This window comes from Brevibacillus sp. HB1.2, assembly GCF_013332495.1.
Classification (GTDB): Bacteria; Bacillota; Bacilli; order Brevibacillales; family Brevibacillaceae; genus Brevibacillus; species Brevibacillus porteri.
In genome coordinates this window covers 461,371-576,713 of record NZ_JABMIU010000001.1, presented here as the reverse complement: position 1 = coordinate 576,713, position 115,343 = coordinate 461,371, and the positions used below count along the sequence as shown (strand labels likewise).

The window sequence follows — 115,343 nt, the reverse complement described above, 5'->3', positions numbered from 1 at the left end:
TAATGGGCTACAGCTTGGTCACACAGTTATTCCCGGCATTGCTTTTTAGTCTTCCTGCCAAGCCGTGGGTAAATAAATACGGTGCGTTTGCCGGGATTTTATGTGGGGTGTCAACTGTTGCGTATGTGACGATTTTCCAAGTGACGATAGCGACTATGCTTCCGAATTGGCCAGCCGTTGTCAAAGACTTGAACATTGGTGTCGTGGCATTGCTAGTCAATCTCGTCGTGATGTTTACTGTGACGTTTTTGACGAAGAATCTTTTTGCACTCAATCGTCATGCGGCAAACACAGAAGGGACACCCACTCTTTAATACTCATTTCCTAAAGGGGGCAGTTATATGGCAGATATGGTTTTTCTCAATGGACAGGTGATCACGGTAGATCATGAGAATCGGGTGGCAGAAGCAGTGGCTGTCAGAGGGAATCGCATTCTTGCTGTCGGGTCTAGTGAAGATGTGAAACAGTTGATTCAATCACATACAAACGTCATTGATTTGCAAGGGAGGAGTCTATTGCCCGGCTTCATCGATGCCCATCTGCATATTACGATTTACGGTACGAACAAACTGGGAGTCGATTGCAAAGCGAGAGGGATCAGGTCGATTGATGATCTGCTCACCGCACTGAAAGAACAAGCGGCAAAAACACCAGCAGGAGAATGGGTGAGAGCATGTGGTTTCGATGAAAATCTCATGATCGAGCAACGCTATCCGACAATCGCCGAGCTGGATGAAGTGACGACAGCGCATCCTGTTTTTGTCATGAGGACGTGCGCTCATCACTCTGTCGTAAACAGCAGAGCGCTTGCCTTAGCGGGTTACGACAGAGAGACAGCCGATCCCCAAGGTGGACGTATTGATCGTGATGCAGATGGTGAGCTAACGGGATTCCTCATCGAAACGGCACATATGAACCTATTTGAAAAAGCGGCTTTTACAGAAGTAGAGTATATCGAAGGTTTGCGATTAGCTTCGAAAGACTTTGTTGCTGCGGGGATTACGAGCATCCACGATGCGGGAGGATACGGTCCAGAGAACTATCGGGCGATGCAAAAAGCGGTACAGAAAGGTGACGTGAAAGTTCGCATCTACGCAATGGTTTGTGCGCTGAATCAATCCGATGATTTTGTCCGAAAGATGGTCGATGCAGGGATGGTAACGGGTACGGGGAATGCTCGGTTCCGTATCGGACCCGCGAAAGTTTTTACAGATGGGGCAAGCATTGCGCCCACGATGGCCATGCGTGAACCGTTCACCAGCCGACCAGATGATTATGGAATTCTCTACTATGAACAGGACGAGTTGAATACCATTTTGGGAGAGGCACATGCAAAAGGTTTTCAAATTACCGCTCATGCCCAGGGAGATCGAGCGATTGACATGCTGCTGACATGCTTTGAAACGGCACTAGAAGCGCATCCGCGCGAGAACCACCGACATCGAATTGAACATGCTGGTGTATCTGCGCCTGATCTGCTGGCAAGAATGGCTCGGCTAGGCGTCGTACCCATCCCGAATCCTGCTTTTATCTACGATTACGGTGATTCGTATGTGACCAACATCGGAGAGCGTGTCGGACATATGTTTCCGGCGAGGGATCAGTTCGACGCGGGGATCGTTACGGCAGGAGCGTCGGATAGTCCCGTGACTGATTTCAACCCGCTGATTGGGATTCATACTGCCGTTAATCGAGTGAGTAAAACAGGTCAGGATGTGGGGACAAATCAAAGGGTTAGCATCATGGAGGCGCTTCGCATGTTTACTTGGAACGGAGCGTACGCCAGTTTTGAGGAGGGGATCAAAGGGAGTATTGAAGTTGGGAAGCTGGCTGATCTCGTGGTGCTGGACGGCGATATTTTGGCAACGCGGGCAGATCGTATCAAAGAGCTGCGCGTAGACAAAACGATGATCGATGGGGAGTTCGTCTATCAACGCCAAGATGAGGAGGTTTTACAAGCATGAACGTAAAGGCGAGAAAGCTAGCGATCAATGAAGAACGACTGCAAAAACGAATCGAGCAATTGGCGCAAATCGGGAAAATAGGTGAAACGGGTGTATGTCGACTCGCTTTGTCTGCTGAAGATCGGGCAGGCGTAGAGCTGGTGCGTAGCTGGATGGAAGAAGCAGGTCTTCAGACGCGGATCGATGACTTCGGCAATTTGATTGGTCGGATGACGGGGAAGGATGATCAAGCTCCGATCTTGATGATTGGCTCACATATCGATTCGCAGCCGTACGGCGGTCAGTACGATGGTGTGATCGGGGTATTGGGCGGGCTGGAGGTTGTCCAGACGTTGAATGAACAAGGGCTCATGCCTGCACAGCCTATTGAAGTCGTTGCGTTTTGTGACGAAGAAGGATGCCGATTTCAAAAAGGACTGTTTGGTTCCAAAGGCATTCTCGGCATGCTGGACCCGACGGACTTGGAGCGAACGGATAAAAACGGGATCACACGCAGGCAAGCACTGATTGATTTTGGATGCGACCCTGATCGTCTGGAAGCGTCTATTTATCCAAAAGACAGCATCGGTGCTTATCTGGAGCTGCATATTGAGCAGGGGCCGATTCTCGATGATGCGAAAGAAGCGATTGGAATCGTGTCTGCGATATCAGGGCCTTTGTGGTGGACGGTCGAGCTGACTGGCTTTGCCGGGCACGCTGGTTCTGTACCGATGCCGATGAGAAAGGATGCGCTTGTCGGAGCAGCAAAAGTAATTTTGGCTGTGAACGAGCTGGCAAAGCTTGATCCACAAGCGCCAACAGTCGGTACAGTCGGTCATTTGGAGGTTTTCCCGGATTCGCGCAACATCATTCCAGAGCGGGTGCGTTTTTCGATTGATTTGCGGGATATCGATTTGAAGCGTCGCGATGAGCGCGAACAAGCGTTGCGCGAGGCGATTGAGCTAGCCGCTGTAGAAGGTGGATTGCAATATACCATTACGGAAGATACGAATAGTGACCCGCGTTACTGTGCCGATTGGATTAAGGCAATCATGCACGAGGAGAGCAGCAGGCTTGGTGCCTCTGTGCGCGAGCTGATGAGTGGTCCTTTCCATGACGCTTTGGCACTCTCCTACGTATGTGATTACGGGATGATTTTTGTCCGCTGCAAGGACGGTATCAGTCATAATCCGCAAGAATATGCAGCCTATGAAGACGTAGCACTGGGAACAGAGCTGCTCTACAAAACCGTTTTGCGGATGAGCACCAACCAATAAGAGAGAGAGTCGCCCGTCTAAGTGGATAGGCGACTTTTTTCATACAGCCAATGACGAGACTTTACAAGCTGTTTTTGATATATTTTATTCTTAGAGATTCTTATCACGCTTGAGGAAGGAAGAATGGCATGAAAATGCGTGTTTCCGCTGTGCAGTATCATCTGCATACCATACATAGCTTTGAAGACTTCGCCAATCAAGTTGAGCACTACGTGAAAAACGCACAAGAGTACGACACAGAATTTCTCCTTTTCCCGGAGCTGTTTACGACTCAACTCATGTCGATTGGAGACGAGCAGGGCAATGCGCTGCCGATTACGGCATTGCCATCATTCACGGACCGATATGTCGAGCTGTTTCGTTCCCTCGCTGCCAAATACGAGATGTATCTGATTGGTGGAACGCACATCATCGAGGAAAACGGCAAGCTTTACAATACGGCTTTTCTGTTTTACCCGGATGGACGTGTAGGCCAGCAGAAAAAAATCCATATCACGCCATGGGAAGTAAAAGGCTGGAACATGGGGGCTGGCGACTCGTTGCAAATCTTTGAGACCGACAAAGGGAAAGTCGCGATGATTATTTGCTACGACATCGAGTTCCCTGAGTGGGTGCGCATCGCCAAAGCACGGGGCGCAGACGTCATTTTCTGCCCATCTTGCACGGATGATCGCCACGCTTTCCACCGCGTACGTTATACCAGTCATGCCCGGACGATTGAAAACCAGGTGTATGTCGTATTGACTGGAACCGTAGGCTCGCTGCCGACAGTTGATTTCATGCGAGCGAACTTTGGACAAGCGGCGATTTTGACGCCAAACGATGTTCCGTTCCCTCCGCGAGGCATTCTTGCTGAAGGGGAAATCAACCACGACATGATGGTAACCGCTGACCTGGATATCCAATTGCTATACGACGTGCGGGAAAAAGGCTCCGTCACAACGTGGCGCGACCGCCGTACCGATTTGTATACAGACTGGAAGTAAAGCATTCCATCGTGATCAGGACAGCAGGAGGATGAATATGTACAGAAAAGAGCTGTATGTATTTGAAGGGAACAAGCCACGCAAAGCCGTCATACGCAACTACAATCATGCAGACTTCTTCGAATTGATCCAAATCCAGGCGGAGAGCTTTCCCCCGCCGTTCCCGTCTGAGTTATGGTGGAACCAGGAGCAGCTGATGAACCATATTACGCTGTTCCCAGAAGGTGCTATTTGTGTAGAAGTAGACGGGATTTTGGCGGGTTCGATGACAGGGTTGCTCGTGAGGTTTGATCCGGCTCACCCCGAGCATAAGTGGGAGGATGTCACGGATAGCGGTTATATCCGTAATCACGATCCGCAAGGGGACACGCTGTACATCGTAGATATTTGCATTCGTCCGAGCTTCCGCAAGCTGGGATTGGGTCAACAGATGATGCAAGCGATGTATGAGCTGGTGGTACAAAAAGGACTGCGCAGATTGCTCGGCGGAGGTCGCATGCCAGGATATGGACGTTATGCAGACCAATGGACACCTGAGCAGTATTTGGAGCGTGTTCTGACAGGGGAAGTAAGAGACCCGGTGATTACATTTCTCATGCGCTGCGGTCGTACGCCTGTTCAGGTCGTGGCGAATTATTTGGAAGATGAGGAATCTCGCAACTACGCGACACTCATGGAATGGAAAAATCCATTTCAGCAGCATCTGTAGGGCGTTTATCCGACATAATCGATCGAGAGGGGATATGACTGATGGAATTCGTACGTATTCAACATATTGACAATCCGCTGTTTGCGAAGATGCACCGTTTGATGCAAGAGGTTTTCCCGCCTGAGGAAGTATTGGAGTACGATCTGTGGAAAGAACCGCTGGAAGATCCGGGTATTCGTGTATTTGTAGCTGTACACGAAGGAGAAGTTGTGGGCGCTACCGAATACCGTTATTACACAGACATGAACGTAGCCATGACAGACTTCACGATCATTGGTCAAGAAGGTCTCGGAGTGGGCCGATTCCTCGCCAGAGAGCGTCAAAAGGACCTGCTCGCTCTGGCTGCTGAAAACGGCAAGGAGCTGTACGGGATGTTTGCAGAAATCTACGACCCGTACCGTGTGGAAGAACACAGCTTTGGCGGGATCAAGCCAATGGACCCATTTGTACGCCGTGAAGTGCTCTCTCATCTCGGCTACAAACGTACGAGCTTTACCTATGTACATCCGTCCTGGCAAAATGACGGGGAAGCGGTATCTGGACTTGATCTGGGCTTCATGCCGACAAACGAAGAGCAAACAACCCTCGAAGCGGATCTGATCGTCACGTTCTTGAAGCGTTATTACGCCGTGCTTCCACAAAAGCCACAAGCATGGCTCGACATGGTGAAAGACTTGGAGAGCAAAGAGTCTGTAGAACTGCTGCCTATCTAATCGCAAGACAACAAGAACCAACTCTCCTGTGGAGCTATGGTCACGGCTCCATGGGAGTTTTTCGTAGTATCCCAGTCAGATTATTACGAAAAATGCAAGCCATAGGAAGAGGGATTCAAAATGAAAATCATCACGCTATGCGGGTCTACAAAATTCAAAAAAGAATTTGAGCAGGCGAATACGTATTTGACTCTCCAAGGAAACATCGTGATGAGCGTAGCTTTTTTTGAACAGAGCGAGGGCTTTGAGATATCACAGGAGCAAGCAGATCTACTCACTGACATTCACTTTCGAAAAATCGATTTGTCCGACGAGATTTTTGTCATCGATGTAGAGGGCTATATTGGAAGCAGTACAAGCAAGGAAATTGCGTATGCAAAAGAACAAAGAAAGCCGGTTCATTATTACTCCAAGAGTGGGATCAACGATAAAGTGATTGCCGCATTCTTTCACTAACGAGAAAATACAGAGGTGAAACAGGTGAATGCTCAAAATCTAGCATCGATCTTCCTTTACATAGCCGTCATCTTTCACTTGCTGGGCATGAGTGGCTGGACTTCTGCTAAGCTGGCACAACCAATCGAGCTCGCCATCCTCGCGCTGATGCTCCTGTCCATTTTCATTTTACGGAAAAAGAAACGAAAAAAGCGTCGGGCAAGAAGGCCAGCACCAGAAGTAGCAGTCATGCTTGAGAATGCCGAGGAAGGAGAGCCAGGCAAATGATCCATGACATCCACATGCAGGCGATTCTGGACGCTTCCCATGACGGCATCATCGCGGTCGATCGGGATTCCATTATTATCGGGGTCAATAAAAACGCGATGGAAATACTCGGTCTGCCAGGCAATATCGTGGGACAAAAAATTACCCGTTATATTCCCAATTCAGATATGTTGAGAATTTTGGCAACGGGAAAAAAAGAGAGAGGGGATATCGCGACGATCCTGAATCGGCAAATTATCATCAACCGTTTGCCGATTGTCGTAAAGGGTGAAATCGTGGGAGCGGTGTCCACTTTTAAAGAGATCACCGACATTCAAAAAATGGAGATGCGCATTCGCAAGCAGAGCATGGAGAGTGGCTTGGAAGCCAAATTCCGCCTGGAGGATATCGTGGGAGAATCATCTGCGATCCGCGAAGCGAAGGTATGGGCGGAAACATTTGCACGGACAGATGCGACGGTTCTCATTCAGGGGGAGACTGGAACTGGCAAGGAGTTGTTTGCCCAAGGAATTCATTTGAGCAGCCAGCGTGCAACTGGGCCCTTCATCCCAGTTAACTGTGCGGCGCTCCCTGGCAATTTATTGGAGAGCGAGTTGTTCGGATACGAGGAGGGCGCTTTTACTGGCGCGCGAAAAGGCGGAAAGCCAGGGCTGTTTGAATTGGCACACGGAGGCACGCTGTTCCTCGATGAAATCGGAGAGATGTCGATCCCGATCCAAGCGTTGCTCTTGCGTATCTTGCAGGAGAAAAAAGTCCGCAGAATCAGCGGGGAGCGCATCGTCCCTGTCGACGTGAGAATTATCGCGGCAACGAATCGGGATTTGGAACGACTGGTAGAGGAAAAGCAGTTTCGCTCAGACTTGTACTTCCGATTGAATGTGCTGACGTTAGAGCTGCCTGCTTTACGAGAGCGAATTGAAGATATTCCGCTATTGGTGGCATCGATCATTGGAGAGATCAAGGAACGGGAAAATAAAAGGCATCTGAAAGTAGAAGAGGCCGTTTTCCGCGTTCTCAAACAATACGACTGGCCAGGTAACGTACGAGAGCTGCGCAACGTGGTGGAAAGAATGGTCTTGCTTTGTAAGAATGACGCGCTTGGCAAGGAGGACACTGCTTTTTTTGCCAAGAAGCTGTATCAGCGGCAATCTTACCGAGATCAAGAAGAGAGAGAAGCAGAAGTCATCCGAAAGGTTTTGGCGGAGACGAAGGGAAACAAGGGAGAAGCGGCGAAAATTTTGGGAATGGATCGGTCTACGCTGTGGAGAAAAATGAAGCGCTACGAAAGATTGTAGAAATTGATGCAATTGCAACATCAGCGATGCATGTTTGCAACAGAGTGGCTCCGTTACTTGTTTAATTTACAGAAAATTAAAAACATATTCATTTGGCATGGTAGTTGCTTATTTATGGAGGACACAACGCTTACGACTTTTACGAAAAGGCGAGGGGAGAGCATGACACCACAACCGATTATTCGTGTAGAAAATGTCTCGTTTGCCTATCAGGTTAACCAAGATCAACAAATTCCTGTTCTGCAAAATGTCTCCCTAGAAGTGTTTCCAGGAGAGTATGTCGCCATCATCGGTCATAATGGGTCCGGTAAGTCAACGCTGTCTAAGCATCTCAATGGAATTTTGACTCCAAACGATGGCGATGTCATCGTTAACGGAATCAACACGCGTGAAAAACAGCGAATTCATGAAGTGAGGAGCCGTGTCGGGATGGTTTTTCAGCATCCGGACAATCAGATTGTCGCGACGATTGTAGAGGATGATGTGGCCTTCGGACTGGAGAACATAGGGACATCTGCAGAAGAGATGAAGACACGAGTGGATTTTGCCCTAGAGGCAGTAGGAATGAGTGCCTTTCGCCATCGACCGCCTCATCATTTGTCTGGCGGGCAAAAGCAGCGGATCGCCATTGCGGGGATATTGGCGATGAAGCCACAATGCCTCGTCATGGACGAAGCGACGAGTATGCTGGACAGCTACGGTAGACAGGATATACTAGCAGTCGTTCGCAAGCTGCATCGCGAAGGAATGACGATCGTCACCGTGACCCATCACATGTCAGAGGTAGCAGAAGCAGATCGCGTCATCGTAATGGAGGGCGGCAAGATCGTATTGGAGGGTACTCCACGTGAAGTATTTTCCCATCAGGAAAGACTTCGCGAGCTTCATCTGGATGTTCCAGACGCGAGCCGAATTGCTCATCTCGTTCACTCCGAATATCACGAATTTACACCTGATCTCATCCACAATGAGGAAGTTGTCGCGGAGGTTAATCGTTTATACGTCAGACAAGCGGAGGCGAGTGGTTCATGACGCAACCGATCGTAAACGTGGAAAATCTATCTCATGTCTACATGCACGGAACGCCTCTCGAACATCGGGCCCTCGACCAGGTAAGCATCCAGGTGGCAGAAGGCGAATGCTTGGCCATTATCGGTCATACTGGATCGGGAAAATCGACGTTAATCCAGCATTTTAACGGCCTGATTCGCCCGCAATCCGGTACGGTCATCATCAATGGAATGGACGTATCTTCACCCAAGATCGATATTCGTACGTTGCGTAGACAAGTAGGACTGGTTTTTCAAAACCCGGAGGATCAACTTTTCGAAAAACTGGTCGGTGATGACGTAGCCTACGGACCTTTTCGGATGGGGCTCCCTCTAGAGGAAGTGCGGCGACGTGTACAGTGGGCGATGGGCTTAGTTGGCCTCTCGTTCCAGGAGATGAAAGACCGTCCGACTTTTGCCTTAAGTGGCGGGCAGAAACGCAAGGTGGCATTAGCTGGCGTCCTTTCCTTGCAACCCAAGGTTCTCGTACTTGACGAGCCAACAGCAGGACTGGACCCGCGCTCTCGTCATGAGCTATTGGAGCGCATCCGCCGTCTCAATCGGGAAGAAAAGCTAACGGTTATTTTCGTCTCACACAATATGGAAGAGGTCGCCAAGCTTGCTGATCGTGTCTATGTCATGGCAAACGGCAAATCAGTCTGTGAAGGGACACCACGACAAATTTTTGGCAATCAGGAATTGCTGCGGCAGCATCATATCGGCACACCGGAATCGGTAGATATTTTATACAGACTTCGTGAGCAGGGCTACAGCATCGATGCTAGCGCTTTTTTACCCGAAGAGACAGCGATGGAAATTTTGAAACTGATGAACCGCTAAGGAGGGGTCCACATGTCAGCAGAATTTGAATTGACGCGAAATATTACCATCGGTCAATATTTACCCACTGCTTCGGTCGTTCATCGTCTCGATCCTCGTTTCAAGCTGGGTGCTTTCGTCATCCTCATCTTAGCAATTGCCATCTGCGATACATACGTGGGTAATCTGTTTGCTTTAGCCATTTGTATCTGGATGTTTCAAATCTCGAAAATCCCCCTGCATTACGGTATATCCGGGATCAAGCCCGCTATCCCCTTTATCATGATTTTGGCGATCATGCAGCTGCTATTTTACGGGGAGGTTGTCAATGGCGGAACCGTTTATTTGAAATACGGCTTCATCACGATCACGAGTGAGAGTATACGCCTCGTCATCGTGTCTGCCATACGTTTCGTAGAAGTAATCTTCTTATCGAGTGTCCTCACGCTCAGCACTTCGACGACGGAACTTACACACGGAATGGAGCGATTGCTGGGGCCATTAGAAAAAGTAAAGTTTCCGGTTCATGCTTTTGCTTTGATCATCACGATTGCTGTGCGCTTTGTACCTACCTTCGCGATGGAAATGGAAAAAATGATGAAAGCACAAGCATCCCGTGGTGCAGATTTCGGTACAGGAGAATGGTGGCGGATCATCCAGCGAACAAAAGACATGTTTCCCATCATCATCCCGCTGTTTAATGTGGCGCTCTCCAGAGCAGAAGATTTGATTTTGGCAATGGAAGCCAGATGCTACACACCAGGTGCTGCACGGACCAGATACACCCAATACAAGGCTGTAGGCAAAGATTACGTCGCGCTGATCGTGAGTATTGTCATTTCAGCCGTCATGCTCGCCATACCTTGGTAAGGGAGACTAGCGGGAATTCGCCCGAGTAGGGCATTCCACATAAAACTCGTAAAAGGAGGAGTATGCATGGAAAAAGGCTTGACCGTTCGCAAGATTGTCATTGCAGGCGTTTTGGGCGCGATAGCGATTTTGCTCGGGGTGACACGTCTCGGCTACATTCCGGTTCCGACAGCAGCGGGCAATGCCACTATTATGCACATCCCGGCTGTGATCGGGGGCATAATGGAGGGCTGGGGCGTTGGTATGATCATTGGCCTTATATTTGGAGTCTCTTCTTTCTTAAATGCCACCGTTCCGCTTTTTAAAGACCCTCTTGTAGCCATCCTGCCACGTTTGTTCATCGGTGTGACTGCTTACTTGACCTATGTTGGTTTGAAAAACGTCAATCAGTACTTGGCGATTGGTGCCGCTGGCTTTATTGGGGCGATGACAAACACGATCCTGGTACTGGGCATGGCCGTCATTCGAGGATACATGACCCTCGGCGTAGCGACCACAGTTGCAATCACGAACGGCTTGCCAGAAGCAATTGTTTCGGTCATTGTTACATTGGCTGTCGTTGCGGCTTGGAAGAAATTGGGCTCAGCAGGTAGGCAAAAATCAAAAATTTCAGGAGACTTATAATGACCGGAACGATTGTTGACGTACCCGGCGTTCTCGTCGGGCATGCACAAAACGAAGAAACATTAACGGGATGCAGTGTAATTATGCTAGAAAAGCCGTCTGTTTGCGGCGTGGATGTCCGGGGCTCCGCCCCGGGCACCCGCCCCGGGCACCCGCGAGACGGACCTCTTGGACCCTGTCAATCTGGTGAGTGTCGTCCATGCGATTTGCCTTTCGGGTGGCAGTGCATACGGTTTGGATGCTGCTACAGGTGTCATGCAGTATTTGGAGGAACATGGCATCGGACTGGATGTTGGCTATGGCGTCGTTCCTATCGTTCCAGCAGCAGTTTTGTTCGACCTGGCAGTAGGCGACTATCGGGTTCGTCCCGATCGTCCAATGGGCTATGAGGCAGCACAGGCAGCAAGCCGTGAGAAAGTAGCACAAGGAAACGTCGGTGCAGGTACAGGTGCGACAGTAGGCAAGCTAAATGGATTTGGGAATGCGATGAAGAGCGGGTTAGGCACAACTTCGGTGATTTTACCCAATGGACTCGTCATAGGTGCAATCGTCGCTGTAAATGCGGTCGGTCATGTCGTAGATCCGCAGTCAGGGACGATCATAGCCGGGCCGAGAGATGAACAGGGAACCATTCGGGATAGCATGGAGATACTGCGCCAGCAAGCTTTTGCTCCGATCCCTCCAGGTACGAACACGACGATTGCCGTAGTCGCCAGCAATGCTCACTTGTCCAAAGCAGAAGCAAACAAAGTAGCGCAAATGGCTCATGACGGGCTTGCCCGTACAATCCGTCCGATTCACACCATGTACGATGGCGACACGATCTTTGCTGTAGCAACAGGCGAAGTAGAGGCGAGTGTAGACTTGGTGGGCGCGTTGTCCGCAGATGTGCTGGCAGAAGCCGTCATCCAAGCGGTTAAGCACGCAGAGGAAGCAGGGGGACTGCCATCTTATCGCAGTTACTTCCAGGGGTAGGTGTAACATATTTGGATGCAGAGGAGAGGATTGGCGGATGAATCAGGTGATATCCTTTGTTGACGAGCAGGAAGTTGTACGCCTAACGCAGGAGCTAGTTAGAATTCCAAGTGTGTTTCGTCCCGATCAGACAGGAGCGAATGAAGAGCGGGTAGCGCTATTTGTCGCCGATTATCTTCGTAACATGGGTTTGCAGGTCTTCTATGAAGAGGTTGTTCCAGGCAGACCGAATGTCATCGCCTTTTACGATTCGGGCAAGCCTGGCAAAACGCTTTTATTCGAAGCCCATACAGATGTCGTAACAGAAGGGGATCGGGATGCTTGGAGCTACGACCCTTTTGGTGGAACAATATCTGGTGGGCGTATCTACGGGCGTGGCTCTTGTGACACAAAAGGTAATCTGGCCGCCGCGATATGTGCCGTCAAAGCTATCCAACGATCCAAACAGTCTTTTACAGGCAAAATCCTCCTGTGCATCCCTTGCGATGAGGAGAGCATGATGATCGGGATCAAAGATTTCATTCGTCGCGGTTGGGCCAATAACGTCGATGCGGCGATTATCTGCGAACCGGAAGAAAATCAGCTCTGCATCACGCAAAAAGGAGCCATGCGAGCAATTCTTCGTACGTTTGGCAAGATGGCGCATGGAGCTATGCCACTGACGGGCATCAATCCGAACACCAGGATGGCACGCGCCATCGTGGCGTTAGAAGAGCTGGAACGAAAGGAAATGGCTCGTCTGGGAGAGCATCCAATGTTGGGGTGGCCGAGTATCACTCCGACGATTTTGCAGGCACCGGTCAAAGGAGACGCCCAAATCAACGTCGTACCCGATCAATGCATGACAACACTTGATATTCGCACGGTTCCCGGGCAGGACCACCAAGAGCTGTATAAAGAGATCAGTGTCATATTAGAGGAACTAGGCAAAGAGGATGACAAGTTCAAGGCTACTCTGGAAGTAATCGAAGAGCGCCCTTGGACGTTGACTGGCATGCATGAAGAAGTTGTGACTTCCGTTGCGAACGCCTATCGGGAAATCACAAAAAAAGAGCCGGTATATAATGGCGTCCCGGGTGCGACAGATGGAACCTTCCTGCACAAGGCCGGCATTCCTATTTTGACGACAGGCGCAGGTGATCGCCACATCCCTCATCATGCAGATGAGTACGTAGCTATTGACCAATTGGTGGAATCCACCCAGCTGTTTGCCTTGTCTGCATTAACGTTTTTGACGCAGCCAGTACGAGCTTGATCACTTACAAAAGAACTCTGCTTACGCTAGCGGCAGAGTCTTTTTATTCTCGCAAAAGAAGTTTTCTTAGCAAAAACTTGCAGAATCCATCTAAATTTTTTTACAATAGGCTTGTTACATAAGAGAAAAGGAGGCGCGTGCCCATGAATATGCGCTGGAATTTGGACGTCTTGTATTCCTCATTTGATGCACCAGAATGGAAACAAGATTGGGAGAAGTTTGTACGTGAAACAGAAGAGATCAAAAGCTGGGCAGCGCAAAACTTTCAATCTTCAGAAGATGCAGTAGCGAAGATGGAGACATACATAACGATGATGACCTCCGTCTTGCAAACGCATTTCCGCTTGTACGCCTACGGAGAGCTGACTGCCAGCGTGGATGCCAAGAATGAAGTAGCACTGCTTGCAATTGAAAAAGTACAGAATCAGGCTGTGGAATTGGTTGAACCAGGCGTACAATTCCAAAAATGGCTAGGATCGTTGAGCAACCTGGACGAGTTGATTAACCAATCGGAGCTGTTAGAGACACATCGCTTTATGTTGACAGAAATGTCCGACAAGAGCAAATACATGCTGAGCGAAAAAGAAGAAATCGTCCTAGCAAAAATGAAAAATACAGGGTCAAATGCATGGACAAAGCTCCATGAAATGCTGACTTCCACTTTACTGGTAGACATTACAGTCGATGGGGAGCACAAACAGCTTCCATTGCCAGTGGTGCGGAACATGGCGAACGAAAAAGATCCGCAGCTTCGCAAAACGGCCTACGAGGCGGAACTTGCCGCTTACAAAAAAATCGATGGAGCTGCTGCTGCCAGCTTGAATGGAATTAAAGGCGAGGTTATTACCGTAGCGAAGCTAAGAGGCTATGAATCGCCGCTGGATAAGACGTTGCAAGACTCCCGTATGGACCGCGAGACGCTCGAAGCGATGCTTCAGGCGATGCGTGAGAGCCTGCCATCCTTCCATCAATACTTCCGTACAAAGGCGAAGTTACTCGGCCATGAGAGCGCTCAGTTGCCGTTTTATGATCTGTTTGCGCCAGTGGGCGAGGCAGACATGCGGTTCTCGTATGAGGAATCCCGCGACTTCATTGTGAAGCACTTTGGTAGCTTTAGCGAAAAGCTCGCCAACTATGCAGCACGAGCTTATGACAATCAGTGGATTGATGCTGAGATTCGTGAAGGCAAGCGTGGAGGGGCATTCTGCTACAACCTGCACATCGTAGGGGAGAGCAGAATTATGTCCAACTACACAGGCAGCTACAGCGATGTGAGCACAATGGCACATGAATTGGGTCATGGCTATCACGGAGAATGTCTCGTAAACGAAGCATTCTTGAATAGCGAATACCCAATGCCAATCGCCGAAACAGCGTCCATTTTGTGCGAAACCATCATTGCCAATGCAGCACTTGAACAAGCGACCTCCGAGGAAGCATTTGCGATTTTGGAAAATGATATCAGCGGAGCAAGTCAGGTGATCGTCGATATTTATAGCCGTTACTTGTTCGAGACTGCTGTATTTGAGCGCAGAACAGAAGGTGCCTTGTCTGTTTCCACTCTGAACGAACTGATGCTACAAGCGCAAAAGGACGCTTACGGAGATGGTTTGGATCCGGCAGCTCTACACCCGTACATGTGGGTATGCAAACCGCACTATTATAGCGCGGATTACAATTTCTACAACTTCCCGTATGCTTTTGGGCTTCTGTTCGCGAAAGGCCTGTACGCAGAGTATCTCAAGCGCGGGGAAGCTTTTGTTGAGCAGTACGACAAGCTCTTATCAGTAACGGGCAAAATGAGCGTTGCAGATGTAGCAGCTATCATGGATGTTGATGTACGCTCCGTCGATTTCTGGCGGAATTCACTCTCTTTGGTTGCAAAAGATATCGACAAATTCGTAGAGCTCGCGTCTGCACGCCTAAACTAAATAGGAAGAACGTCCGCTATGTCATTAGCGGACGTTTTTTATTCATGTTGCAAAGCGTTTTTGTGCGCATAGGGAACAGAGCGGAAGGAGAAAGTAAGAAAAAACAGATGAGGTGATTACGTGGTAAACGGATTGCAGTTACTCGACCTATTGCGGGAAACGGAGAACAAGATGCTGCATTTACATAGAGCCATCGACAGAGTAAGCAGCGAGCCGGATTTCAAGGAGTCTGTCAGTGTTCTTACCGTAGTCGTTCGTGATTATCAACTTCAGCTCGACAAAATGAAACAAGCATTGGGCAAAATCGAAATCGGAGGGCAGCAGCAACAACATCAGCAGGCCCATAATACCGAAATACATTAAGCACAGAAAGACAAACAGCCCTCGAACTGCTGCAAGGCAGATAGGGCTGTTTGTTTGCTTTTATGTGTAGAAAGCTTACTGGAAGTTAGCGTATCGCTTCACTCCATAAAACGGGTAGAGCTTATGCATGTATTCGACTTTGCCATAGCGAACATCTTCGCCATTCGCATGCACGATTGCTCCATTACCCAAATAGATCGCTACGTGGGACACGCGTCCTTTTCCAAGCGAATCGTAGAACAAGAGGTCACCAGGCTGTGCTTGATCTAGTGATACTTCTTGACCGCCACGGAATTGATCTTCAGAAGTGCGCGGAAGTGTAACCCCAAGCTGTTCAAAAACGTATGAAGTAAAGCCACTACAATCAAAGCCATTCGGAGTAGTTCCGCCTAAGACGTATGGTGTATTGAGCAATGGCTCAAAAATTTCCTTCATTCGACCCAGATCTTCTGCATTTACCTCGGCAGGCAGCGAAACGGTAGAAGTGAGGTTTGGACTAAGGAACTCTGTAGCAACGTATGCTTCACGATCTTCGAATTCGATTTTCGTCCATTCATTACCCGTTTCTACGACTTCTACAATGGAACCGAAACTTAGCTTGCCTAACACTTTTGCGTCAGTCGAAGGCTTTTTACGCACATTCAGCACGTCACCAGTGACACGGGCTTTTTCACCAGCAGTTAGTTCTTTAGACTCAGTGGTAGCGTTATCATTCTGATTGACAGCTACATCGGAAGGAGTGTCAGTCGCAATGGAGCCAGAAGTGTTTTCACCGTGAATAGATAGAGTTTGTCCAATTGACAATCTATCGTCATTCAGTTGGTTCCATTGAATGAGTTGATCCACCGTTACTTGATGTTCACGAGCGATCTTGCTCAGCGTATCACCTGCTGATACCACATATGCCGATGAGGAAGCATGGGCAGCAGTAGGCAGCAGAGTGAAGAGGGCGAGGAAGGTGAGTAGCCTCGAAGTCTTTTTCATGTCATCGTCTCCACCAATCTACTAAAATCTGCATATCTAGCTAAAATTCTATCGGATTTTCGTTGGTAAATCTATGAAAAAATTAATCTTTCATTATTTTTTTAAAAACTATTGCATCTGGAGATAGAATCGTGCTATATTACAGAAGTCGCCGCAAGATGGTGATGGTGACAAAAACCATATGGAGCTGTGGTGAAGTTGGAGTTCACGCCGGTCTGTCACACCGGAGGTCGCGGGTTCGAGTCCCGTCAGCTCCGCCATTCTATTTTTAGAATGTGCGAATTACATAGTTTCTCGTAATGTGCCGGTATAGCTCAATTGGTAGAGCACCTGACTTGTAATCAGGGGGTTGTGGGTTCAAGTCCTATTGCCGGCACCATTTTTATGCGGTCGTGGCGGAATTGGCAGACGCGCTAGATTCAGGTTCTAGTGGTGGCAACACCGTGGAGGTTCAAGTCCTCTCGACCGCACCATATGGTAAACAACAGGTTCGTAAATTGGCTGATGAAGCTAATTACGAGCCTTTTTATTTTTTCTGGAATGTTGAATCCTCCTCCATTTTCCATTACAATCACATTGTGATAATGAATCTCATTTTCATTATCGTATTTGATGATTCATAAACAAACAGAAAGACAGTGGAGGGGTAGTTGTGGGAGAACAGTTGGAGCTGTTTGATGTAACCATTATTGGCGGTGGCCCTGCGGGGATGTACGCTGCCTTTTATAGCGGGATGCGAGATCTGAAGACGAAACTCATTGAAGCGAAAGAAGAGCTCGGTGGACGAATGTTGATCTATCCAGAAAAAATGATCTGGGATGTAGGCGGTGTACCACCACAGTTATGTGAAAAGCTAGTTGCCAATCTGGTGGAGCAAGCGAAGACATTTGATCCCACCATCGTGCTAGGCGAGGCGATTATTGGACTAGAGCCACAAGAAGATGGCACGTACATACTCGTTGCAAAATCGGGGAGACGGCATTGGACGCGCACGATCATACTGGCTCTGGGCCGAGGTATTTTGAAAATGGCAAAACTGGAGATTGAAGGGGCCGAGCGCTACGAGGTGACAAATCTTCATTATACGGTGCAGGAACTGGAGCCATTCCGTGGGAAACACGTCCTCATCTCAGGTGGCGGCGACTCCGCGGTCGATTGGGCAAATGAACTGGTGCAAATCGCAGCGTCTGTAACTGTCGTGCATCGCCGTGATGTATTTGGTGGACATGAGCGGAATGTAAAGCGCATGAAAGAGTCATCTGCGATCGTTCGCACCCCATATACGGTCACGCAATTGCAAAGCTCAGACAAAGAAACGATCGATAAAGTGACGATACGTCATCTAGAGACGGACGAAACGGAGCAAATCGATGTCGACGCCATCATCGTCAATCACGGATTGAAGGCCGATTTCACTGGGATTAAAGAGTGGGGCTTGGACATGGATGAGTGGAACGTGTTTGTCAGTCCACGTCTGGCAACGAATCTGCCAGGGATTTTTGCGGCGGGAGATTTTGCGAGCTTTGACAGCAAGATTACGCTGATCGCGGGAGCATTCACCGATGCGGCTGTGGCCGTAAACAGTGCAAAATTACACATAGACCCAGTAGCAGATCGGATGGCGTATGTTTCTTCCCATAACCAGCGCTTTAAAGAAAAGAACAAAGCCCTCGGGGTTATCGATGAGGATGACGAGTAGAACCTGATGTAGGACAAAAAGCCCAACATTTGCAGGTTGATTGTCGCTTTTCCCATACGTTACATTGTTAGAGGCAAGGTGAAATAAACAATGACAGACTATATAAATTGGGAACTTCGCGTCAGTCAATCGATCAACAAATGTGGGAGAGGAAGTAGAAATGAAGAAAGTTCGGCATTGGCCGATCAGTATAGCGACAGTGGCCCTTGTGTTCTCGCTGGGCATGAACTACGCGCCTGAGCGTGCAATGGCGTTACAAGTGGATCCGTTATCTCCTGCTATCGAGTTGCAGGAAAAGTTACAGGAAAAGTATGTGGAGAAGATGGACCTCAAGGAAGAGGAGGTTCTCGGTTTTTATTACTCATCGATGAAAGACAGCACAGATACTCGTAAACATAACATCAAGCAAGCATTGGCCAAGATTCATAATGAAAAAATCAAACCGCAACAGGTGTTTTCTTTCAATGAAACAGTGGGAAATTCGAATTTGCCAGAGGATGGTTGGCAGAAGGCCGGCGTTATTCAGAATGGTCAGCTCGTCGATGACTATGGAGGCGGGATTTGTCAGGTTTCCAGCACGCTTTACAATGTAGCTGCTGAAGCGGGGATGATCATGGTGGAACGGCATAACCACAGCAAATCAGTGGGATACGTGCCAGTGGGTCAAGATGCCACAGTAGCGTATGGCTATATGGATTTTAAATTTACCAACTTGTATGATTTCCCTGTGAAAATCAAAGCAAAATCATACGATGACGAACATGTTGTGATTGCGATCATACGTGCGTAGCTTAGAAGGAATAAAGGGGGCATCCTATGGATGAACCCTGTTTTTTTCGGTATTTCGTCAGGAAAAAAATGGATGGAAATTTAGTTTTGAGTCATGCATTCCTGACCATACTGTTTTTAGAGGGAGGTGCCGTGATGTTCGTTCAGATAACAGGTGATTCACACAATCAAGAGGTTCTCGTCATGGGAGAACGGTTAGATCGCCAGCAGGATGGTTGCTATCTTTTGCCTGGGAGACTTGTCCATGCATTGAAGCCACAGGATTTGCCGGTAGGAATCCCATTTAAACTCTCAGGTGCGCTGCCCTCTGGCTACGGGTTTTATCGGGAGGACTCTGTTATTTTTCGGCGGACGAATGATACTCCCTCTCTGTGGATTGATGTTACTTCTACATATAAGGTTGCGGAATGGGATGGTTTGTTCTCGGTAGAAGCGACGGTTGAAGCCAGAAAGCATGTCGTGGAACAACAACAGCAGTTTGCCTTTGTCCTCTCCGAAGTGACAGAGCAGCAAGTGATTTTCCATTACGAATTTTCCTGGTGCTCTGAGCACGAGATGGATCTGGAAAGTGCGTTGGAATCCATTTGTGATACCGTGATTGAAGTAGAAGCACGAGGGAATGCCCGTCTTTGGCCTGGCTATCGAAACTACATGGAAGAGGACGAACAAGACAAGCTGTAATACGCCGTGCAGCCATGATATAGTGAAAAAAGAGACAGCCACCAAAGGAGAGGACAAAATGGAGTCAGTCAAAAATATTTACTGTATCGGTCGCAACTATCGATTGCATGCTGCGGAGTTGGGGAACGATGTACCAACCAAGCCAATGATCTTTGATAAGCCAACACATGCGCTTGCAATGGCAAATGGCGAGGCCATTGAGCTTCCGGCATCTCGTGGAGAGCTTCATTATGAGGCGGAGCTTGTGATTCACATCGCGAGACCATATGAGGCTGGAGTTACACTTGACGAGATGATTGACAAAATAGCACTCGGCATCGACTTTACTTTGCGGGATGTTCAGAGCGAGCTGAAGAAAGCAGGGCATCCATGGTTGTTGGCAAAAGGGTTCAAAAATTCAGCCATTTTGACGTCTTTTCATCCTTTCCCTGGTATTCATGAGCTGCACCAAACGGATTTCTCCTTGCTGAAAAATGGAGAGCAAGTGCAACGCGGTAATCTTCGTGATGTGATTTTTGATTTGGAAACCATGATTGCCTATATATCCGAACATCTAGGACTGGATCAAGGGGATATCATTTACACAGGTACGCCAGCGGGGGTAGGACCTGTTACAGATGGGGATGTCCTCACTCTCAAGTGGGGAGATGAGACTTGGGGGCAGTTTACGGCGAAAATGAAATAGGTATGAATTGAGAACCATCTTCTGACAGAAACAAGCAGAAGATGGTTTTTGTTTGGGGTTCGGGCCAGCAAAATAGCCGTTTTTTGCGACGAAAATCACCTTTGATACCGTTTTGTAACTTTTATGGTTCCATGGAACTAAGAGGTAGCAACCGCCTACTTTGCACCCTGTTTTCTGACTAGTCCCATGCTACCAATTCCATCATTGGAAAATTTTACGGTCTTATCCTCCTGTTTCCTCCTGCGCTATTCTGTCCATGTACCCAAGACGGGTGCCACAACATGACAAGGAGGAAAAGAAAGTGACGAAACGAGATTGGGTAATGAAGTCAACAGTAGCAGTCATGCTGAGTACGTCCCTGTTAATGGGTGGTCAAGTTGGAGTAGTGGCCGCTAAGACACAAGATTCAAAACAGTCAGAGGTTGCAAATATTGCTACTTCTTTGATCGGGAAGGATTACGAGTACAAAGCAAAGGGACCGAAGCAATTCGGATCAGCGGAGCTGGCTACGTATGCGTACAAACAAGTAGGGATTTCCATCGGGAGCACAATCTCTAGCCTGTACAAGACTGGGAGTAAAGTATCCGAAAAAAGCGTGGCGCCAGGAGATTTGGTGTTCTTCGCCTCTAGCGGAAGCGGCAGCCCAACTTTTATGGGAATATACATAGGCAGTGATCAATTCGTCTATTCTTCGAAAGGGGAAGACGAGGTAGTTGTAAAAAAATACTCGGCGTACAGTGACAAATTTGTAGGGGCTCGTCGTGTTATTGATTCCTCAGAGAATACGCCTAGCAAGCCAGAACAGCCAGTAAGCAAAACAGCCGATCAGGTCATTAAAAATGGCGAAAAGTATTTGGGCACGAAGTACAAATACGGTTCAAGCAGTAGCACAACCAGTACGTTCGACTGCTCTTCCTTTACCCAACGTGTATTCAAGGAAGCGGGTATTACTCTGCCACGCGATTCCCGTCAGCAATCGACTGTTGGGAAATCTGTTTCCAAAAGCAACCTGCAAAAAGGTGATCTGATCTTCATGAAGGCATCGGTAAACAGTACTTCTGATCGGATTACACACGTGGCTATTTACGCAGGGAATGGAAAAATCCTGCACACTTACGGTAGTCCTGGTGTGACTTACTCCAAGTACGATGGAACGAACTGGGAGAAGCGCACAGTGAAAATCAAGCGTGTTATCTAATCATACAACTTCAAAGTGTTTACTCCGCTCTCGTGTTTTCGTACGGGAGCTTTTTTTATGTGCTTTTGTATAATAAGACGTTGCTTCACTTTTTTTGTTTCGCGTCAATTATTGCCAACTGAGTAGAGAAAGTTATTCCCTTAGAAGAAGGGCCAGCCGCCTTGGCTGAACTCGCGACGCGTCGAGTGAAAGGGAAAGGCCACTATGGTCCCTTTTCTTATTGTGAAAACGAGTCTCCCTAGAATGAGTGCGAAAAATACATATTGTAATATTCTGAATTATACATATAATAAAAACTGAGAGGTGATTCAGGTGTCAGAAAATAGTCTACCTACCCCTGTTTTGACCAAAAAAGGACAGGAAACCCGCAAAAAAATACTGGATGCCGCGGAGCATGTGTTTGGCGAGCTGGGTTATTATGATGCATCTATCGTCTTGATCACACAGCATGCACAGGTGTCTCAAGGAACGTTTTACAATTATTTCGAGTCGAAGAAAGCCATTTATGATGAATTGATCAGGCAGTTGAGCAGAGAGCTTCGTTCGACGATCAAAGAAGCAATCATGGGAGCAACCACACAAGAAGAGAATTTGCGCCTAGGATTTCTGGCCTTTTTTCGTTGGATCAAACATCATCGCAACATGTACAGCATTATTCAACAGGCTGCGCTCGTCGATCAGGAGCTATATCGCTGGTATTACGCCAAACTGGCAGCGGGGTACGTACGAAGTCTGAAGAACGCCATGAACGAAGGTGCGTTTCGAGAGATGGATCATGAGACGCTGGCTTATTGTCTTATGTCGATCGGACAATTCATCGGGATGCGTTGGGTTTACTGGGAAAATGAAGACGTACCGGAAGAGGTGCTAGAAACAGCCATGTCGATGATTATGAAAGGGATTGCTGCCAAGCCGTAACCGATTCATTTTATAGGCAAAGGAGTAGAGTTCATGCACGGAATTGCTTATTGGATTGAAAAGCGAGCCCGAATCACTCCGACGCGGATCGCAGTGATTGCCAACGATCAATCACTTACGTATCAGCAAATGAATGAGCAGATGCAATGTCTTGCCAACTATTTACGACATGAGCTACAGGTCAAAAAGGGGGACAGGATCGGCATTTTGTCCCAAAACAGTTTGGAGTATGTGCTTCTGCTGTTTGCCATCGCCAAACTCGGTGCGATTGCTGTCCCCTTTAATATTCGCTTGACCCCTGCAGAATTAGACTATCAGTTTGAGGATAGTGGTATCCGCGTGTTATGTGCCCAGCCGGAGTTCGCTGCCACCATTGGGCTGATCAAGGGGAAGGCCAGTGTTGCGCACATGATATGGCTGGAACCGGGAGAACTCCCTTGGAGCCAGGATGGCCCGAGTGAGTCATCCCAGCACAGTAGGACCGAGGCAGATGATGGCAGTGGAGATGATCCATACATCATTTGCTATACATCAGGAACGACAGGAAAGCCTAAGGGAGCAGTACTCACCCAAGAAAATATGTTTTGGAACTCCGTACACAATGTAGCCGCGCTTGATCTCACCTCAGAAGACTGCTCGATTGTCTTATTGCCACTCTTTCATATCGGGGGAATCGGACTGTTTGCCTTCCCTACATGGCTTGCTGGCGGACGCGTCGTAGTCGCCGGGAAGTTCGACCCTGATAAATCGATTCAACTAATCGAATCACACCAAGTCACCATCGTGATGGGTGTGCCCGCCATCCATGAAGCCATTCGTCAAAGTCCCTTATTTGCTACCACATCATTCGATTCTGTCCGTTGGTTTTACAACGGCGGCGCTCCATGCCCCATGGAACTCATCCAGCATTTTCAGGAGCGAGGCCTCCCTTTTGGACAAGGATACGGCCTGACAGAAACATCCCCCACCGTGTTTATGATTGCGAAGGAAGATGCAAAAAGAAAAGCCGGCTCAATCGGTAAGCCCGTCATGTTTTGTGAAGTCCGCCTGATCTCGGATGACGGAAAAGACGTGGGTCATGGCGAAATTGGAGAACTGCTCGTCAAAGGTCCGAATGTGATGAAGGAATACTGGAACAAACCAGTAGAAACAGCCAAGACCATCCGGGATGGGTGGCTGTACACAGGGGATTTGGCACGTTTTGATGAAGAAGGGTTCGCCTATATCGTAGGAAGGCGCAAAGACATGATTATCTCAGGCGGGGAGAACATTTATCCGCTGGAGCTGGAACAGGTCATCGGTGAGCTGGATGACGTTCAGGAAGCCGCAGTCGTCGGTGTACCCGATGAAAAATGGGGAGAGGTCGCAAAGGCGTTTATCGTGCCCAAATCAGGTGCAGTCATCACGGAAGCATACATTAAAGCGCACTGTGAGCAAAGACTGGCGAAGTATAAAATCCCGAAGTCATTCGTGTTTCTGAACGAACTGCCACGCAATGCAACAGGGAAAATCGTCAAGCAAGCATTGACCAGATTGAAGAGCGATTCCATTACGCAATGAGGTGATTCGTATGGCGAGATTTGCAATAGGGGAGCAAGCATCTTTTAGCAGAACGATTACGGAAACAGATATCGTTCTATTTGCGGGAATGAGTGGGGATTATAATCCGGTGCACATCGACCAACAGTACGCAAAAGACACGCGATTCGGTCAGCGTATCTCACATGGACTGTTGACGGCGAGCATGTTGTCCAGATTGCTCGGGATGCAGCTGCCTGGCATCGGTTCCATTTACAAGGACCAGACCATTCAGTTTACGGCTCCGGTATTGATCGGAGACACAATCACCGCGACCGCCACTGTGCTAGAGTATCAGGAAGAGAGAGGCATGATCCGATTGCTTACGGAATGCACGAATCAGCATGGAAAAGTAGTTCTGACTGGAACAGCGACGATGCTCGTACCGAAGGAAGGAGCGAAAGTATGAATCATCTTGAAGTAAATACGATCCACGAGCAGACTATCGGAGTGGAAGCGACGTCCGTATTTTTTCCAGAGGGAGTAGAAACAGCTGAGCGATTGGCTGAAAAGACCGGAATCCCCACGCGAGTCATTATCGAAAAATTCGGTCTATACCAAAAGCATGTCGCAGATGACACGCTTCATGCATCAGACCTCGCTGTGCTCGCTGCCCAACAGCTGACCGGCTCGGTGATCGATCCATCTGAGATTGACGTGATTATTTACTTCGGCAGTCCGCACAAAGATTACTATGTATGGTCCAGCGCACCGAAGATTACATACGAGCTAAAAGCAACAAACGCATACGGTTTCGAGATGATGAACGTCAGCTCGTGCTTTCCAATTGCTTTGAAGGTCGCCAAAGATATGCTGACGGCAGATGCATCCATTGAAAACATTTTGCTGGTTGCTGGCTGTAAAGAATCACAAATCGTCGATTACGAAAATCCTCGCTCACGCTTCATGTTTAATTTTGCAGATGGGGGGACAGCGGCACTTGTAAAGCGTGGTGCTACAAAGAGTAGAATTCTCCACAGCTGTGTCATTACCGATGGTTCTTTTCACGATGATATTAGGATACCCGCAGGCGGCTCAAGGCACCAACCTAGTCATGAAACGGTGGAAAACAGACTCCACTACATCGATGTGCCGAATCCAAGCGATATGAAAGAACGACTGGATCCCGTCTCCATACCAAACTTTGTCCATGTGGTAGAGCAGGCATTGGCAAAAAGCAATCGTTCCTTGCAGGATTTGAAGCTGCTGCTTCCTTTGCACACAAAGCGTTCGATGTTCTTAGAGCTGTTGGAACGTTTGCAACTTAGCGAGGAGCAGGCAGTCTATCTCGATCATTACGGGCATTTGTCTGCACTCGATCCGTGTATTGGACTACATGTCGCACAACAAGAGGGACGTCTTGCCCCTGGGGATATTGTCGTAGCTGTCAGTGCTGGAACTGGATATACGTGGGCTGCAACCGTGCTGGAATGGTTAGCCGAATCGCAATGAACATTATGACTTTCGAGGAGGAACCGGCGTGAAAAAAAGAGGTTGGAAAATGTTGCTCCCACTAGCGATGTCTGTCGTACTTGTTGTTGGTTGCAGCCAAAATGAAAGCGCTTCATCTGGCGGTGGTCATACGATCAAGGTAGGCGTACTCGCTTCGCTTACGGGGCCATTGGAGAGCTATGGCAAGCAGACGGTAAGAGGTTTTGAGCTCGGACTCGATTATGCAACAGAGGGCAAGCGAGAGATCGCTGGCAAAAAGATCGAGTTTGTCGTTGAGGATACAGAGACGAAGCCAGATGTCGCCGTCCAAAAAGCGACGAAGCTCCTGGAGACCGACAAGGTAGATTTTCTCGTAGGCTCTTCGAGTTCAGGCGATACGCTAGCTGTCCTTCCGCTGGCAGAAGAGTACAAAAAAATCATGGTCGTAGAACCGGCTGTAGCAGATAGTATCACCGGGAAAAACTGGAACAAATACATTTTCCGCACAGGTCGAAATTCTTCGCAGGACGCAGTAGCAGGCGCTGCGGCGATTGCTTCCAAAGGAACGAAGATCGCGACGATGGCCCAAGACAGCGCCTACGGTCGAGAAGGGATTGAAGCCTTTAAGACCGCGGCTGAAAAATTAGGGGCTGTCATTATCGAAGAACAATACGTGGACACGAACACGACTGATTTTACAGCCAACATCCAAAAAATCATTAGCGCCAAACCCGAATATGTGTTCATCACGTGGGCAGGCTCGAACTCCCCGTGGAAACAGCTTCAAGATATGCAGGTTCAGCAAAAAGGCATCAAGATGTCTACGGGAGCACCTGATATCGCTGCCTTGAAAACGATGGAGGCCATGATCGGAATGGAAGGCTTCTCGGTGTATTACCATTCGCTCCCGAAAACGAAAATGAACGATTGGCTCATCGATGAGCACAAGAAGCGTTTTAACGGCGAGATTCCTGACTTATTTACGGCAGGAGGGATGACGGCAGCCGTATCGATTGTGGAAGCGCTGAAAAAGACGAACGCCGATACAGATTCAGAGAAGTTGATTACGGCGATGGAAGGCATGACCTTTGATACACCGAAGGGCCAGATGCAGTTCCGGGTCGAGGACCATCAGGCACTGCAAACGTTGTACGCGATCAAGCTAGAGAAAAAAGATGGAGTCGATCATCCGGTCCCTGTACTCGTTCGGGAGATGACGATGGAAGAGACAGCACCACCTGTCAGGAACCAGAAGTAGAGGAGGTGTGTGATGAGTTACTTGTTGGAAACGGTTGACGTAAGCGTAGCATTCGGGGAGCAAACCGTCATAAACAAGGTATCGCTACGCATACCGAAGCAGCGATTTACTTCGATCATCGGACCGAATGGAGCCGGAAAGACGACATTGTTTAACTTGTTAAGCGGGCAGCTTACTCCATCGCAAGGAACGATCAAGTACAAGGGGCAAGATATTACACACTTGCCCCCAGCAGCACGAACGAGATTGGGTATTGGTCGATCATTTCAATTGACAAACTTATTTCCCAAGCTAACGGTGCGGGAAAACATTCGATTAGCCGTGCAAGCCGCACAGGGAGTTCGGTTTCGTTTGTGGATTTCTCAGGCAGATCAGATGCGACAGGCTGAGGAAGTTGAGCGATTGCTGCATCTGGTATTGCTGGAGAAAAAGGCGGATGTGCTGGCAAGCCTGCTGGCGCATGGGGAGAAACGAAAGCTGGAGCTAGCTATGCTACTTGGACTGCGTCCGGATGTTCTCTTACTAGACGAACCGACTGCGGGGATTTCACTGGAGGAAGTCCCAGCTGTATTGAAGGTGATTGAATCGATTAAGGAAAGCAATTCGTGCACGATCATCCTGATCGAACACAAGATGGACATGGTCAAATCACTCTCCGATCACATGGTCGTACTATTTCATGGAGAGCTATTGGCTGAGGGGACACCGACTGACATGATGCGAAATGAACAGGTGCAGTCTGCCTACTTGGGAGGGTTGTATAAGCATGATGCTGCAACTTGATCACATCGAAACGTACCTCGACCAGTTTCACATCTTGCAGGGAGTCTCGCTATCCGTGCAAGCAGGCAGTATTACTGTCCTGTTTGGACGAAACGGCGCGGGCAAAACAACGACGCTTCGTTCCATCATGGGGCTTGCCCCGATCCGTCATGGCCAAATTCGCTATTTAGGAGAAGAAATCGGGCAACTGCCGACCTATTCCATCGCGCGTAAGGGGATTGGCTATGTGCCCGAAAATCAAGGGATTTTTCATGATTTTACGGTAGAAGAGACGTTCCGGCTCGCCATGCAAAAAAATGACGACGAACAAAAAGAAAAGCTCGCCTGGATGCTGGATCTATTCCCTGACCTAGGTCATTACTGGAAAAAGAAAAGCGGGCACTTAAGCGGAGGTCAAAAGCAAATGCTGGCGATTGCACGAGCTTATGTGAACAGCAACGGACTCTTGTTAATTGACGAGCCGAGCAAGGGACTGGCACCCATCATGGTTGAAAAGCTCATGTTTCACATCGAATCGATGAAGCAGAAAACGACTGTGCTGTTAGTCGAGCAAAACTTTATGATGGCGAGCATGATCGGCGAGCAGTACTACTTGATGGATGAAGGAAAAATTGTCCGCGGTGGCGCGATGCAGGAGTTGAAGGATGATGCAGATACGCGACAAAAATATTTGGGCATTGCCTGAGCGTATAACAGGGAGGGGGAGGATGAAATGGATGTCGCGATTAATTTGCTGGTAAATGGACTGGCGACAGGCATACTCATTTTCTTGCTCGCTTCCGGGCTCACGTTGATCTTTGGCTTAATGAGTGTGTTGAACTTTGCCCACGGTGGATTGTTTGCCTGGGGAGCTTTTGCTGGTGTATGGCTTTTCGGATTGACGGATAGCTTTCTTCTGGCCATTGTAGGTGCTGTCGTCATCGGGATGCTGCTCGGTTTCGTGTTAGAGCGCGTGCTGATCCGTCCGGTGTACGGTGATCACATTCAGCAACTGCTCGTGACATTGGGTGGGATGCTTGTGATAAGTGAATTGCTCAAGGTGTTTTGGAGCCCCAATCCTATTCGGGCAGTATTACCAGATTATTTGCAAGGGAGTATCGAGCTTGGCGACATCATACTGATCACTTATCGCTTGTTTGTCATTGCAGTCGGAATAGTTATGTACGTTGGGTTGCACCTGTTGTTGACGCGAACGAGACTAGGCTTGATCGTCCGAGCGGGCGTCATCGATAAGGAAATGGTGCAGGCACTCGGCATCAATATTAAACAAGTGTTTACTTTCGTCTTTCTGCTGGGGGCAGGCATGGCCGCACTCGGAGGAAGTCTGCTGGCACCGTATTCAGGGGTTATTTTTGCGGAAATGGGTATGCAGTATGCGATTCTGGCATTCATCGTCGTCATTGTCGGTGGGATGGGAAGCGTTCAAGGCTCTATGATTGCGGCGCTTTTAGTAGGAGTGCTTGGCTCGTTTATGGCTTACTTCGTTCCAGAGCTTTCACTGGCAGTGAACATGCTGCTGATGCTGGCAGTGCTGCTTATCAAACCATCCGGCCTGTTTGGAGCGAAGGGGTGATCATGCATTGACTACATCCGGATTGTTGAACCATCGATTTATTCTTTTTGTGTTTTTGTCTTTGGCGGTTTTGCCGTTTCTTTCAGACTCGCGAAGCATGTACATCATGTTTACCCAAATCTTTATTTTTGCGATTTTTGCGATGAGCTTTGATTTGTTGCTCGGCTATACGGGGATCGTCTCATTCGGACACTGTATGTTTTTCGGAATAGGTGCGTACTCCGTGTCTTTATTCCTGAAAAACTTTGATGCGACGATCAGTTATTTCTTGCTTGGCGTACTCGTTGCCATCGTGCTCTCCGGTATTCTCAGCTACGTGATCGGGATGCTGTCGTTGCGATTGAAAAGTCATTTTTATGCGATGCTGACGTTGGCGATTTCCCAGCTGCTATTCGTATTGGCAGAAAAATGGCGCTCACTGACGATGGGAGGGGATGGCTTCACCTTTCCGGTGCCTGAGCTGTTTCGTGATCGTTTGTCATTTTACTATGTATGCCTGATCCTAATGGTCATGCTGTTCGTCATCTTGCGGGCGTTTACGCACTCTCCACTTGGCAAGGTCTTGAAAGCCATCGGTCAAAATGAACAACGTGCGGAAGCGTTAGGCTATCAAATTCTTCATTATAAGGTAATCGTCAGCATTGTCGCTGGAGTGGTTGCTGCGATTAGTGGAGGCTTGTACGCGGTCATGCTACGCTTCGTGAACACCCAAGTGTTTTCGATTGAAACGACGCTAGATGCGCTCTTGATGAGCATGATCGGTGGGCTGGGAACGCTATTTGGCTCCATTTTGGGGTCGGGAATCGTAGAGCTGGCGCATCACGGGCTGACTGAGTTGGCGAAGCTTCACCCGATATTCGAGAGATGGGTCATCTTCCTAGGCTTGCTCTATATTTTGGTTGTGCTCTGTTTCCCTAGCGGAATTGTCGGCAGCTTTCAAGAGTGGAGGGAAAAAAGAAAACAGCGTTCCCTGCAGGCTGCAACGATTACGGAGCAAGTAGAGTGATAGGAATGAAAGAAAGGAGGTCAACCCATAAAAAAGGTTGGCCTTTTTTTGTCCCATTTTTATCGAAAGAGAAAGGGGAGAATTATAGTGATGTCGAATTATTATTCATCAATCTAAGAAAAGGTGGAGATGTGCTATGGAACTGAACATTCCAGTGAACTATAACTTCGCTGCCCAGGTGGACGAATGGGCGAGAAAACATCCAGAGAGACGAGCTGTTTGGGAGCTGGATGAACAAGATCAGGAACATATCCTTACGTACGAAGATTTGCGCCAATATTCAAATAAAATTGCAAATGGTCTAGGGTCCATTGGAATCGAGCATGGGGATCGGGTACTCGTCTTGGTTTCCCGAGGAACCTTGGCCTATGGCCTCTATTTGGCACTGCTGAAGCTGGGGGCAGTGATTTTGCCAGGGTCAGAGATGCTGCGTTACAAAGATATCGAGTACCGGATCAATCATGCAAAAGTCAAAGCTGTGATCAGCTTCGCGGGAGCAATGAGTGAGGTTGATCTGACGAGAGGCAACTGTTCCACCCTGCAACACTACATCACGACGGGCGAAGAGAAAGAAGGTTGGATTTCGCTTGAGGGGCTACTCCAGGGGCAGGACACAGAATTTGAGGTCGTAAACACGAAGTCGGATGAGCTGGCCTTCCTGTCTTATACATCAGGCACGACTGGGGGACCCAAAGGGGTTATGCACGTTCACGGTTGGCCGTTTGCGCATTTGGCTGTGGCGGCGACACAGTGGCTGGACGTTCGCGAAGGTGACGTGGTTTGGGCAACGGCGGGGCCTGGTTGGGCCAAGTGGATCTGGAGCCCGTTTGTCTCTACGTTAGGGCTGGGAGCGACCGCGTTTGTCTATAAAGGAAAGTTTTCTGCTGATAATTATTTGACAATTCTGCAAAAATATCCAGTTTCAGTCTTGTGTGCGACGCCAACCGAGTACAGAATCATGGCAAAAGTAACGGATTTGGAACAATACAAGCTGTCCGCCTTGCGCTCCGCATGTTCGGCCGGTGAACCGCTCAATCGGGAAGTGATCGAAACATTCCGCCGCGTATTCCAATTGACCGTGCGAGATGGATACGGACAGACAGAGAACACTTTGCTGGTGGGTACCTTTGTCGGCATGGAGCCAAGGCCAGGTTCGATGGGTAAGCCATCGCCAGTTGTGAGAATCGCCATTATTGACGAAGAAGGAGAGGAGTTGCCAGTAGGCAAAGTGGGCGATATTGCCATCGATCGCCATATGGTGGCACTGTTCAAAGGCTATCTGGATGATCCACAGCGAACTGCCAGAGCGTTTCGCGGTGACTGGTACGTGACGGGCGACCAAGGTCGCATGGATGAAGATGGCTACATCTGGTTCGAAGGACGTTCGGACGACATTATCATCTCAGGCGGATATACGATTGGTCCCTTTGAGGTCGAAGATGCCTTGGTGAAGCATGCGGCAGTAGCGGAGTGTGCGGCGGTTGCCAGTCCAGATCCAGAGCGTGGTCATGTGGTAAAAGCCTTTGTCATCCTGAAAAAAGGGAATGAGCCATCCGAAGAGTTGATCGTGGAATTGCAAAACCATGTCAAGCAATTAACCGCTCCGTATAAATACCCGCGTAAAATCGAGTTTGTACAGGAACTGCCGAAAACGACCTCCGGTAAAATCAGACGGATCGAGCTACGGCAGCACGAGGCACAGCAAAATCAGCATTCGTAATGGTTTGTCTTACGAAATTGTAAGATTGCTGTAAGTGGATTCGATGGGACGAAATGCGCGCATCCCCTACAATGTGAGTAGAAGCAAGGTAAGGGGGAATGCAGCATGAACCACCTTCCAATCCCATTAGGAAGAAACACCGACTTGTATGAAGCGGCGAGCATGCCCAAGAGCATCAAGAAACTCGGTGTTCGTTGGAAAAAACGACTGCGTATCAGTTTTCTCGTGATCATGATGGCAGCTATCCTGGCGCCGATCGTGCTTGCGTGGACAGGGAATATATGGATAGATGAGAAAAAGCTGGCTGCTGTACAGCAATCCAACAGCTATGTAAAGCTGGACGAAATGCCTGACCATGTGTGGAAGGCGTTCGTTGCGATCGAGGATCATCGGTTTATGCAGCATCCAGGAGTAGATCCTGTTGGATTGAGCCGAGCGATCTGGGTCGATATCAAGGAAGGTGCCTACGTGCAGGGGGGAAGTACGATTACCATGCAGTTGGCGCGAAACCTGTTTCTGACGAACGACAAAACGATGACCAGAAAAGTGAAGGAAATCGCGATCGCTTTGCAATTGGAACAGCGATACAGCAAAAAAGAACTGCTCGAAATCTACCTCAACGTCATTTATTTCGGGCACGGAAAGTACGGGATTGGCGAGGCTGTTCCCTTTTACTTCGGAAAAAAAGCAACAGAAACAGGGAATCGAGCGGTAACACTGGGAGAAGCGGCCATGCTGGCTTCTTTACCGAAAGGACCAGAGCGTTACTCACCGGTAAAGAACTGGGACCGAGCTAAACAAAGGCAAGCGGTTGTATTGAACCGGATGAACGAATTGGAAGTGATTGATCAAAGCGAAAGTACATTGGCAAAGAACGAGCAGATTTACGTTGTTCCTACTGCCAAACGTGCAGCGAAATAAACGAATGTAATGAAATCCCCTGTCTAGATGGCAGGGGGTATTTTTTTTGGAATCGATCAGGCATACAGAATGGTAAGGAACTTCCTATGCACTCACCCATCCCAACCCTTGGGCATAAAATACAGGGAGGAACTACAGGAAGGAGTCTAAAAACGTCATGAGTTCGTATCCTTTTCAGACACAAGCACAACCAGCGTCGAGTACCCCCTCTATGAATTCCTTCATTGACCCTTATTTGTACCAGACGTTGCAGAGTGTTATAAAGCGTGAAGTTGCCATTCAAACAACCCAGGGAAATGTCCGTGGAATCGTTGTCGATGTGCTACCTGACCATGTGGTACTACAGACGGGAGGTTCTACGTTTTTTGTACGCCTACAACAGATCGTCTGGGTCATGCCGTTTTAAACTGGTATGAAACAACCCTTCGCCCACATAAAACAGTACAGGTAGGTGCAAAACGGGGGAGGGAAGCAGGTTGTTTACTCGTATCAACAGGTTGGCAATTGAGCTGCCAGAACCGGCTTATGGAGATGCCAACGCCGCTGCGGCCGTCCAGGAGCTATTGGGCGGTCGTTTTGGTGAGATGTCAACGCTAAACAATTATTTGTTCCAATCCTTCAACTTTCGTGGAAAGAGCAAACTAAAGCCTTTTTATGATTTGGTCACCAGCATTACAGCGGAAGAAGTCGGGCATGTGGAGCTGGTCTCCAACGCAATCAATTTGTGCATGAAAGGGATTACGCGGCCGGGGGACCCTGATACGACTCCACTGAATAACGGTTTGAATAAGCGCAATACGTACCATTTTATTGCGACCGCGCAAACCGCGATGCCAGGAGACTCCATGGGAAAATCATGGGCAGGTGATTACGTATTCTCTAGCGGGAATCTGGTGCTTGATCTTTTGCACAACTTTTTTCTGGAGTGCGGAGCGCGTACTCACAAGATGAGGGTGTACGAAATGACGGATCATCCCACAGCTCGGGCCATGATCGGTTACTTGCTCGTCAGAGGGGGCGTCCATATCGTAGCGTACGCAAAAGCCTTGGAGATCGCTACGGGTGTGGATATGACGAAAATGCTGCCTGTTCCCAATCTGGATAACACCCAATTCGATGCCACTCACCCGTATATCGCGATGGGATTGAATCGCAAGTTGTTTACGTTCAGCTATCAGGACTATCAGGATATCGCCATGATTTGGCGCGGCCCGTTGCCTGATGGTGGAACAGCAGAGGTCATTCAAGGCGTCCCGGATGGCGGCCCTGTTCCGGATTTAGATGAACTGCCAGAAGAATTTGCGCCAGGTGTATCGCGGGAAGACTTTATGAAAATCGCGGAACGCTTGCAAAGGTCAGCGGGGATGTAGATGGAATGGAAAAAGCACGAAAAAAGTGACCAGTCCGCAGTGGTATGCAGATTGGTCACTTGTTCTTGTTGAGGCATACTTACGTCGTTCGGTTCACAGCCTTACCCAGAGCATCTTCTAGGACATGGGCATACTGCATGGTCGTTTCGATTTTGGAGTGCCCCAGTTGTGCTTGTAGCTGATGGGGGTCAGGGTTCAAGCGGAGAAACTGTGTAGCAAAGCTGTGACGAAGCTTATGGACAGACAAATCGGGGATGCCGAAGGCTTTGGCGTACTTTTTGACCAGCTTTTGGACAGACCGCACTTCAATGCGATGCCCATTCGGATTGGAAGGGGAAACAGCGAGAAAAACAGCGTCCTCTTGCGGTTCGGGATTGTATTTTTCACGCAGCTGCAAGTATTTGGCTAAGTACTCCTTGCCCCAGTCACTGAAAAAAGGAGCGTCCTCTTTCTTTCCTTTGCGGATCAATTTCAACTGGTTTTTTTCCATAATAATGTCGGATAGATCGAGACTGACGATCTCTGACACACGGAAGCCACCGGAGAGAATCATCGCGATCAAGGCAGTATCTCGGTCGCGGTTTTGCATGTGATACTGCTTCTTTTTTTCCGTATCACAATGGGCCAGATATCCGTTATAGACAAAATCGACGAACTGATAGATTTCGTCGTCAATCAGGATTTTTGCCCGAATGGCATGGGCGCGTGCGAGGGGAGTCAGCTCTGTGATCTCCAGCTCGATTTTGGCGAGTACATTCCGCGTCAAATACGATTCCCCATTCTCATCCTCAGCGAGGGCAGACAAGTAATGAAAAAGCGATTTCAGGCTCGATATTTTTCTGCTGATGGTGCGGTCACTGTATTCTTTCTTTGCGCTTTTGGTAGGGTTCGAGAGCAAAGCGGATCGCTCATATAAATGCGACTCCTGTAAGTACAATATGTAGCTTTCTACCGTTTCCTTCTTCAGGTCATTCAAATCGCTTAACGGAATGTCCTTCATATCCGTCGCGGTACTCAAACCTTCTGTCATCATCCAGCGAAAGAAAAAAGAGAAATCGCGAAGGTATCCAAGCAAGGTGGAGGGTGAATTCTTTTTTGCTTTTTTATGCTCAATAAACTTTTCGACATACCATGGGTAGGAGCCCACTGTTTGCAAAAGCTGCAAGGCATCGCGCTGTTTGGTAACGGACATGCTTTCACCACCAAAATCATTTTGTAAATCGTATACGAACATATATTCTATCAAAAACCAAACGTTCTGGGAATTGCAAATTGAACAAGAAACCGTCATGATGGGGAGTATGGATGGATGTTGGACAAGAACGGAGAGGATTCGTAGTGGCAACATGGGACTTATCTCAGACAAAGCATCATGTGTTGATCTGTAATGGCGGAAGCTGTATGCGCAAGGGTGGCGAAGAGGTTACGGTAGCGATACGCGAAGCGATTACCAACGCAGGTTTGGATGACTATGTACATACAACCCGCACGCGTTGCAACGGACGCTGTGAGGACGCATGCGTGATGATCGTGTACCCCGAAGGAATCTGGTATGAAAACGTGACGCCAGAAGATGCACAGCTGTTGGTGGAAGAGCATTTTCAAAATGGCAGACCAGTAGAGGCTTTGATGACGCATCGCTTCGAAACGAACGGTTTTGTGCGTACGATTGACACCAAGCCTGGTATCTTAAAATCACAAAAAGCAAAAAAATGAGGAAAAGGCCACGATCTGCTCACATGAAGCAAGAGAGTGGTTTTTTCATTTTCAGGAGTCTACGAATTACGACAAAAGGAGAAAGTAGGAGAGATGACAATATCAAAAGGAAAATGATTGAAAGCGTTAACAATATGTCTTTGTGATGTGGACGTTTTAAGTAAATGGTGGTAAAATGTTTGTAGATTAAGTTGATTTTATGCGAATTTTATCACAATGATGTGTCCATACAGTGTGAACAATTGTTTTTTGTGGAACTTACTAATCGATGGCTGTAATAATGGAGGGATTCTCGTTGGCGAGCAAAACACTTGAACATTTTTTACATGAAAATCTGACAGATTTGAAGAGCAAGGGACTGTACAACGTCATTGACCCTTTGCAAAGTGCGAACGGTCCTGTCATTACGATTGCAGGAAAAGAACTGATCAACCTCTCCTCCAACAACTATCTGGGCTTGGCTACTGATCAACGCCTAGTGGACGCTGCGATTGCAGCAGCGAGCAAATACGGTGTAGGGGCAGGGGCTGTACGTACCATTAATGGTACCTTGGACTTGCACGTGAAGCTGGAAGAAAAGCTCGCTGCCTTCAAGCACACGGAAGCCGCGATTGCTTACCAATCTGGTTTTAACTGCAATATGGCTGCGATCTCTGCTGTCATGGACAAGGACGATGCGATTCTTTCTGACGAGTTGAACCACGCTTCCATTATTGATGGATGCCGCCTGTCTCGTGCACAAATTATCCGTGTGAACCACTCCGATATTGATGACTTGCGTGCGAAAGCGAAAGAAGCGAAAGAATCCGGCAAATATAAAAAACTGATGGTCATTACTGACGGCGTATTTTCGATGGATGGCGATGTTGCCAAGCTGCCGGAAATCGTAGAGGTTGCCGAACAATATGACTTGATTACGTATGTAGACGATGCCCACGGCTCTGGAGTTCTCGGTAAAGGGGCAGGAACGGTTAAGCATTTTGGCCTGTCTGATAAAATCGACTTCCAAATCGGTACACTTTCCAAAGCAATTGGGGTAGTCGGCGGTTATGTAGCGGGACGCCAAGAGCTGATCGACTGGCTCAAAGTACGCAGCAGACCGTTCCTGTTCTCGACTTCGCTGACTCCAGCGGATGTGGCTGCATCCATTGCGGCTATCGATATTTTGATGAACAGCACCGAACTGCATGACAAGCTGTGGGATAACGGACATTACCTCAAAAAAGGCTTGAAAGAACTCGGCTTCAATATCGGGGAGAGCGAAACGCCTATCACTCCATGCATTATCGGAGACGAACAGCAAACCCAGGAGTTCAGCAAGCGACTGTATGAAGAGGGCGTGTACGCGAAAGCGATTGTGTTCCCGACTGTACCAAAAGGAACCGGTCGTGTACGGAATATGCCAACAGCGGCACATAGCAAAGAAATGTTGGATCGTGCCCTTAGCATCTACGAAAAAGTCGGGAAAGAAATGGGGATCCTGAAATGAAAAAAATTCTGGTAACCGGGGCGTTAGGACAAATTGGTTCCGAGCTCATCATGAAATTACGCGATATTTACGGAGCGGATCAAGTCATCGCCACAGATATCCGGAAAAACGAAGACGATCCTGTTGTGCAATCGGGTCCATTCGAAGTTCTTGATGTCACCGACGGGAACCGGATGTTTGAGCTGGCGAAGAAACATGGTGTGGATACGATCATGCATTTGGCTGCCCTGTTGTCTGCAACAGCTGAAGCAAAGCCTCTCTTGGCATGGAACCTGAACATGGGTGGGCTGGTAAACGCGCTGGAAGCAGCACGTGAGTTGAACTGCCAATTCTTTACGCCAAGCTCGATTGGTGCATTTGGTCCGACTACACCGAAGGACAACACACCACAGGACACGATCCAACGCCCTACGACCATGTATGGCGTAAACAAAGTATCCGGTGAGTTGCTCTGCGATTACTATTATCAAAAATTCGGGGTAGATACGCGCGGCGTACGCTTCCCAGGTCTGATCTCGTATGTAGCGCCTCCTGGTGGTGGTACGACCGACTACGCAGTAGACATTTATTACAAGGCGATCCAACACGGAGCGTATACGTCCTACATTGGCAAAGGCACATACATGGATATGATGTATATGCCGGATGCGCTGAATGCGATTGTTTCCCTGATGGAAGCAGATGCATCCAAGCTCATTCACCGCAATGCGTTCAACGTGACTGCGATGAGCATTGAGCCAGAGGATGTAGCAGCAGCGATCCGTAAACACATTCCTGAGTTTACACTCTCTTATGAAGTCGACCCTGTGCGTCAGGCGATCGCGGACAGTTGGCCGAACTCCATTGATGCTACGGCTGCCTTGCAAGAGTGGGGCTTCAAAGCGGAGTATGACTTGGACAAAATGACTGAGGACATGCTCGCAAAACTGCGGGGAAAGTTGCTCCAACAAGTCGGATAAACAAAGAGTGAAAAAGAAAACTGCCATTTCTACTTGTACGTGATACGAGAGAGGTGGCAGTTTTTTGTTTATCTAATCATATGCACTGTGCAAGGCTTTTGAATGTCTTTCCCGCTGTATGGGCACATTAACAAAACATGCTTGAAGGAAAGAGGAACGGAGGGGAGAACCATGGATTTACCAAAAAACTTGCAGGACAACCATTCGAAGCACGACGAAGAAGGACAAGTCATCCCAAATATTCAAGAGACGAAAGGCAGTGGTAATGAGGAGCGACCAATAGAAAGCTGGGGATGGTCAAATAATACCGAGACCGTTCGAGATCGCTGACACCATGTAAAAACAAAACCTTCCAGAATCCGGAAGGTTTTTCTCGTTCCCGGTTGCTATGCTTCGCACAAATGGAAAACCGTCCAAACAAGGACGGTTATTGTGGCTTAAAGGAGCATTTGTTGTTGAGGCTGGTAGGCGTTAATCATCGTATTCATCGTATGATCGGCAAGCTGCGGAGCTTGGTAGTAGCCTCTTGCATTCAAGTATTGCCAAGTTTCATACGCCATTTGCTGGCATGCATTCGCGCCATTTACATGATATTGTCGGATACCTGGGTCCACACACTCTGCCGCCCACAGCATTCCGATAGCGGAACCCGCTTTATGCCAGTTCAACATCAAGGTAGCGATTGTCATATCAGACAAGCGGGTTGGGTGAGGGTTGGGCGCAGCCATCTGTGGATTATTTAGACCAACGGCAGTCGGTTGGGCTACACGCAATTGAATAGGGGCTGGCGCTATGTTGAATCCTTTTCCCTGCAATAGGCTAATTCCTTGCTGGTATGCGGTCATGATCATTTGCTGATGTCGGTTAATGATACTCGTTAATTGAGGGTCTTGCGCCATCTCGGCAAGTAATCCGTGCATTTCAATCGCGGCGTGTTTGGAGCGGAGTGCTTCTTGTGTTTCCAAAAATTCATGAGCAGCAAAACGTTGCATAATGGCCTCCTGATCTATCGTTTGGTTTTGGACTGTCAACCTCTGTTATTGTTTGTTCAGAAGTAATGGATATTCAGGAAAAAGATACTAGAATCTAACTGACGTATTCAGCTGAATAGGAATTGGAGCCTGCGTGCACGGAAAGTAATGTATTGGCATAGCCCACCAAACGATTAATTGTCTCATCCACTACTGCATAGACTAGCGAGTGCAGAGTAGGGTCATACAGCTTGGGATCATCGAAAATCACGGTGGTATTGATGAACACCTCTCGATTTCCCATCAAATCGTAATGGATGATAACTTTGCCACAAGCCCCTTCTGTCTGCGGATCGCGATAGCCTGGCAAAAAAAGATACCATTCCTCGGCAGTTGCTGATCGGAAATTTTTCGTAAAAGTGAGACCTTGGATTGCTTCCTCGGTTATTTTTTTAAATTCGGGGTTCATCAAAAAATCGGACACGAATCATTCCTCCAAATCTATTCAGGTAATGGCTTTGAAGCTGTTTTTATTATTTGTGTGTTTGAATTGTTTATGAAAATCAATGGGAAGTTGATTTTTTGGTTGTCATTTTAGAATGTTGCAATGTATAAGCGGGGTATGTTAAGATCGTTCTGACAATTAACGATTGGAGTTGAAGAGGATAATGTAATATTTTTTGCCACTTTTTGAAGAATAAAGCAGAGTTTGTTTTGTTCTTCATTGGCAAGAAAGTTACCTTATTCTTTTCACTCAAAAAATATACCCTTTTCATTCCCTGACGCGGGCTGGATTTGCCGTATTTTTTTGAGCTACAAGAAAGGTAACTTTCTTGTAGCTCTTTTTTATTTTGATAAAGGCGGTTACCGACATGTCATTGATCAAGGTAACGAACCTGACAGTTTCTGCGAGCGTGTTCATTTGCAATTGTGGAACGTAAAAGAGATCAACCATTTCTAGGAGGATGAAAGCGATGGAGATTGAGGTTGTAGATGATTGTGTGAACCGGTTCCTGTTAGGTGAAGCGGTTCACAAAAAAACAAATCCGTTGCCGGAGGTTTACCAATCTATCGATAGGTGCACGTAGCGATCCGCCTGCAAACGTATGCGCTTTTTCTGTATAGTTGGTTAATGACGTGTCAAAGTGCCAACTGACGGTTGCTTTTTTACGTTTTCTCCGGCGGTAAGGAGAAGACATGAGACTATCCTCGAAATATGAAACGATTCGGCGAATATTGTCCGACTTCAAGCAGCCCGAGTATCGGTATGCTCAGATTATGGACGCGATTTTCAAGCAAAACATCGGCGAATACGAACGGATGACTATACTGCCCAAATTTTTGCGCGACGAGTTGACCCGGATACTTGGTCCGAACGTCTGCAGCATCGTTCCGGTAAAGGAACTCACGTCGAACCAGGTCAGCAAGGTGCTGTTTACCATTGCGGGCGACGAACGCGTGGAGGCCGTACGACTTACTTATGAGCGGGGGTGGAAATCGTATTGTATTTCCACGCAGTGCGGCTGCGGATTCGGGTGTAGGTTTTGCGCTACCGGTACCATCGGCCTGAAACGAAATCTGACTGCCGACGAAATTACCGACCAATTGTTACACTTTCGCTTGAACGGCCACGCCTTGGACAGCGTCTCATTCATGGGCATGGGGGAGGCGCTTGCCAACCCGCATATTTTTGATGCAATGACGATTTTGACCGAACCGCATCTCTTTGGTTTAGGACATCGACGAATTACGATTTCCACCATCGGCCTGTTGCCGGGGATCGACAAGCTGACACGGGAGTTTCCGCAGGTCAATCTAACCTTCTCGCTGCATTCGCCGTTTGACGATCAGAGAAGCGAGCTGATGCCGATCAACGACCGATTCCCAGTCCATGACGTGCTGAAGGCATTGGATCGTCATATCCAGCATACCGGGAGAAAGGTGTATATTGCGTATATTCTTCTTCGAGGAGTCAACGACTCGACGGCGCATGCGGAAGCAGTTGCTGAGTTGTTAAGGGGAAGGGGACCTGGGGAACATCTCTACCACGTTAACCTGATTCCATTCAATTCGACCGATGTTACGCCAGACAGCTATCGGCAATCTGATCCTAATCGGATAAAAACGTTTGTTCGGATCTTGAAGTCAAAGGGTATCAGCATCACGGTCCGAACTCAATTCGGATCGGACATTAACGCAGCATGCGGTCAGTTATACCGCTCTAAATAATCGATGTCGGAAACTAAATTTATTAAGCCGGACGAAGCCGTCGAGGCTCCCAAACATCCTGGAGGCGCGGGCTCTTCCGGGACTTAGTGAGAATTGCCTAGCTTAAACAAAAAGAAGCGCCTCTGCCACGGCTGTAGCCGGAAGAGGGCGCTTCTTTTCATGATTCTTACAGTTTTTCACGTGCATGTTTAAGGGTTATCGAATTGGCAATGGCTGTCCACATATCAGTTGATTCAGAACCAATGTACCAGTACGCCAATCCACCAATTTGCCATTGCAGACTAGCCTGAGCTTTCAGCCCAATCGAACGGCTTTCTTCCAGCCAAATCGTGTGCGTGACGCCTTGCTTTTGATACGTCGAACGGTATTGTCCAACTTTATCGTCCCACACAGTTTTTGCTCTGTATTGAGAGAGCAACTGGTAAGACTCGGGGATGCTGATATCTGTCGATTTCAAAGACCCATTCGATTGGTACCAGTCGCGTGTGTAAAGAGGCATTCCGACGATCAGCTTTTGGGTCGGAACCTCGTCAAGCAGGTCGGTAATGACTTTCGTAAACCAAGGCAAGGATGCCACGGAGCCTGCTTTTGACCCGCCTACCCAATTCTCTTCATAGGCCATTACTACCAAATAATCTGCATGCTTTGCTAATTTAGCAAAATCAAAAGGATCGCTCCAGTCTGAATCACCATCTGGCGGAATATCTACAGATAGGACTGCACCTTTTGCGTGAAGAGCAGTGGCGAGCTCCTGGATAAACAAGGTGAAGTTGTTGCGATCCGCAGGGGAGAACCCTTCAAAATCGATGTTAATCCCATCTAGTTGGTACTTATCAATGAATGAAGAAAGCTTTTGCACGGCTGCTTTTCGTTTAGTGGGATTGGACAGCATGGTGTGGGTAGCTTCGGGATCGAATTTATTCCCGAATAGCGGCCAAACTTGCTTGCCATTCGCATGAGCCCACTGGACGAGTGAAGCATCCGTGATGTCACTGATCGTTCCATCTTTTTGCAGGAAGTACCAACGCGGTGACAGCGTGTTGACTCCGCTTTTCTTGACTTGTGCAATGAACTCCTCTGTCGTGGATTCATATTGCCATCCGAGAGAGACAAGCGGTTTTGCTGTAACGTTTTGCTTCTTCAGATTCTCCTGAATTCGATATAAAATAACAGCCGTTTCTTCTCTCGAAAGTGCTTGAGTCGGGCGGAAGTAGCCATTGTAGCCTACCAGCCATTTTTTCTGCATGGCGTGGCTGACTGAGGCGCGTGCCCAGCTCGAAATCGCATTGGCATCCTTCACGGGCAACTGGTAAGAAGACGAAATGCTCTGTTCTAGTGCACGTACAAGAAACGCAGCGGCCTCTTCGCGAGAGATCGTCCGCTTCGGAGCAAAAGCAGTAGGACTAATGCCATTCGCGATGTTAAGCCCAGAAGCAGCTTGTACATACCCGTATGCCCAAGAGTTTTTCGGGACATCCGAATAGGCTGCGACGTTGCTGACCACCGGTTTAATACCGAGCGTTCGTGTGAGCATCGCGACAAACTCAGCACGCGTCACCTGGCGAGTTGGGTGAAAATACCCGTTTTCATCCCCTGCGATGACACCTGCCGCATGTAGCGAACGTATTTGCTCTTTCGCATAGCTGTTTGCGATATCTTTTAAATTATTCGTCGATGCTGTGGATGCAGGGACTCCTATGGCAAAAGAGAGACCGTACACCAAAAAAGCTAAGGAGACTAACCAGATATGTAGGTTTTGTTTTTTCATCATACATCCAGTATAAGGAGAGAGAACCATTCTTTCATTGGTCAGATTTTGGTAGAAACCTTGCCGGGGTGCCCGAACTCTTTTGTTGGGAATGCGATATGATATGATGAAGGAATAAGAATAGAGAGAATGAAGCGAGGCGGAGAGAAATGGAAGACGTACTGATTGTAGGCGGTGGGCCTTGTGGACTGGCAGCGGCAATTGCCTGCAAGCGAGCTGGACTTGATCCTATCATTATTGAAAAAGGGTCGCTTGTCCATTCGATTTATCGCTACCCGACCTATATGATTTTTCATAGTACACCTGATTTACTGGAGATTGGGGGCGTCCCTTTTGCAACGGCGAACGACAAGCCGACCAGACAGGAGGCGCTCAATTACTATCGACTGGTAGCCGCGCGAGAAAAATTGCGTGTGAACGTATATGAGACGGTGACGGAAGCGAAGAAGACGCCAGCTGGCTTTCATATCACGACAACGGACCGTTTCGCCAACACACATACGTACGAAGCGAAAAACCTGGTGATCGCCACAGGTTACTTTGACAATCCAAATCGGCTGGATGTACCAGGCGAGGAGCTGCCGAAGGTTTCGTCCTTCTACAAGGAAGCACATCCGTATTCAGGGCTGAAAGTAGCGGTAGTAGGGGGTAACAACTCTGCCGTAGATGCGGCGATGGAGCTGGAGCGGGCAGGAGCAGAAGTAACGGTGATTTGCCGCCGAACGGAGCTCTCCGGCAAGGTCAAGGCATGGACAAGGCCTGTTTTTGAGAGTCTGATCAAAAAAGGACGCATCCACATGCTGTTCGGTGCAACAGTCGAGAGAATTGAGGAGCGTTCTATCAAGGTGAAAACAGGGGAGGAAGTCATTACCCTTGCCAATGATCATGTGTTTTCATTGATTGGATACCGTCCGGATCGTACTTTCCTTCATTCGTTAGGGGTTATGATTGACGAGGAAACGGGAATTCCGGCGCATCATCCAGAGACGATGGCGACGAACATCCCAGGTCTCTATATAGCGGGAGTCATTGCGGCGGGCCAACACGCAAACGCCATTTTTATCGAAAATGGAAGGTTTCACGGTGAAGGTATCGCCCGCCACATTGCCTCTCAAAGGGAGCAGTAGCTGATAGTGATTAGAACTGCCACTCCAATTGTCTGCCTCCGATGAGGTGGTAGTGCAGATGGAAGACGGTTTGTTGTCCGTGTTTGCCAATGTTGGTGACGATACGGAAGCCATCCTCGTTCACGCCCATTGTTTCTGCTACTTTTTGCAGCGACAGATGAAGGTGACCGATCAGCTCCTTGTCCTCAGGCTCGATAGCCAGAACGGATTGTATATGCTTTTTCGGAATCATCAGGACATGTACAGGGGCAACAGGATTAATGTCGTGAAAAGCCAGTACATGCTCGTCCTCATACACTTTTTTAGACGGAATGTCTCCGTTTACAATCTTGCAAAATAGGCAGTCCATAGGGCAATACATCCTTTCTAAAATGATAGATCGTAAAGCCTACTTCGTCATGCGAGTAGGCTTTCCCTGTTTTTTACCCTGGAAAAGTCCGCTCTAAAAACTGAAGAACCTCACGCCAAGAGTGCTCGGATGCGTAGGCGTTGTTTTTGGGCGTACCACCATTGAGCTGTATGCGAGTAGTTGGTATGTAAGGAAAGCGGATTCCGTGTCCTGTATCCGCATAACGCAAATGCACCACTGAATGAGCAAACTGATGATCCTTCAGCCGTTGCACCATATGCTCGCATTGCTCTGCTGCTGGCCACCAGTGATCGTCATCCGAGGAGAGGAAGAGGATCGGGCCATTGATTTTTTCCACCGGGATTTCGGCATCTTCTAACCAATCACAGGCAGCCCAGGCTTCGGCATGGATATGATCGATACGTAGACCTGCGTCGAGTCGCTCCTGCGAGACTTTTGTCTGATCCTCTGTCCATGGCACGAAAGGAAGTGGCTCTCCTTGAAACGACCAAGAGGATTGTGGGGAGAATGTGTCTGATCCAGCGAATGCCTTATCCGTCCCGATATTGACAGTAGAGCTGGGACTCGAAGCAATAACAGCATGTACGTCTTGATCAATCGATGCTGTGACTAATGCCAATTCTGCTCCTTTGGAACGTCCGAATAACGTAATTTTATCAGGATGTACGGAGGGCTGCTGCTGTAGCCAATGAATGGCGTGTTGAACATATTCGATCGGGATCTGGCGAATATCGTCTGGAAGATCATTGCATTGGAAGTAAGCGAGTGCTAGCGCTGGATAGCCGTGAGAGGCGAACAAAGCAGCAAATTGGGAGCATGAACCAACTCCGCCTTCGCTACCACCTAGTACGACAATGGCGGGTTTTTGCTCTGTGTGGGGTTTTGAAAAATACAGACCGACTAGCCCATGGTCTGTCACTTTCTGTATCGATACGTCGCGGGAGACAAAAATACGTTTCACGACTGCTTTCGCTACGGGTTTATCGCATACTTCTGCCGTTAATTCTATCTCGGTGGAGCGTGGGGTGAACTGAAAATCGTCCAGAGAATAAGCATGATAGAAACGCATGGTCTGGACATTCATAGACCAGAACAGCCCCATCGGATCAATTCCCTCATAAGTACCAAACAAGGGGGCTTGAGAAACTAAATCGACTGAGCCATTTTCGTCCGCTTGAAAGATGGCATGTGATGATGCAGTCAAATCTCCTCCAGGCAACCCATTTTTCAGAGTGGCATGAAGGGTGATTAATTGATTCGGGACAAACCCGCTAAGTGTAATGTGGACGGGAACATCTAGTAAGGCTGTAGCAGGCGTAACTTCAATTTGTGGAAGCATCATTTTAGTCAACACTCCTTCCAGATTAAGGGGACACTTGACAAAGTTATTATAGTAGAATGAATAAAAGTTCGATGAGACGAAATGTGACGGTATGGTTAACTTGACTTCTTGTATGGGGTGTAACTATAATCATTACAACGAAAGGGTGACAACGTATGAAAATCAGCAGCCGTTTCTCCATTGCGGTCCACATCTTATCACTGCTTTCCATTGATTCTAATTCGCATTGTACTTCCGAATGGATCGCGGGTAGTGTGAATACGAATCCGGTCGTGATCCGACGTGTGCTGGGGCTGTTGAAGAAGGCTGGGCTCGTGAACGTACGTGCCGGAGCTGGCGGCGCTTCTCTCGCCAAGGAACTGGATCAAATCACGCTTCTAGAGATTTACCGTGCAGTTGATGTCGTGGAAGAAGGGCAACTTTTTCACATCCATGAGCAACCGAATCCTGATTGTCCAGTGGGAGCGAATATACAGTTTGTGCTAGAGTTGATTTTGACCCGTGCGCAGCATGCCATGGAGGAGATTTTGGGCGGAGTGAAAATGTCCGAGCTCGTAGATAACCTACGTCAAAAAATAACAGAAAAAGCGCAGTAAGAAAAAAATGCCCTTGCGTATGCGAGGGCATTTTTGCGAGGAAGGAGTGCCAGCAACGTGTCGATTCCCGCCACCTGACGGGTGGGGAAGCTTGCACAACTTATCCAGACTGACGGACTATATTCTTCTCCTTCCAGCTATCTTTCTTCGATTGCGGCTTCATGAGAAAAAATCCTAACACGATTGCGATAGCGAAGAATATGGCAAAGAATCGGAAACCGTTGTTCGTTGCATAGATCAAGGCACTCTTTGATTGAGCGATTTCTCCCGCTCCCGTTTCGGAAAATAGCGGCAAGACGGATGAAGACTTGACGCTTAGCTGTACAACTACCAATGAAAGAGCTTGACTTATTGCCCGACACATTTCATAGACGGTCCAGAACATACCTGAAGCGGAGCCAGCGCGCTCTTGCGGAGCAGCAGATAGGACTGCTTTTGCGAGCGAAGGCCAGGACAGACCAGTGGCGGCGGATATGATAAGAAGCGGAATAATCACAGCCATGTTCGATAACTGAGAACCAAGTTGTCCAAGTAGCAGAAGGGCTAAGCCTATTAGGAATGATCCTAACAGAATCATACGCACGGGGCCAAAACGGTCGGCAAATTTACCGCCAAAGGGGGCCGTGAAGAGTTGGGGAATCGATAATGGGATCAATAACAATCCCGCTTCCAAAGGGCTTAAACGATGTGCCCCTTGCAGATATAGCATCAGGAGAATGGTGACGGCGAAGTAACCAATGCAATAACTCATCGTGATTCCAAGACCAATCGAATAGTTTCGATAGGTGAAAAGGCTTAGAGGAAAAAGTGGATTTCGAACACGTAGTTCGATGAGTACGAATGCTATCCATAAAAGTAGAGCGGTTGCAAAGAGGCTAATTGTTGGTACCGATGTCCAACCCCAAGACTGCCCCTCAGACAGTGCGACAAGCAGAGCGACTAAACCAGGTCCAAAGGTCAAAATCCCCGGCCAGTCAGTCTTGCCCTTTTCGATTGGGGGCGTGTTTTTGAGAACCAGGAGGCCAGAGATCAAACCAATGACTCCAGTGGGGACAGCTACAAAAAAGATGGATCGCCATCCGAAATCACCGATAAGGACGCCTCCGATCACCGGACCGATGAGTGATCCAGTCACCCATGATATGTTGTTAATCCCGAGAGCGATTCCGAGCTGATTGGGTGGGAATGTCCGTATGAGGATTGGTGTTGCTGATGCCATTGCCATTGCCGCACCAGTTCCCTGAAGAAGTCGTGCACCGATCAGTGTTGCGCCTGAGTTCGCAAGTCCGCAAAGCGCAGTGGAAATCGTGAACAAGGTGAGCCCCCATAAAAAAATGTGCTTGGTTCCGAGCATATCCGACCAACGCCCAGCTGGAAGCAAAAATAATGTGCTCATGATGTAGAACGCGGTAATCGTCCACATACCAATGTTGATCGGAATACGCAAATCTTCCATGATAGCAGGAAGACCGATAACCACAATCGTTGCGTCTAAGTTAGTAATGAACGAAGCAAGCGTGACCACAGATAAAACAGCCCATTTATTCGATTGTATGGGTCTCAATTTGTACACTCCTTTGCTTATTCATCCATGATCCATTTGCCGGATTTTTCACGAATCCGAGTCAAATGGGGCGGGCGTTTCTTTTTCATGATGAAGCAGCCAGCGTTTACGTGAAAGTCCTCCTCCGTACCCACCCAAATCACCATTGGAGTTGATGACACGGTGACAGGGGATGACGATCGCTAACTGATTCGCACCATTTGCTTGAGCGACAGCACGAAAGGCGCTTGGTTTCCCAATAGCTGCTGCAACCTCGGAATAGGATGAAGTTTGACCGGGGGGAATCGTTTGTAAATGCTCCCAGACCATTTTTTGAACAGGCGATCCGCACATAAACAAAGGCGTTGCAAATTTTGTTAACTCTCCGTCAAAATACTCCATTAACTCACGTTCAATCGAACGAATTGGCGCTGTAGAACCAGGGATAATCGCTGACTTCGTTCTTTGTCTTAGACGTTCAACTTCTCGATCCAAGCCGCGGCGATCTACGAATTCAAGTAGATATAGCGCTGTTTCATCCGCGATAGCTATCATGGGACCCAGTCGCGTATCCAGCCACGATGCCTTTAAGACATGATGATCTCCAAGAAGAGTAGGTGCTGCCCCCATAATTCGTGAAAATGCGTCTCGAAACCCACTGCTGGACTCGTATCCGGTGGATAGTTGGGCATCAATGATTGCTTTTCCTTCTCTGATTTCTTTCAGTGCAATCCCCATACGTCGCGCCCTAGCATATTCGACGAACGTCATGCCAAAACGTTTTTTGAATTGGCGTCGCGCTGTTGCAGCGTCCACGGATAATCTTTGAAAATCTTTTTCCGTCCAGCGCTGCTCGGGGTTTTCTTCTACAGCGCTAACTAGCAGACGGACAAGCTCTGAAACATGATTGGGATGTGAAAGTGGACGGCAGCGCTGGCAGGGCCGGAATGAGGCTAGAAGTGCTTGTTTCGCATGATCAAAAAACTCACAATTAATAAACTTAGGTTTTCTAGCTGGACATGTCGGGCGACAGAATACGCCAGTTGTCTTGACTCCAACAAAAAAGACACCTTCATATTCTGAGTTTTTATCCAGTAACGCCTGATAATACTCGGACTTCATCTCGGCCGTTATCATTCTTTTCCCCCTCGATTATTATGTTTTCATTTTATCGCTCACCCAAAATGACTGCAGCCGAAAATCGTACATTGATTTTTTTAGGCGAAGACAAGACTCGGCGGGAAAAGTACCGTGAAAGGCGCGGTTTTAGGAAAAACGGATAGTTCGTGGAAATACCATCTCTGACGCTCATGGACAGGATTTAAGCTGGAATTAGCCTGAAAATATAGATATAATAAACGTATTCAGAAATATGCGATAAACCGACAACGGCGTCGGTTGCGTATGGAAATGATGAGCAGTTGGCACGTCCGTTCAATGGTGATCGGGAGGTGGAGTATTGCGTCAGCATTATCGAGTCATCATCATAGACGACGACCCCATAACGCGTATGGACCTGGTCGAGATGTTGCAAGAGCAGGGATATAACGTCGTAGCTGAAGGAAAAAACGGCAAAGAGGCCGTTCGATTGACGCAAAAGTGGAATCCGCATCTCATTATTATGGATGTCAAAATGCCAATTATGGACGGTTTGACAGCGACTGGGATTATCCGAGAGCATTCGGACGCGGCCATCCTTCTCTTGACTGCTTACAGTCAAAAGGACATGGTCATGCAAGCCAAAGCAAAAGGGATATGTGCCTATCTGGTCAAACCCGTCATGGAGGAAGAACTGCTACCGGCAGTGGAGTTCGTGCTTACGGGCAAACAATGAACGCAAAAAAGTGAATCGTAGGAAGAGCAACGGCGCTTGGACCAAGGCGAGCATTTCGTCTTATGTTTCGAAGCGCTTTTTTACGTTCCATGAGATAGAGTTTACGGAAAGTTGAAAAGAAAGTGAGTGAAGCTAGAGATGAAATTGGCTTGCGTTGTACGTAAACAGCATTACCAGTTTACATCGGTTCGTGATGTATTGGCTAAAGCGAGTGAAGAAAAGTCTGGCGATCACATGAGTAAACTAGCAGCCAATTCCGCACTGGAGCGGATGGCGGCCAAAGTCGTATTAAGTGAAATGCAACTTCGTGATATATATGAAAATCCAGTCATTCCTTACGAAAAAGACGAAGTGACACGGATCATTTATGATGATATCAATCTCTCCATTTACAATGAGATTAAAAATTGGACAGTAGGGGAGCTACGGGAGTACATCTTGTCGTTTTCCACAGGAATGCCTGAGCTCACAAGAATTAGTCGTGGACTCACAAGTGAGATGATTTCCGCTACAGCCAAGCTGATGTCCAGCATTGACCTCGTCACGGCTTCACAAAAAATGAAGCATCAAGCGTACTGCAACACACTGATTGGCGAGCCGGGAAGACTGGCGTTCCGTTGCCAGCCGAACCACCCAATCGATGATCCCGATGGCATTTTGGCTTCGATGAAGGAAGGTTTGTCATATGGATCAGGCGACGCTGTCATAGGAATTAACCCCAATAATGACTCCGTTGAAAGCGTTACCAAGCTCTTGAAAATGACACATGATTTCATGCAAAAGTGGGAAATTCCTACGCAAAACTGCGTTCTGGCTCACATCACGACACAGATGCAGGCTCTTCGCGGCGGAGCGCCCATTTCTCTGATGTTCCAAAGTCTGGCAGGTTCACAACGAGCGAATGATGCGTTTGGCGTGAACAAGGAGATTTTGGATGAGGCAATGGATTTGATGCTTCGAAAAGGCACAGCGTCGGGACCAAATGTCATGTATTTTGAGACAGGGCAAGGCTCCGAAGTGTCGCTGGACTCCCATGAAGGCGTCGATATGCAGACGCTAGAAGCCCGTACGTACGGTTTTTGCCGTCACTGGAAGCCGTTTATGGTCAATAACGTCTCTGGCTTTATCGGACCAGAAACACTTTATGATGGCAGACAGATGATTCGTGCTGATCTGGAGGACTTGTTTATGGGCAAGCTGCATGGTTTGCCGATGGGAATCGCTCCGACTTATACGAATCACATGTATGCGGATCAGAATGACCAGGAGATTGCAGGGATGCTGACAACCTTGGCAGGGGCGAATTTTTATATGGGCGTACCAGGTGGGGACGACGTCATGCTCAGTTACCAAGACACGAGCTACCACGATGACGCCAGCTACCGCGAGCTCTTGGGACTGCGACCTCTCCGGGAATTCGAGAAATGGTTGGAGAAAATGGGCATTATGGAAAATGGTCGTTTGACAGAGCGTGCAGGCGATTTAACCATTTTTGACTAGCGAGCGGGGAGGTAAGCCAGATGAAACAGATCAATATGGACGACTTGGTTCAGCGTGTAATCGATGAGCTGTCCAAAATAGGGCAGGGCGTAATTGATTTTCCTGAGCAAAAGCAATGCGGGGTAAAGAACCCCAACAATCCAGAAGCATTGGAGCAAGCGATGAAGCGAACGCCAGCTCGTATCGGAATCGGTAGAGCGGGTACCCGAATGAAGACGGGTAGCTATCTGCAATTTCGCATAGATCAGGCAGCGGCTCGCGATGCGGTCATGAAAACAATCAGTCCGGAACTGATCGAGAGCTTGCAGCTTCCTGTTCTCCATTCAAGAGCGACGAGCATGGAGGAGTATTTAATGAACCTCGACTCGGGCCGGATGTTATCGGATGAATCCGCTCGTTGGCTAGAGCAGAATGGGGATAAAGGAAAAGACGTTCAAATCGTCATCTCGGACGGACTCAGCACCTCGGCGTGTGAGGCGACGATTCCAGACTTGCTGCCTGCGTTAATCCAAGGTCTTTCCATGAGAAACATCAGTGTAGGAAAGCCAGTATTCATTAACAAAGGTCGCGTCTGGATTCAAGATCAGGTCGCGTCCATCGTAAATTGCAAGGTCGTCATCTCCTTGATCGGGGAAAGACCGGGACTTGCAACGGCAGAAAGTCTCAGTGCTTACATGATTTACAAACCGGATGCCAATACGGTAGAATCAGATCGTACGGTTATTTCTAATATTCATAAGGGTGGCACGCTACCGATTGAGGCAGGTGCGTACCTTGCAGAGCTTTTGGAGGAAATTTTGAAGTACCAGGCGAGCGGTGTAAAATTATCACAGCTTCGGGCGAATAACGGGTAGATTCCCACTGGCGCTTCCTCCTGTCTTGCACTAGAATACATAGAAGATAACCAATTTCTATGAGGAGTTGCTACGCATGACGGAGCCAAACCAAAACGAAAAAGAAACCACTGAGCAAAAGCCTGGGAAGATCAGCCTGCAAGAGGCGATGAAGCGCAAAATGGCGGAGAAAAAACAAGCGCAAGCACAAGCCAATAATCCGTTGAATCAAAAGGCGCAAAATCAGAGCATGAAAAGCCAGCTCACCAAAAAACCAAACAATCAACGCAGACGTATGGGCGTATAGTTTCGAATGAAGCAAGGCAAAAAGGGAATGTGCAGCAAGTTTAGGCTGCAGATTCCCTTTTTTGTATGATCATTGATCCGGAATGCTCTTCAAATTTTTAAAAAGTATCGATGAACCAACAAAGCTGGTGAGAAGAAAAAGCACAGGGCTCGTAGACCTTGACAACGCCTACCCAGTCGGAACTTCAAAAAGGGGACCATGCTTGTCGAACACTTCTTCCTCGAGAATCTTCCGCCCGTAGGGTGGCTTTGGCTCGACGGTCCCCTTTTTGAAGTGGAGACGAACAGTCAATCCCCCTGCTGGCGTGTCAGAGTCGAAGAGAACTGTGCTTTTTCTTTTCCTCCACTATGTTGACTCAAAAGAAAAGTGGGGGCGATCATGAAGGTAGAACGGCTACTCGCTATTGTTATCATGCTGTTGAATAAGCGCCGTGTGAGCGCTCGTGAACTATCCGACCACTTCGAAGTATCCTTGCGTACGGTCTATCGGGATTTGGAAACCATTAACGCAGCCGGAATTCCGATTGTAGCGTACCCTGGGGCAAGCGGCGGTTACGAGATCATGGAGAATTTTACGATCGATCGGCAATACTTATCCTTGGACGAGCTGGTTGCGGTTATCGCTGCGCTAAAAGGCGTTCATTCCTCCACAGATGATAAGCAAATCGGACAGCTTCTGGAAAAAATAAAAGCGTTGCTCATCACGGCACCATCCTCTCTGCAAGGAAGTGCACATCCCGTTGTTTACGACTTCAATCCGTGGGGCAGTACACCAGCAATCGCCGAAAAAGTAAACAGGCTGCGGGAAGCCATCGAGAAGAGACTTCGTGTGCGGATCACCTATACGAAAATGCAAGGCGATGCGACAGAGCGCACCATTGAGCCTGTAAAACTGATTATCAAAGGGTATGTGTGGTACGTGTATGGCTATTGTTTACAGCGCCAGGAGGATCGTCTGTTTCGCTTGTCACGGATTGCAGACATGTCTGTGCTTACAGAGGAGTTTTCGCCACGCCCGTATCAACAAGCAGATAAGCTGGAATGGCTCGAAGAATGGGATACGTCAGAGCGAATTTCACTTGTCCTCCAATTTTCTTCGAGCGTACATGTAAGGGTACGGGATATGTTTGCGCCAGAAGCGATAGAGACCATGCAGGATGGCTCGATGCTAGTACGAACGATGATGACAGACGATGAGTGGTTAAACGGCATGCTGCTTAGCTTTGGCGATGCCTTGTTTGTACATGAGCCTGTGCATGTGAGGGAACGAATGAGGGATACAGTAAAAAGAATGACAAAACTTTATGAATGAGTGTTGAAACGTTGACAGATAGTTGTCAAGGTAAGGTCATTATACTAAGTCATGTAAGCAATCTCTTACAGGAGCGTGGTTAATGATGAACCCAACGATTGTCAAACTGGATGAAATGCGTGTAGCAGGCTTGCAAATTCGAACAACCAATGAGGCGGAATGCGGACCGAATGCGAAAATTGGGGATCTATGGCAACGCTATTATCAAGAAGAGCATCCCTTCAAAACTCCCCATCAAAAAGAGCCGGGTGTTGTTCTGGGTGTGTATTCCGATTACGACAGTGACGAGACAGGCGAGTACGCCTTGTTAGTAGGAACCGTTGTAGAAAAGAACGGTGAGCTTCCTGCTGAGCTCACGGTCAAGACTCTACCGGCTTCTACCTATGCCGTATTTACGACGCGTGTAGGCCCGATGGTAGAGGTTGTGATGGAAGCGTGGGCGAAGGTGTGGGAGTGGTCCCATCAACCGGGGAACAAGCGGACATTTACCGGAGATTTCGAACGATATGACGGAGTGCGCTGCGCTGATCCCAACAACGCGCAAGTAGATTTGTACATCGCGATCTCAGAAGAATAATGGTGCAGCAAATCATACAAACAGTTGTAGTCGATCAGGCTACGACTGTTTTGCTTTTTTCCATGATTTCTTCACAAGTTTCGATTACTCTAGAGAGAGTGGTAGAGGGGAGTCATACAGACGGATGGATTGGATAACGAATGTAGAAGCCCTGGCAGAGTGGATTCGCTCTTTAGGGATGCTGGGGATTATCGGTAGTATCGTATTGAACATCGTGATTAGTGTGGCAGGTGTATTGCCGTCCATTTTTTTATCGGGTGCGAATGCGGTCGTGTTTGGCTTGTACGAAGGGTTCTTGATTTCCTTAACGGGAGAGGTGGTTGGTGCTTGCATTGCCTTCTTTCTTTACCGCTACACGATCAAAAAAGCAGATCGGCGCGAAAAACTGAAATCGTTCAAATGGGTACATGCCATCAATGGAACGACGAGTTTTCGCAAATGTCTTGCCATCGTTTTGCTCCGGTTGAATCCGTTGATGCCTTCCGGTGTGATCAATTTAGGTGCGGCTTTGACGAATATCACCTTCGTGCAATTTTTAGTAGCTACCTTAATTGGAAAAGTGCCGTCGATGGTTTTTGAAACATTCGTCGGTCATGATCTGATTACTTTTAGTGAAAATAAGTTTCGCTTGCTCTTTGCCTTGTTGGCAGGTGCTCTCGTCTTTTTGCTTTTCTGGAAAAAAGGAAAGGATCAAATTCAAGAGGAGTAGGGGGGATTCATATGTCTACCATTTTGCTAGTCGATGATGAGCCGCAAATCTTAGAAATATTGTCCTCCTATCTGCAAAAGGAAGGCTATCATGTTCTGACCGCCCAAACAGGCAAGGAAGCAGTGGAAATGGCCACGACGATTTCATTGACCTGTATCATTTTGGACCTGATGCTACCTGATCTGAGCGGGGAAGAGGTCTGCGTCCAAATTCGCAAAGAGTCTCGTGTCCCTATTTTGATGCTCACGGCGAAAAGTGGGGAGGCGGATCGAATTCGCGGGCTTACGATTGGCGCTGATGACTATTTAATCAAGCCCTTTAGTCCGAGAGAACTCGTAGCGCGTGTTCGAGCCGTCATGCGTCGTGCAGGCGATTATTCAACACTCTCCGATTTCATCGAGGTGGGAGACTTGACCATATCGATGAATGAGAAGCGAGTCACGAAAAATGGAGTCGCTTTGGAGGTTACGCCAAATGAATACCGCTTGCTCACAACGCTTGTCCGTTATCCAGGGAGAACGTGGGGCAGGGAGGAGCTCGTGCGTGAGGTCATGGGTTTTGATTTCGAAGGATACGACCGAACCATTGATACGCATATCAAAAATCTTCGCCAAAAAATAGAGGTAGACCCGAAGCAACCGGAATATATCAAAACGGTGTATGGATTGGGATATCGCTTTGACGATCCCATGAAGAAGTGAGGCCACGATGAAGCATATTTGGGTAAAGCTCGCCTTTGTGATCATGACAGTCGGCGCATGCGCTGTTCTTTTCTCCTCGTTGTTGTCCGTAAAGGAAATGGATGTTCATTTTTCCATGTATGCCAATGAAGTGAGAAATCAGCATAACCAAGAAATATCGCGTGTCGCACTCCAGGCGTATCATGACAGTCAAGGCTGGGGAGCGGAAGCCTATCATAAGCTTGAAGCGGTTTCTGAGGTCTTGGGATTGCATATCACTCTCCTCGATCAACAGCAACAAGTGCAAAACGAATGGGGTAAGCCGCGAGTCCATACGAGCAATTACAGTGTAGACAAGATTCCCCTTGTCAGTAAGGGGGTCATGATCGGGCAACTGGTAATTAGCCACGATGATCGGAGTGCGTATATGACCTTGGAAAGTCATTTCCAATGGGCGCATAAAAACACGACGTTGTGGACGATGGCTGTGCTGCTCATCTTGGTCATTATCATCAGCATACCGCTCGCTCGGACCATGGTGCGTCCCGTCGTCCAAGTGAGTACCGCAGCTCAACGAGTCGCGCGTGGCAATCTGTCGATACGCGTCCCGGAGCCTCGTGGCAAGGATGAAGTTACGTCATTGGTTGCTGCTTTTAACAACCTGGTCCAAAGTCTTGAACATCAGGAGGAGCTGCGCAAGCGACTGACCTCTGATATTGCCCATGAATTACGAACACCACTGAACACCCTGCTGGCGCAAGTAGAGGGGATGATCGACGGCATATGGGAAGCCACTCCCAAAAATCTCGAAAGCACAAGGTCAGAGGTACTGCGTTTGAGCCGTCTCGTCCGCGATTTAGATCAGGTGATTCAGGTGGAGTCGGGTTCCTTGCAAATGCGCAGTGAAGAGGTAGAACTACGTGAGGTTGTCAAAGAAGTTACTGAGTCAATGAGTGCTACGTTTGCCCGTGCACAAATGAATTTTCACTTCAAAGGAGATCACGCTGTCTGGATCAAAGGGGACAGGCAGAGACTGGCGCAAATCGTGGCCAATTTGTTGACGAATGCCTGCAAGCATACGCCAGCAGGTGGAGAAGTCGTAGTCACAGTAGACAAATCGAGTACGATGGTCCGGTTGCAAGTGAAGGACAGTGGCACAGGCATCGATCAAAAGGACCTCCCGTACGTCTTTGAGCGTTTTTATCGGGGAGATCGCTCGCGAGCAAGGGAACGCGGTGGAGCAGGATTGGGGTTGACGATTGTGAAAGGGATCGTAGAGGCACACAAGGGAATCATCTCGTTGGATAGCAGAGTGGGTGAGGGAACGACCATCACGATTTTGTTTCCACCACGAGCTCATGAAGGCGAAAAGTAAGCCTAAACCGTATCGTTCTCGCTGCACATCGTTTATGCGGTCGGCTTATCCGCGATTTTGATGACATCTGCTTGGGCATTCAATCTCGTCAAATTTGTGGGAGCCGCTTACTTGGTCTATTTAGGGGTTCGGGCCATGTTTGAAAAACCGGTTGACCCAGAGCTGCCAAAAGTAACACCGTTGCCACCGCTTCAATTCGTATGAACTGATCTGTGGTCGGATGAACTTCTAACCCAATATCATCCCCAACATTGATGCTCATTAGAGTTACTCGAAAGTACTTTCCTGTCCATAAAGCTGTTCTATACGTATTGGCAGCAAGTTTCGCTAATCCAGGTTTTATCAAAGCAACATCATGTTGCCCGTCAGATGATAAGTATTATCCTTCAGTACTCCCGTATCCCATATGGCTATGGTTTTCCAGAACGATATTATTTAGCCCGAATATTATCATTGTACATCCGTATATATGAACCTCATGAAGCAATAGAAGATACGGTTCTTTTCCCTGAGCTACGTAATATTGTAACAGCCAGTGAATTTAAAAAGCTGGGGAATCTATTCGAGGAGATCGAAGAAAAACGATTCGGAGAGAAGGGTTTTCAACGGATCGTACAACAAATATCTCGAATTGAACTGACTTTGGGCATTTATGACTTATCTCAATTTACGCCGTATCCATATGAACTTTATGAGGCGGGGCATCAGAATTAATTTCCATTCATAAAATCAACCTCCTGTAAAATGAGCAGGAGGTTGATTTTCATGGACATCTTGGGAAGCAGTTCCCCTTTTCTGTGGAAAACCAAACTATATCCCAATAAACATGCTCCCCGTTCTTTGTAACATCGATTTTTAGGAAAATACAGAGATCAAGGCACCACCGGCTACTGAAAACAATACAATTACCCACTGGGGAAGTTTTCAAAACATAAGTAAACCGAACGCAGCGATAGCAAAACAAAAATCGTAAGGCGTATGAATCGCCTTCATCCAAACGGGATTAAACAGCGTAGCAAGCAAAATGCCAACAACAGCAGCGTTTATCCCTTTTAAGATCGATTGAAAATTTGGGCGGCGGCGAATTACATCCCCAAACGGTAAAACACCTGTAATCAACAGAAAAGACGGAAGAAACATCGCGATTAAGGCGACCAATGCTCCGGTCCATCCGTTCATTACAGTTCCCAAGTAAGCAGAGAAGGTAAACAGAGGCCCTGGTACGGCTTGAGCTGCACCGTAACCTGCAAGAAATTGAGAATCCGTCAGCCAATCTGAAGGAACCACTGTACGAAATAGAGGCAACCCAATCAACAATCCAAAAAACAAAATCCAGGCGACAACTGCTGTACTACGGCTGATCGATATGCCCATATGAGGAGTTTCCGGGATTTCGGACTTTGCCAGAAAATAGCGGCCAAATAGCCCCGCAGCAGCAATGAGTATCAATTGACCGTAAGTGGTTGGCCATAATAAGGTAATGATAGCGGTCAATATTGCTATGGTTCCACGAGTACAAGTGCTGGCGAATTAAGCAACCTTTAATAGCAAGACTACCGATTCTTGCTGATGTGATTGGAGACTAGTAAACCGCATTCCAACTGAATACGTACCAATTTCTGAATGGGAATAACTGTATAGTTTAGTTCTCGTTCCAGCTCATCCGTATACTGTCGCAATTGGCGAAGCCCTTCTTGCAGCACTGCTTTCAGTTTTGTAATGGCCTCTTGGTCGTTTGAGCCTTCCTTTGCTAGCCGCTCTAGCTCAAATTCGCAAGTACGGACCGCTAGTCCTAAGCTCAATCCTCGATAAAACTTCGATACCACGAAACTGCTGAAAACTTGGGAACCCTTTGCCGGCTTTTCAAATTCAGGATCGCTCATTGCCCATTTTCTCTGTGCTTCGTTCCTTTCTTTGCGTGCCGGGGAAGAGGGGTCCATCAACTTGAAAAACGGGTTATCCTTCGAAATATAGGACCGTATGCCACCCACAAGTCCCTCCAGCATTTCAAAAAAAGCCTCACTTTGATCTGCTTCGGTCAGAAGTGCCTCTCTGCGGGAGATATCTGAGTCACTCTGATCCTCTATTCGTGGATCGAAAAAATATGGCAGCTCTGTGATTAATGTTACACAATCTGCTTTCGAAGAGGCGTATGTGTGGCTGTCTGCCCCCACATCAAGTGTCGGGGGTTTTCCTGTATGTTTCTCCATATAATCATAGTATTCGTCTTGCCCGTTTAAACTGAAGATGGCCGGAGCAAACTCTGTCGCAAATGGCGTCTCTGGTTCTCCTAGATCTAAAGGCACGTCTTCCTTCCTTGCTGAATTGTGAAATCCCTCGTATAATTCTGGCAAATCGTGCGAAATATACCAATAAGCACCGCATAACCCCCCATTGTGTAGAGAATACATAAACTCAGGTCTAGTCTCGTCTATGATTTTCATGAGCACTTGCGTTTCAGGCAATGGTTTGTCAAAGCGATATTCTTTATATTCAAACGGAAAAGTCCATTCCACCTGCTCGTAGCCGACAGGTCTATAGTAATTTCTAATGTAGTTAAAAATATTGTATGGTCCTTTAAACCAATTTTCATTTAGTCGCGTACCATCAGGATCAGCACATTTGATGATGTACCACGTGAAGCCCAGCTCGTCGCGCAGAGACTTGTCCTCTGCCAATGCGCGGGAGAGATATTCCATCGTCATCGCGCCAATTGGCTCGTTAGGATGCGGGCAGGCAAAGCATAACGCATTTTTGGGCCCGTCTCCGATTTTGATACATTGAATGGGGTGTCCATCGCGGGACTTTCCCGCCTCAAATACGGTTACAGCATCAGGAAACTCTTCGGCCAGCTTTCTGGTGCTTTCATCCATTTCATCTACTGTTAGAAAAACCTTGTAGTCTGGCACCTTATCAATCACATGTTGAAAATTCATCGATCTTCCCCCTCGTCTGATGCAATGATTTAATCTTGTCTCGGTTGCAATCTTCCAAGTCATTCTAAAAAAAGATGCTATTCCTGTAACGTATCGATTAGGTTCTTGACGTAGACGTAAAGACTCCGTTTATTTTTGTACCCAGCTATCTTGGAAATTGGGAATATAAGACGTCCATTTCACGCCTTTTACTTGCGAGCTTACTACCACAAAGAGCTTGTCACTATAGATGGGGACAACATATGCTTGCTCAAGGAGATGTTTTTGGGCATCTACATATACCTGTTTTCTGGCTTCCGTTCCAGCGGTTGCACGTCCTTTTGTTAATAAGGCATCCAGCTTGCCGTCTTTTAGACCACTTATGTTAAAGCCAGCACCAATTTGGCTAGAGTGGAAACTTTGGTATAAAGCATCAGGGTCATCGTAACTATAAGTAACCATCGTCACATCAAAATTTCCTTTCATTTGTCCATCACTAAACGCTGACTCCTCTAAATTTTGAATGGTAGCTTTGATACCCACCTCGCCCAGCATAGCTTGCAACAACTGAGCCTGCATCTCAAACCTAGCCGAACTCAAAAAGGAAAGGGTAAATACTTTTCCATCCTTTTCTCTCAGGCCTTCTCCGTTTACCTTCCATCCAGCAGCGTCAAGGAGCTTCTTTGCTTCTTCCACATTGTATTGGTACCCGTATTTTTCCAATGACTTATCATTCCCCAATGTTGAAGGGGATAACAACGATTGGGCAACTTCTCCTTCACCCATCAAAACCGCCTGGACCATCGCTTGTTTATTAACCAGCATATTGAATGCTTTTCGGACTTGGATATCCTGGAACTCCGGTTTTGTCAAGTTCATATATAAACTAAGAGGTATCCCAGCCCGCAAGAGTTCCAGAACCTGATATTTTGGATTATTTCGATACTTCTTGATATCTTTTGCGGGTACATCGAATGCAACATCGATGGTACCGTTTTCCAAAGCGGCCAACATAACACTTTTATCTGGAATTGTTTTGATCACCAGTTTATCAGCTCTTGGCGGTCCTTGATTTTTATCGAGCGGCATGGCCCACTTAAAGGCTTCATTGCGAACCAATGTAACCCCCTCGCCAGCCTTCCAGCTCTCAAACTTCCATGGACCCATTCCCACAGGATTTCGTCCATATTCCTCACCATATTTTTCAATGGCCTTCATGGATAGCGGTTGAGTTACACCAGTGCCTAAATCTTCAAGAATCGACACATTGGGTTCATGTAATTCAAGGATGAGGGTTTTATCATCAGGGGCACTGACGCTCTTCATCGGCATCATAACTATTCCCGCCAGTTTTGCTTTTGTTTTCGGATTCTTAATGCGTTCAAAGGTATCTTTAAAACTCTTGGCAGTCAGAGGTGTTCCATCGTGAAACGTAACATCAGAACGAATGGTAAAGGTGTACGTTTTTCCATCCTCTGAAATCTTGAATTCACTTGCGAGATTAGGTTTGAATTCTTTTGTAACAGGATCCTTGTAGACCAGCGATCCACCCATATTCCAAGTAACACCCATATCGTTGCCAACTGACTTGTGAACATCTAAGGTATCTGCTTCACTTGCGTAAGCCACAGTGATGGTTCCGCCTGTCTTTGGTTTGTCAGCCTCTGGCTGTTGATTTGGTTCAGGTGTGGTTGATTGTGTGCTGCATGCAACCACCAACGACGTACATATCATAATTAGTAATCCTAAAATAATGCCATGAAATCTCTGTTTCCTCTTCTTTACCATGTGACAGCTCCCTTGTTCTGTATTGTTTAAAAAATCTACATGACGACATAATTTTGAAAGATATCTGACCTCCATTACGTTTAAAGTGCCGATTTGGCAAGCGCTTTAAAAAATATTTTGCAAGTGAATCCAACACATCAGCCCCCCTAGGTTCCGATTATAAAACCTCCAGCAAGAGGAGATTCAATCGTTAGTTTTCGACGATATGTTTCTTCAAAAGAATAGGGAGCTTGTTTAAGAAGCCTGCGCATGATGAAATTCCAGCTCAGTCTCATTTCATTATCGTATTGTTCGAGTGATCGGAGCGTTGTAGATGGGACCTTTATTCGATAAAGACTTCCTGACTACTGTAGATCTGTTCCATACGCTCTGCCGCGTTTGCATCGGGGAGATCGCTCGCGAGCAAGGGAACGACCATCACGATTTTGTTTCCACCACAAGCTCATGAAGGCGAAAAGTAAGCCTAAACCGTATCGTTCTCGCTGCACATCGTTTATGATTAGGAAGAGAATTTGAATATTCGATACAAAGAGGGAGAGCACATGTTTGATTGGACTACCATGGGAGCATTTTTGGCTGTTGTGATCGGCCTCTTTTTAATTCCGGGACCCGCTGTCCTGCTAACTGCGACGCGTACCGTTCAGGGAGGACGTAAAGCAGGGATTATGGCAGGGCTGGGCATTGCCACCGGCGACTTCATTCACACGATTTTTGCTGCGGTTGGTTTATCCGCAATATTGATGACATCTGCATGGGCATTCAATCTCGTAAAATTTGCGGGAGCGGCATACTTGGTCTATTTAGGAGTTCGGGCCATGCTTGAAAGACCGGTTGACCCAGAGCTGCCAAAAGTAACACCGTTGCCGCCGCTGCAATCGTATGGGCAAGCCATCCTCGCAGAAGTCCTGAATCCGAAGACGGCGTTGTTCTTTCTGGCGTTTCTACCGCAATTTGTACATCCTGAGCGTGGAGCAGCCATTCTTCAATTCCTTGTCCTGGGACTGATTTTCGCCATCTTGGGGTTCTTTTACACCGCGTTGATTGCGATCAGTATCAGACCGTTGGGGCATCTGGTGAAACGAATTTCCTGGCTGGGTCGCTGGAGTGGCAAGATCGTAGGTTCTGTTTACATCTTATTAGGATTAAAAGTAGCGCTGCAAGAGAGATAAGGTATGAGTCGGGGAGTCAGTCTTCCCGGCTTTTTTTATTGCTTGATTACTGGTGTAAGGTACTTTTTAGTGCCTATGATACTTGAAAGTACGTACTTCCTATCAAGTGAGGCATGAGACATAATAGCATTCAGATCCAACATATTCGCCAATCATGATAAGTAAGGGCCCTGCTTTGTGAATGGCAAGAAAAATTAAGGGAGGATACAACTCAGATGAGCACGATTACATCCAACGTAAAGCAGCAAACAGCTGATGCGAAAAACTCCACTCTTGCTTTACTTGCTCTCGCAATCAGCGCATTTGGTATCGGGACTACTGAATTTGTTATCGTCGGTTTGTTGTCTACAGTCGCACAGGATTTGAAAGTAACCATCACCTTAGCTGGACTTCTTATTTCTGGATATGCATTAGGGGTAGCTATTGGAGCACCGATTATTACAGCACTCACAAGTCGAATTCCACGCAAAGCGCTGCTCATGCTTTTGATGATTGTCTTTGCTGTCGGAAACAGTGCGGCAGCCTTGTCGAGTAGCTTTGCGATATTAATTATTGCCCGTTTCTTTACCGCGTTTTCTCATGGGGTATTTTTCTCCATCGGTTCGACGATTGCAGCCGATCTGGTGCCAGAAAACAAGCGTGCCAGCGCGATTGCAACGATGTTTACGGGTCTGACTGTTGCAACCGTTACAGGCGTACCTTTGGGAACGTTTATTGGACAAATGTTTGGATGGAGAGCGACTTTTTGGGGAGTTGCCATTCTTGGCGTGATTGCCCTTATCTCGACAGCGATTCTGGTACCAAGCAATTTGAAGAAAGCCAAGCCTGCTTCTATTAAAGACCAAGTGAAAATAATCACAAACTTGCCACTGTTGCTTGTCTTTGCGATTACGGCACTTGGCTACGGCGGTACCTTTGTAACCTTTACGTTCTTAGGTCCGATTCTGGAAGAAATCACAGGTTATCAGGCGAGTGCCGTCAGTCTGATACTTCTCGTGTATGGGATTGCGGTAGCGATTGGAAATACGGTCGGGGGAAAAGCAGCTGACAAGAATCCGATAAAAGCGCTGCGCTGGATGTTCATCATTCAGGCGATCATTCTGATCATCTTAACATTTACCGCTCCTCTTAAATGGGTGGGAACGCTCACGATAATGTTGATGGGCCTCCTGGCTTTTATGAACGTACCGGGCTTACAGGTATATGTCGTGCAGTTGGCTGAAAAATACGTGCCTAGTGCTGTTGATGTTGCTTCTGCCATTAACATTGCTGCTTTCAATCTCGGCATTGCGATTGGAGCCTTCGTGGGAGGAATCATCGTCGATACCATTGGCTTGATTCATACGCCATGGGTCGGCGGAGTGATGGTGTTAGGTGCCGCATTACTCACAATGATCAGCAGCAAGCTGGAAAAAGCTCGTCGTTAATCGTACAAAGACGGCGGATGCGATGAAAGCATGCGTTTCCGCCGTTGATTTCCAAATACATCACGTGAGGAGAGAGCATCGATGAGCAAATTCGACGGTCATTATGGTTTTCAGCGAATGTTCCAAGAAGGGAAGATGACCTTGGGATTTCACATTCCGCTGGAAGCATACGAATGGGAAGCACCGACAATGGAGCGCCAGGTTGAACTCGTCCAAGCGGCAGAAGACTATGGCTTTACCGGAATCTGGCTGCGGGATGTCATTTTGCAGGACCCCGCTTTTGGTGACCCTGCAACCGGGCAAATTTATGACATGATGATTTATTTAACCTATTTGGCTGCGCAAACCAAAAAAATCGCTTTTGGTACCTCGAGCATCGTGCTTCCACTGCGGCATCCGGTGCGCGTGGCAAAAGAGACAGCGACCATTGAAAATTTGTTTCCCCAGCGCTTGATGATGGGTATTTCTTCTGGGGACCGACGGGCTGATTTTCATGGATTGAATGTGCCGCATGAACAGCGTGCGGAGCTGTTTCGCGATGGCTACGACTACTTGCAGAAGGTCATGGCAGAGGATTTCCCAAAAATCAACTCCCCATACGGCATGATTGATGGAGCGAATCTGGTGCCAAAATCAACCGCGCCCATTCCTACCTTTATCACGGGGTATAGTCAACAAACGATGGACTGGTTTGCGCAAAACGGAGATGGTTGGATTTATTACCCGCGTGATCCATTCAATCAAGCAAATGCCATCCAAGAATGGAGAGAGCTGGTCCAGATATATCATCCAGGTGTATTCAAGCCGTTTATTCAGCCTCTTCACTTGGATCTTGCGGAAAATCCGGATGAGTCGGTCACGCCGATTCGATTAGGGTACCGAGTCGGTAGAAAAATGCTTTTAGAACTGCTGGCCATGTATCAAGAGGTCGGCGTGAATCATTTGTTCTTCGCCCTGTTCCCTAGCAAGCGTCCCATTGACGAGGTTATCGATGAGTTAGGGCAAGAAGTATTGCCTTATTTCCCGGCACATATCGATTCAGCGGAGCGAGTTTGACTACAGCTTCATATGAGGAGGGGAGGAAATGGAAAAATACAATATCCCTGTAGAGGCAACATTGGAGGTCATTGGAGGGAAATGGAAAGTGGTGATCCTCTGCTTGTTGGCAAAAGGGACGAAGCGGACAAGCGAACTGAAACGATCAATGCCTGTCATCACGCAAAAAATGTTAACGCAGCAACTGCGCGAATTGGAAGCGGACAACATCATCACCCGCAATGTGTATCAGCAGGTTCCCCCACGCGTCGAGTATGACTTGACTGAGTATGGCAAGACTCTGTCGAAGGTTCTGGATGTCATGTGTGAATGGGGAGAGAGTCACATCGAAAACCAATTGCGAAAAATAGTCGAATGAAAAGGGGAAGTTCGATGAGAGGAATTGGCATCAAGCAATACGGCGGTATTCAGAAGTTAACAGAAATTGAATGGCCTATAAAACCAATCGGGCCGGACGATTTACTCATTTCGATCAAAGCGAGCGGGGTAAATCCCGTGGATTGGAAGGTGCGGGAAGGACTGCTGCAAGCAGATTTTCCTTTTGAACTGCCACTTATTTTAGGGTGGGATGCGGCGGGCACGGTAACAGCTGTCGGTACGACTGTACAGGATTTTCAAATCGGGGATGATGTCTTCTTTCGTCCAGAACTGGAAAGAGAAGGGACATACGCAGATGAAATTGTCGTTCCCGCGAATATCGTAGCCCCGATGCCACGTGGTTTATCGTATGCTGAAGCGGCCTCGCTTCCGCTGGTCGGACTAACGGTTTGGCAGGCATTGGTGGAGGTAGGGAAGGTGCAAGCGGGAGATAAAGTCCTGGTGTTGGGGGGAAGCGGCGGGATTGGTTCCATGGCGATCCAGCTAGCAAAAGCACTAGGTGCCTATGTGGCGACGACAACCAGCTCCAAAAACAGCGATTATGTCCGTGAGCTGGGAGCAGATGAAGTCATCGTGTATGATCAGGGATCACTTCATACCCCTACACAATTTACATTCATGCTGGACACGCTGGGTGGAGAAGCATACGGTGATGCTTTAACATTTATGAAGCGGCAAGGAAGAGTGGCAACCATTATCAGCGAGCGTGATGCCAAGAAACCTTCGTTCGCTGAAGCGGCTGAGAAAGAACGAGAGCTGGATGTTACTTTTGTGTTTACGCGTCCAGATGGGGTAAACATGAATCGTATCCGTGAGCTAGTGGAAGCCAAACACGTAAAGCCTTTTTTGACTAAGATATATCCATTGACCATTGAAGGGGTTCGAGATGCGCATCTCTATAGTCAAACGGGTAGAGTGCGTGGGAAGATTGTGCTCGTCCATTCATGAGAGGGAGACAGGGCGTGAGTAAGTTGCGCGAATGTAACAGCGGCGGGCTAGGACTTGCGTTTTCAACCGAGCCCGTTGCTGTTTTCATAAAAAAGCCAGCGTGACGGTGTAGATCACCTTCGCTGGTAATCGCCGGCTTACCTCTTTCGAATCACAGCCCCCTGCAGAACAAAGGTAATCCCTAAAATTCCTACGATGGCAAGCAGGCGGATAAAACCGTTGGAGACAAAAAGATTGACACAGATCAGCCCAATTATGATCAGAATAAGCAAAATCACCGTTTTCCCCGACAAATACGTATGCCCCTTTCCTCAGACAAAATGAGTGGTCTCGTCAAATCGGAATAGGCGGGTAGTTCCATGGCGTATGTAATTTGACTTTGTGGTTGTCAGAATCTTCTGTTCATCATCTGAATACCTACTATTGTAACGAATACAATCGTGGAAGAAAAGGCGGGATCACGTGAAAAAACTCCCTTCTGTCATCGCCAGTTGCTCACCTGTACGCTTGAGAGGGAGTTTTTGCTTGTGATCGTGGTACACTTGTTACTTCGTCGCTAGCTGACGCTCCGTTGTCTGCTGCTTCAACGGCTGTCCGGCCAATTGGGATCGTTTGGATCGAATCAGGATGGCAGTAATCAACAGCGCAATGCCATTGATGATAAAGACGAAGCGAATCGGGATGAGTCCCCCGAGAAATCCGCCAATGATTGGCCCCATCATCGTCGCAAGCTGCGTCGAGGATTGGTTCAGGCTAAACGCTCTGCCACGAAATTCTGGTTCCGTAACTTTTACAATCATGGCGTTGATCGATGGATAAACAGCGGCAAAAAACAGTCCGTACGCGAATCGCAAAATGCCAAATCCGTACAGATTGGTGAAGAAAAATTGCAGTAAATTTCCGATGGCCCCACCCATTAAGCCGATAAACATGATTTTGGAATAGCCGACCTTTGTCCCGAGCTTTCCCCACTGTGGAGCAGCAATGACTGTCGCGATTCCTACTGCCGCAAAAATGATGCCGGAGCTGAGGGATGCGTCTTGCTGCGAAGCGCCCAATTGCATGACATACACCGTTAATAAAGGTTCAAGAAGCATAACGGAAATCGTGACCATCAAGCTCATACCTAGTATGGACATCAACGGGCGGTTTGCCATCGCAGCGCGCAAATCTTCGCGTACACTCGAGCGACTGCCGGAGCGGTTCAAGTTCGTTTCCTTCACGAAGAAAGTAGCGATCAGCGCTGCTACGAGCACGACAAATCCTGAAAAAATGAAAGCTTCCGCGTTTCCCCACACATGACTGACGACACCGCCAACCAACGGACCGATGATTCCTCCTGTTGCACCCGAAGTCGCCATAATCCCCAGTGCGTACCCGACGTTTTTTTCTGGTGTATTCGTCGCTACCAACGCAATGGCGGCAGGTACGTAGCCGGCAAGCAAGCCCTGGAAGATCCGTAACACAAGAAACAAATAGGGGTCCGTAATAAAGTACGTCAAGAAGTACAACAAAGCGAGGCTAAATCCAGAGCGAATCAACATAGGCTTTCGTCCATATTTGTCCGCAAGAGAGCCCCAAAATGGCGAGATGAGGGCACTTGCTAAAAACGTAATGCCAAACGAAATGCCGGACCAGGCTTCCAGATGCTCATTGACCCCCAGTGAAGTATGGAGGAAGATGGGCAGGAAAGGGATGGAGATGGAGTAGGCGGTGCTACAGAAAAATACCCCAATCCATAACACAATCAAATTACGTTTCCATGAAAATTCCATCTTTCTGTCACAACCTTTGCAGTTAAAAAGCAGGAATATTGTTACTGATCATTCTAGCACTGCATTTTCAGGCTTACCAATTCGGAAATATGATCGGACTATTGCAAAAATGAAATAAGAGGAAATCTTGACGTTTTTGCAGGATTGAGCATTCCGGTCGATAGCGCTATCATAAAGAAACAGACTGAATTTTCTAACAACTAAGAAGAGCTGTCCAATTACGTAAGGAAAGGTGGTTGTGAACATGGCCAAAGATTGGAAGGATGAGGGACAAGTAGCCCCTGCTGTATCCAGGCGAAAGTTCCTGCAAAGAACAGCGATGCTTGGTCTCGCTGCAGCTGTACCGGGATCGTTTTTGGCAGCAGGCTCTGCTACGGGACAGGAAGCGAGCGAAGGAAAGAAGCCAAAGCTTGCGGGTGGTACGATTGTCGATGTTCCTGGCGTCAAAGTCGGACAAGTCCAAAATGAGGAAGCCTTGACGGGCTGTACAGTGATCGTGCTGGAAAAAGGCTCAGCGTGCGGGGTAGATGTACGAGGCTCTGCACCTGGGACACGAGAAACGGATTTGTTGAATCCGATCAATTCTGTCCAGGAGGTCAATGCTGTCGTTTTAACTGGGGGCAGTGCCTATGGCTTGGATGCGGCAAGCGGTGTCATGCGGTATATGGAAGAACAGGGGCAAGGCTACAATGTTGGGGTGGGCGTCGTTCCCATCATTCCAGCTGCGGTTATTTTTGATTTATCGATCGGCAGTGCCAAAATCCGTCCGGATCAACAAATGGGCTACGAGGCTGCTCGTCTTGCCAGCAAACAGCCAGTCCAGCAAGGAAATGTTGGGGCAGGGACGGGTGCGACAGTTGGAAAAATGGCTGGGATGAAGCGAGCGATGAAGGGTGGGCTTGGAACAGCTTCTCGCCGTTTGCCAAATGGTCTCGTGGTAGGTGCAATCGTAGCGGTGAACGCCGTCGGAGAAGTGCGGTTACCCTCCACAGGAGAAATTTTGGCAGGAGCGAGGGGAGAGGATGGCAATATCCGCGATAGCTTGTCCTGGATGATCGATGTTGCAACACCCCCGGTTCCGGCAGGGACGAACACTACCATCGCAGTGGTCGCGAGCAACGCGAATTTGAATAAAGTACAAGCGAATAAAGTCGCGCAAATGGCGCATAATGGACTCGCAAAAACGATTCATCCGGTTCACACGATGAGTGATGGAGATACGATTTTTGCCATCGCCACAGGGGGCGTGGATGCTTCGGTCAATCTCGTCGGGACGCTAAGTGTAGAAGTGCTGGCGGAAGCCGTCGTCAATGCGATCCTTTCTGCCAAAGGAGCGGGTGGGGTACCTGCTTATCAAGATTTACGCTGAGTGATTTCCGGTTCGAGCCTCTTATTCCTTGATGGATAAAGGGTTTCGAACCGTTTTTTATGCGAATGTGCTCCGCGAAGAAAAAAATTCCAATAAAGCATCGATATAAAAAGCAAATCCATATATAATGAAAATGATTTTCAAAATCAAATACATGATTGATGTTGTTCTTGAGAGAGAGGAGTTGCTGCTTCAATGCTTCGCAGATTTTTTTCTTACTATCGGCCTTATCGTGGATTATTCATCCTCGACTTCACGTGTGCAGTATTCGTTGCCTTGTTGGAGTTGGGATTTCCGCTTGCAGTGAACATGGTTGTCGATCAATTACTTCCAAGCAAGGATTGGAACATGATCGTGTGGGCGTGCATTGGACTTTTGGCTTTGTATGGTCTTAACGCCGGGATGAACTATGTCGTCACGTATTGGGGACATAAGCTTGGAATTAATATCGAGACGGATATGCGGAAGAAGCTGTACGACCATATTCAAAAGCTCTCTTTCCGCTTTTTCGATAATACCAAGACGGGGCATCTGCTATCTCGCCTAACGAATGACTTGATGGAGATCGGGGAGGTCGCTCACCACGGTCCGGAAGATTTGTTTATCGCCGTGATGACGCTGATCGGTGCTTTTCTTTTGATGTTCAATATTAATGAAGAAATGGCGTTGCTTACGTTTTGTGTGATTCCGCTCTTGATATTCTTCGTTGTTTACTTCAACCGTAAAATGACGGGAGCGTTCCATCGTCTGTACGGTGACATGGCTGATTTCAACGCACGTGTGGAGGACAACGTAGGCGGAATGCGTGTCGTACAAGCTTTTGCCAATGAGCAATTTGAAAACAAAAGATTCGCAGAGAACAATCAGCGTTTCCGCATCACCAAGCTGTTGTCCTACAAAATCATGGCCCAAAATATTTCTGTCAGTTACGTGCTCATGCGGTTAGTCAATTTGTTTGTCCTGATTTGCGGCAGCTGGTTTGTTATTCAAGGTGAATTGACCTACGGTGAATTTGTCGCTTTCTTGCTGTTAACGAATGTGTTTTTCCGTCCGTTGGAGAAAATTAATGCGATTATCGAGAGTTATCCAAAAGGGATTGCAGGCTTTAAGCGCTACATCGAAATCATGGACACAGCACCGGATATTGCGGATGCTCCAGATGCGATCCAGGTAGAATCATTGAAGGGCGATATCTCCTACAAGAATGTTTCGTTTAGCTACGACCAAGATTCATCTGTTTTGCAAAACATTGATTTGAACATCCGGGCGGGCGAGACAATTGCGTTTGTAGGCCCTTCTGGAGCAGGAAAAACCACATTGTGCAGTCTCTTGCCGAGATTTTATGAGATCGGTGGGGGCAGCATCACCATTGATGGAATGGATATTCGCCAAATCACGTTAGCATCATTGCGCAGCCAAATCGGGATCGTTCAGCAAGATGTGTTCCTCTTTTCAGGGACGATTCGCGAAAATATCATGTATGGAAAACTAAACGCCTCAGAGGAAGAGATCTGGGAGGCAGCGCGTCTGGCTAAACTAGAAGAGTTTATCCGTTCTCAGCCTGTTGGTCTGGAGACGATCATTGGTGAACGCGGAGTCAAATTGTCCGGTGGTCAAAAACAAAGGCTGGCGATTGCGCGCATGTTCTTGAAAAACCCGCCGATCCTGATTTTGGATGAAGCTACTTCTGCACTCGATACCGAAACGGAGGCGGCGATCCAGCAGTCCTTGCAGGAATTGTCCAAAGGCCGTACGACATTGGTGATCGCCCACAGATTGGCTACCATTAAAAATGCAGATCGAATCATCGTTGTAACGGAACAAGGTATTACCGAGCAAGGAAGTCATGATCAGCTCTTGGCTCGTGAAGGCCTCTATAGCAGACTGTATCAAGCACAGTTCGGCACGTACCTCGACCAGTCAAACAGCGTCTTTTCTTGATAATGAATAGAGAGGGAGATCGTGATGCAAGAGTGGGATGACGATTTTATAGCACAACGGTTTGATCTTACTTCTAAACCGAGACCCAATGCCTTATTTTCGATGAAAGCAAGAGATTTGGTAGACCCGACACATATGAATGAGCTCGTACAAATCTATGCTCCGCTAATCAAGGCACATGAGCTGACTGCTGCTGGTACTTACATCAGCAGTTGGCTCACGAGCCCTTCTCTCGGTCTTCAGTATATGATCTCTGTCTGGAATCGTGCACTTACCATGACGCTGGATAATATGACGATTGAATTATTTTACGAGGATGATTATCCGCAATTTGCCTTTGTGATCCCGGCGTATGAGATCGTAGAAGCGCCTTCCAGCGAAGCAGAGCGCGCAATCTGGCTGAAGGAATGCTATCGTGCGTATTTCCACGACTTCCTGCACCCGTTGCTCACGACTCTTGCAAAGGTAACGGGAAACCCCGAAGCGATGCTCTGGGGCCAGTTCCCGACCAAGTTCAATTACCATACGGATGCTTTTGTGGCGTTGGTAGAACAAGATAGCATCAAGCAGCAAGTGAAGGCTGATTACGATGTCCTCTGTAATCAGCTGGAAGGCGAGAGCTTTGGATTGCAAAAAAATCCATTTCGCGTGCGTGTGCGCTGGATTGAAGATATGCGTGATCCCCAAGCGAAAGTGCGCATCAAGAATCAATGCTGTTTGTACTATAAGACGGGGGAGCAAAAGTATTGCTATACCTGTCCGCGGATAAAAGAAGAAGAGCGTGCTCTGATGAGAATTCGTGCGTAGCTGACCCTCCTTTGTGGAGGGTTTTTTCTATACACCGTAGACGTATGGACATGTGCTAGCCTCTTCCTATAAAGTAGAGTCAGGGGTAAAGTTGGAAAAATCAGAATGATTTCCAGGAAGGCGTGGTTCGTATACAGACAATGAACCAAAAGGAACTGGATCGCTACGTTCGAGATTTTCATCAAGCGGTTGTCAATCAACAGCTTAGCCTGTATTATCAACCACTCTACGATCTAAGAACAGGCAAAATAATCGGAGCAGAAGCTCTGGTAAGATGGAACCATCATCAAAGAGGGCTACTGCCCCCGGATTGGGTATTTTTGTTAGCAGAAAAGAGCGGGTTGATTCTTTTGGTAGAGGAATGGGTGATCAGAACGGCTTGCAAGCAGAACAAAGCTTGGCAGGACGCTGGACTACCATCTCTTGTGACATGCGTGAATCTGTCATCCTATGCCTTGGAATCGGAGCAGTTAGGTAGCACCATTCAAACGATCTTAGACGAAACAAACTTGCAGCCTCACTATTTGGAGCTGGAATTTACCGAGGACTCTACCAGGGATGGGGAGCGTACCATCGAGATTTTAGCAGAATTAAAAAGGATCGGGGTAAAAATCAGCTTGGATGATTTTGGGAAGGGCTATAGTAGCATTCAACATCTATCCCGTTTTCCCATGAACAAGCTAAAAATCGATCAATCCTGTGTAAAGGAATGCATGAGCGATGTCACGCAGGCGACTGTTATCAAAACCGTCATGGCGATGGCACGAAGTCTGGGTGTGCAAGTAACGGCAGAAGGTGTAGAGACGCAAGAGCAACTAGATTTTCTTTGGCAGCTTGGTTGTGATTCTGCTCAAGGATTTTGGTTTAGTGAGCCTATGCCTGCCGAAGACTTGGCTCGTGTGTTGAAGCGTGAGGAAAGGTTTAGGAATAGTGCATTTCTACTACTCAATGGTGGACAACACCGAGCTTTTGATACATACGAAGTGGATCAGCGTGAGCGAGGAGACGTTCTTCGCAAGCAACAAGGAATGACATTTGCTTTTCGGAAACAGGGAGATGTGTTCATTCATACGCTGTGCGAAGGAGAGATGCTTTTTCGCATGGGAATGACACCGGAACAAGTGATTGGACAAGATTTGCTGAATATGATCCCGGTTGAAGAGATTCCACGCAAAATGGAATCGTATGAGCGAGCGTGGAGCGGCGAGCAAAACGTGTTTTACGAAGGCAGTGTCAACGGGATTCGCTATCTGGCTGCTTTTCGTCCGATCTTTTCCGATGGTCGTGTGAAGGAAGTAATTGCTTCGTGTGTCGACATTACCGAGTTGAAAAAAGCACAAGAAGCAGAACGTGTGAGCGAATCGCCATATCGATTGATTGCAGAAAACTTGTCTGACATTATCGTGATCATCAATAGTCAAGGGATCATTACGTATATTTCACCATCCGTTCAATCCGTTCTGGAGATCGCTCCTGATGAAGTAGTGAATCGACACCTGCTAGCTGTACTGCCACTGGAAACGGGCAGGCTTGCTATGCAAACGATTCGTCAGATCACGGTGGAGAAGCAGCCTCGCCTCATTACATTTACTTGCCCGGACAGAAATGGCAAAAAGATCACGCTGGAGGCAAAAGGCACCCCGGTGATTCAGGAAGAACATGAGACGAACCAAGTCATATTTCTCATTCGAAATCACACGAAGCACGTGCAAACAGAAGAGTTTTTACAAAAGATAGACAAGCTATCCGTCATTGGGCAAATGGCTGCCGGGGTTGCACACGAAATACGAAACCCGGTCACTTCCATCAAAGGCTTCGTACAATTGCTCCGTCGAGATCAATGGAAGCGGGAATATTTTGATATTATGCAGGCTGAATTTCACCAATTAGAGAGTGTGCTACGAGAATACGTCTTTTTATCAAGAGAGTGCACAGAACCGTACGAACCTAAAAATCTAGCGAATTTGCTGCGGCAGGTTACACGATTGGTGCAAATAAAGCTAGAGCGACATCATCTGGTGCTGGATGTCAAGGAAGTGGAAGGGGCCTCGATTTGGTGCGATCAGAATCAAATTCAGCAGCTTTTCATGAATCTTCTGTCAAACTCCGTTGAGTCGATGCAAGATGGCGGGACGATTCACATCGTGGCTAGGCATAAAGAAAGCGAGCAAGTGATGATTAGAATCATTGATCAAGGCTGCGGTATGGCGGAAGAACGGCTAAAACGATTAGGGGAGCCTTTTTATAGCACTAAGGAAAAAGGGACCGGGCTAGGACTTATGATTTGTTATAAAATCATGCAAGCACACGACGGGTATATCCATTTTTCGAGTACCCCGAATAAAGGGACGACAGTGGAGGTTTCCTTTCCACTAAGAAAATCAAACCCAAGGCTCGATCCTTAACGTGATCATGCCTTGGGTTTTTCGCACTTATTCTTTCTTTGATTGGTTATCGGAAAATTGTTCTTGAACAGCTTCCAAAAAACGCAGCCATGCCTCGGGTAGCTTGGGCTCTTCTGTAGGGCGGCGCGTAGTGGAATTGCAGTCGTTTTGTTGCACTCGCTCCATTCTCCACCTATCCTTTCGTGTCTAGCCAATCATGGCGCAGGGTGAACAAGTCCCGCAGCTCCTCCGTTGACAGCTCCGTGATCCAGCTTTCGCCCGTCCCGACAATTTGTTGGCTCAACGATAGCTTTCTCTCCATCATTTCATCAATGCGTTCCTCAATCGTCCCGAGCGAGATGAATTTGTAGACGTGAACATTGCGCTGCTGTCCTATTCGATGAGCACGGTCAGTGGCCTGATTTTCTACCGCAGGATTCCACCAGCGATCTACGTGAATGACGTGGTTGGCTTCCGTCAAGTTCAAGCCGGTTCCGCCCGCACGCAAGGAAAGAATGAAGATGGCTCCGCGTTCATGGTCTGGGAGTGTCGCGTCTTGAAATCGAGTGATCATCTCATCGCGTTTTTCTTTCTTCGTGGCCCCATTTAGGAAGTAGACAGGTCCATAGCCTTCTCGTGTCAGTACCCGTTGGAGCAAATTTCCCATTTCGATGTATTGGGTAAAAATTAGGCAACGCTCTTTCTTTTGGCGAATATCCTCCACCAATTCCAGTAGCCTTTCCAATTTGTGTGAGCGACTGGCTTCATCTGTTGTTGAGATTTCCTTCAAAATGAGAGCGGGATGGTCACACAATTGTTTGAGACGTGTCAGTGTCGTCAGAATCAGACCGCGCCGCTCCATAGGAGAGGCTTTTTCCATTCGATCAAACATATCTTGAATCGCTGTCTCATAAAGTGCGCCTTGCTCGGTAGTCAGCGGTACATATTCCTTGCTCTCATTCTTGTCCGGCAAATCGAGCTGAATGTTCGGATCGGTTTTCACACGACGGAGCAGGAAAGGCTGAATGAGTCGTTGCACTTGATTGATGAGCTGCTGGTCTTGGTCGCGTTCGATGGGGTGAACAAAGCGCTGGGTAAATTCCCCGAGACTTCCCAAGTAGCCGGGATTCAAGAAATCAAAAATGGACCAGAGCTCACTCAGACGATTTTCGATTGGTGTGCCTGTGAGAGCAATCCGGTGCCATGCTTTCAAATCGCGTACAGCGGACGCTTGCTTTGTATAGGCGTTTTTAATATTTTGCGCCTCGTCGAGACATATCGTATCCCATGTAACCATTCCTAGCTCCTGCTCATCCAAATGGGACAGAGCATAGGAGGTAATCACCAGATCCGCTCCTTTGATCGCTGGCAAAAACGCCTCCTTCTTTTGGCGATCATTGCCATAGTGAATCATTACTTGAAGAGAGGGGGCGAAGCGCTTCAGCTCTTTTTGCCAGTTGCCTATGACCGAGGTCGGGCAGATTAAGAGAGAAGGAGTACTGGCTGGGCCATGTTGTTTGACATGAAGCAAATACGTAATAAATTGAACCGTTTTTCCCAATCCCATGTCATCGGCCAGACAAGCTCCCAATCCAAAACGGCGTAAAAAGAACAACCACGAACTGCCCTCCAGCTGATAATTTCGCAACGTCCCGTGAAAAGTAGATGGCTGCTCCATGATCGGGACGCGCTTTGTTTCTTGCAATTGATTCAACAGCTCTCGTAAATGCTGGTTTAGCTGAACTTCAACCGTAAGGGAAGTGTCGAAATCGAACTCATCATCGGGTAGCTCCTCAACCTCCACAGTAGGGGCGAGGTGCATTCTCATGACATCACGCAGGGTCATGCCGTTTTTCGCTTGGTTTTTCTTGAGTGCTTCCTGTAGCTGCAAGAATAGATCGGGAGTTAATTGTACCCAATGCCCACGAATTTTCAGCAGGCGCTGCTTTTGTTTAATGAGTTCCTCAAATTCCTCTTCGCTGAGCTCCACAGGTCCCAAGGCGAGCTTCCATTCAAAATCCATAAGCTGGGAGACACCCAGGAAGGACTGTCTGCTAGCCCCGACAGAGGATGTAATCTTGGCTTTTAGCTTCGGTTTTACCCGGCGTACTTGTTCCCACCAAGCTGGCAGAAAGACGTGAATACCGGCTTGCACCAGCTGCAAACTGCTTGACGTCAAAAAGATCCATGCTTGCTCGTTCGTCAGTTGGGTGAGAAAACGGCTTTGATTCTTCTGGGTGTCTTTTTGCCACGGGAGAATCTCTTTACATTTGGCTAGGTCCGTGCGAAAACGATTCCAGTGTTCACGCCAGTCCGCAGGGATGCGAGCGGTGGCTACTCCCTCAGCCGTCAACTGATGTGGCTCAATGAGAAATAACTGATCTGGCTCTTCACGATTCTGCAAATACACTTGGAGTTGCCAGTCATTGGGGTGCTCCTCGGCTTCGACGATTTGCAAGCATGTGCGAAACGGTGTCGTATCTGGCAGCCAGCCTATCGATTGCAACCATTCCTGTTCCAGAAGATGTGGAGAAAGCTCGGCGCCCATGGCGTACAGAGCTGGGTATTGCGTTAATAGCTGCTCCCACTTTCGTCCAATCTCACCAGTGCCTTGCACAGATTCCTCCACGACGAGCGAAAGCCACCTGTGTCCGTACTCCGGGAAATCGTCGGGAGTTTGCATGACTTTCCAGCCTATTTGTCCTTTTTTCCAGGAAGAAAAATCAGGGGCAATGGACCCTTGGGCGAGCGTCTCACGGATCATTCCCGCTACATGCGTAAATTGTTCAAATGGTGTGCTGGATGAATAGGTCCGATGCAAAAGCCACTGGGGAGAGACGAAAAAGGAGAGGGCCTTGGCAGGGCTGAGCAATACGCCCTGCTCGTTTTTGTCCAGGAAGGTTCCGTAATAGGATGACTCATCCCACGCAAACAGTGTTCCTGCCAATTCTTCTGGATCGACCACTGCTCCTTGCGTGTCTTTGCCAGTAATCAAGAATTGTCCGTCTGCCAAAAGCTCTCCGTCTAGAACAAATGTAGTGACGGTATTCATAAGTTGAAATTTCCTCTCCTTAGCTCTTCTTGAAAAGCACGTAACCGATTATGTTTGGCAGATAATTGTTCCACGTATCGTTCCCAGCGCGCATCTTGGTTTGCTCTGTTGTAAATCGTCCTTACCTTTTTCATGAGCTTGATCGCTTCTTTGTAGGCCGTTCGGTTACGTTCGGCAATAAGTCTGTTCACCTCACGCAAGTAAAAAGGGAAGAGAAGAGTCGGATCGGCTTCCTCGATTTCTTTCACCTGCACGACCGAGATATCTGCCATTGGCACTTGAAACGACATTTGCAAATCAATCCATTGCTGAAACTGTCGTTCTTCATATAAATAGGCGGCATATTCGTGATAACTGCTCGGTAAGAACTGCTTCAGCTTGGCGCCGCACTCGGCTGATCGTCCCACTTGCTGCATCGCTTCCTGCCAAATGGCGATAACGAGTCGGTATTGCTGTGTCTCGGCTTGCCCGATTAAGGACGTCAACGAAGCAGTCCAATCGAGAAATCGCTGCCATTCCCCATTGCGAGCGAATGATTTCATATAGGACAAATAGAAGGAGAGGTTCAAACGGCTCATTTTTTTCCAGATTTGTAGAGCAGCTTCGTCCTCCTTTTCCATCACATGAAAGTGGGCACGGAGCAGCAGCCCTTTTTCCTTTTCGGCGGCAGAACTGTCTTCATTGTTGATAAGCTGATCCAGCACATGGATCTCCTCTTGCATCCACTCTGGCTTCTTCAATAGCATCCACCATAACATCTGATAAGCGAATATCCAGTAGAGGGAAGTGGCTTCGTTTTCTTTCAATTGTTTTGTCAGTTGAAGAGTATCTACGATGGCATCCTGATGGTGAGTCAAGAGAGCTGGGATATCTGCGAAGTACAATGTCCCTTCTAATTGATCCAATAGCCGCTCGGCTGTCTGAACCAAATCCAGAAACCAGTAGGATTGACGGTACGTTTTGACGTATTGCGTAAGCTTCATGAGATGAAACAGATTGGCATGAATGACAAAGAGTTGTGCCCGATCCTTCGGCCACGAGGCAGCAACACTCAGCACATTTTGATAGCTCGATAATAACTCAGAGGAAGCTCGATACGATTCCATGGCCGCAAACAGGTTGCGTGTCCAGCTCTCAAAAAATGCCCACCAATCTTTGACGGAGCTGTTCGCAGTAAGCGGAGAGGAAACAGACGCTGTATCCTGCTGAGCAGGAGCGGTATGGCTGTATTTGTATGCAGGAATCAGCAGATGAGGAGAAAAAGTAGCTCGTCTTGGTTGTTGGGAGCGGGTCAAAAATGTACGAGGATTCTCGAACACACTGTACATCTGAAAAAAAGTAGCAGCAATATGCTTGCAAATACGTGAATAAGGGCAGGTACAGGTACTGTTTTGAACCGTTTCCATATCGAGGCGCGCATGATACACCTCGGAGCCTTGAACATCACTGGTCAAATATTGGCCTTGTTCTACGCGTGTATTGAAGACGACGCCATCTGAAAAGTACGTATAGCCCCGTTCAATGATGTGTCCTTCGACGGCAATTAGGATTTGCTCGCCTAGCTGTATCGCTTGTTCCCGAGTCAACTCTCTTTGCAACATGTAGTCAGATCCTCCGAACGAAGTGTCATCCCTCCATTATAACCCAAAATGCGGAGAATGGAAAAAGATGCGTGTGTTCGAGAGGATCAATAAAATGGTTTGGACGATAAGCAGAAACAATACTTAATTTTTGCGGGGACTGGGTGTATACTGTACACGTCGAGTGAAAAGCAACTAAACGCAATGTGTTTTATTGTCTTTAGTTGTGTTTGTACAACAAGAGAGAGAAGGGGCACACATGCTATCGATTTCGATTTTGCTCGTACTATCATCTGGCCTTGCGCACGCAGTTTGGAACCTGTTCACGAAAAAAAGTGAGAGCAAAATGGCGTTTCTTTGGTTGATTACATTGCCAACAACCGTGATCCTCTTGCCTGTTCTCATTTGGGAATTGATGCGCGTACAACTGACATGGTCTTTGGTTCTTTTTCTGTTTATGTCCTTTTTCTTTCAAGGATGCTATACCTTATTGATTTCAAAGGCGTATACATACGGGGATATCTCACAGGTATACCCCATCATGAGGGGGACGGGGACGCTTCTCATTCCGTTTTTTAGCGCGATTTTCTTTCAAGAGTATTTATCTGTACCGGGATGGCTGGGTGTCATTTGCATCGTAATCGGAGTCTTCGCCATTAGTGGAATGATTGGCACAGATCGTCAGGCTCAACCAGTGAATCCGCTCGCCCTACGATACGCATTTGCTGTAGGACTATGCATTACAGGGTACACGTTAACCGACAAGCAAATCGTACAACAATTATCTCCATTCGCTTTATTGGAAATAACGAACTTTGCCTGTTTGATTGTCGCAGGGGGTTTCGTTTGGAAAAAGGGACTCATCCGCCGTGAGTGGCAAAAAAACTGGCGAACGATTGTACTCGGTGCCGTCTTGTCACCAGGTTCGTATTTGTTGTTTTTATTTGCTATGACATTGGCACCACTGGCAGCTATTGCGCCCATTCGTGAGGTCAGTACGGTTTTTGGTACGCTGCTCGGGGTCTTCTTGCTAAAGGAGCGACAACGCGCATGGCGTCTGTCCATGTCTTTGATGATCACGATTGGCATTATTTCCATTGCTGTTTGGGGCTAACGGATGAGAAAGAGTCGGCTGGGAGAAATTCTAGCTGGCTATTTTTTTTGCTACCAGGGAAAGATGAAGTGGTAAGAAAAAAACGGCTAAGGATGATCAAAATGGATGCAAAAGCAGTTGCTCCGATCACTCATAAGCGGACGAAAAAAAGAAGGATCGTACTGAGAGCTCTCGGAATCATTATTGGAGCTTTGTTGGTGGCAGTCGGACTGGAAATATTTCTGGTTCCAAACAACATCATTGACGGTGGTGTAACCGGTGTATCCATTATGGCCTCAAAGCTGACAGGAGGCCCACTCGGATTATTTTTATTCCTGCTGAACCTGCCCTTTTTACTTATCGGCTACAAGCAAATTGGCAAGACATTTGCCATTTCTACGCTGTTCGGTGTTGTCGTGATGTCGTTGGGTACGAGCTACCTCCATCATGTTCCTAGCTTGACGGACGATTTGCTTCTCTCTGCCGTTTTTGGGGGGATCATCATCGGAATCGGTGTGGGACTTGTCATTCGCACGGGAGGCTCCTTGGATGGAACGGAAATTGTTGCGATCCTGATGACGAGGAAAAGTCCGTTCTCGGTCGGCGAAATGGTCATGTTTTTTAACATTTTTATTTTAGGCAGTGCCGGCTTCATTTTTGGGTGGGACCGGGCCATGTACTCGTTAATTGCTTACTACATTGCTTACAAAATGATCGATATCACCATGGTCGGGCTCGAACAATCGAGATCAGTATGGATCATCAGTGATTACCCAACCGAAATTGGCGATGCGCTAACGGCGAGACTAGGGCGGGGAATCACCTATTTGAATGGAGAAGGTGGCTACTCCGGAGATATCAAAAAAGTCATCTTCTGTGTCATCACCCGTTTGGAAGAAGCGAAGCTGAAATCCATCGTGGAGGAAATTGATTCCTCTGCATTTTTGGCAATCGGTCACATTCATGATGTTTCTGGTGGACGGTTTAAGAAAAAGAATATTCACTAAAACCTTAACTAAAACCTTAACTACAAATTACCCCTGAGCCAGTAGGTAGAAACGACCTGATTGCTAAGGGGTAAAAATGTATTGACGGAAATAACTGAATTCATTTAATATTGTGGCATGCCAAAATACAAAATAACGTTCCGTATTTTGGGACAATAAGATGGTGATGAAAATGGACAAAACAGAAAAAACGGCAAACCGAAGTGTATTAAAAACGCTAGAGTTTCTAGAATATTTTATCCAATACAGTGAATTAAGCCTGGCTGAGCTTGTCGAGTTGTCAGATATGCCGAAGAGTACGGTGTTTCGAATTCTTCAGACGCTCGAAATGCGCGGCTTTATCTCCAAAACGACCACTCATAATCCGCCTAAATACCAATTGGGATTGAAGCTGCTGGAGTTTGGGAACATTGTTGCCCAACGGCTGGAGATCAGGAAAATCGCGCTACCGTATATGCAGCAGCTGCGGGATACGGTGGATGAGGCAGTCAACTTAATTATTCGTGATCAAGACGAAGGGGTTTACATCGAAAAAGTCGATACCCGCCAGTATGTTCGTGTATATACGCAGGTAGGTAGAAAATCACCGTTGTACGCAGGGGCATGCCCGCGCATTTTACTCTCATTTCTGCCGGATCATGAGATCGAAGAATTGTTGAACCGGGTGGACATGAAGAAAATCTCACCAGACACAAATATAGACAAAGATCTGCTATGGCAATGGATCCACGATGCACGTGAAAACGGCTATACAGTCAGCTACGGTGAATTGGAGCCGGATTCCGCAGCCATTGCTGTACCTATTCGAGATTTTACGGGACAAGTCATAGCTGGCTTGAGCTTGGCTGGAGCTACATCACGCTTTCAGCCAGATCGATTGGGGTATTTGGTACAGGAGACAAAAGCAGTAGCGAATCAAATCATGAGCAAGCTGGGATATTCAGATGCAAAGGCGGGACTTTGATGCTGGAAATCAAAAATCTTCAGACGAGATTCCGAACCGATAATGGAGAAATTACCGTTTTGGATGGAGTTAGTTTTCAAATCAACAAAGGTGAGACGATTGGAGTAGTTGGGGAGTCGGGTTGTGGGAAAAGTGTCACCTCTCTATCCATCATGGGGCTTCTGCCGAGGACCGCGCGAATCACCGGAGGAGAGATCCTGTACAACGGTGAAAATCTGGTTGCCTTTTCCAAGGATCAGATGAGGAAGGTGCGAGGCAAAGAGATCGCGATGATTTTTCAAGAACCAATGACCTCGCTCAATCCGGTTTATACAATCGGGGCGCAGATCATGGAGCTCGTCTTAAATCATACAAGTATGAACAAAAAACAAGCCAAAGAGCATGCGATCCAAATGCTGAAGCTGGTCGGGATTCCGAGAGCGGAAGAAATCGTTGATGAGTATCCGCATCAGCTATCTGGCGGGATGAGGCAGCGTGTGATGATCGCGATGGCGATGTCCTGTAGTCCATCTCTATTGGTTGCAGATGAGCCTACAACCGCACTAGACGTGACCATTCAGGCGCAGATTCTTGACCTGATGAGAGAGCTACAGCAGAAGAGCGAGATGACCATCATGCTGATCACGCACGATCTTGGTGTGGTAGCAGAGATGTGTGATCGGGTGGTCGTCATGTATGCAGGGCAAGTCGTCGAGGAAGCCGAGGTAGAAAAGCTATTTGCTACTCCAAAGCATCCGTACACGGTTGGTTTGTTGGGCTCGATCCCGGATATGGACACAGAGCAGGAGTACTTGTTTACGATTGGCGGGACCGTTCCGAGTCCAGGTCAGATGCCCGCAGGATGCCGTTTTGCTGAACGATGCCAGAAGGCTTTTGACAAATGCTACGAACAAGCTCCACCGTTATTCGATCTGAATGATGGTACAAAAAGCAGATGCTGGCTGTATGAGTAAGCGGAGGGGACGTGAATCTTTTGGAACAATCAGAATGTAAGCCCTTACTTGAAGTGAGAGGGTTAAAAAAATACTTTCCGATTCGCAGTGGATTATTGAAGAAGGTAACGAATCACGTCAAAGCGGTTGACGATCTCTCTTTTACCGTTGCCACGGGGGAGACGCTCGGAATTGTAGGTGAATCTGGTTGCGGGAAGTCAACCACAGGAAGAGCCATTCTGCGATTGCTCGAGCCTACGGGTGGCGAAGTGATTTTTCAAGGAGAGAATTTAGCGGCACTTTCCCCAAATGAGATGAGGATGAAGCGAAAGGATTTGCAAATCATTTTCCAAGACCCGTTCGCATCCCTCAATCCGCGAATGACAGTCGGGGAGATCATTGAAGAGCCGATGATCATATTCGAACTGTATGAAACGTCAAAAGAACGCAAGGTAAAAGTAGCGGAATTGATGCAGGTTGTCGGTCTGAAAGCGGAAAATTCGGAACGATTTCCTCATGAATTTAGTGGTGGTCAGCGACAGCGGATCGGCATTGCACGTGCGCTAGCGCTTAATCCCAAGCTGATTGTGGCAGATGAGCCAGTATCTGCGCTCGATGTATCGATTCAATCCCAGGTATTGAACCTGATGAGAGATTTGCAAAAGCAATACGGACTCACTTACATATTCATCTCTCACAACTTGAGCGTCGTGAAGCATTTTTGCGACAGGATCGGCGTGATGTATTTGGGACGGATGGTTGAGCTGGCACCCAAAAATGCGCTATATGAAGAGCCGCTGCATCCTTATACCCGCTCATTACTGTCCGCCGTTCCGATTGCCAAGCCGAAAATGAAGCGTGAGCGCATCATCTTGACTGGAGATGTACCGAGTCCTGCGAATCCGCCGAGTGGCTGCACGTTTCATACGCGTTGTCCGGATTGTATGGAAATTTGCAAAACGGACAAGCCCGAATTTCAATCGATGGGCGATGGTCGATATGTTGCCTGTCATTTGTATAACCAATAGGAACAAATGACGGCTATCATATTTTTTCAACATGAATTCCAGAACGAAAAGAAAAGGGGGACTTGTTTTGAAAAAGAAGGTAGGTATCACCGTTTGCTCCGCATTACTCGTGCTAGCTGCTGCTTTGGGCGGATGTTCGAGTAAGCCGGCTGACACTAGCACACAGGCAAATCCGCAACCTAAAACAGAAGCGCAAGCTCCGGCAAAAAATGAACTCACACTTGGTGTGAATGGAGATCCGCACTCTTGGGATCCGATTGATACGTTTTTGCTTGATTGGAGTACTGTAGCAACATCTGTATTTGAAGGCTTAGTCGAGCGTACCACTGACTTGAAAATCCAGCCAGGACTCGCTGAATCGTGGGAGTTCAAGGATGACAAGACACTTCAATTTAAACTTCGTAAAGGAGTTACCTTCCACAACGGCGAGCCATTCAACGCGGAAGCAGTGAAATTTACATTTGATCGCCTGCTTGGTGAAGAAGGGAAAAAAGGACCACAGCAAGCGAACTATGCTTCGATTGACCGTGTAGAAGTGGTAGACGAGTTTACAGTCAACATGATTCTCAAGGAAAAAGATCCTGTACTCATTACAAAGCTGGCAGGTTATGGCGCCGTGATCGTTCCGCCTAAGTATTACAAGGAAAAAGGGGACGAGTACTTTAACACGCATCCAGTAGGTACGGGTCCTTTCAAAATGGATAGCTATGAAAAAGATAGCAAGGTCGTACTGGTGAAAAATGAAACCTATTGGAAGCAAGGTCAACCGAGGCTGGAAAAAGTAACGTTCCGTTTTATTCCAGAAGCGACTACACGTCTCGCTGAAATGCAAACAGGTGCCATCGATATTATGAAAAAAGTCGAGATTAGCCAAACAGAATCCATCAAGGGCATGTCTGATCTTGAACTGATGCAAGTCGGGTCGCCAACTGTTTATTCGATTCGTTTCAATACATCGATGAAGCCAGTCGACAATGTAAAAGTCCGTGAAGCGATTGCTTACGCGATTGATGCAGACTTGATTATCGAAACGCTGCTCGGCGGATATGGTAAGCGCGTCAATTCATTCCAAAGCGATATGTCTTTCGGCTATGATCCTAACCTGCCATTACGCAATTATGATCCAGAAAAAGCAAAACAACTGCTCGCAGAAGCAGGTGTGAAGGAAGGAACTGAGCTTGATCTCTTCCTCCCTGGTACAGATGCTACGTTTAAAGAGGTAGCACAAGCGATCGAAATGCAATTAGGCCAAGTCGGTCTCAAGGTGAAGCTGAATCTGGTGGACAGCTCCACATTTACTTCTGACCTCATTCCGAAGGGAAAAGCAGGACATATGTACCGGAATGGCTGGGGGGGATGGACGCTCGACTTTGATAATACGGCCTATCTGATGTATCACAAAGGCGAGTTCTGGAACCCTGATTTCCATGACGAAAAAGTAGAGGAGCTCTTGAAAGCAGAACGCTCCACGTTTGACCAAGAAAAGCGTCTGGCAGCATTTAAAGAGCTGAATCAACGTCTGTATGAGCTAGTCCCAGATGTACCGCTCTATCAAACGATCAACCTGTGGGCTGCGAACAAACGAGTAAAAGGCTTCCAACCTCCGGCAGATGAACGTATCGATTTGCGCGAAGTATCGGTTGAATAAGGAATGTTTTGAACAGGGGAGTAGAAGATGTCTCTTCTATTCCCTTCACTTTTGATAAAGGAGGAGCGGGATGGCAGCCTTTTTAATTAGACGTCTACTACATAGTGTTTTTGTCGTTCTTGCTATTACTCTTGTCATTTTTGTCCTGGTGCGAATGACTGGTGACCCAGTATCGATCATGTTTCAAGCAGGTGAGCCTACCAAAGAGGCGATTACTGAGCTTAGGAAAAATCTCGGTCTGGACGAGCCCGTTTATGTACAGTTCGGGCTTTATTTAAAAGATATGTTTACCGGTAACTTTGGCACCTCTTTCCGAACGGGTGAGAGCGTAATCGACATGATGAAGGAGAAGATGGGAGCAACTTTGCTGCTTGCCTTCGGGGGAATGTTTGTCGCCCTATTGATTGCGATTCCAGTAGGTATCATTTCCGCTGTTTACAGAGGCAGCGTAGCTGACTTTTTCGGACGCATTTTTTCATTGCTAGGAATCTCTTTTCCTAACTTTTGGTTAGGGATTATGTTAATCATCATATTTGCCGTTAAGTTGGGCTGGTTTCCTGCTTCTGGTTATGAAGGTCTGGAGTATTTGGTTCTGCCTTCCGTTGCACTCGGACTCATCTTGTCAGGAATTTTGGCTCGATTAGTTCGCTCTTCCATGCTGGAGGTAATGAATCAGCAATATATCAATACGGCTCGTTCCAAAGGGATCAAGGAATGGCTTGTAATCATCAAGCATGGCTTACGAAACGCATTAATCCCAACGGTAACCTTTATTGGATTGCAATTTGGAACGTTGTTGGGCGGTACCGTGATTATTGAGCAAGTTTTTTCATGGCCAGGTATCGGGCGTATGCTGATTGATGCGATATCGCAACGTGACTTTCCAGTGATTCAAGGCTCTGTGATTATCTTGTCTTTTTTGATGATCTTCGTGAACCTGTTGGTTGATATCAGTTATGGCTTTATAGATCCACGTATTAGGCAGGAAGGAGGAAAAAGCGAATGACGACAGCGACAGTTACAAACAATCAGACCAATCCACCAATCAAAAAACGTGGAAAATGGAGCAAGATGGGCAGAAGATTCGTTCGAAATCGGTGGGCAATGACGGGGATGTTCTTGCTTATGCTTGCCGTCGTATCCGCACTTTTTGCACCGGTAATAGCGCCGTCTACTCCTGATAAAGCTGATTTGCGTGCACGGTTGGTTGCTCCCTCGTGGATGGACGATACGGGGAAATCCGAGTATTTGCTAGGTACGGATCAGGTAGGGCGTGACTTACTGAGCCGAATCATTTACGGAGCGCGAATATCGTTATTGGTTGGTGTCGTATCCGTACTGATTTCCTTGGTTATCGGGGTGATTCTGGGCCTCATCGCAGGCTTTTACGGGCGCTGGGTAGATGATCTGTTAATGCGCTTGGCAGATGTACAGCTGGCATTCCCTTTCATTTTGTTTGCGATTATCGTCATGACGGTCTTTGGGGCAGGTCTATGGAAGCTCATACTTGTTCTGGGGATCAGTAACTGGGTAGGCTTTGCACGACTGGTTCGAGGACAGGTCATGAGTGTAAAAGAAATGGAATACGTCCAGGCTGCCAAAGCAATTGGGGCTACGAATTTGAGGATCATCAGAAAACATGTCCTGCCAAACGTTTCTTCTTCGATCATCGTATTGGCAACGTTAAATGTAGCCACCAACATTTTGTTGGAAGCATCGTTGACGTTTATTGGATTGGGTGTAGACCCTTCGATTCCTACATGGGGCGGCATGCTGGCAGACGGTCGCAACTATCTGGAGACGGCATGGTGGGTTGCTACTTTCCCTGGCATCGCCATTATGATTACGGTGTTTGGAATTAACCTGCTGGGCGATTGGCTGCGTGATGAGCTAGATCCAAATCTGCGCGTGTAAGGGGGCTAACCTATGAGAGGGCTAGGTGATATTTTTACAACGAAAGGGTTAGTTACGGACCGAAACAATGACGGTGTAGCTGATTCATTGTCTGTTTCCTTCTGTTTTCAAACGGGAATCGTCGTAGAAGGATTCATTGATTTTTGTGCCCGATTAGGCCTTGAAACAAGTGAGCTAGATCTGCCTTCCATTCGTATGGAAGATTCACCGATGGTTGCTAGCAGCACGAAAAGCGGTGAGTGGCTTTGCACAGTATGTATCGAGCCATCCTGCGATGTGGATGATGCGTCATGTACGCTCGATCGAGGGAACGATCGAATTGCTTTCGTTGGTGGAAGCGAGGAGAGTCTTAGTCGATTACTGCGCTGGATGGCGGCATATTGGACAGATGCAGCACCTGCAACAACTTCACTCGGCGACATTGAAAGGATTCGTTGTTCTTTACATGAAGTTCATCTATATGTTTGTGCGGATGCTTCACCTGTTTGTCAGATTGCGATACCCCAGTATGCGCTGATGAGCTCGCATGAGGGAAGTCCTATCGTAGAAAGACCAACTCCACTTGAAAGTCTGGCAGAGCTTTGGACAACGGCAGGGTTCTATCAAGCGGGGCGTACGGATTTAACGAGTCGGACAGATGTATTTTTTACAGGGATCCATACTGCAGAGGCGGTTATGTCTGCCGCCCGCTTTGCAGCTCGGATTGGTCTAGCCTCGACCGGGATACATTTCCCGCTCACAGGAGAAGCAAATCGGATTGCGGAGCTCACTTTTTGCTTACGCATGAATGGTGAAGCACCTCTAGCAAGTGGAGTGGTTGAAGTAATCCCAGACCCTAGAGAAAAGACAACAAGAGTCATTCAGCTTTCAGGGGGAGGACAAGCGATTGTTGCGGCGCTTGATTATTTAGGGACTGCTACTTCGCACCGACTCGGGGGGACTTTTGGTGCATGGGAAGAATCAGACGAGCCAAAAGAGAAGGATTTCCCCCTATTTATAGAGAAAACATGGAAAGACCAGGGCGAACGAAATGAGATAGAACAGTTGTTTCATGAGCAGTTGATCGCGATTGCTAGTCGAATGGAGACGGACGGGTGCTTATCTTCTCCGCTGGCGGTCACGGCGTTTTTATCAGAACCAAAAGAGATTCGACGTGCGTTGGAGCGATGCTGGAAGAGCGCAATCACGGAGCTGCTTCCAGATAACGATAGTACGGTACAGATTCACTCTGCTTTTAAACCAGGCTTGTGCTGGATAAAAGAAACGATTTTGCCGTCCCTTGTACGTACAGGGGAACGAGTAGAACGAATTTTGATCTCTTTCCAACGAGAGGAAAGAGAAGGTGGGATGGAGCTTTCTCATCGATGGCTTCAAGAATTATACCCGGTTGATCAGTTGTTGGAAAAAGAATTGGGCTTGTCCTTGTCGCAAGTATCAATCGTGATGGATGAGAACCTACCGACTACATACCAAGTCGAAGTATGGGGAGTCGGGCTGGAGCACTTAGGTACATGGAATTTGGATGTACCTGTATCCACTGTGCCGTATGCCGACGAGCAAAGTCGAGCTTATCCAACTACGTCAGGACTCTTCTTTTCCCATGGAACAACTAAAGAACAATTCTTGATTCCTACGGATCGAGAGAGGTTTTGGCAATTCTATACGCAGCAATTTTTACCTGAGTTGACGGAAGAATTGTTATGTAAACAAATTGAACCGTATCAAGGAAACACTCCGCTCTTTCATTCGATAGAGGTAACCGTCACTATGAGTGAACAGGAAGAACGGCTAGACATAGACGAAGAAACCATATCGTCGTTAGAAGCGTTGCATGAAGATATTTATTTTTATACGCTGGACTACTATGCGTATTTGGGTGAAAGAAAAACGGGAGTGGCGTGGAATTCTCCTGGGGCGGTGCGACCATTTGTAAAGGTCAAACCAGCAAGCTCTCCAGTGGCAACCATTCGCGTAAAAGAATATATAGAAGAACAAGCTTTCTCTATCAAAACAACTCATTTATACTTCGAGGCAGAGCAATCTGCTCCTGTAAAAGCACGCATCCTGAGAACGTACGAAAAGAGTACCAGCATCGAAGAACGGAAGCTTCCTTATCTACACCGAAACCATTATCCAGATATGGGCGAATGGGCAGAGCTGGCTACACATCCGTCTGTACATATATGGGAAGTAGAGAAATCGTTTGAAGGACGGCCGATTTATGCAGTGGAGGTAACAGCACCCCAGATTTCCAAATACGTATCAACTCACAAGCTCTCTCTGTATAAACCAACCATTTTGCTCGAAACCGGACATCATCCAAACGAGGTTTCCAGTATGCCTGCTGCACGTGAGCTGGTGGAAGAGCTCATAACCAAAAAAATGGATTGGCATACTCGTTTCAATCTGGTCGTGATTCCATTTGCCAATCCGGATGGGGTCGCACTTCATCAAGAGCTCGTCAAAGATAATCCATTTTGGAAGCATCATGCTGCCCGTTATAATTCCGTTGGATTAGAATACACCAATCACCGTTTTCAGCCGAGCGTTTTTGGCGAATCGCGGGTAGTTCCCCAACTGTTTTATCGCTGGTTGCCGGATGTGATCATCGATGATCACGGAATCCCTTCGCATGAATGGACACAACCATTCGCAGGGTACAATAGCCCACCGAGATTCCCTGTATCTTATTGGATGCCGATCTCACTCTTTTACGGGATTGGCCGCGAGATGGAGCGATCTGACTATCCTTATCATGCTGTCGCTCTTGATACGATTCAAAAGGCAGCCGAGGAAGGGCTGAGACATCATCCGCGTCTGTGGAACAAAAATAAACGCTTTATCGAGCGCTACATTCGGTATGGACATAACTGGGAGCCCGCCATTTTCCCATTGCCTACTGATCAAGATTTCTTGTTTTATCGGTGGCCTACAAAGCCGAACAGAACCTCTCCTTCCTTACTCTCTCGTTTTCCTGAATGGGTGACGCTTGATTTAATAACGGAAGCGGCTGATGAGACGGTTGCGGGAGGAGCATTGCGAGATTGCATAGAAACACATAAGATTTTCAATCGTGCTGTCATGGAGTGTGTGGCATCCAGCCCACGGCGTGTTTCGCGACAGTATGGACAAGACCATATTCGACTCTCACGAATGAGACCTATGCGGATCGGAGGAAACAATCATGAAGACCATTTTAGTAACAGGGTTTGATCCTTTTGGTGGAGAAACGGTTAACCCTGCTTGGGAATCGGTAAAAGAGCTGGGAAAAATCGAGTCTGATTTGTATAAAGTAGAGCTGCGCCAAATTCCTACGGTTTTTGAAAAATCTATCGAACATCTGTACGCAGCGATAGAAGAAACGAATCCGGACATCGTATTATGTATCGGTCAAGCAGGTGGACGAGGAGATATTGCCGTTGAGCGTGTAGCAATTAACGTCAATGATGCTCGAATCCCGGATAATGAAGGAAATCAGCCGATTGATACACCGATCAGGGAAAACGGTCCTACTGGCTACTGGTCTACATTGCCAATCAAAGCGATTGTACATGAGTTAAAACAACAAGGAATTCCGACTTCCATATCCCAGACGGCGGGTACATATGTATGCAACCATCTTTTTTATGGATTGATGCATTACCTTGCTGAGAAAAAAGCTTCCGTACGCGGAGGGTTCATCCATATCCCTTATTTGCCTGAACAAGCAGCAAGGCAAGCAGGGCAGCCAAGCATGGCGTTAGAAACAATTGTAAAAGGCTTGCGATTGGCAATCGAGACGACCCTATCTAATGAGCGGGATATTGTCATGGAAGGCGGACAAATTAGCTGAGCAGGAGGAGAAACCCTCCTCCCTTCCATTCATGTGGCAGTACCGATATTCGAAAATGGAGGGAAAAACGTTGCCTAGATATGAATTCTCTCCTCTTGGGGACTCGGGTGTCATGGTCAAACTAGGAGAGGTTATCGATCAACAGACCCATGAGAAGGTCATCCTATTCTCTCAATACCTACAGGAGCATCCTTTCCCCGGGATGATCGGATCTGTACCTGGCTTTACGACTGTTACCGTCTATTACGATCCGATTACTCTTTTCGATCCACTTGATGATATTTTGCCATACGATCGTGCCGTTGCTATTCTTGAGCAAATGTCGCAGCAAATCTCCAACACTCACTCTACAGAGTACAGACTGGTAGAAATCCCGGTTTGTTATGGAGGGAGCTTTGGTCCAGATCTGGAGGTAGTCGCCAAACAAAATGGTCTTAGTGTAGAGGAAGTAATTTCGATCCATTCGGCAACAGAATATCTGGTGTACATGATCGGATTTGCTCCCGGCTTTCCGTATCTCGGTGGAATGGATGAGCGACTGGCCACGCCGCGACGTTCCTCGCCACGACTATCTATTCCAATGGGGAGTGTAGGGATCGGAGGATTGCAAACAGGTATTTATTCGATAGAGAGTCCAGGTGGGTGGCAAATTATCGGAAGAACACCACTGAGATTATTTCAGGCAGGTGAAAGTTCTCCAAGTCTCTTGTGCGCTGGTGATAAAGTTCGCTTTCGTCCTATCTTCGAGCGGGAATACGATAACGGGGAGAAGGTGTACTAAGTGAGTATAGAGGTGATTACGCCAGGACTTTGCACGACCGTTCAAGATACAGGTAGATTTGGCTTTCAGCAGGTTGGGGTCAGCGTCAGTGGGGCGATGGACGAGCAAGCTGTACAGATGGCGAACATGTTAGTTGGCAATCAACAAACGGATGCTGTTCTGGAGCTGACGATGAGAGGCCCAAGCTTATTGTTTCATAAGGACATGCTAATCGCCATTTGTGGTGGTGACTTCAAAGTCACGATCAATGATAGGTCCGTCTTGCCCAATCGAGCAGTCTGGATCAGGAGTGGAAGCATCTTGAAGTTTGGCCTGGCCAAGGAAGGCTGTCGCGCCTATCTCGCAGTCGCAGGCGGATGGGATGTGCCACTTGTGATGGGTAGTCGTAGTACGAATCTCCGTGGAAGGTTCGGAGGCTTTGCGGGTAGAATGCTTGCGGCAGGAGATAAGCTAGTTCAAACCTCTCCAGGTTCATTCAGCCAATTTCTCGCTAACCAATTGGAAAAAAAGGCAGGAGCAGCGCCCTTCTACCAAGCGAATTGGTTTATTCCTTCTAGTACGCTTGTAAAAAATGGAGAAGCGGTTGTACGGGTGATACAAGGCGAGCAATTCGCAGATTTTTCGGAAGAGAGCCGTCAAAGCTTTTTCGAACAAACCTTTCAAGTGTCTACTCAATCAGACAGGATGGGGTATCGTTTAACAGGACCGGCGCTCGAACTTACGCAATCGATGGAACTGATCTCGGCTGCGGTCACCGTTGGAACGATACAGGTTCCGCCAAACGGTCAACCTATTATCCTGATGGCAGACAGACAAACCATTGGCGGTTATCCGAAGATAGGTTATGTGCCAACGATAGATTTGCCGATCGTCGCCCAGTTGCGGCCAGGCGAAAAGATTCACTTTCAAGAGATTTCTCTGCGTGATGCTCAAAAGGCGCTTATCGAGAGGGATTCATTGATGAAGGCGATCAAGCTTGGTATAGAAGTAACCGTGGGATGGAGGTAAAAAGATGAAAACAGCAGATCTAAACTGTGATATGGGAGAGAGCTTTGGCGCCTATCAGTTGGGCAACGATCAAGAGATTTTGCCCTATATCACCTCGGCAAATGTGGCTTGTGGTTTCCATGCTGGAGACCCAGGGACAATGAGAAAAACGGTGCAAATGGCTTTGGAGGCTGGTGTGGCAATCGGTGCCCATCCCGGATTCGCTGATCTGGTCGGCTTCGGTCGCCGTAACATGGAGATTTCCCCTGATGAGGCGTACGAGCTAGTCCTCTACCAAATCGGCGCCCTGCAAGCGTTTGTGCGGGCAGAAGGGGGCGTCATGCATCATGTGAAGCCACACGGGGCCTTATACAATATGGCAGCCACAAGACCCGCTTTGGCTGAGTCTATCGCGTTGGCCATCTACAAAGTAAATCCGGAACTGATGTTGTATGGCTTGGCGGGAAGCGAGTTGACGCGTGCAGGGGAAAAAATCGGTCTTGCTACGGCGCATGAAGTGTTTGCAGACCGCACGTATCAGCAGGATGGCACGCTGACACCGCGTAGTCAGCCGAATGCGATGATTACAGACCAACAGCAATCCCTCCAGCAAGTCATACGTATGGTAAGCAAGGGACTCGTCCTGACCCAACAAGGCGTGGATATCCCGATTCAGGCCGATACGATTTGTATTCATGGCGACGGTGCCCATGCGTTGGAATTCGCGCAAAGCATCCGAGAAGCTTTGGTAGGAGCTGGAATGACAATCGCAGCACGATTTGCTCGATAGACATCTATCGGGCTTTTTCTGTTTCCGCTCCGGGAGTCTGGTATCGTGCGGTACTTCGCTTTTTCCCCCAAAGGAGGAAGAGCAAGAACAACAGAGGGATATAGCCATAAATGAAAACGATGCTCACTTTCCCATAAAAATCGAGTGCCATGAGCAAAGGAGTCGTACCTTCGAGCAGAAAGGAACCCATTGCCAGAGACGCTAGGAGAAGCAGAAGGGCGCGGATTTGACTGATGCCAAATATTTGTTTCAGTCCGCGGGTAACCCCCCATAGATTAAGACAGATGTTTGGCAAAATCACGAAGAGCCAAAGAGATATCACAATGAACTCCAATCGCTGCAAAATCGGAATTTCGACGATTTTGAGCATGGTCAAGGTCGGCCAAATAATCTTATCCAGTTCACCTTGACTAAACATGAGGAATGTTACGAGAGCGACGGCTACATACAAGAGCGTGCTGAAAAGGACGCCAGCGTGGGCCCATTTTTGCGAGTGAGCTGCTCGTTTGATAAATGGGTAGTAAAAGAGCAGTAATTCAAAGCCCATATAATTGATAACAGCGTCTTTGGCAGACGCGAATAAGGAGGGGAGGTTATGCGAAAACATCGGAAACAAATTATTCGGGTGAGCGTACTCGAAAGGGAAAAGAAACAAAGGAAGCATCAAAATCGCCGGAATCACCACACCGAAAAAGCAGACGCCCGTAACCGTACGAAAACCACCAGCGACAATGTACAGAATGAGGAGCAAGATAATCAGCGTCGTACTCCACGTATGCATAAGCGGGAAAATAAACTGCTTCACAATACTGACGTAAGAACGCAAGATGAGAAAAGCAGCCATCCAGATGTAGATCAATACGACAAAGCTCATCAACTTGCCTAGCCATTTTCCAAAGCAGAACTCGTGAAGGGAGAACAGATCTTGGCTGCCCACATTCAACATGGAATAGAGCATCCAAATAATAAGATGGATGCTTGCCCCAGCAAGTAGTTGGGAGATCCAGGCATCGTATCCGGCATGGGCTACGATTGTCCGTTGAAACCCTAGTATCCCGACCCCCACGATATTGGCATGCACAAGAAAGAATACAAAAAAAGGTGAAACCATAGCGCTTTCCCGAATGGAAGTACTCACCTGATCCCTCCTGATTATTCATTACTCACCCGTTTGCTCCAGCTTGATCGAGGCCGTCACTGCGATTTTTATCTGAGGATAAATCTTTTTGAAGTGAGAGTAGTTCCATGACGTGCTTCGACTGCGAACCAAATCACCAAATCCGACCGGATCAACTTCAAGCTTCTGTAAATGCTTCACAAAGCTCGTCGCCTCCTTTTGCAGGTACGAGGAAAGTTCTTTTTCCGTTTGTTGTAGGACTTGTGGATTGGATAATTGCAGCCACTTCGAATAATCTCTGATTTGCCCATTTACCGTGAGCTTTACCATGATGCTGGGAACAGGCTCTGCGGTATTGACATCGAATGCGGCATGGGAATGAAGATTTTTCAACAGTCCGGATTCTTTTCGATTGTTTATCGTCACTTCAAATGGAATTTGACCACTCTTGGCTTTTTCCACCATGATTTTTAGCAAAAAGCTTTCTTTCGAATTGATGCGATGCACGAATTTGTCATCTCGAAAAAGCGCGAGACCATCGAGCTTCACTCTGTCATTATGCATCACGAAATAAGGAAGGTAAGGATCGCGACCCTCGCCATACAAATTAAACAAGAAAATATGCAGGTTGGTCTTGGGCACGTTCAACGTTTTGATATTTTGAGCGACGCTATCGGAGATGAAGAAGGGAATTTGCATATGACGGATGCCCTTCAAAATCGTCAATGCCTTTGGTTCCGCCACAGCGAGTTGAAGGCGAAAACCGATAGAGGGATCGCGGCAAAGCGTATGCACCAGGGATTCCATTCCGTTTTCAGCATATTTCCTCCCGACAATGACGGAGCGCAACTGCCCAAGCTCCACTTGTGAAGGGATGATGGCGTTAAAATCAGGGAGGATCGTATATAAATTCGTACTTTTTGTTTCCAACAGTTCTATCGACGTCTTTTCCTTTCCGTACACGTGGGTGATAGCCGCGCCTTTCATCTTTTGATCTTCGATATCGAGCCCCAGTGAATGAATCAGCTGTACTTCGCTGACGATCCGAGTCGAAGAGCAGCCAGCCATGATCCATATAAATAACACCAGTATCCATTTCCTCATTGCAACCATGGTTTCCTCGATGGCTCCTTCATCTATTCATCAATGTCTCTTTTCTGAGTGGCCTTGTCAGGATCGTATCTCCATTGCGAGATGACGCGCATAACAGCAGATCTTCTGGCCGTTCTGCTGTAGGAAGAGCGAATGAAGCTGTCCGCGAAGCTGCGCCTGCGAAAAGGGTAAAGCGGAGCCAGGTAAGGTGTTCCTAACGATTTAAGCTGAAGAAGATGAGTCAGCATGAACATGAGACCGATGGCAATCCCAAGCCCGCCCCATATTCCAGATAAAATAATGAGCGGAAAGCGCAGAAATCGAATCGTATTTGACATTTTGTAAATGGGGGTAGTGAAAGAGGCAAGCGCAGACAGAGCAACGATGATCAGCAATATATTACTGGTCAAGGCAGCTTCTACAGATGCTTGACCAATGACGATTCCACCTACGATTCCAAGAGTCTGTCCGACCTTTGTCGGGAGCCGGGCACCTGCTTCTCGCAAGAACTCGATCGTCAGCTCCAAGAAAAGCACCTCTAAAACAGGGGGAAACGGGACGTATTTCCTCGATAAAATAATCGGAGCCAGCATGTCTTGCGGAATCATTTCCAAATGGAAAGTGAGAACGGCCGTATAGGCAGGTGTCATCAAAATAGAAAAAAGCACACCAAAAATGCGAATCAACCGAAACAAGGACGATAAGATCCACGGTAAATAATAATCCTCAGGAGAAATGAAGAAATCAAAGATAGTGGTTGGACCGGTAATGACATACGGAGATGCATCAGAAATAATCACGATTTGCCCGAGAGTTAAGGCATAGATGACCCGGTCAATCCTTTCTGTAGACAGAAATAATGGGAAAGGCGTATTCGAATTGTCACTCATGATTTGATCGAGCTGTGATGAATCAAAAATAATATCGAAGTCGATCGTCTGTAGTCTTTGCTCAACGGTTTCAATGTGCTGAGGATTCGTAATACCAGACAAGTAGACAACGGCTATGCGCGTATGAGAGAGCGTACCTAAGGTTAACTCTCGAATGATTAATTTGGGTGTGCTGATTTGTTGACGGATGAGATGCAGGTTGATATCGATGTTTTCAACAAAGCCTACCTTTGGTCCAACGACACTAAACTCGTTTTCCGTGTCATTGTCCGTTCGCAGTCCTTCAGTCGGATTGGATAGATTGATGAGGGCGAAGAACTGTAGATTGTCTTTCGATTGGATGGCAGCATAGCCTGTCATGATTTTGGAGACGACTGTCTGTATGTCGTCCGTATAAATAATTGCCTCCACATGGATAAAGCAGGAAAAGTGGCGCAGGTCCGTGATCGATTCATTTGCATCCATACGCTCTTGAAGGGGGCGCAAGAGATTTTTTTGCAGCAGCTCTGTTTTTATTAAGGTTTGATAGTACGAAATAACAAAAGGACTTTCCTCGTTCAGCAGGGGGTAATGCTTAAAATCATTCGACTCTTGTGCGATGGAAAGAAACTCATTCCATTTCGTGATCATGTCGGTTTCGCTCCATAAGCTGTTCATCATTTGAGTTTTACTATGTCCGGTTTGTAGTGGAATTATCATCTAGAAAATAGAATGATTTCCTATAGGGAAGGGAACAATCAAACAAAGAACGAGGCGTGAAGAGAAATGGAAATTGAGGGGTTCATATGCTGGAAGTTAATTGTGATACATCATCGCTGAAGGCTGAATTGCTGCAAGAGCTGAGGGGAATATCCGTTACGTTGGATGAGAGCATACATGCGTTAAAAGATGAAAACGAATGTGTGCTCGGGACGTTTGATCAAATACGGACGAAGTTTAGCCGACTCGAAACAGTAGCAGCCTCCTTTTATTTACAATGCTATCTCTCACCCTATACGGAAAAATATCTGGATTTATCCAAGGCTGTGCAGCACTTGGCCAAAAGGCGCCAAGGAGCATTGATTGTCGTTGAGCGTGAGGACCCGCTTGATTTGCTGCTGCAAGCAGGCATACCGATTGGGGCCACGATGAGCCATTCCTTGCTGGAATCGATCTTTTATCCTGGTAGCCCTTTGCATGATGGGGCCGTTCTGATTCGGGAAAATCAGATCATTTCCGCGTCCAATGTGCTGCCATTATCACAAGTTGTCGTTGGGGAAAAAAAGTTGGGAACCAGACATCGTGCTGCTTTGGGGTTGAGTGAAAAGAGCGATGCACTGATCGTTGTTGTTTCCGAGGAAACGGGGAAAGCGTCCTTTGCTATGCAGGGACACTTATATCCGATCATTTCCCCTTCATGAAAGCGCTCCACGAAAACTGTTGTATCCGAGAAAAGAACGAGGCTGGATTTGTCATGGTGATGGCACAAATCCAGCCTCTCGCTATGTCATTCTCAGGTTAGATTCAAGCCCAATTTCCGTTGCGGAATAGTGGTTCACGCTTGCCGTCAGCTGTTTCACCATCAATGTTCATTTCGGCGGAGCCGATCATGAAATCAACGTGAGTGAGGCTGATATTGATACCGCGGCTAGCCAGTTCCTCATTGCTCATCTCAGCGCCACCTTCGATATTCACACTATAAGCGTTCCCGATCGCCAAATGGTTGGACGCATTCTCATCAAAGAGCGTGTTATAGAAAATGATATCTGATTGCGAAATAGGGGACAAATGAGGAACCAAGGCCACTTCCCCCAAATAATGCGAGCCTTCATCTGTTTCAATTAATTGCTTCAGGGATTCTTCTCCCTTTTCAGCAGTTGCCGAGACAATTCTTCCTTTTTCAAAAGTCAGCGTAAAATTCTCGATCAAATTCCCATGATAGCTCAAAGGCTTGGTGCTGCGAACGGTACCGTTGACGCCTTCTTTTAATGGCGCGGTGAATACTTCTTCTGTCGGCATATTGGCCATGAAGGAGGCACCGTCCTTATTTACGCTACCGCCGCCAATCCAAATGTGGTTGGCAGGCAGCTCAATTGTCAAATTGGTACCGGGAGCTTCGTAATGAAGATAGCGGTATTGTTTGGCGTTGAGCTGATCTACCTTGCTGTTCAGTGTCGCATGATGGTCATGCCAAGCTTGGACAGGGTCATCCATATCTGCGCGAGTCGCGCGGAAGATGGCATCCCACAGGGCAGGCTCCTGTTCCTCTTGTGGCAAATGCGGGAAGACCATGGCAGCCCATGCAGGTGATGGAACTGCAAGCACGCACCAGCTCACCTTATCGGACATGGTATAGCTGCGGAATTTATGGAGAGCTTGACCAGCTGTTTTGTTGGCAGTAGAGATGCGGTCTAGATTTACACCCTTCAGCAAATCGGGATTCGCTGCAGAAATGTAGAGAAACGCCGCGCCATTTTCCGCCATTTCCTCTAATCCCTGTACCTTCCACTGCGGGTATTCACGAAACGCTTCATCAGGAGCCAAATCATATTTCATCCGTGTGAGTTCATCGTCGGTCCAATCAATATGCACGTGCTTGGCACCCGCTTCGTACGCTTTTTTGGCTACCTTTCTCACAAAAGGAGCAGTCGATAGCGGAGCTGTTACTACTAACGTTTGCATAGGCTGTACGTTTACGCCGACTTTTACAGCGAGATCAGCATAACGGTCAAACAAGGTTTCAAAAGACATGGTTCATTTCCTCCTTTTAAGAACAAAAGGCTTACTTGCACTCTATCTATTTTACCTTCCCCTCCGAAATCACCTGCTTATGATTTGAAAGAATTTCCTAGGAAAGCGCAGAAAAAGACAGATTACTGCCTAATTCGAGCAAGTTATCCACTTGTTTATTTTGGTTAATTGTAGGAAAATTCAAATGAAAAGGCAATTTTATTACATAAAAAATATTTTATTGGCAGAACTAAAGGAGGCAGTCAGAGTGAAGACAAGACAGACACGTGATCAAGTCGCTGTCGAGTATACGTGGAACCTGAACGATCTGTTTGAGAGCCAGGAAGCGTGGGAGCAAGAATTAGTAGAAATTGTACAGCATCTGCCTGTCGTCACTGCATTCAAAGGTCAGCTGCATACGAGTGGAGAGACGTTGTTGGCATGTTTGGAGGCAAACGAGGCGATCCATGTTCGGGCAAATATCGCAGCGACGTATGCCAGACTGCGGTCGTCTGAAGACGGGACGAATCCACAAAACCAAGCGAACTCTGCACGGGTAGGGGATGTCGTGTCCCAGCTGAATGCTGCGCTTTCTTTTATACCTTCCGAGATTTTGGCACTGCCTGAAGGAAAAATCGAGAGCTTCTTGGCGGAAGAACCAGGACTCAAAGTATTCCGCAAAAGCCTGAATGATTTGCTGGAAACAAAGCCGTACCGCTTGTCGGCCGAGACCGAAGAAGCGTTTGCGGCGATGGGCGAGGTTTTCTCTGCACCATACAACATTTACGCGCGTGGAAAACTGTCGGATATGTCATTTGGACCCGTCCATGATAGCGAAGGAAATGAGCGTCCAGTATCCTTCGCGTTGTTTGAGACCGATTATGAGATGTCTTCCGATACGACGCTGCGCCGTGCTTCGTACGAATCCTTTTCGAAGACACTCGCTTCTTACCAAAACTCCTTCGCTGCGGTATACGCGACTGAGGTGAAAAGACAGACAGTCATGTCTCGCCTGCGTGGCTATGAAACCGTAACGGACATGCTGCTTAAACCACAGCAAGTTACGCTGGATATGTACCACAACATTCTGGATATTATCGGCAATGAGCTCGCTCCGCACATGCGTCGCTATGCGAAGTTGAAAGCAAAAGAGCTCGGTCTTGAGAAGTTGGCCTTTTGTGATTTGAAGGCGCCGCTTGATCCAGAATTCAGCCCACCGATTACGATTGAAGAAGCTGGGCAAAAGATACTGGCTTCCTTGCAAGTAATGGGTCCTGAATATACAGCCATTATGGAAAAAGCACTGAATGAACGCTGGATCGACTACGTAGACAACGTGGGCAAATCGACAGGTGCGTTCTGCTCAACGACATATAGCAAGCACTCTTACATTCTCATTACGTGGTCGGGAAATATGCGCAGTGCTTTCACGCTGGCACATGAGCTGGGTCATTGCGGACACTTTATGCTGGCGACAAGAGAGCAAAGCTTTACGAACTCTCGTCCATCGCTGTACTTTATCGAAGCGCCTTCCACACTCAATGAGCTCTTGCTCGCGCAGCACATCGTGGAGCAATCCGACGATCCTCGTTTGAAGCGTTGGGTCATTTTACAATTGATGAATACGTACTATCACAACTTTGTCACGCATCTGTTAGAAGCGAGAATGCAACGAAAAGTGTACGAAGCAGCGCAAAAAGACGTACCTTTGACTGCCAAACAGCTCTCCGAATGGAAAGGGCAAGTGCTCGCAGACTTCTGGGGTGATGCAGTTGATCTGGACGCGGCAGCGAGTCTTACATGGATGCGCCAACCGCACTATTACATGGGGCTGTATCCTTACACATACGCAGCTGGTTTGACCGCTTCTACAGCAATGGCAGCGAGCATCAAGGAAGAGGGACAGCCTGCTGTTGATCGCTGGATCGAGGTGCTCAAAGCCGGGGGAACACTAACACCGCTGGAACTGATGAAAAAAGCTGGCGTGGACATGTCAGATCCGCAGCCAATCCGCGAGGCTGTCGCATACGTCGGCAGTCTGGTTGACGAGCTGGAAAGACTGTTTTAACCTGATAAAAGCAGAAAAGGCTTGTGATCGCAAGGAATCACAAGCCTTTTGATTTGATCAAGCAAGAAGGAGTAGTCATCATGACCGAATTTACGCAGCGCGCACTAAACATTATTGCCGGGATTCCAGCGGGCCATGTCATGACGTACGGGCAAATTGCTGCGTTGGCCGGGAGTCCAAGGGCTGCCAGACAAATCGTTCGCATCCTTCATTCCATGTCCAAAAAGCACCAGCTTCCTTGGCATCGGGTCATCAACGCCCAAGGAAAGATCGGATTGCAAGATTTGGATTCGTTCACGCTGCAAAAAATGGCCTTGGAAAGCGAAGGGATAGTCGTGTCAGCAGCAGGAGAAATAGAGTTGGAGCGTTATCAGTTTCACCCACATGTAGTGGATGAGCCGCTATTCTAGTATCCTACTTCTACCGAAGCAATGACGATATAGGCAAGGTCGTTCTTGTCCTCTTTTTCAGCGATCACGACTCCACTGCTCGTCAGCATGCCACCCTCTACGATTTCGAAGGAGACTTCCCCGTAAGGCAGTGCTTTACGAACCGTTTCCAAGTCGAGCTTGTCCTTGTCAGCAGGAACGGCCAGCCTCACATTTACTTTCATGTTATGGATATCGTTTCCTGGCAGGACAGAACGCAGTCCAGGCATCGAATTATGATGGATGGCATTCTGAACAGCGCGGACTGCGGATTTGGTGACGTTTTGTCCATGCATGTCGATGCCCATTCCTATTTCAATAAACATTACTTTTTCCATTGGCTTGTTCACTCCTGTTTCATTCTACTTTTCTACCATCCTTATCTTACCACGAAAAGGAATGGTTTTTTCTCTCATCTGTATTGTGTTTATCGTCAAGACATGTCATCATAACATGTTGGTATCTATGATTGACGATTCTTTTCATTATTGGAGGCAGGTCACAATTGGAACGTTATCCTTTTGCCTACGATCCGTCCCAGCCGTTCATCTCTCAGGTGAGTGATTGGGTAGCGGACGTTTTTTATGAAGTATTGCCTGAGGCTGGATTCGAGGTGCGTGATGAGCAAATCTACATGGCCTTTCAGCTTGAACGGGCTTTTATAGAAAAGCAAACGATTTTTGCAGAGGCGGGAGTGGGCACGGGAAAAACATTGGCTTACTTGCTGTACGCCATCTGCTATGCACGATATACCAGAAAGCCCGCCATCATTGCCTGTGCGAATGAGTCGTTGATTGAGCAGCTCGTAAAACCCGAAGGCGATATTGCCAAACTGGCTCGTCATCTCAACCTGACGATTGACGCGAGACTCGGTAAATCTCCGGACCAATATCTCTGTTTGCGCAAGCTGGATGAGGCGAGATTCCAGCCTGAGACAGGCGAAGCTTTCCAGCATATTTATCAAGAGCTGCCTTCATTTGTTCACACACATGAGGCCTTGCAGTCGTTTTATCCGTACGGGGATCGCAGCACATATCCTGACCTGGATGATCAAGAATGGGCGCAGATGAATTGGGATACTTTTCAAGATTGCTTTGTGTGCGACAGACAGCACCGCTGTGGGCAGACCCTTTCGAGAAATCATTACCGTCAGTCAGCCGATTTGATCATTTGCTCCCATGACTTTTATATGGAGCATGTGTGGACCTATGAGATCCGCAAGCGCGGAGGCCAGCTGCCGTTGCTGCCACCGCATAGCTCGGTCATTTTTGACGAGGGTCATCTGCTGGAGCCTGCTGCCCAAAAAGCATTGACGTACAAGCTGAATCACTCCGTGTTCGAAGAAACGATTACGCGTGTCTTGAAGGGTGAGATCAGAGAAGATCTCGCCATTGCCATTGAGGAAGCCATTGCTCAGAGCGAAGAAATGTTCTCCCGATTGAACGAAGAGAGCAAGGCTGTGATGGGCTCTAACCGCAAAGAGATTCACTTCCATCCTGAACTCATTGCAACCATCCACCGTTTTACGAGTCTCGTCAGTTGGATTGAAGAAGAGCTGGCGTTAGAGGGTGGTCTGTATACGTTGGACGAGTTCCAGCTGCGAATTGTCGAAGAGCATTTGGAAATGATGCAGCTGGCACTGGGACTTTTCCAAGACCCGGCTCACGTCATTTCCTGGATGAGTGAAGAGATTACAGGACCTACCTTGGTCGTCATGCCAAAGAAGGTGCAGGAAGTACTGGAAGAGCGCGTATTCTCACAAAAGATGCCGATTGTCTTTTCGTCAGCGACTCTATCTGTTGATGGATCGTTCAAGTATGTGGCGGACAGCTTGGGTATTGAGCAATACCTGTCGTTCTCGGTGGCTTCTCCGTACGAGTACGACAAGCAAATGGAGGTATACGTACCGACTCTTTCTGCGACCGACTCATTTGCGGAAAAAATGAGACAGGCTACCCAATTGCTGCAAAAAACAGCGGGTAGTGCGCTGCTGTTGTTTTCCTCCATGGAGGAATTACAGCAATTCAAGACCGCCATCAAAAACGAGCCTGCCTGTACGGATCTGCGATTCTTGTTTGAAGGAGATGCGGAAATCAGCCATCTGATCTCTCAATTCCAAAACGACGAGAAAAGCAGCCTCTGTGCGGTGAGCCTGTGGGAAGGGCTAGATGTTCCGGGGCCTTCGCTGTCCAATGTGATCATTTGGTCACTGCCATTCCCGCCGAATGATCCGGTGTTTACAGCAAAACGAAAAAGTGCAGCGAATCCTTTCGACGAGGTAGATATGCCTTACATGCTACTGAGACTGCGTCAAGGCATCGGGCGTTTGATCCGTTCGAGAGAGGATAGCGGTCTGGTATCGATCTTGAGTCCGCAATTGAGCGAAAATGACCAACTGAGACAGCAAGTTCAGGATGTTTTTCCGGCTGGCGTAGAGTGGAAAACGTCTTTGGACGGCGTATTGGTGTAAGGAAAAAGCAGGAGCCATTGTGGCTTCCTGCTTTTTTCTATGGTTATTCTGGCATGTTGCCGACGGTAGGATCGACGACGAAATCTGGCTTGAAGCCTTCATATTTTACTTCGGATACCATTCCTTGCGCAGCATGGCCCAAATCGTGGCAGTGGAACATCCAATCACCTGGATTGTCAGCTTCGAAGGCGACTACATAAGATTCACCCGGCAAAATGTTCAGCGTATCTTTGACCAGAGGGGAGCCTGAGATAGGCTGTCCGTTTTTGCTCAATACTTGGAAGAAATGTCCGTGCAAATGCATCGGGTGGATATCTTTTGGTGATTTGTTCACCATTGTGACTTTGACTAGGTTACCTTTTTTGACATTGAGCGGAGGGACATCCGGGAACGTTTTTCCATTGATGGTAAAGGCCATTTTTCCATCTGCCGTTTCCGTGTTCAGATCCATTTGATACGTAATGTCATACTTCTGCTCCAGCGTAAAGCTGCTTTTTGCCGCTTCTCCGTATTTCGTGATGTCTATCGTTGGCATATCGCCAGCTTCGGATTTGGCTGTTTTTGTTTCTGAGCCTTCGTAGACGATAGGCACGACGAGGGACTTGGCGCCTGGATTTGTGCTGCGCTCCTCTAATAACCATTTGCCAGGATTGTTTGCGACAAATTCGAGATCATATCGTTCTCCTGGCCCGATATTGAGGAGCTGGCCTCCTACAAGGGGCGGATTATTAATAGGCTGCCCGTCTGTTGCCACGATTTTAAATTCATGACCTTGCAGGTTCAGCTTGTGGTTCAAGTATCCAGCATTGATCAGGCGGATTCTGACTTTCTCTCCTTGCTTAACAGATAGCGGCTGGATTGCCGGGCCTGTTTTTCCGTTCACGGAAAAAATCGTATACATCAACGGCATCATCTCAGCGTCACTCATGGGCATCTCCATACCGGCCATGTTGTGACCACCAGAGGACGAGCTATCGGAAGAAGGGGCACTCATGCCATGGCTCATGCCACTTCCGTGCATTTCCGCCATGCTATCGTCCTGCATCCACTCATCCAGAACGAGGGTAAAGTCCTTATCAGCTGGCTCTGGTGTAGCCGGTTCTACCACAAGTGAACCATACAAGCCTTTGTCTACCTGCTTGGCGCTGTTTTGATGCGAGTGGTACCAGTATGTCCCGGCAACGTCCACCTTGAATTTGTAGGTGAAGCTTTCGTTTGGTCTTACGGCATTTTGGGTCACACCAGGGATTCCGTCCATGTTATTCGGGACGGGTAAGCCATGCCAGTGAATGGTGACCGGCTCGGGTAATTCGTTTTTCAATGTCACGCTGATGGTTTCTCCTTGTTTGACACGAAGCTGTGGACCTGGAACGGTTCCATTGTACGTCCATGCGTTTTTCATGGTCTTGTCATCGAGGTGGAGCATGTTTTCTTTTGCTGTGAGGGTAAATGTATTGCCTGTAAGCACCTCCATCGACGAGTCGCTGGAAGCAGACATCTGCTGCGGTTGCGTTTCTGCTGTTGTTTGGGGTGAAGAATTCATGTTGTGTCCATTATGATCCATTGTGGTATTGTCAGTGGAGCAGGCGGCTAACAGCAAAACGCCACCTAGAACCAAGGGATAAGCCCATGGGCGTATTTTCCGTTTGTTCATGTGCACTTTTTCCTCCTTTGAGCTGTTGGGGAAAGCGTACCAAACGATTGTGTAGAAAACATGAAGACGGGATGTATGACACTTCTGTTACGCATTTTGCAAAAATGGGAAAGTAAGCGTGAACAAATGCTATAATGGAGTATCGTACATAGAAGGAATCAGTAGAATCGGACAGGGATGGTGTTCACGTTTGGGTAATGTAGATTTTGCGAGCTTGCCTTGGAATGTTTTTTGGGTTGGAGTCGCTTACTTTTTGGTCACAGGAGTCTTTTTCTGTCTTGGATTTATGCGATTGCTTTCGGAACGGGTGAAAAGTGGCATCGTATGCATGGTGATTGCAGTTGTCAGCGGTGGTTTTTTCTTGAATTATTTGTTTACTCATCACATTTAAAATTGGATAATCAAGCGAAAATCCTCGTCGGAGCTGGTAATCGATGGGGATTTTATTTTTGTCTTGTGTTTCCCGTTTCGATTGGCGAAAATGGAAGTGATAGGGGAATAATCGGGTTGATGTCGCTTTCCTTCGGGGGATACCGATTCCAAAGCAACCATTCCTCACAAATTGGAAGAGACGATACATACAAGCTTTTGGATTTGGCAGTACATCAAGCAGAAACTTATTGGCTCAAAGGTTTATCAACAAATGACAATCAGGAATGTCAATACAACTCGCAAAAAATTACGAACTGATGCAGGCTGTTGATCAGTAAATCTTTTGTGACAAGTAAACACGTTGCATTTTGCATCTGACAGTGGTGGTCTGCGATGATCTACAATCGTGAAGCTGATGGGGGAAAGTATACCAGCAGCTTCTTTTTTGTTCCGCGTTTCTACCGGGAAAAAACATGGTCAGAATGTAAACAGTTTGTAACGAGTTATCCCCCGAAACCGTCATATAATACGGTTACAAACAACTATTCAGCAAGCGTCTAACGTAAGACAAGGACCGGGTAATTTCCTTGTGAAACCATCCACAATAAGGAAGGTGTGATGCATATATAAGGGAGTAAGTGAACAGAAAACAACGAGATAGTGAGTAGTTCATCACATCCTGAATACGGGCAACGATGATGGGAAGAATTCATTTTCCATAAAGATAATGAACGAGACCAAACCCCGTTTTCTCACGATTCCAGAAACAGGGGTTTTTGCATTCATAGAGCACGCAATTCCCGATGTGTAATGACTGCCCCCAACAACAAATGAAGAAAACAGAACGGAAGTAAAAGGGGAGAATGCAGATGTTTTGCATGGCGAGCACGAAGAATCACCATAAAAATACGAAAAGGACGATGGGTACGAAAAGAATTAATAATCAGAACGAATTAATCACTCGCCAACATGCAACGATAGGAGGCCACCAGCATGCCTGAACCGATCAAAGCTGTAAGCAGCCGATACATGGCTGGGATCGACGGGCTTCGTGCGCTGGCGGTACTCGCAGTCATTATTTATCACTTGAATTACGACTGGGCACCCGGGGGATTGTTGGGTGTCGGTATTTTCTTCGTTTTATCGGGATATTTAATTACAGACTTATTAATTGCAGAATGGAATCGAAATGGCAGACTCGACATGAAAGACTTTTGGTTGCGCCGTGCTAGAAGACTGCTCCCAGCGCTTTTCCTCATGCTGTTTGTGGTGATGGCAGGAGTAGCTATCTTTTCGCCAGAGCAGTTGGACACCATCCGCGGAGATGTTGGAGCAGCTGTTCTTTACGTGAGTAACTGGTGGCTGGTCTTTCATGACGTATCTTATTTTGAAAAATTCGGTCCGCCTTCACCATTAGGCCATCTGTGGTCATTGGCAGTAGAAGAACAGTTTTATGTCATTTGGCCGCTGGTACTCGCTCTGGGACTCCGCTTTCTGAAGCGCAGGGGGCCAATTATGATCATTACTTTGGTTCTGGCTGCACTATCCGCCATCTCCATGGCCGTCATGTATGAGCCAGGTCTTGATCCGAGTCGTGTTTATTACGGAACGGACACACGGGTATTCGGGTTGCTGATCGGTGCCGCACTCGCCATGATGTGGCCGAGTCGCTTGCTTACGACGAACATTTCCCAAAAAGCGCGATTGACGCTTGATCTGAGCGGTCTCTTGAGCTTAGGAATTCTTTTGTACAGCATTTGGAACACGAATCAGTATGATGATTATTTGTACGAGGGCGGGCTCGTCCTCCTGTCTGTTGTCAGTGCTGTGCTGGTCGCAGTACTCGCACATCCGGCCAGCAGCTTGGCGAAATGGATGGGCTGCAAGCCATTGCGTTGGATCGGCGTTCGATCTTACGGGATTTATTTGTGGCACTACCCTGTTATCGTTTGGACGAATCCGTTTTTAGCGGACAGGGAGTGGATGGCGGTACCTGGAGCGGTTTTACAGCTCCTCGCAAGCATTTTGCTGGCATCGTTGTCATTTAAATATCTAGAAGAGCCTATTCGTTACGGTGCATTAGGCAGAATCTGGCATCGTTCCAATAAGGCTGGGCAGAAAACAAAACGGTTAAACCGTGTATTGGCTACTGGTTGCGCGATCGCTCTATGTGTCACGTATTATGGGATCGCTTCGCTCACGTCAGATGCGACCGCTGGAAATGTGACGCAGCCAACGCAGACGGTCACCGAGACGAAGGTCCCCGACAAGCCACATGGTCCTGAGGTGCCAATCGTAGAAAAGAAACCGGAAACGGCTCAAAAACCAGCTACTCCACCAACAAAGCCGAAAAACGAGCAGAAACCAAATAACAACGCACAAAAGCAGAAGCCTGTGGAGAAGCAGAAAGATTCGAATGCTTCCAAACAGCCTGATCAAAAACAGGAACCGATCAAAGCGATAGGCTCCGGAAAAGGAATCACGGTTATTGGTGACTCAGTCATGCTTGATGTGGCTCCATATCTGGAGAAACTAATGCCAGGGATCGTTGTGGATGCCAAAATCGGAAGGCAAATGTCGCAAGCTCCTGACGTGATTGCGCAGCTTAAAGCAAAAGGACAATTGGGAAATCGTGTTGTGATTGAATTAGGCTCGAACGGCGCATTTAGTAAAGGGCAACTCGATAAGCTACTGCAATCGCTGGATGGCGTAGAGCAAATCATTCTCGTCAATTCCCGCGTACCTAAACCGTGGGAAAGTGTTGTGAATAAGATGCTGGCGGAAACTGCTACAGCCCATCCGCATGTCGTTCTTGTGGATTGGTATACGGCAAGTGAAGGGCAAAGCTCTTACTTTTACAAAGACGGTGTTCACCCGAATAAGGAAGGCTCGCAAAAATACGCGGCACTCGTGGCGAGTGCAATCGCGCCGACGGAGCCAGAGAAGAAGCCGGAAGTGAAAGAGGAAGAGAAAGCGGCAGAGACGGCAGTAGAAGAGGCAGGGCAGATGGAAGGGGCACTGGAGGCAACTGAGGAAACCCCTATGGAAGAAATGGTACAATAATACCAGAACAATTGCTGACTGAAACAAAGCAAGGGAAGACCAGTGAACCAAGTCGTTCGCTGGTCTTTTTTATGTGACAGTGTGTACAACCAAACATAATTTCCATCAAACGATAGCATATCAGCTCATGGACTTTTTGCGCACTCTCCTGTACGATAGCTAACGGAAGAATAATGCATCGGGTGAAAGAAGGAACAATCATGATTCGGTCGTACTTGCTATTGCTTTTTTGTGTGACGCTGTGGGGCAGTAATTTTGTGTTCGGAAGCATGTTGGTCAAAGAGTTTCCGCCGCTGTTTTTGGCAGATGTACGCTTGCTTTTCACGTCTATGTTTTTGATCATTTACGCGTGGCTGACCAAAAAATTCGTAAAAATCACTGCTCGTGAGCTAGGACTTCTTGTCTTGCTTGGCTTGATCGGAACGCTGGCGAATCAAACGGCGTATTTCAATGGGCTCTTGACGACAGATGCGACAACGGCATCGCTGATTCTTTCCTTGGCGCCGATCGTCACTGCAGTGCTGGCTTCATTGTTTTTGAAGGAACAGTTTACCTTGCGTATGAAGCTTGGGTCTGGCTTGGCTCTATTGGGAACATTCTTCGTAGTCGGAATTGGGGCAGGACTCTCCATTTCCAAAGGAGTCTTACTCATTGTGATTGCCATGGTCACATTCTCGTCTTCCATGATCATCATTCGCAAACTGACGCAAACCATGCAGCCGTTTATTGCCACCGTGTACTCGACGACAGTTGGCACTTTGTTTTTGACTCCAGCGGCGCTGTTGACGATCGAGCCAGGGGCGCAGATCAGCCACGAAGTGTGGGCATGGGCGATGCTCATTTTGACCGCGATTCTGATGCAAGGAATATGTGGAATCGTCTGGAATCAACAATTAAAAGTGGTAGGGACGGGTAAAGCAGCTATTTTTCTTAACTTGCAGCCCTTTGTAGCGATGCTGGTCGGGTTTTTACTGCTTGGTTCCCAGGTGACGTCGATTCAAGTGGGAGGCTCCTTGTTGATTGTCGTGGGTGTGATTGTTGCGAGTGTTCAAAAGAAACAATCTGTTCAGCCATCGAAGACGGTATAGAGCATACTGCTTGTAAAAGATGAAAAGGAAAGCGTAGGCTTCGATTCGGGAGTGAGAATTGCCCGAATCAATGCTTACGCTTTTTTTATCCAATATGGCCTACATTTTGAAAGCTTTACGCAATTGTGCCGACATCTCATCCAGCGATTCTTGAGCTTGCTTGATAAACGTATGGAATCCAGTGAAGGAATGGATCATGCCTTGTTCATTTCGATAGATGACATCGACACCGCTTTCACGTAGCTTGTCTGCATACGCTTTTCCGCCATCTCGCAAAGGGTCGTATTCGGCTGTAATCACCATGGCAGGAGGCAGACCAGTGAAATCGGCTCCGTTGATCGGATCAAGATATGGATTTTGTCTATCGGCAGTCGGAGGTATATAGTGACCGAGGAACCAATTCAACAATTTCACATCTAGCAAATAGCCACTCGCATTTTCCTGCATGGATGGATAGAGATCGGTGTCCACAATTCCTACGGCTGGATTTATTAATAATTGAAAAACGATAGACGGGACCTGTCGTTCTTTCGCCATGAGACTCACTACTGCTGCAAAATTAGCTCCTGCACTATCTCCGCCTACGGCAATCCGCGATGGGTCAATGCCAAACTGATCGGCATGCTCTGAAATATAGAGGAGAGAATCATAGGCATCTTCCAATCCTTCAGGAAAAGGATGCTCAGGAGCGAGCCGATAATCGATAGAAATGACCACACATTTTGCGTTATTTGCGATGTTGCGACATACCGAGTCTACCGTTTCGAGATTACCGATCACGAATCCGCCTCCATGATAGTACACAAGTGCAGGGAAGGGTGCATGACCTTCTGGTGTGTAGATGCGAATCGGAATAGAACGGCCTTTTAAGGGAAGCGAAAGATTCTCTACCTTTTTTACCTGTTCAGGTTCTACGCCTGAGTCTCGATTTTGATCAGTCGCCATTCGCATAATCTGTGGTGTCAATTGGCTGAAATCAACATCATTGCGTGAGCGGTTGAAGACATCTAATATTTGTTGAATCTGTGGATGAACCGGCATGTGTATGACCCCCAATTCGTATGATATTTGGATGGTTTACAGAAACAGCGCAAGAAAAAAGCGTAAGCAATGATCCACAAAAGAAGTTTTCTGGAAATCACAAGCTTACGCTTTTCTCATGGAGAAACAATTAAGTGGTTTGTGGGGAGGGGAGTATACGATAAATCTTCCGTGGGCGCCCTCGATTCGTTGGCGTTTCTTCCCCAATGAGCTCGATGATGTTGTGTTCTGCTAAATCACTTAGTATTCTTCGCGCATTGCGAGGGGTCATGCCCATCCATTCTGCGATCATCGAGGCGCTGATATATTTTTGCCCCAACGCTTTTTGGACGGAAATGATTTTGTTAAACGTCGTAATACTGACACCGGCTTTTTTCAGGTTTTCGCTGATTTCCTTGTCCTGTGTCCAATATTCGTAGGTGATGCTGTTCGTTTGACGCAGTGGTCCTTCAATCGAACCGTCATGGTCGACAAGAATGGCGGCATCTCTATGGTTTTTGGCATGGCCGAGAGCGAGCTGTGCATTGCGCTCAGCAGACAATGCTGTGACTCCAAAGCCGATTCCCATATTGGCATGCGAATTGGTGAGCAGCTTGATTTTTTCCAAAAGGATCGTGGGGTGAAATTCTGGATTTTCTTCGAATGAACCCCGGGTGGAAAAAATGATGAACTTGGAATTGCCAACGGCGACGAAGCTGCCTGATATCGACTCCGTGTAATCCAGCACTAGCTCCTGTAGCTTCAGGTCGAGGCGGCGTAGTTCGTAGGCGTTTGCAGGCTCATTTTCGAGCTTTTCCATGTCGGTTACCTCAATCAATTGAACAGCAATTTGGGAGCGCTTGAAATGGAGCGTTTCGCCCTCCTGCAAAATTTGCTTGAAAATCTCTCGAAATATGAAGCGCGTGAAGCCCATTCGGTATACCCTGATTCCTTGTCGTTTTAATTCCTCGGTGACGAAAAGCGTTCCCGTGACACAAGCGTCTACCTTGCGTTCCTGAATAAGGCGGGTGTGATAGGCTACCAATTCAGATCTCTGTCTGAATTCTTTATATGGCATTAGGTATGGATTCTCACAGTGCAGGCCCAATTCCTCTAAAGTCTCACGAAAATGTGCTTCCGAAATGGTATCGAAGCTCACGCGATCTAAAGAAAAGCCATCACGGTATACCAATTCGAGCAATACTTTGGTCAGGACACTTGAATTGACTTGTGGATAAAAGGCTTTTTTCTTGCCAATATGCGCTTTTGCCATCGAATAGGGGGCGACTCCAGAGAAGAACCAGATGTCTGTTTCCATATCATTTTCGGCTACATAGGTAGGTACTTGTTCCACTCCTTGATAAATAAAGGAGGTGAGCAGGATGTGATCGGAAAACTCACGTCCCACAGCTACCATTGCATCTACTGAATCTTTTGGACCGACTATGCCAACTTTTATCATCAAAATGTCCTCCAAAAAAGTTAAACTACGGGATAAACAGTTCGTTAGGAAGGAGAGCCATCCTTTTTTCGGCATTTTAGTATGCCAGTCTTTCTTATATATATAGAATATAACCCATCGGATGGGCAAGCGAGCTGTAGCGACCACGAAGCTGTAAATAGGGATGTTTTAGGGAAAAATTCCGTATTAATGGTTGTATATTTGACAACTTTCGGCAAATTCCTTTATGAATCGATGCAAAAAATAAAAAAATCAGAATTGACATTAAATAATTACGGCACTATATTGTTGAATTAAGGAATGTTTTAGGTCAATTTCCGTTAAAGAGGTTGTTCAAAAGGAGGGCGCATTGAATTTTCTTAATCTTTTTGCAAGTCTGGACTAGGGGGTCGTATAGATGTCGCGTTATTTACTTAAAAGAATTCTGATGATGGTACTCACCTTGTGGATTATTGTAACGTTGACTTTTAGCCTGATGCACATGATCCCTGGTGATCCATTCGCGTCAGAGTCAGATCAGTTGCCCGAGCAAATTTTGTTGAATCTGCGTGCGAAATACAATCTGGATGAACCGCTTCCGATGCAGTATTTACTTTATCTAAAAAGTTTGGTCATGCTCGATTTAGGACCTTCTATTAAGTCGGAGACACGCGGTGTCAATGATATGATCAAAGATGGCTTCGGAGCATCTGCACTGATCGGTTTGCAGGCGATAGCGGTTGCGCTTTTTTTCGGACTTTTATTCGGAACAATTGCGGCATTAAACCGAAATACCTGGATTGATTATACGGCAATGGTCATGGCCGTATTAGGAATTGCTGTACCCAGCTTCATCATGGCGCCATTGCTCATTAATTACTTGGCAATCAAATTGCCGTTATTCCCAGTAGCGACGCTTACCAGCTGGAAACACTCGGTTCTGCCTTCACTCGCACTTGCTTTTGGACCATTAGCGATCATTACACGCTATATGCGTACCAGCA

Annotated in this window: 104 protein-coding genes, 3 tRNA genes and 3 pseudogenes (2 of these 110 only partly in view); 85 read left to right on the top strand and 25 right to left on the bottom strand. The window is 47.5% G+C overall.

From position 1 onward, the window contains the following. The 17 genes and pseudogenes from HPY28_RS02485 to HPY28_RS02405 all read left to right on the top strand — a co-directional run. Positions 1–314 carry the end of a sodium:solute symporter family protein gene (locus HPY28_RS02485; protein ID WP_017248201.1) on the top strand. It extends 1,177 nt beyond the left edge of the window, so only the last 314 of its 1,491 coding nucleotides appear in the window; its start codon lies off the left edge, out of view; its stop codon occupies positions 312–314. Positions 315–341: 27 nt separating this feature from the next. Next, positions 342–1,964 (top strand): amidohydrolase, encoded by a 1,623-nt coding sequence (locus tag HPY28_RS02480; RefSeq protein ID WP_174230032.1) that lies wholly within the window; start codon positions 342–344, stop codon positions 1,962–1,964. Further along, a complete protein-coding gene (locus tag HPY28_RS02475) occupies positions 1,961–3,220 on the top strand; it encodes a M20 family metallo-hydrolase (RefSeq protein WP_174224710.1) in 1,260 nt (419 codons plus the stop codon). Before HPY28_RS02480 ends, HPY28_RS02475 begins: the two co-directional genes overlap by 4 nt. 128 nt (positions 3,221–3,348) lie before the next feature. Beyond that, the gene (locus HPY28_RS02470) at positions 3,349–4,206 is read left to right on the top strand and encodes a carbon-nitrogen hydrolase family protein (RefSeq protein WP_017248204.1); all 858 of its coding nucleotides are present in this window, start codon (positions 3,349–3,351) and stop codon (positions 4,204–4,206) included. 37 nt (positions 4,207–4,243) lie between these two features. Beyond that, on the top strand, positions 4,244–4,915 hold the full coding sequence (locus HPY28_RS02465; RefSeq protein ID WP_026043051.1) for a GNAT family N-acetyltransferase: 672 nt from the start codon (positions 4,244–4,246) through the stop codon (positions 4,913–4,915). A 41-nt stretch (positions 4,916–4,956) separates the two neighbouring features. After that, entirely contained in the window at positions 4,957–5,628 is a 672-nt protein-coding gene (locus tag HPY28_RS02460; RefSeq protein ID WP_017248206.1) for a GNAT family N-acetyltransferase, read from the top strand. 120 nt (positions 5,629–5,748) lie between these two features. Beyond that, on the top strand, positions 5,749–6,084 hold the full coding sequence (locus HPY28_RS02455) for a DUF4406 domain-containing protein (RefSeq protein ID WP_174230031.1): 336 nt from the start codon (positions 5,749–5,751) through the stop codon (positions 6,082–6,084). A gap of 24 nt (positions 6,085–6,108) precedes the next feature. After that, positions 6,109–6,351 (top strand): hypothetical protein, encoded by a 243-nt coding sequence (locus HPY28_RS02450; RefSeq protein WP_017248208.1) that lies wholly within the window; start codon positions 6,109–6,111, stop codon positions 6,349–6,351. Further along, complete coding sequence (locus HPY28_RS02445; protein WP_017248209.1) at positions 6,348–7,646, top strand: sigma-54 interaction domain-containing protein; 1,299 nt, start codon at positions 6,348–6,350, stop codon at positions 7,644–7,646. Before HPY28_RS02450 ends, HPY28_RS02445 begins: the two co-directional genes overlap by 4 nt. A gap of 162 nt (positions 7,647–7,808) precedes the next feature. Next, a complete protein-coding gene (locus HPY28_RS02440) occupies positions 7,809–8,678 on the top strand; it encodes an energy-coupling factor transporter ATPase (protein WP_017248210.1) in 870 nt (289 codons plus the stop codon). After that, positions 8,675–9,535, top strand: a complete 861-nt coding sequence (locus HPY28_RS02435; protein WP_174224708.1) for an energy-coupling factor transporter ATPase — start codon at positions 8,675–8,677, stop codon at positions 9,533–9,535. Before HPY28_RS02440 ends, HPY28_RS02435 begins: the two co-directional genes overlap by 4 nt. Before the next feature lie 12 nt (positions 9,536–9,547). After that, positions 9,548–10,384 carry an energy-coupling factor transporter transmembrane component T family protein gene (locus HPY28_RS02430; RefSeq protein WP_174224707.1) on the top strand — a complete coding sequence of 279 codons (837 nt, stop codon included), beginning with the start codon at positions 9,548–9,550 and terminating at the stop codon, positions 10,382–10,384. Between the two features lie 66 nt (positions 10,385–10,450). Continuing rightward, positions 10,451–11,008 (top strand): ECF transporter S component, encoded by a 558-nt coding sequence (locus HPY28_RS02425; protein ID WP_017248213.1) that lies wholly within the window; start codon positions 10,451–10,453, stop codon positions 11,006–11,008. Then, positions 11,008–11,983, top strand: a pseudogene (locus HPY28_RS02420) (P1 family peptidase). The gene HPY28_RS02425 and the pseudogene HPY28_RS02420 overlap by 1 nt, the downstream one beginning before the upstream one ends. Before the next feature lie 37 nt (positions 11,984–12,020). Further along, positions 12,021–13,238 (top strand): M20 family metallopeptidase, encoded by a 1,218-nt coding sequence (locus tag HPY28_RS02415; protein ID WP_017248214.1) that lies wholly within the window; start codon positions 12,021–12,023, stop codon positions 13,236–13,238. A gap of 143 nt (positions 13,239–13,381) precedes the next feature. Further along, positions 13,382–15,169 carry a M3 family oligoendopeptidase gene (locus HPY28_RS02410; RefSeq protein ID WP_174230030.1) on the top strand — a complete coding sequence of 596 codons (1,788 nt, stop codon included), beginning with the start codon at positions 13,382–13,384 and terminating at the stop codon, positions 15,167–15,169. 120 nt (positions 15,170–15,289) lie between these two features. After that, complete coding sequence (locus tag HPY28_RS02405) at positions 15,290–15,532, top strand: hypothetical protein (RefSeq protein ID WP_017248216.1); 243 nt, start codon at positions 15,290–15,292, stop codon at positions 15,530–15,532. A 75-nt stretch (positions 15,533–15,607) separates the two neighbouring features. Here the strand turns inward: HPY28_RS02405 and HPY28_RS02400 are convergent, their stop codons facing one another. Beyond that, positions 15,608–16,516, bottom strand: a complete 909-nt coding sequence (locus HPY28_RS02400) for a C40 family peptidase (protein WP_017248217.1) — start codon at positions 16,514–16,516, stop codon at positions 15,608–15,610. Between the two features lie 183 nt (positions 16,517–16,699). On the opposite strand from HPY28_RS02400, the gene HPY28_RS02395 reads away from it, so the two are divergent. The 21 genes from HPY28_RS02395 to HPY28_RS02295 all read left to right on the top strand — a co-directional run bounded on the left by HPY28_RS02395 (position 16,700) and on the right by HPY28_RS02295 (position 34,126). Further along, positions 16,700–16,776, top strand: a tRNA-Asp gene (locus HPY28_RS02395). 43 nt (positions 16,777–16,819) lie between these two features. Beyond that, positions 16,820–16,895: transfer RNA gene (locus HPY28_RS02390), tRNA-Thr, on the top strand. Positions 16,896–16,902: 7 nt separating this feature from the next. Next, positions 16,903–16,989 (top strand) — tRNA-Leu (locus tag HPY28_RS02385). A gap of 179 nt (positions 16,990–17,168) precedes the next feature. Then, positions 17,169–18,215, top strand: coding sequence for an NAD(P)/FAD-dependent oxidoreductase (locus tag HPY28_RS02380; protein ID WP_174224705.1), 1,047 nt, complete (start codon positions 17,169–17,171; stop codon positions 18,213–18,215). 160 nt (positions 18,216–18,375) lie between these two features. Further along, positions 18,376–19,005: a VanW family protein gene (locus tag HPY28_RS02375; protein ID WP_174230029.1), complete on the top strand. Its 630-nt coding sequence runs from the start codon at positions 18,376–18,378 to the stop codon at positions 19,003–19,005. Between the two features lie 134 nt (positions 19,006–19,139). Next, a complete protein-coding gene (locus HPY28_RS02370) occupies positions 19,140–19,685 on the top strand; it encodes a hypothetical protein (RefSeq protein ID WP_174230028.1) in 546 nt (181 codons plus the stop codon). 58 nt (positions 19,686–19,743) lie between these two features. Further along, positions 19,744–20,370, top strand: a complete 627-nt coding sequence (locus tag HPY28_RS02365; protein ID WP_174230027.1) for a fumarylacetoacetate hydrolase family protein — start codon at positions 19,744–19,746, stop codon at positions 20,368–20,370. A gap of 301 nt (positions 20,371–20,671) precedes the next feature. After that, on the top strand, positions 20,672–21,568 hold the full coding sequence (locus HPY28_RS02360) for a C40 family peptidase (RefSeq protein ID WP_017248222.1): 897 nt from the start codon (positions 20,672–20,674) through the stop codon (positions 21,566–21,568). Positions 21,569–21,880: 312 nt separating this feature from the next. Continuing rightward, positions 21,881–22,486: a TetR/AcrR family transcriptional regulator gene (locus HPY28_RS02355; RefSeq protein WP_017248223.1), complete on the top strand. Its 606-nt coding sequence runs from the start codon at positions 21,881–21,883 to the stop codon at positions 22,484–22,486. 33 nt (positions 22,487–22,519) lie between these two features. Further along, entirely contained in the window at positions 22,520–24,046 is a 1,527-nt protein-coding gene (locus HPY28_RS02350; protein WP_174230026.1) for an o-succinylbenzoate--CoA ligase, read from the top strand. A gap of 10 nt (positions 24,047–24,056) precedes the next feature. Further along, entirely contained in the window at positions 24,057–24,473 is a 417-nt protein-coding gene (locus HPY28_RS02345; RefSeq protein ID WP_017248225.1) for a MaoC family dehydratase, read from the top strand. Then, positions 24,470–25,516 carry a 3-oxoacyl-ACP synthase gene (locus HPY28_RS02340; protein ID WP_174230025.1) on the top strand — a complete coding sequence of 349 codons (1,047 nt, stop codon included), beginning with the start codon at positions 24,470–24,472 and terminating at the stop codon, positions 25,514–25,516. Before HPY28_RS02345 ends, HPY28_RS02340 begins: the two co-directional genes overlap by 4 nt. A gap of 67 nt (positions 25,517–25,583) precedes the next feature. Continuing rightward, positions 25,584–26,753 carry a substrate-binding domain-containing protein gene (locus HPY28_RS02335; RefSeq protein ID WP_371813437.1) on the top strand — a complete coding sequence of 390 codons (1,170 nt, stop codon included), beginning with the start codon at positions 25,584–25,586 and terminating at the stop codon, positions 26,751–26,753. A 12-nt stretch (positions 26,754–26,765) separates the two neighbouring features. Further along, a complete protein-coding gene (locus HPY28_RS02330; RefSeq protein ID WP_174230024.1) occupies positions 26,766–27,536 on the top strand; it encodes an ABC transporter ATP-binding protein in 771 nt (256 codons plus the stop codon). Next, complete coding sequence (locus tag HPY28_RS02325; protein WP_174230023.1) at positions 27,520–28,221, top strand: ABC transporter ATP-binding protein; 702 nt, start codon at positions 27,520–27,522, stop codon at positions 28,219–28,221. Before HPY28_RS02330 ends, HPY28_RS02325 begins: the two co-directional genes overlap by 17 nt. A 27-nt stretch (positions 28,222–28,248) precedes the next feature. Continuing rightward, positions 28,249–29,109: a branched-chain amino acid ABC transporter permease gene (locus tag HPY28_RS02320; protein WP_174230022.1), complete on the top strand. Its 861-nt coding sequence runs from the start codon at positions 28,249–28,251 to the stop codon at positions 29,107–29,109. A gap of 7 nt (positions 29,110–29,116) precedes the next feature. Next, on the top strand, positions 29,117–30,115 hold the full coding sequence (locus HPY28_RS02315; protein WP_017248231.1) for a branched-chain amino acid ABC transporter permease: 999 nt from the start codon (positions 29,117–29,119) through the stop codon (positions 30,113–30,115). A 136-nt stretch (positions 30,116–30,251) separates the two neighbouring features. Next, entirely contained in the window at positions 30,252–31,835 is a 1,584-nt protein-coding gene (locus HPY28_RS02310) for an acetate--CoA ligase (RefSeq protein WP_174230021.1), read from the top strand. A 105-nt stretch (positions 31,836–31,940) separates the two neighbouring features. Next, complete coding sequence (locus HPY28_RS02305; RefSeq protein WP_173621656.1) at positions 31,941–32,756, top strand: transglycosylase domain-containing protein; 816 nt, start codon at positions 31,941–31,943, stop codon at positions 32,754–32,756. A 157-nt stretch (positions 32,757–32,913) separates the two neighbouring features. Continuing rightward, positions 32,914–33,162, top strand: a complete 249-nt coding sequence (locus tag HPY28_RS02300; protein ID WP_173621657.1) for a YuzF family protein — start codon at positions 32,914–32,916, stop codon at positions 33,160–33,162. Between the two features lie 70 nt (positions 33,163–33,232). Further along, positions 33,233–34,126, top strand: coding sequence for a manganese catalase family protein (locus tag HPY28_RS02295; RefSeq protein ID WP_174224696.1), 894 nt, complete (start codon positions 33,233–33,235; stop codon positions 34,124–34,126). 79 nt (positions 34,127–34,205) lie between these two features. On the opposite strand, the gene xerS is transcribed toward HPY28_RS02295, so the two are convergent. Next, positions 34,206–35,318 (bottom strand): tyrosine recombinase XerS, encoded by a 1,113-nt coding sequence (xerS, locus tag HPY28_RS02290; protein WP_174230020.1) that lies wholly within the window; start codon positions 35,316–35,318, stop codon positions 34,206–34,208. A gap of 146 nt (positions 35,319–35,464) precedes the next feature. Between xerS and HPY28_RS02285 the strand changes: the two genes are divergently transcribed. From HPY28_RS02285 to HPY28_RS02270, 4 genes are all read left to right on the top strand, one after another. Next, positions 35,465–35,842, top strand: a complete 378-nt coding sequence (locus HPY28_RS02285; protein WP_026043057.1) for a (2Fe-2S) ferredoxin domain-containing protein — start codon at positions 35,465–35,467, stop codon at positions 35,840–35,842. A 295-nt stretch (positions 35,843–36,137) separates the two neighbouring features. Continuing rightward, the gene (locus HPY28_RS02280; protein ID WP_017248237.1) at positions 36,138–37,331 is read left to right on the top strand and encodes a glycine C-acetyltransferase; all 1,194 of its coding nucleotides are present in this window, start codon (positions 36,138–36,140) and stop codon (positions 37,329–37,331) included. Continuing rightward, positions 37,328–38,290 carry an L-threonine 3-dehydrogenase gene (locus tag HPY28_RS02275; RefSeq protein ID WP_007724835.1) on the top strand — a complete coding sequence of 321 codons (963 nt, stop codon included), beginning with the start codon at positions 37,328–37,330 and terminating at the stop codon, positions 38,288–38,290. Before HPY28_RS02280 ends, HPY28_RS02275 begins: the two co-directional genes overlap by 4 nt. A 171-nt stretch (positions 38,291–38,461) precedes the next feature. After that, positions 38,462–38,620: a hypothetical protein gene (locus tag HPY28_RS02270; protein WP_017248239.1), complete on the top strand. Its 159-nt coding sequence runs from the start codon at positions 38,462–38,464 to the stop codon at positions 38,618–38,620. 107 nt (positions 38,621–38,727) lie between these two features. Here HPY28_RS02270 and HPY28_RS02265 read toward each other — a convergent pair whose 3' ends face one another. Together HPY28_RS02265 and HPY28_RS02260 are read right to left on the bottom strand one after the other, a co-directional pair. Beyond that, positions 38,728–39,282: a spore coat protein gene (locus HPY28_RS02265; RefSeq protein ID WP_017248240.1), complete on the bottom strand. Its 555-nt coding sequence runs from the start codon at positions 39,280–39,282 to the stop codon at positions 38,728–38,730. Positions 39,283–39,376: 94 nt separating this feature from the next. After that, positions 39,377–39,745, bottom strand: coding sequence for a hypothetical protein (locus tag HPY28_RS02260; protein ID WP_174230019.1), 369 nt, complete (start codon positions 39,743–39,745; stop codon positions 39,377–39,379). A gap of 713 nt (positions 39,746–40,458) precedes the next feature. On the opposite strand from HPY28_RS02260, the gene HPY28_RS02255 reads away from it, so the two are divergent. Further along, the gene (locus HPY28_RS02255) at positions 40,459–41,490 is read left to right on the top strand and encodes a Cfr family 23S rRNA (adenine(2503)-C(8))-methyltransferase (RefSeq protein ID WP_174230018.1); all 1,032 of its coding nucleotides are present in this window, start codon (positions 40,459–40,461) and stop codon (positions 41,488–41,490) included. A gap of 166 nt (positions 41,491–41,656) precedes the next feature. Here HPY28_RS02255 and HPY28_RS02250 read toward each other — a convergent pair whose 3' ends face one another. Further along, entirely contained in the window at positions 41,657–43,261 is a 1,605-nt protein-coding gene (locus tag HPY28_RS02250; RefSeq protein WP_254613045.1) for a glycosyl hydrolase family 18 protein, read from the bottom strand. 146 nt (positions 43,262–43,407) lie between these two features. Between HPY28_RS02250 and HPY28_RS02245 the strand changes: the two genes are divergently transcribed. After that, positions 43,408–44,385, top strand: a complete 978-nt coding sequence (locus HPY28_RS02245; protein WP_174230016.1) for a YpdA family putative bacillithiol disulfide reductase — start codon at positions 43,408–43,410, stop codon at positions 44,383–44,385. Positions 44,386–44,395: 10 nt separating this feature from the next. On the opposite strand, the gene HPY28_RS02240 is transcribed toward HPY28_RS02245, so the two are convergent. Both HPY28_RS02240 and HPY28_RS02235 read right to left on the bottom strand, forming a co-directional pair. After that, positions 44,396–44,734 (bottom strand): histidine triad nucleotide-binding protein, encoded by a 339-nt coding sequence (locus tag HPY28_RS02240; RefSeq protein WP_007727375.1) that lies wholly within the window; start codon positions 44,732–44,734, stop codon positions 44,396–44,398. Positions 44,735–44,807: 73 nt separating this feature from the next. Then, entirely contained in the window at positions 44,808–46,097 is a 1,290-nt protein-coding gene (locus tag HPY28_RS02235) for an acyl-CoA thioesterase/bile acid-CoA:amino acid N-acyltransferase family protein (RefSeq protein ID WP_173621663.1), read from the bottom strand. 155 nt (positions 46,098–46,252) lie between these two features. Here HPY28_RS02235 and HPY28_RS02230 point away from each other — a divergent pair, with 155 nt between their 5' ends. Further along, positions 46,253–46,693, top strand: coding sequence for an Rrf2 family transcriptional regulator (locus tag HPY28_RS02230; RefSeq protein ID WP_012686286.1), 441 nt, complete (start codon positions 46,253–46,255; stop codon positions 46,691–46,693). A gap of 100 nt (positions 46,694–46,793) precedes the next feature. Here HPY28_RS02230 and HPY28_RS02225 read toward each other — a convergent pair whose 3' ends face one another. Together HPY28_RS02225 and HPY28_RS02220 are read right to left on the bottom strand one after the other, a co-directional pair. Next, positions 46,794–48,266 (bottom strand): DHA2 family efflux MFS transporter permease subunit, encoded by a 1,473-nt coding sequence (locus tag HPY28_RS02225; RefSeq protein WP_371813416.1) that lies wholly within the window; start codon positions 48,264–48,266, stop codon positions 46,794–46,796. Positions 48,267–48,305: 39 nt separating this feature from the next. Next, a complete protein-coding gene (locus HPY28_RS02220) occupies positions 48,306–49,373 on the bottom strand; it encodes a bifunctional transcriptional activator/DNA repair enzyme AdaA (RefSeq protein WP_174230014.1) in 1,068 nt (355 codons plus the stop codon). Between the two features lie 322 nt (positions 49,374–49,695). On the opposite strand from HPY28_RS02220, the gene HPY28_RS02215 reads away from it, so the two are divergent. The 10 genes and pseudogenes from HPY28_RS02215 to HPY28_RS02170 form a co-directional block, all read left to right on the top strand. Continuing rightward, positions 49,696–50,070 carry a response regulator gene (locus HPY28_RS02215; RefSeq protein ID WP_106833858.1) on the top strand — a complete coding sequence of 125 codons (375 nt, stop codon included), beginning with the start codon at positions 49,696–49,698 and terminating at the stop codon, positions 50,068–50,070. A 138-nt stretch (positions 50,071–50,208) separates the two neighbouring features. Further along, positions 50,209–51,570, top strand: coding sequence for an ethanolamine ammonia-lyase subunit EutB (locus HPY28_RS02210; protein WP_174230013.1), 1,362 nt, complete (start codon positions 50,209–50,211; stop codon positions 51,568–51,570). A gap of 20 nt (positions 51,571–51,590) precedes the next feature. Continuing rightward, a complete protein-coding gene (gene eutC / locus HPY28_RS02205; protein ID WP_017248250.1) occupies positions 51,591–52,424 on the top strand; it encodes an ethanolamine ammonia-lyase subunit EutC in 834 nt (277 codons plus the stop codon). Between the two features lie 76 nt (positions 52,425–52,500). Then, positions 52,501–52,710: a hypothetical protein gene (locus tag HPY28_RS02200; protein ID WP_007727355.1), complete on the top strand. Its 210-nt coding sequence runs from the start codon at positions 52,501–52,503 to the stop codon at positions 52,708–52,710. Between the two features lie 378 nt (positions 52,711–53,088). After that, positions 53,089–54,021: a helix-turn-helix transcriptional regulator gene (locus HPY28_RS02195; protein WP_017248251.1), complete on the top strand. Its 933-nt coding sequence runs from the start codon at positions 53,089–53,091 to the stop codon at positions 54,019–54,021. Positions 54,022–54,103: 82 nt separating this feature from the next. After that, on the top strand, positions 54,104–54,598 hold the full coding sequence (locus HPY28_RS02190) for a GyrI-like domain-containing protein (protein ID WP_017248252.1): 495 nt from the start codon (positions 54,104–54,106) through the stop codon (positions 54,596–54,598). Positions 54,599–54,722: 124 nt separating this feature from the next. Continuing rightward, positions 54,723–55,307, top strand: a complete 585-nt coding sequence (locus HPY28_RS02185) for a TVP38/TMEM64 family protein (protein ID WP_174230012.1) — start codon at positions 54,723–54,725, stop codon at positions 55,305–55,307. A gap of 11 nt (positions 55,308–55,318) precedes the next feature. Continuing rightward, positions 55,319–56,008, top strand: a complete 690-nt coding sequence (locus tag HPY28_RS02180) for a response regulator transcription factor (RefSeq protein WP_007727348.1) — start codon at positions 55,319–55,321, stop codon at positions 56,006–56,008. A gap of 7 nt (positions 56,009–56,015) precedes the next feature. Continuing rightward, on the top strand, positions 56,016–57,362 hold the full coding sequence (locus HPY28_RS02175) for a HAMP domain-containing sensor histidine kinase (RefSeq protein ID WP_174230011.1): 1,347 nt from the start codon (positions 56,016–56,018) through the stop codon (positions 57,360–57,362). A 33-nt stretch (positions 57,363–57,395) separates the two neighbouring features. Next, a pseudogene (locus HPY28_RS02170) lies at positions 57,396–57,557 on the top strand (LysE family transporter); the annotation flags it as partial. Here HPY28_RS02170 and HPY28_RS02165 read toward each other — a convergent pair. From HPY28_RS02165 to HPY28_RS02150, 4 genes and pseudogenes are all read right to left on the bottom strand, one after another. Continuing rightward, a pseudogene (locus tag HPY28_RS02165) lies at positions 57,553–57,675 on the bottom strand (cupin domain-containing protein); the annotation flags it as partial. The pseudogenes HPY28_RS02170 and HPY28_RS02165 sit on opposite strands and share 5 nt — an antisense overlap. Before the next feature lie 611 nt (positions 57,676–58,286). Next, positions 58,287–58,856: a chromate transporter gene (locus HPY28_RS02160; RefSeq protein ID WP_174230010.1), complete on the bottom strand. Its 570-nt coding sequence runs from the start codon at positions 58,854–58,856 to the stop codon at positions 58,287–58,289. A gap of 59 nt (positions 58,857–58,915) precedes the next feature. Beyond that, on the bottom strand, positions 58,916–60,298 hold the full coding sequence (locus HPY28_RS02155) for a M14 family zinc carboxypeptidase (RefSeq protein WP_174230009.1): 1,383 nt from the start codon (positions 60,296–60,298) through the stop codon (positions 58,916–58,918). 129 nt (positions 60,299–60,427) lie between these two features. Then, a complete protein-coding gene (locus HPY28_RS02150) occupies positions 60,428–62,065 on the bottom strand; it encodes an ABC transporter substrate-binding protein (protein ID WP_174230008.1) in 1,638 nt (545 codons plus the stop codon). Positions 62,066–62,607: 542 nt separating this feature from the next. Here HPY28_RS02150 and HPY28_RS02145 point away from each other — a divergent pair. The 5 genes from HPY28_RS02145 to HPY28_RS02125 all read left to right on the top strand — a co-directional run bounded on the left by HPY28_RS02145 (position 62,608) and on the right by HPY28_RS02125 (position 67,043). Beyond that, on the top strand, positions 62,608–63,234 hold the full coding sequence (locus HPY28_RS02145; RefSeq protein WP_174230007.1) for a LysE family translocator: 627 nt from the start codon (positions 62,608–62,610) through the stop codon (positions 63,232–63,234). 215 nt (positions 63,235–63,449) lie between these two features. Next, entirely contained in the window at positions 63,450–64,661 is a 1,212-nt protein-coding gene (locus HPY28_RS02140; protein WP_173621668.1) for an MFS transporter, read from the top strand. Positions 64,662–64,742: 81 nt separating this feature from the next. Then, positions 64,743–65,717: an LLM class oxidoreductase gene (locus HPY28_RS02135; protein ID WP_174230006.1), complete on the top strand. Its 975-nt coding sequence runs from the start codon at positions 64,743–64,745 to the stop codon at positions 65,715–65,717. A gap of 28 nt (positions 65,718–65,745) precedes the next feature. Further along, entirely contained in the window at positions 65,746–66,075 is a 330-nt protein-coding gene (locus HPY28_RS02130; protein ID WP_174224686.1) for a winged helix-turn-helix transcriptional regulator, read from the top strand. A gap of 14 nt (positions 66,076–66,089) precedes the next feature. Then, positions 66,090–67,043 carry an NADP-dependent oxidoreductase gene (locus HPY28_RS02125; RefSeq protein WP_174224685.1) on the top strand — a complete coding sequence of 318 codons (954 nt, stop codon included), beginning with the start codon at positions 66,090–66,092 and terminating at the stop codon, positions 67,041–67,043. 545 nt (positions 67,044–67,588) lie between these two features. Here the strand turns inward: HPY28_RS02125 and HPY28_RS02120 are convergent. Beyond that, a complete protein-coding gene (locus HPY28_RS02120; protein WP_173621672.1) occupies positions 67,589–68,818 on the bottom strand; it encodes an MFS transporter in 1,230 nt (409 codons plus the stop codon). Between the two features lie 244 nt (positions 68,819–69,062). Between HPY28_RS02120 and HPY28_RS02115 the strand changes: the two genes are divergently transcribed. The 4 genes from HPY28_RS02115 to HPY28_RS02100 all read left to right on the top strand — a co-directional run bounded on the left by HPY28_RS02115 (position 69,063) and on the right by HPY28_RS02100 (position 75,340). Further along, positions 69,063–70,187, top strand: a complete 1,125-nt coding sequence (locus tag HPY28_RS02115) for a P1 family peptidase (protein WP_174230005.1) — start codon at positions 69,063–69,065, stop codon at positions 70,185–70,187. A 195-nt stretch (positions 70,188–70,382) separates the two neighbouring features. After that, a complete protein-coding gene (locus tag HPY28_RS02110) occupies positions 70,383–72,128 on the top strand; it encodes an ABC transporter ATP-binding protein (RefSeq protein ID WP_174230004.1) in 1,746 nt (581 codons plus the stop codon). Positions 72,129–72,152: 24 nt separating this feature from the next. Next, the gene (locus HPY28_RS02105; RefSeq protein ID WP_173621950.1) at positions 72,153–72,935 is read left to right on the top strand and encodes a Fe-S oxidoreductase; all 783 of its coding nucleotides are present in this window, start codon (positions 72,153–72,155) and stop codon (positions 72,933–72,935) included. Positions 72,936–73,057: 122 nt separating this feature from the next. Beyond that, positions 73,058–75,340 carry an EAL domain-containing protein gene (locus HPY28_RS02100; RefSeq protein ID WP_371813415.1) on the top strand — a complete coding sequence of 761 codons (2,283 nt, stop codon included), beginning with the start codon at positions 73,058–73,060 and terminating at the stop codon, positions 75,338–75,340. 27 nt (positions 75,341–75,367) lie between these two features. On the opposite strand, the gene HPY28_RS02095 is transcribed toward HPY28_RS02100, so the two are convergent. Genes HPY28_RS02095 through HPY28_RS02085 form a run of 3 tightly spaced genes read right to left on the bottom strand, consistent with a single transcriptional unit; the run spans position 75,368 to position 79,972 of the window. Further along, complete coding sequence (locus HPY28_RS02095; RefSeq protein ID WP_173621674.1) at positions 75,368–75,505, bottom strand: hypothetical protein; 138 nt, start codon at positions 75,503–75,505, stop codon at positions 75,368–75,370. A gap of 7 nt (positions 75,506–75,512) precedes the next feature. Continuing rightward, positions 75,513–78,371 (bottom strand): DEAD/DEAH box helicase, encoded by a 2,859-nt coding sequence (locus HPY28_RS02090; RefSeq protein ID WP_174230003.1) that lies wholly within the window; start codon positions 78,369–78,371, stop codon positions 75,513–75,515. Next, positions 78,368–79,972: an SWIM zinc finger family protein gene (locus HPY28_RS02085; RefSeq protein ID WP_174230002.1), complete on the bottom strand. Its 1,605-nt coding sequence runs from the start codon at positions 79,970–79,972 to the stop codon at positions 78,368–78,370. The genes HPY28_RS02090 and HPY28_RS02085 overlap by 4 nt, the downstream gene beginning before the upstream one ends. A gap of 238 nt (positions 79,973–80,210) precedes the next feature. Between HPY28_RS02085 and HPY28_RS02080 the strand changes: the two genes are divergently transcribed. The 13 genes from HPY28_RS02080 (at position 80,211) to HPY28_RS02020 (ending at position 94,927) form a co-directional block, all read left to right on the top strand. Beyond that, positions 80,211–81,065: a DMT family transporter gene (locus HPY28_RS02080; RefSeq protein ID WP_174230001.1), complete on the top strand. Its 855-nt coding sequence runs from the start codon at positions 80,211–80,213 to the stop codon at positions 81,063–81,065. A 101-nt stretch (positions 81,066–81,166) separates the two neighbouring features. After that, complete coding sequence (locus HPY28_RS02075) at positions 81,167–82,051, top strand: YitT family protein (protein ID WP_017248271.1); 885 nt, start codon at positions 81,167–81,169, stop codon at positions 82,049–82,051. 172 nt (positions 82,052–82,223) lie between these two features. Continuing rightward, positions 82,224–83,015 carry an IclR family transcriptional regulator gene (locus tag HPY28_RS02070; protein WP_017248272.1) on the top strand — a complete coding sequence of 264 codons (792 nt, stop codon included), beginning with the start codon at positions 82,224–82,226 and terminating at the stop codon, positions 83,013–83,015. Then, positions 83,015–83,968 carry an ABC transporter ATP-binding protein gene (locus HPY28_RS02065; RefSeq protein ID WP_069845210.1) on the top strand — a complete coding sequence of 318 codons (954 nt, stop codon included), beginning with the start codon at positions 83,015–83,017 and terminating at the stop codon, positions 83,966–83,968. The genes HPY28_RS02070 and HPY28_RS02065 overlap by 1 nt, the downstream gene beginning before the upstream one ends. Before the next feature lie 20 nt (positions 83,969–83,988). Next, entirely contained in the window at positions 83,989–84,975 is a 987-nt protein-coding gene (locus tag HPY28_RS02060) for an ABC transporter ATP-binding protein (RefSeq protein ID WP_173621677.1), read from the top strand. A gap of 67 nt (positions 84,976–85,042) precedes the next feature. Next, on the top strand, positions 85,043–86,623 hold the full coding sequence (locus HPY28_RS02055; protein ID WP_173621678.1) for an ABC transporter substrate-binding protein: 1,581 nt from the start codon (positions 85,043–85,045) through the stop codon (positions 86,621–86,623). 70 nt (positions 86,624–86,693) lie between these two features. After that, positions 86,694–87,629: a nickel ABC transporter permease gene (gene nikB, locus HPY28_RS02050; RefSeq protein ID WP_069845208.1), complete on the top strand. Its 936-nt coding sequence runs from the start codon at positions 86,694–86,696 to the stop codon at positions 87,627–87,629. Continuing rightward, entirely contained in the window at positions 87,626–88,537 is a 912-nt protein-coding gene (locus tag HPY28_RS02045) for an ABC transporter permease (RefSeq protein WP_017248277.1), read from the top strand. Before nikB ends, HPY28_RS02045 begins: the two co-directional genes overlap by 4 nt. Positions 88,538–88,549: 12 nt before the next feature. Beyond that, positions 88,550–91,750 carry a M14 family metallopeptidase gene (locus HPY28_RS02040; protein WP_174230000.1) on the top strand — a complete coding sequence of 1,067 codons (3,201 nt, stop codon included), beginning with the start codon at positions 88,550–88,552 and terminating at the stop codon, positions 91,748–91,750. Next, positions 91,722–92,369 (top strand): pyroglutamyl-peptidase I, encoded by a 648-nt coding sequence (gene pcp, locus HPY28_RS02035; protein ID WP_017248279.1) that lies wholly within the window; start codon positions 91,722–91,724, stop codon positions 92,367–92,369. Before HPY28_RS02040 ends, pcp begins: the two co-directional genes overlap by 29 nt. 31 nt (positions 92,370–92,400) lie before the next feature. Next, entirely contained in the window at positions 92,401–93,150 is a 750-nt protein-coding gene (pxpB, locus tag HPY28_RS02030) for a 5-oxoprolinase subunit PxpB (protein WP_174230166.1), read from the top strand. Beyond that, the gene (locus HPY28_RS02025) at positions 93,151–94,158 is read left to right on the top strand and encodes a 5-oxoprolinase subunit C family protein (RefSeq protein WP_174229999.1); all 1,008 of its coding nucleotides are present in this window, start codon (positions 93,151–93,153) and stop codon (positions 94,156–94,158) included. Between the two features lie 4 nt (positions 94,159–94,162). Beyond that, positions 94,163–94,927, top strand: coding sequence for a LamB/YcsF family protein (locus tag HPY28_RS02020; protein ID WP_174229998.1), 765 nt, complete (start codon positions 94,163–94,165; stop codon positions 94,925–94,927). Between the two features lie 4 nt (positions 94,928–94,931). Here HPY28_RS02020 and HPY28_RS02015 read toward each other — a convergent pair whose 3' ends face one another. Genes HPY28_RS02015 through HPY28_RS02005 form a run of 3 tightly spaced genes read right to left on the bottom strand, consistent with a single transcriptional unit; the run spans position 94,932 to position 98,656 of the window. Then, positions 94,932–96,065, bottom strand: a complete 1,134-nt coding sequence (locus tag HPY28_RS02015) for a GerAB/ArcD/ProY family transporter (RefSeq protein WP_174229997.1) — start codon at positions 96,063–96,065, stop codon at positions 94,932–94,934. A gap of 21 nt (positions 96,066–96,086) precedes the next feature. Further along, positions 96,087–97,130 (bottom strand): Ger(x)C family spore germination protein, encoded by a 1,044-nt coding sequence (locus HPY28_RS02010; RefSeq protein ID WP_371813414.1) that lies wholly within the window; start codon positions 97,128–97,130, stop codon positions 96,087–96,089. A gap of 50 nt (positions 97,131–97,180) precedes the next feature. Then, on the bottom strand, positions 97,181–98,656 hold the full coding sequence (locus HPY28_RS02005; protein ID WP_017248284.1) for a spore germination protein: 1,476 nt from the start codon (positions 98,654–98,656) through the stop codon (positions 97,181–97,183). A gap of 155 nt (positions 98,657–98,811) precedes the next feature. Between HPY28_RS02005 and cdaS the strand changes: the two genes are divergently transcribed. Beyond that, positions 98,812–99,426 carry a sporulation-specific diadenylate cyclase CdaS gene (cdaS, locus tag HPY28_RS02000; RefSeq protein WP_174229995.1) on the top strand — a complete coding sequence of 205 codons (615 nt, stop codon included), beginning with the start codon at positions 98,812–98,814 and terminating at the stop codon, positions 99,424–99,426. A 103-nt stretch (positions 99,427–99,529) separates the two neighbouring features. Here cdaS and HPY28_RS01995 read toward each other — a convergent pair whose 3' ends face one another. Then, positions 99,530–100,756, bottom strand: coding sequence for an aminopeptidase (locus HPY28_RS01995; protein WP_174229994.1), 1,227 nt, complete (start codon positions 100,754–100,756; stop codon positions 99,530–99,532). Positions 100,757–101,003: 247 nt separating this feature from the next. On the opposite strand from HPY28_RS01995, the gene pepF reads away from it, so the two are divergent. Together pepF and HPY28_RS01985 are read left to right on the top strand one after the other, a co-directional pair. Continuing rightward, positions 101,004–102,803 carry an oligoendopeptidase F gene (pepF, locus tag HPY28_RS01990; RefSeq protein ID WP_069845199.1) on the top strand — a complete coding sequence of 600 codons (1,800 nt, stop codon included), beginning with the start codon at positions 101,004–101,006 and terminating at the stop codon, positions 102,801–102,803. Between the two features lie 80 nt (positions 102,804–102,883). Then, a complete protein-coding gene (locus HPY28_RS01985; protein WP_106834013.1) occupies positions 102,884–103,213 on the top strand; it encodes an MGMT family protein in 330 nt (109 codons plus the stop codon). Here HPY28_RS01985 and HPY28_RS01980 read toward each other — a convergent pair. Next, positions 103,210–103,569: a Lin0512 family protein gene (locus tag HPY28_RS01980; RefSeq protein ID WP_173621688.1), complete on the bottom strand. Its 360-nt coding sequence runs from the start codon at positions 103,567–103,569 to the stop codon at positions 103,210–103,212. The two genes, HPY28_RS01985 and HPY28_RS01980, sit on opposite strands and share 4 nt — an antisense overlap. Positions 103,570–103,736: 167 nt before the next feature. Between HPY28_RS01980 and HPY28_RS01975 the strand changes: the two genes are divergently transcribed. Next, complete coding sequence (locus HPY28_RS01975) at positions 103,737–105,701, top strand: ATP-dependent DNA helicase (RefSeq protein ID WP_174229993.1); 1,965 nt, start codon at positions 103,737–103,739, stop codon at positions 105,699–105,701. A gap of 43 nt (positions 105,702–105,744) precedes the next feature. On the opposite strand, the gene HPY28_RS01970 is transcribed toward HPY28_RS01975, so the two are convergent. Then, positions 105,745–107,355 carry a multicopper oxidase family protein gene (locus HPY28_RS01970; RefSeq protein WP_174229992.1) on the bottom strand — a complete coding sequence of 537 codons (1,611 nt, stop codon included), beginning with the start codon at positions 107,353–107,355 and terminating at the stop codon, positions 105,745–105,747. A gap of 118 nt (positions 107,356–107,473) precedes the next feature. Here HPY28_RS01970 and HPY28_RS01965 point away from each other — a divergent pair, with 118 nt between their 5' ends. The 3 genes from HPY28_RS01965 (at position 107,474) to HPY28_RS01955 (ending at position 111,878) form a co-directional block, all read left to right on the top strand. Further along, the gene (locus HPY28_RS01965; protein ID WP_254613044.1) at positions 107,474–107,746 is read left to right on the top strand and encodes a hypothetical protein; all 273 of its coding nucleotides are present in this window, start codon (positions 107,474–107,476) and stop codon (positions 107,744–107,746) included. 974 nt (positions 107,747–108,720) lie between these two features. Then, a complete protein-coding gene (locus HPY28_RS01960; protein ID WP_174229991.1) occupies positions 108,721–110,790 on the top strand; it encodes an acyltransferase family protein in 2,070 nt (689 codons plus the stop codon). A gap of 200 nt (positions 110,791–110,990) precedes the next feature. After that, positions 110,991–111,878 (top strand): DMT family transporter, encoded by an 888-nt coding sequence (locus HPY28_RS01955; protein ID WP_173621692.1) that lies wholly within the window; start codon positions 110,991–110,993, stop codon positions 111,876–111,878. A 99-nt stretch (positions 111,879–111,977) separates the two neighbouring features. Here HPY28_RS01955 and HPY28_RS01950 read toward each other — a convergent pair whose 3' ends face one another. Both HPY28_RS01950 and HPY28_RS01945 read right to left on the bottom strand, forming a co-directional pair. Beyond that, positions 111,978–112,919: an alpha/beta hydrolase gene (locus tag HPY28_RS01950; RefSeq protein WP_173621693.1), complete on the bottom strand. Its 942-nt coding sequence runs from the start codon at positions 112,917–112,919 to the stop codon at positions 111,978–111,980. A 130-nt stretch (positions 112,920–113,049) separates the two neighbouring features. Beyond that, complete coding sequence (locus tag HPY28_RS01945; protein WP_017248298.1) at positions 113,050–114,360, bottom strand: helix-turn-helix domain-containing protein; 1,311 nt, start codon at positions 114,358–114,360, stop codon at positions 113,050–113,052. Positions 114,361–114,757: 397 nt separating this feature from the next. Between HPY28_RS01945 and HPY28_RS01940 the strand changes: the two genes are divergently transcribed. Then, a protein-coding gene (locus HPY28_RS01940; RefSeq protein ID WP_017248300.1) for an ABC transporter permease crosses the window boundary here: on the top strand, positions 114,758–115,343 show its 5' portion. It continues 347 nt past the right edge of the window; the window shows 586 of its 933 coding nt (coding positions 1–586); the start codon lies at positions 114,758–114,760; the stop codon falls past the right edge of the window.

Coding starts and splice junctions, on each gene's coding strand:
- HPY28_RS02480 (WP_174230032.1), top strand. CDS start 342: ATGGCAGATATGGTTTTTCTCAATGGACAGGTGATCACGGTAGATCAT.
- HPY28_RS02475 (WP_174224710.1), top strand. CDS start 1,961: ATGAACGTAAAGGCGAGAAAGCTAGCGATCAATGAAGAACGACTGCAA.
- HPY28_RS02470 (WP_017248204.1), top strand. CDS start 3,349: ATGAAAATGCGTGTTTCCGCTGTGCAGTATCATCTGCATACCATACAT.
- HPY28_RS02465 (WP_026043051.1), top strand. CDS start 4,244: ATGTACAGAAAAGAGCTGTATGTATTTGAAGGGAACAAGCCACGCAAA.
- HPY28_RS02460 (WP_017248206.1), top strand. CDS start 4,957: ATGGAATTCGTACGTATTCAACATATTGACAATCCGCTGTTTGCGAAG.
- HPY28_RS02455 (WP_174230031.1), top strand. CDS start 5,749: ATGAAAATCATCACGCTATGCGGGTCTACAAAATTCAAAAAAGAATTT.
- HPY28_RS02445 (WP_017248209.1), top strand. CDS start 6,348: ATGATCCATGACATCCACATGCAGGCGATTCTGGACGCTTCCCATGAC.
- HPY28_RS02440 (WP_017248210.1), top strand. CDS start 7,809: ATGACACCACAACCGATTATTCGTGTAGAAAATGTCTCGTTTGCCTAT.
- HPY28_RS02435 (WP_174224708.1), top strand. CDS start 8,675: ATGACGCAACCGATCGTAAACGTGGAAAATCTATCTCATGTCTACATG.
- HPY28_RS02430 (WP_174224707.1), top strand. CDS start 9,548: ATGTCAGCAGAATTTGAATTGACGCGAAATATTACCATCGGTCAATAT.
- HPY28_RS02425 (WP_017248213.1), top strand. CDS start 10,451: ATGGAAAAAGGCTTGACCGTTCGCAAGATTGTCATTGCAGGCGTTTTG.
- HPY28_RS02415 (WP_017248214.1), top strand. CDS start 12,021: ATGAATCAGGTGATATCCTTTGTTGACGAGCAGGAAGTTGTACGCCTA.
- HPY28_RS02410 (WP_174230030.1), top strand. CDS start 13,382: ATGAATATGCGCTGGAATTTGGACGTCTTGTATTCCTCATTTGATGCA.
- HPY28_RS02400 (WP_017248217.1), bottom strand. CDS start 16,516: ATGAAAAAGACTTCGAGGCTACTCACCTTCCTCGCCCTCTTCACTCTG.
- HPY28_RS02375 (WP_174230029.1), top strand. CDS start 18,376: ATGAAGAAAGTTCGGCATTGGCCGATCAGTATAGCGACAGTGGCCCTT.
- HPY28_RS02370 (WP_174230028.1), top strand. CDS start 19,140: ATGTTCGTTCAGATAACAGGTGATTCACACAATCAAGAGGTTCTCGTC.
- HPY28_RS02365 (WP_174230027.1), top strand. CDS start 19,744: ATGGAGTCAGTCAAAAATATTTACTGTATCGGTCGCAACTATCGATTG.
- HPY28_RS02350 (WP_174230026.1), top strand. CDS start 22,520: ATGCACGGAATTGCTTATTGGATTGAAAAGCGAGCCCGAATCACTCCG.
- HPY28_RS02345 (WP_017248225.1), top strand. CDS start 24,057: ATGGCGAGATTTGCAATAGGGGAGCAAGCATCTTTTAGCAGAACGATT.
- HPY28_RS02340 (WP_174230025.1), top strand. CDS start 24,470: ATGAATCATCTTGAAGTAAATACGATCCACGAGCAGACTATCGGAGTG.
- HPY28_RS02335 (WP_371813437.1), top strand. CDS start 25,584: ATGTCTGTCGTACTTGTTGTTGGTTGCAGCCAAAATGAAAGCGCTTCA.
- HPY28_RS02330 (WP_174230024.1), top strand. CDS start 26,766: ATGAGTTACTTGTTGGAAACGGTTGACGTAAGCGTAGCATTCGGGGAG.
- HPY28_RS02325 (WP_174230023.1), top strand. CDS start 27,520: ATGATGCTGCAACTTGATCACATCGAAACGTACCTCGACCAGTTTCAC.
- HPY28_RS02320 (WP_174230022.1), top strand. CDS start 28,249: ATGGATGTCGCGATTAATTTGCTGGTAAATGGACTGGCGACAGGCATA.
- HPY28_RS02310 (WP_174230021.1), top strand. CDS start 30,252: ATGGAACTGAACATTCCAGTGAACTATAACTTCGCTGCCCAGGTGGAC.
- HPY28_RS02305 (WP_173621656.1), top strand. CDS start 31,941: ATGAACCACCTTCCAATCCCATTAGGAAGAAACACCGACTTGTATGAA.
- HPY28_RS02300 (WP_173621657.1), top strand. CDS start 32,914: ATGAGTTCGTATCCTTTTCAGACACAAGCACAACCAGCGTCGAGTACC.
- xerS (WP_174230020.1), bottom strand. CDS start 35,318: ATGTCCGTTACCAAACAGCGCGATGCCTTGCAGCTTTTGCAAACAGTG.
- HPY28_RS02275 (WP_007724835.1), top strand. CDS start 37,328: ATGAAAAAAATTCTGGTAACCGGGGCGTTAGGACAAATTGGTTCCGAG.
- HPY28_RS02270 (WP_017248239.1), top strand. CDS start 38,462: ATGGATTTACCAAAAAACTTGCAGGACAACCATTCGAAGCACGACGAA.
- HPY28_RS02265 (WP_017248240.1), bottom strand. CDS start 39,282: ATGCAACGTTTTGCTGCTCATGAATTTTTGGAAACACAAGAAGCACTC.
- HPY28_RS02255 (WP_174230018.1), top strand. CDS start 40,459: ATGAGACTATCCTCGAAATATGAAACGATTCGGCGAATATTGTCCGAC.
- HPY28_RS02250 (WP_254613045.1), bottom strand. CDS start 43,261: ATGATGAAAAAACAAAACCTACATATCTGGTTAGTCTCCTTAGCTTTT.
- HPY28_RS02245 (WP_174230016.1), top strand. CDS start 43,408: ATGGAAGACGTACTGATTGTAGGCGGTGGGCCTTGTGGACTGGCAGCG.
- HPY28_RS02240 (WP_007727375.1), bottom strand. CDS start 44,734: ATGGACTGCCTATTTTGCAAGATTGTAAACGGAGACATTCCGTCTAAA.
- HPY28_RS02235 (WP_173621663.1), bottom strand. CDS start 46,097: ATGATGCTTCCACAAATTGAAGTTACGCCTGCTACAGCCTTACTAGAT.
- HPY28_RS02230 (WP_012686286.1), top strand. CDS start 46,253: ATGAAAATCAGCAGCCGTTTCTCCATTGCGGTCCACATCTTATCACTG.
- HPY28_RS02220 (WP_174230014.1), bottom strand. CDS start 49,373: ATGATAACGGCCGAGATGAAGTCCGAGTATTATCAGGCGTTACTGGAT.
- HPY28_RS02210 (WP_174230013.1), top strand. CDS start 50,209: ATGAAATTGGCTTGCGTTGTACGTAAACAGCATTACCAGTTTACATCG.
- eutC (WP_017248250.1), top strand. CDS start 51,591: ATGAAACAGATCAATATGGACGACTTGGTTCAGCGTGTAATCGATGAG.
- HPY28_RS02200 (WP_007727355.1), top strand. CDS start 52,501: ATGACGGAGCCAAACCAAAACGAAAAAGAAACCACTGAGCAAAAGCCT.
- HPY28_RS02195 (WP_017248251.1), top strand. CDS start 53,089: ATGAAGGTAGAACGGCTACTCGCTATTGTTATCATGCTGTTGAATAAG.
- HPY28_RS02190 (WP_017248252.1), top strand. CDS start 54,104: ATGATGAACCCAACGATTGTCAAACTGGATGAAATGCGTGTAGCAGGC.
- HPY28_RS02185 (WP_174230012.1), top strand. CDS start 54,723: ATGGATTGGATAACGAATGTAGAAGCCCTGGCAGAGTGGATTCGCTCT.
- HPY28_RS02180 (WP_007727348.1), top strand. CDS start 55,319: ATGTCTACCATTTTGCTAGTCGATGATGAGCCGCAAATCTTAGAAATA.
- HPY28_RS02175 (WP_174230011.1), top strand. CDS start 56,016: ATGAAGCATATTTGGGTAAAGCTCGCCTTTGTGATCATGACAGTCGGC.
- HPY28_RS02155 (WP_174230009.1), bottom strand. CDS start 60,298: ATGAATTTTCAACATGTGATTGATAAGGTGCCAGACTACAAGGTTTTT.
- HPY28_RS02150 (WP_174230008.1), bottom strand. CDS start 62,065: ATGGTAAAGAAGAGGAAACAGAGATTTCATGGCATTATTTTAGGATTA.
- HPY28_RS02145 (WP_174230007.1), top strand. CDS start 62,608: ATGTTTGATTGGACTACCATGGGAGCATTTTTGGCTGTTGTGATCGGC.
- HPY28_RS02140 (WP_173621668.1), top strand. CDS start 63,450: ATGAGCACGATTACATCCAACGTAAAGCAGCAAACAGCTGATGCGAAA.
- HPY28_RS02135 (WP_174230006.1), top strand. CDS start 64,743: ATGAGCAAATTCGACGGTCATTATGGTTTTCAGCGAATGTTCCAAGAA.
- HPY28_RS02130 (WP_174224686.1), top strand. CDS start 65,746: ATGGAAAAATACAATATCCCTGTAGAGGCAACATTGGAGGTCATTGGA.
- HPY28_RS02125 (WP_174224685.1), top strand. CDS start 66,090: ATGAGAGGAATTGGCATCAAGCAATACGGCGGTATTCAGAAGTTAACA.
- HPY28_RS02120 (WP_173621672.1), bottom strand. CDS start 68,818: ATGGAATTTTCATGGAAACGTAATTTGATTGTGTTATGGATTGGGGTA.
- HPY28_RS02115 (WP_174230005.1), top strand. CDS start 69,063: ATGGCCAAAGATTGGAAGGATGAGGGACAAGTAGCCCCTGCTGTATCC.
- HPY28_RS02110 (WP_174230004.1), top strand. CDS start 70,383: ATGCTTCGCAGATTTTTTTCTTACTATCGGCCTTATCGTGGATTATTC.
- HPY28_RS02105 (WP_173621950.1), top strand. CDS start 72,153: ATGCAAGAGTGGGATGACGATTTTATAGCACAACGGTTTGATCTTACT.
- HPY28_RS02095 (WP_173621674.1), bottom strand. CDS start 75,505: ATGGAGCGAGTGCAACAAAACGACTGCAATTCCACTACGCGCCGCCCT.
- HPY28_RS02090 (WP_174230003.1), bottom strand. CDS start 78,371: ATGAATACCGTCACTACATTTGTTCTAGACGGAGAGCTTTTGGCAGAC.
- HPY28_RS02085 (WP_174230002.1), bottom strand. CDS start 79,972: ATGTTGCAAAGAGAGTTGACTCGGGAACAAGCGATACAGCTAGGCGAG.
- HPY28_RS02080 (WP_174230001.1), top strand. CDS start 80,211: ATGCTATCGATTTCGATTTTGCTCGTACTATCATCTGGCCTTGCGCAC.
- HPY28_RS02075 (WP_017248271.1), top strand. CDS start 81,167: ATGGATGCAAAAGCAGTTGCTCCGATCACTCATAAGCGGACGAAAAAA.
- HPY28_RS02070 (WP_017248272.1), top strand. CDS start 82,224: ATGGACAAAACAGAAAAAACGGCAAACCGAAGTGTATTAAAAACGCTA.
- HPY28_RS02065 (WP_069845210.1), top strand. CDS start 83,015: ATGCTGGAAATCAAAAATCTTCAGACGAGATTCCGAACCGATAATGGA.
- nikB (WP_069845208.1), top strand. CDS start 86,694: ATGGCAGCCTTTTTAATTAGACGTCTACTACATAGTGTTTTTGTCGTT.
- HPY28_RS02045 (WP_017248277.1), top strand. CDS start 87,626: ATGACGACAGCGACAGTTACAAACAATCAGACCAATCCACCAATCAAA.
- HPY28_RS02040 (WP_174230000.1), top strand. CDS start 88,550: ATGAGAGGGCTAGGTGATATTTTTACAACGAAAGGGTTAGTTACGGAC.
- pcp (WP_017248279.1), top strand. CDS start 91,722: ATGAAGACCATTTTAGTAACAGGGTTTGATCCTTTTGGTGGAGAAACG.
- pxpB (WP_174230166.1), top strand. CDS start 92,401: ATGTGGCAGTACCGATATTCGAAAATGGAGGGAAAAACGTTGCCTAGA.
- HPY28_RS02020 (WP_174229998.1), top strand. CDS start 94,163: ATGAAAACAGCAGATCTAAACTGTGATATGGGAGAGAGCTTTGGCGCC.
- HPY28_RS02005 (WP_017248284.1), bottom strand. CDS start 98,656: ATGATCACGAAATGGAATGAGTTTCTTTCCATCGCACAAGAGTCGAAT.
- cdaS (WP_174229995.1), top strand. CDS start 98,812: ATGCTGGAAGTTAATTGTGATACATCATCGCTGAAGGCTGAATTGCTG.
- HPY28_RS01995 (WP_174229994.1), bottom strand. CDS start 100,756: ATGTCTTTTGAAACCTTGTTTGACCGTTATGCTGATCTCGCTGTAAAA.
- HPY28_RS01985 (WP_106834013.1), top strand. CDS start 102,884: ATGACCGAATTTACGCAGCGCGCACTAAACATTATTGCCGGGATTCCA.
- HPY28_RS01980 (WP_173621688.1), bottom strand. CDS start 103,569: ATGGAAAAAGTAATGTTTATTGAAATAGGAATGGGCATCGACATGCAT.
- HPY28_RS01970 (WP_174229992.1), bottom strand. CDS start 107,355: ATGAACAAACGGAAAATACGCCCATGGGCTTATCCCTTGGTTCTAGGT.
- HPY28_RS01960 (WP_174229991.1), top strand. CDS start 108,721: ATGCCTGAACCGATCAAAGCTGTAAGCAGCCGATACATGGCTGGGATC.
- HPY28_RS01955 (WP_173621692.1), top strand. CDS start 110,991: ATGATTCGGTCGTACTTGCTATTGCTTTTTTGTGTGACGCTGTGGGGC.
- HPY28_RS01950 (WP_173621693.1), bottom strand. CDS start 112,919: ATGCCGGTTCATCCACAGATTCAACAAATATTAGATGTCTTCAACCGC.
- HPY28_RS01945 (WP_017248298.1), bottom strand. CDS start 114,360: ATGATAAAAGTTGGCATAGTCGGTCCAAAAGATTCAGTAGATGCAATG.